At 61.2% G+C, this 115,343-nt stretch carries 103 protein-coding genes and 2 tRNA genes (1 of these 105 running past the window's edge); 46 read left to right on the top strand and 59 right to left on the bottom strand.

The genetic code is table 11. The features are described from left to right. Positions 1-18, bottom strand: the 5' portion of a protein-coding gene (gene glnK, locus DVJ77_RS07455) for a P-II family nitrogen regulator (RefSeq protein ID WP_114844870.1). 321 nt of this gene lie to the left of the window's left edge; the window shows 18 of its 339 coding nt (coding positions 1-18); it begins with the start codon at positions 16-18; the stop codon falls past the left edge of the window. 246 nt (positions 19-264) lie between these two features. Between glnK and DVJ77_RS07450 the strand changes: the two genes are divergently transcribed. Together DVJ77_RS07450 and DVJ77_RS07445 are read left to right on the top strand one after the other, a co-directional pair. Further along, entirely contained in the window at positions 265-522 is a 258-nt protein-coding gene (locus DVJ77_RS07450; RefSeq protein WP_114844869.1) for an accessory factor UbiK family protein, read from the top strand. A gap of 165 nt (positions 523-687) precedes the next feature. Further along, positions 688-2,187 (top strand): YifB family Mg chelatase-like AAA ATPase, encoded by a 1,500-nt coding sequence (locus tag DVJ77_RS07445; RefSeq protein ID WP_114844868.1) that lies wholly within the window; start codon positions 688-690, stop codon positions 2,185-2,187. Positions 2,188-2,372: 185 nt separating this feature from the next. On the opposite strand, the gene aceA is transcribed toward DVJ77_RS07445, so the two are convergent. After that, a complete protein-coding gene (aceA, locus tag DVJ77_RS07440; RefSeq protein WP_114844867.1) occupies positions 2,373-3,665 on the bottom strand; it encodes an isocitrate lyase in 1,293 nt (430 codons plus the stop codon). A 63-nt stretch (positions 3,666-3,728) separates the two neighbouring features. Continuing rightward, the gene (aceB, locus tag DVJ77_RS07435; RefSeq protein WP_114844866.1) at positions 3,729-5,327 is read right to left on the bottom strand and encodes a malate synthase A; all 1,599 of its coding nucleotides are present in this window, start codon (positions 5,325-5,327) and stop codon (positions 3,729-3,731) included. A 122-nt stretch (positions 5,328-5,449) separates the two neighbouring features. On the opposite strand from aceB, the gene DVJ77_RS07430 reads away from it, so the two are divergent. Further along, positions 5,450-6,475 carry a LysR family transcriptional regulator gene (locus DVJ77_RS07430; RefSeq protein ID WP_114844865.1) on the top strand — a complete coding sequence of 342 codons (1,026 nt, stop codon included), beginning with the start codon at positions 5,450-5,452 and terminating at the stop codon, positions 6,473-6,475. A gap of 87 nt (positions 6,476-6,562) precedes the next feature. Here the strand turns inward: DVJ77_RS07430 and DVJ77_RS07425 are convergent, their stop codons facing one another. From DVJ77_RS07425 to DVJ77_RS07390, 8 genes are all read right to left on the bottom strand, one after another. Beyond that, positions 6,563-7,198, bottom strand: a complete 636-nt coding sequence (locus tag DVJ77_RS07425; protein ID WP_225427884.1) for a LysE family translocator — start codon at positions 7,196-7,198, stop codon at positions 6,563-6,565. 26 nt (positions 7,199-7,224) lie between these two features. Then, positions 7,225-7,818: a 1-acyl-sn-glycerol-3-phosphate acyltransferase gene (locus DVJ77_RS07420; protein ID WP_114844864.1), complete on the bottom strand. Its 594-nt coding sequence runs from the start codon at positions 7,816-7,818 to the stop codon at positions 7,225-7,227. Beyond that, positions 7,815-8,237: an alternative ribosome rescue aminoacyl-tRNA hydrolase ArfB gene (gene arfB / locus DVJ77_RS07415; RefSeq protein ID WP_114844863.1), complete on the bottom strand. Its 423-nt coding sequence runs from the start codon at positions 8,235-8,237 to the stop codon at positions 7,815-7,817. Before arfB ends, DVJ77_RS07420 begins: the two co-directional genes overlap by 4 nt. Before the next feature lie 78 nt (positions 8,238-8,315). Further along, positions 8,316-9,089, bottom strand: coding sequence for a pseudouridine synthase (locus tag DVJ77_RS07410; protein ID WP_114844862.1), 774 nt, complete (start codon positions 9,087-9,089; stop codon positions 8,316-8,318). After that, a complete protein-coding gene (ubiB, locus tag DVJ77_RS07405; RefSeq protein ID WP_114844861.1) occupies positions 9,082-10,734 on the bottom strand; it encodes a ubiquinone biosynthesis regulatory protein kinase UbiB in 1,653 nt (550 codons plus the stop codon). Before ubiB ends, DVJ77_RS07410 begins: the two co-directional genes overlap by 8 nt. Beyond that, positions 10,731-11,381, bottom strand: a complete 651-nt coding sequence (locus DVJ77_RS07400) for a ubiquinone biosynthesis accessory factor UbiJ (protein ID WP_114844860.1) — start codon at positions 11,379-11,381, stop codon at positions 10,731-10,733. The genes ubiB and DVJ77_RS07400 overlap by 4 nt, the downstream gene beginning before the upstream one ends. A 49-nt stretch (positions 11,382-11,430) precedes the next feature. Then, positions 11,431-11,895 carry a tRNA (uridine(34)/cytosine(34)/5-carboxymethylaminomethyluridine(34)-2'-O)-methyltransferase TrmL gene (gene trmL / locus DVJ77_RS07395; protein ID WP_114844859.1) on the bottom strand — a complete coding sequence of 155 codons (465 nt, stop codon included), beginning with the start codon at positions 11,893-11,895 and terminating at the stop codon, positions 11,431-11,433. 223 nt (positions 11,896-12,118) lie between these two features. Beyond that, positions 12,119-12,322, bottom strand: coding sequence for a hypothetical protein (locus tag DVJ77_RS07390; RefSeq protein ID WP_114844858.1), 204 nt, complete (start codon positions 12,320-12,322; stop codon positions 12,119-12,121). 471 nt (positions 12,323-12,793) lie between these two features. On the opposite strand from DVJ77_RS07390, the gene DVJ77_RS07385 reads away from it, so the two are divergent. After that, positions 12,794-15,664 (top strand): M16 family metallopeptidase, encoded by a 2,871-nt coding sequence (locus DVJ77_RS07385; RefSeq protein WP_114844857.1) that lies wholly within the window; start codon positions 12,794-12,796, stop codon positions 15,662-15,664. Positions 15,665-15,778: 114 nt separating this feature from the next. After that, positions 15,779-16,192, top strand: coding sequence for a DUF4156 domain-containing protein (locus DVJ77_RS07380; protein WP_114844856.1), 414 nt, complete (start codon positions 15,779-15,781; stop codon positions 16,190-16,192). A 92-nt stretch (positions 16,193-16,284) separates the two neighbouring features. Here DVJ77_RS07380 and DVJ77_RS07375 read toward each other — a convergent pair whose 3' ends face one another. The 12 genes from DVJ77_RS07375 to DVJ77_RS07320 all read right to left on the bottom strand — a co-directional run bounded on the left by DVJ77_RS07375 (position 16,285) and on the right by DVJ77_RS07320 (position 24,982). After that, positions 16,285-16,710 carry a F0F1 ATP synthase subunit epsilon gene (locus DVJ77_RS07375; protein ID WP_114844855.1) on the bottom strand — a complete coding sequence of 142 codons (426 nt, stop codon included), beginning with the start codon at positions 16,708-16,710 and terminating at the stop codon, positions 16,285-16,287. A gap of 96 nt (positions 16,711-16,806) precedes the next feature. Beyond that, positions 16,807-18,219, bottom strand: coding sequence for a F0F1 ATP synthase subunit beta (gene atpD, locus DVJ77_RS07370; RefSeq protein ID WP_114844854.1), 1,413 nt, complete (start codon positions 18,217-18,219; stop codon positions 16,807-16,809). Between the two features lie 119 nt (positions 18,220-18,338). Then, a complete protein-coding gene (gene atpG / locus DVJ77_RS07365) occupies positions 18,339-19,268 on the bottom strand; it encodes a F0F1 ATP synthase subunit gamma (protein ID WP_114844853.1) in 930 nt (309 codons plus the stop codon). A gap of 92 nt (positions 19,269-19,360) precedes the next feature. After that, the gene (gene atpA, locus DVJ77_RS07360) at positions 19,361-20,911 is read right to left on the bottom strand and encodes a F0F1 ATP synthase subunit alpha (protein ID WP_114844852.1); all 1,551 of its coding nucleotides are present in this window, start codon (positions 20,909-20,911) and stop codon (positions 19,361-19,363) included. A gap of 61 nt (positions 20,912-20,972) precedes the next feature. Then, the gene (locus DVJ77_RS07355; RefSeq protein ID WP_114844851.1) at positions 20,973-21,506 is read right to left on the bottom strand and encodes a F0F1 ATP synthase subunit delta; all 534 of its coding nucleotides are present in this window, start codon (positions 21,504-21,506) and stop codon (positions 20,973-20,975) included. Between the two features lie 3 nt (positions 21,507-21,509). After that, positions 21,510-21,980, bottom strand: coding sequence for a F0F1 ATP synthase subunit B (locus DVJ77_RS07350; RefSeq protein WP_114844850.1), 471 nt, complete (start codon positions 21,978-21,980; stop codon positions 21,510-21,512). A gap of 110 nt (positions 21,981-22,090) precedes the next feature. Next, on the bottom strand, positions 22,091-22,357 hold the full coding sequence (atpE, locus tag DVJ77_RS07345; RefSeq protein WP_114844849.1) for a F0F1 ATP synthase subunit C: 267 nt from the start codon (positions 22,355-22,357) through the stop codon (positions 22,091-22,093). Positions 22,358-22,430: 73 nt separating this feature from the next. Beyond that, entirely contained in the window at positions 22,431-23,264 is an 834-nt protein-coding gene (gene atpB / locus DVJ77_RS07340; RefSeq protein WP_114844848.1) for a F0F1 ATP synthase subunit A, read from the bottom strand. Positions 23,265-23,267: 3 nt separating this feature from the next. Further along, positions 23,268-23,633 carry a hypothetical protein gene (locus tag DVJ77_RS07335; protein WP_225427883.1) on the bottom strand — a complete coding sequence of 122 codons (366 nt, stop codon included), beginning with the start codon at positions 23,631-23,633 and terminating at the stop codon, positions 23,268-23,270. Between the two features lie 252 nt (positions 23,634-23,885). Then, entirely contained in the window at positions 23,886-24,377 is a 492-nt protein-coding gene (locus DVJ77_RS07330) for a phasin family protein (RefSeq protein WP_225427882.1), read from the bottom strand. A 55-nt stretch (positions 24,378-24,432) separates the two neighbouring features. After that, positions 24,433-24,795, bottom strand: a complete 363-nt coding sequence (gene queD, locus DVJ77_RS07325) for a 6-carboxytetrahydropterin synthase QueD (protein WP_114844846.1) — start codon at positions 24,793-24,795, stop codon at positions 24,433-24,435. A 110-nt stretch (positions 24,796-24,905) separates the two neighbouring features. Further along, a tRNA-Met gene (locus DVJ77_RS07320) sits at positions 24,906-24,982 on the bottom strand. 181 nt (positions 24,983-25,163) lie between these two features. Between DVJ77_RS07320 and DVJ77_RS07315 the strand changes: the two genes are divergently transcribed. From DVJ77_RS07315 to ampE, 8 genes are all read left to right on the top strand, one after another. Continuing rightward, entirely contained in the window at positions 25,164-25,727 is a 564-nt protein-coding gene (locus DVJ77_RS07315) for an RNA pyrophosphohydrolase (protein WP_114844845.1), read from the top strand. A 56-nt stretch (positions 25,728-25,783) separates the two neighbouring features. Further along, positions 25,784-25,990: a (2Fe-2S)-binding protein gene (locus DVJ77_RS07310; protein ID WP_114845274.1), complete on the top strand. Its 207-nt coding sequence runs from the start codon at positions 25,784-25,786 to the stop codon at positions 25,988-25,990. A gap of 148 nt (positions 25,991-26,138) precedes the next feature. After that, positions 26,139-26,609, top strand: a complete 471-nt coding sequence (bfr, locus tag DVJ77_RS07305) for a bacterioferritin (RefSeq protein ID WP_114844844.1) — start codon at positions 26,139-26,141, stop codon at positions 26,607-26,609. A gap of 110 nt (positions 26,610-26,719) precedes the next feature. Beyond that, positions 26,720-27,457 carry a DUF6776 family protein gene (locus DVJ77_RS07300; RefSeq protein WP_114844843.1) on the top strand — a complete coding sequence of 246 codons (738 nt, stop codon included), beginning with the start codon at positions 26,720-26,722 and terminating at the stop codon, positions 27,455-27,457. Then, a complete protein-coding gene (locus DVJ77_RS07295) occupies positions 27,457-27,876 on the top strand; it encodes a bactofilin family protein (RefSeq protein WP_114844842.1) in 420 nt (139 codons plus the stop codon). The genes DVJ77_RS07300 and DVJ77_RS07295 overlap by 1 nt, the downstream gene beginning before the upstream one ends. A gap of 46 nt (positions 27,877-27,922) precedes the next feature. Next, entirely contained in the window at positions 27,923-28,306 is a 384-nt protein-coding gene (gene erpA, locus DVJ77_RS07290) for an iron-sulfur cluster insertion protein ErpA (protein ID WP_114845273.1), read from the top strand. A 20-nt stretch (positions 28,307-28,326) separates the two neighbouring features. Further along, the gene (nudC, locus tag DVJ77_RS07285; protein ID WP_114844841.1) at positions 28,327-29,283 is read left to right on the top strand and encodes an NAD(+) diphosphatase; all 957 of its coding nucleotides are present in this window, start codon (positions 28,327-28,329) and stop codon (positions 29,281-29,283) included. A gap of 50 nt (positions 29,284-29,333) precedes the next feature. Further along, a complete protein-coding gene (gene ampE, locus DVJ77_RS07280; RefSeq protein ID WP_114844840.1) occupies positions 29,334-30,203 on the top strand; it encodes a regulatory signaling modulator protein AmpE in 870 nt (289 codons plus the stop codon). A 44-nt stretch (positions 30,204-30,247) separates the two neighbouring features. Here the strand turns inward: ampE and DVJ77_RS07275 are convergent, their stop codons facing one another. Then, positions 30,248-32,122, bottom strand: a complete 1,875-nt coding sequence (locus DVJ77_RS07275) for an MFS transporter (protein WP_114844839.1) — start codon at positions 32,120-32,122, stop codon at positions 30,248-30,250. Positions 32,123-32,284: 162 nt separating this feature from the next. Between DVJ77_RS07275 and DVJ77_RS07270 the strand changes: the two genes are divergently transcribed. Beyond that, on the top strand, positions 32,285-32,710 hold the full coding sequence (locus DVJ77_RS07270) for a GFA family protein (RefSeq protein WP_114844838.1): 426 nt from the start codon (positions 32,285-32,287) through the stop codon (positions 32,708-32,710). A gap of 7 nt (positions 32,711-32,717) precedes the next feature. On the opposite strand, the gene purD is transcribed toward DVJ77_RS07270, so the two are convergent. Beyond that, a complete protein-coding gene (gene purD, locus DVJ77_RS07265; RefSeq protein ID WP_114844837.1) occupies positions 32,718-33,998 on the bottom strand; it encodes a phosphoribosylamine--glycine ligase in 1,281 nt (426 codons plus the stop codon). Between the two features lie 415 nt (positions 33,999-34,413). On the opposite strand from purD, the gene blaOXA reads away from it, so the two are divergent. Further along, a complete protein-coding gene (gene blaOXA, locus DVJ77_RS07260; RefSeq protein ID WP_162791403.1) occupies positions 34,414-35,247 on the top strand; it encodes a class D beta-lactamase in 834 nt (277 codons plus the stop codon). Positions 35,248-35,409: 162 nt separating this feature from the next. Here the strand turns inward: blaOXA and DVJ77_RS07255 are convergent, their stop codons facing one another. The 5 genes from DVJ77_RS07255 to DVJ77_RS07235 all read right to left on the bottom strand — a co-directional run bounded on the left by DVJ77_RS07255 (position 35,410) and on the right by DVJ77_RS07235 (position 42,523). Then, a complete protein-coding gene (locus tag DVJ77_RS07255; protein ID WP_114844835.1) occupies positions 35,410-36,786 on the bottom strand; it encodes an AMP-binding protein in 1,377 nt (458 codons plus the stop codon). 100 nt (positions 36,787-36,886) lie between these two features. After that, positions 36,887-37,459 (bottom strand): L-threonylcarbamoyladenylate synthase type 1 TsaC, encoded by a 573-nt coding sequence (tsaC, locus tag DVJ77_RS07250; RefSeq protein ID WP_114844834.1) that lies wholly within the window; start codon positions 37,457-37,459, stop codon positions 36,887-36,889. A 53-nt stretch (positions 37,460-37,512) separates the two neighbouring features. Next, a complete protein-coding gene (locus DVJ77_RS07245) occupies positions 37,513-40,029 on the bottom strand; it encodes a DNA topoisomerase I (protein WP_114844833.1) in 2,517 nt (838 codons plus the stop codon). A 127-nt stretch (positions 40,030-40,156) separates the two neighbouring features. Beyond that, positions 40,157-41,299 (bottom strand): DNA-processing protein DprA, encoded by a 1,143-nt coding sequence (gene dprA / locus DVJ77_RS07240; protein WP_114844832.1) that lies wholly within the window; start codon positions 41,297-41,299, stop codon positions 40,157-40,159. 96 nt (positions 41,300-41,395) lie between these two features. Continuing rightward, positions 41,396-42,523 (bottom strand): LysM peptidoglycan-binding domain-containing protein, encoded by a 1,128-nt coding sequence (locus DVJ77_RS07235; protein ID WP_114844831.1) that lies wholly within the window; start codon positions 42,521-42,523, stop codon positions 41,396-41,398. A gap of 190 nt (positions 42,524-42,713) precedes the next feature. On the opposite strand from DVJ77_RS07235, the gene def reads away from it, so the two are divergent. The 5 genes from def to DVJ77_RS07210 all read left to right on the top strand — a co-directional run bounded on the left by def (position 42,714) and on the right by DVJ77_RS07210 (position 48,290). Then, positions 42,714-43,223, top strand: coding sequence for a peptide deformylase (def, locus tag DVJ77_RS07230; RefSeq protein WP_114844830.1), 510 nt, complete (start codon positions 42,714-42,716; stop codon positions 43,221-43,223). Then, positions 43,220-44,173 carry a methionyl-tRNA formyltransferase gene (fmt, locus tag DVJ77_RS07225; RefSeq protein ID WP_114844829.1) on the top strand — a complete coding sequence of 318 codons (954 nt, stop codon included), beginning with the start codon at positions 43,220-43,222 and terminating at the stop codon, positions 44,171-44,173. Before def ends, fmt begins: the two co-directional genes overlap by 4 nt. Further along, positions 44,170-45,480, top strand: a complete 1,311-nt coding sequence (gene rsmB / locus DVJ77_RS07220; RefSeq protein WP_114844828.1) for a 16S rRNA (cytosine(967)-C(5))-methyltransferase RsmB — start codon at positions 44,170-44,172, stop codon at positions 45,478-45,480. The genes fmt and rsmB overlap by 4 nt, the downstream gene beginning before the upstream one ends. A gap of 115 nt (positions 45,481-45,595) precedes the next feature. Then, positions 45,596-47,326 (top strand): ArnT family glycosyltransferase, encoded by a 1,731-nt coding sequence (locus tag DVJ77_RS07215; protein ID WP_114844827.1) that lies wholly within the window; start codon positions 45,596-45,598, stop codon positions 47,324-47,326. A 4-nt stretch (positions 47,327-47,330) separates the two neighbouring features. Beyond that, the gene (locus tag DVJ77_RS07210; protein ID WP_114844826.1) at positions 47,331-48,290 is read left to right on the top strand and encodes a glycosyltransferase; all 960 of its coding nucleotides are present in this window, start codon (positions 47,331-47,333) and stop codon (positions 48,288-48,290) included. On the opposite strand, the gene DVJ77_RS07205 is transcribed toward DVJ77_RS07210, so the two are convergent. The 4 genes from DVJ77_RS07205 to DVJ77_RS07190 form a co-directional block, all read right to left on the bottom strand. Further along, positions 48,287-49,150: a glycosyltransferase family 2 protein gene (locus DVJ77_RS07205; protein ID WP_114844825.1), complete on the bottom strand. Its 864-nt coding sequence runs from the start codon at positions 49,148-49,150 to the stop codon at positions 48,287-48,289. The two genes, DVJ77_RS07210 and DVJ77_RS07205, sit on opposite strands and share 4 nt — an antisense overlap. Further along, positions 49,147-50,367 (bottom strand): O-antigen ligase family protein, encoded by a 1,221-nt coding sequence (locus tag DVJ77_RS07200; RefSeq protein ID WP_162791402.1) that lies wholly within the window; start codon positions 50,365-50,367, stop codon positions 49,147-49,149. Before DVJ77_RS07200 ends, DVJ77_RS07205 begins: the two co-directional genes overlap by 4 nt. Beyond that, the gene (locus tag DVJ77_RS07195) at positions 50,364-51,260 is read right to left on the bottom strand and encodes a glycosyltransferase family 2 protein (RefSeq protein ID WP_114844823.1); all 897 of its coding nucleotides are present in this window, start codon (positions 51,258-51,260) and stop codon (positions 50,364-50,366) included. Before DVJ77_RS07195 ends, DVJ77_RS07200 begins: the two co-directional genes overlap by 4 nt. A gap of 102 nt (positions 51,261-51,362) precedes the next feature. After that, positions 51,363-52,265 (bottom strand): hypothetical protein, encoded by a 903-nt coding sequence (locus DVJ77_RS07190; protein ID WP_114844822.1) that lies wholly within the window; start codon positions 52,263-52,265, stop codon positions 51,363-51,365. 233 nt (positions 52,266-52,498) lie between these two features. Between DVJ77_RS07190 and DVJ77_RS07185 the strand changes: the two genes are divergently transcribed. From DVJ77_RS07185 to DVJ77_RS07170, 4 genes are all read left to right on the top strand, one after another. After that, positions 52,499-53,314, top strand: a complete 816-nt coding sequence (locus DVJ77_RS07185) for a glycosyltransferase family 2 protein (RefSeq protein WP_114844821.1) — start codon at positions 52,499-52,501, stop codon at positions 53,312-53,314. A gap of 18 nt (positions 53,315-53,332) precedes the next feature. Continuing rightward, positions 53,333-54,361: a CDP-glycerol glycerophosphotransferase family protein gene (locus DVJ77_RS07180; RefSeq protein ID WP_114844820.1), complete on the top strand. Its 1,029-nt coding sequence runs from the start codon at positions 53,333-53,335 to the stop codon at positions 54,359-54,361. 100 nt (positions 54,362-54,461) lie between these two features. Then, complete coding sequence (locus DVJ77_RS07175; protein WP_114844819.1) at positions 54,462-56,189, top strand: ArnT family glycosyltransferase; 1,728 nt, start codon at positions 54,462-54,464, stop codon at positions 56,187-56,189. Continuing rightward, the gene (locus DVJ77_RS07170) at positions 56,186-56,500 is read left to right on the top strand and encodes a tetratricopeptide repeat protein (protein ID WP_114844818.1); all 315 of its coding nucleotides are present in this window, start codon (positions 56,186-56,188) and stop codon (positions 56,498-56,500) included. The genes DVJ77_RS07175 and DVJ77_RS07170 overlap by 4 nt, the downstream gene beginning before the upstream one ends. Positions 56,501-56,523: 23 nt before the next feature. On the opposite strand, the gene DVJ77_RS07165 is transcribed toward DVJ77_RS07170, so the two are convergent. Further along, positions 56,524-57,405, bottom strand: a complete 882-nt coding sequence (locus DVJ77_RS07165) for an LpxL/LpxP family acyltransferase (protein ID WP_114844817.1) — start codon at positions 57,403-57,405, stop codon at positions 56,524-56,526. Between the two features lie 80 nt (positions 57,406-57,485). Here DVJ77_RS07165 and dtd point away from each other — a divergent pair, with 80 nt between their 5' ends. Together dtd and rpoD are read left to right on the top strand one after the other, a co-directional pair. After that, a complete protein-coding gene (dtd, locus tag DVJ77_RS07160) occupies positions 57,486-57,926 on the top strand; it encodes a D-aminoacyl-tRNA deacylase (RefSeq protein WP_114844816.1) in 441 nt (146 codons plus the stop codon). A gap of 161 nt (positions 57,927-58,087) precedes the next feature. Next, entirely contained in the window at positions 58,088-59,959 is a 1,872-nt protein-coding gene (gene rpoD, locus DVJ77_RS07155) for an RNA polymerase sigma factor RpoD (RefSeq protein WP_114844815.1), read from the top strand. Between the two features lie 70 nt (positions 59,960-60,029). Here rpoD and DVJ77_RS07150 read toward each other — a convergent pair whose 3' ends face one another. Next, positions 60,030-60,401, bottom strand: coding sequence for a SnoaL-like domain-containing protein (locus DVJ77_RS07150; protein WP_114844814.1), 372 nt, complete (start codon positions 60,399-60,401; stop codon positions 60,030-60,032). A 150-nt stretch (positions 60,402-60,551) separates the two neighbouring features. On the opposite strand from DVJ77_RS07150, the gene DVJ77_RS07145 reads away from it, so the two are divergent. Beyond that, positions 60,552-60,627, top strand: a tRNA-Ile gene (locus DVJ77_RS07145). 349 nt (positions 60,628-60,976) lie between these two features. After that, positions 60,977-61,414 carry a hypothetical protein gene (locus DVJ77_RS07140; RefSeq protein WP_114844813.1) on the top strand — a complete coding sequence of 146 codons (438 nt, stop codon included), beginning with the start codon at positions 60,977-60,979 and terminating at the stop codon, positions 61,412-61,414. A 224-nt stretch (positions 61,415-61,638) separates the two neighbouring features. On the opposite strand, the gene DVJ77_RS07135 is transcribed toward DVJ77_RS07140, so the two are convergent. From DVJ77_RS07135 to DVJ77_RS07120, 4 genes are read right to left on the bottom strand one after another with little or no spacing between them, the layout of a single operon-like run. After that, a complete protein-coding gene (locus DVJ77_RS07135) occupies positions 61,639-62,571 on the bottom strand; it encodes a c-type cytochrome (RefSeq protein ID WP_114844812.1) in 933 nt (310 codons plus the stop codon). Beyond that, on the bottom strand, positions 62,568-63,218 hold the full coding sequence (locus DVJ77_RS07130; protein ID WP_114844811.1) for a c-type cytochrome: 651 nt from the start codon (positions 63,216-63,218) through the stop codon (positions 62,568-62,570). Before DVJ77_RS07130 ends, DVJ77_RS07135 begins: the two co-directional genes overlap by 4 nt. Continuing rightward, a complete protein-coding gene (locus tag DVJ77_RS07125) occupies positions 63,215-64,159 on the bottom strand; it encodes a substrate-binding domain-containing protein (RefSeq protein ID WP_114844810.1) in 945 nt (314 codons plus the stop codon). Before DVJ77_RS07125 ends, DVJ77_RS07130 begins: the two co-directional genes overlap by 4 nt. A gap of 11 nt (positions 64,160-64,170) precedes the next feature. Continuing rightward, on the bottom strand, positions 64,171-64,713 hold the full coding sequence (locus tag DVJ77_RS07120) for a DsrE family protein (protein WP_114844809.1): 543 nt from the start codon (positions 64,711-64,713) through the stop codon (positions 64,171-64,173). Between the two features lie 414 nt (positions 64,714-65,127). On the opposite strand from DVJ77_RS07120, the gene DVJ77_RS07115 reads away from it, so the two are divergent. From DVJ77_RS07115 to DVJ77_RS07105, 3 genes are all read left to right on the top strand, one after another. Beyond that, the gene (locus tag DVJ77_RS07115) at positions 65,128-65,814 is read left to right on the top strand and encodes a polymorphic toxin-type HINT domain-containing protein (RefSeq protein ID WP_114845272.1); all 687 of its coding nucleotides are present in this window, start codon (positions 65,128-65,130) and stop codon (positions 65,812-65,814) included. Between the two features lie 483 nt (positions 65,815-66,297). Beyond that, positions 66,298-69,903, top strand: coding sequence for an NHL repeat-containing protein (locus DVJ77_RS07110; RefSeq protein ID WP_225427881.1), 3,606 nt, complete (start codon positions 66,298-66,300; stop codon positions 69,901-69,903). Further along, positions 69,903-72,005 carry a pentapeptide repeat-containing protein gene (locus tag DVJ77_RS07105; protein ID WP_114844807.1) on the top strand — a complete coding sequence of 701 codons (2,103 nt, stop codon included), beginning with the start codon at positions 69,903-69,905 and terminating at the stop codon, positions 72,003-72,005. The genes DVJ77_RS07110 and DVJ77_RS07105 overlap by 1 nt, the downstream gene beginning before the upstream one ends. A gap of 290 nt (positions 72,006-72,295) precedes the next feature. Here DVJ77_RS07105 and DVJ77_RS21065 read toward each other — a convergent pair whose 3' ends face one another. Next, positions 72,296-72,598, bottom strand: coding sequence for a GNAT family N-acetyltransferase (locus tag DVJ77_RS21065; protein ID WP_225427880.1), 303 nt, complete (start codon positions 72,596-72,598; stop codon positions 72,296-72,298). A gap of 605 nt (positions 72,599-73,203) precedes the next feature. Next, positions 73,204-74,715, bottom strand: coding sequence for a MocR-like pyridoxine biosynthesis transcription factor PdxR (gene pdxR, locus DVJ77_RS07095; protein ID WP_114844805.1), 1,512 nt, complete (start codon positions 74,713-74,715; stop codon positions 73,204-73,206). A 205-nt stretch (positions 74,716-74,920) separates the two neighbouring features. Between pdxR and DVJ77_RS07090 the strand changes: the two genes are divergently transcribed. Then, positions 74,921-75,511 (top strand): hypothetical protein, encoded by a 591-nt coding sequence (locus DVJ77_RS07090; RefSeq protein WP_162791400.1) that lies wholly within the window; start codon positions 74,921-74,923, stop codon positions 75,509-75,511. A gap of 193 nt (positions 75,512-75,704) precedes the next feature. Here the strand turns inward: DVJ77_RS07090 and DVJ77_RS07085 are convergent, their stop codons facing one another. Further along, positions 75,705-77,837, bottom strand: a complete 2,133-nt coding sequence (locus DVJ77_RS07085; RefSeq protein ID WP_114844803.1) for a beta-galactosidase — start codon at positions 77,835-77,837, stop codon at positions 75,705-75,707. An 81-nt stretch (positions 77,838-77,918) separates the two neighbouring features. Here DVJ77_RS07085 and DVJ77_RS07080 point away from each other — a divergent pair, with 81 nt between their 5' ends. Continuing rightward, complete coding sequence (locus DVJ77_RS07080; protein ID WP_114844802.1) at positions 77,919-78,941, top strand: phosphotransferase; 1,023 nt, start codon at positions 77,919-77,921, stop codon at positions 78,939-78,941. Beyond that, a complete protein-coding gene (locus DVJ77_RS07075) occupies positions 78,934-80,271 on the top strand; it encodes an aminotransferase class III-fold pyridoxal phosphate-dependent enzyme (protein WP_114844801.1) in 1,338 nt (445 codons plus the stop codon). The genes DVJ77_RS07080 and DVJ77_RS07075 overlap by 8 nt, the downstream gene beginning before the upstream one ends. Positions 80,272-80,284: 13 nt before the next feature. Here the strand turns inward: DVJ77_RS07075 and DVJ77_RS07070 are convergent, their stop codons facing one another. Then, positions 80,285-81,019, bottom strand: coding sequence for a FadR/GntR family transcriptional regulator (locus tag DVJ77_RS07070; RefSeq protein WP_114844800.1), 735 nt, complete (start codon positions 81,017-81,019; stop codon positions 80,285-80,287). A gap of 579 nt (positions 81,020-81,598) precedes the next feature. On the opposite strand from DVJ77_RS07070, the gene DVJ77_RS07065 reads away from it, so the two are divergent. Next, the gene (locus DVJ77_RS07065; protein ID WP_114844799.1) at positions 81,599-84,133 is read left to right on the top strand and encodes a TonB-dependent receptor; all 2,535 of its coding nucleotides are present in this window, start codon (positions 81,599-81,601) and stop codon (positions 84,131-84,133) included. Positions 84,134-84,299: 166 nt separating this feature from the next. Next, complete coding sequence (locus DVJ77_RS07060; protein WP_114844798.1) at positions 84,300-86,327, top strand: MGH1-like glycoside hydrolase domain-containing protein; 2,028 nt, start codon at positions 84,300-84,302, stop codon at positions 86,325-86,327. A 32-nt stretch (positions 86,328-86,359) separates the two neighbouring features. Here DVJ77_RS07060 and DVJ77_RS07055 read toward each other — a convergent pair whose 3' ends face one another. Together DVJ77_RS07055 and DVJ77_RS07050 are read right to left on the bottom strand one after the other, a co-directional pair. Continuing rightward, positions 86,360-87,559: a glycoside hydrolase family 27 protein gene (locus DVJ77_RS07055; RefSeq protein WP_225427879.1), complete on the bottom strand. Its 1,200-nt coding sequence runs from the start codon at positions 87,557-87,559 to the stop codon at positions 86,360-86,362. A 72-nt stretch (positions 87,560-87,631) separates the two neighbouring features. Then, positions 87,632-88,807 carry a glycoside hydrolase family 27 protein gene (locus DVJ77_RS07050; RefSeq protein ID WP_225427878.1) on the bottom strand — a complete coding sequence of 392 codons (1,176 nt, stop codon included), beginning with the start codon at positions 88,805-88,807 and terminating at the stop codon, positions 87,632-87,634. Between DVJ77_RS07050 and DVJ77_RS21060 the strand changes: the two genes are divergently transcribed. Further along, on the top strand, positions 88,782-89,075 hold the full coding sequence (locus tag DVJ77_RS21060; RefSeq protein WP_162791399.1) for a hypothetical protein: 294 nt from the start codon (positions 88,782-88,784) through the stop codon (positions 89,073-89,075). The genes DVJ77_RS07050 and DVJ77_RS21060 overlap by 26 nt on opposite strands. 38 nt (positions 89,076-89,113) lie before the next feature. Then, positions 89,114-90,526 carry an FUSC family protein gene (locus tag DVJ77_RS07040; RefSeq protein ID WP_114844795.1) on the top strand — a complete coding sequence of 471 codons (1,413 nt, stop codon included), beginning with the start codon at positions 89,114-89,116 and terminating at the stop codon, positions 90,524-90,526. Positions 90,527-90,686: 160 nt separating this feature from the next. Here the strand turns inward: DVJ77_RS07040 and DVJ77_RS07035 are convergent, their stop codons facing one another. Then, positions 90,687-91,571, bottom strand: coding sequence for an EamA family transporter (locus DVJ77_RS07035; RefSeq protein ID WP_114844794.1), 885 nt, complete (start codon positions 91,569-91,571; stop codon positions 90,687-90,689). 314 nt (positions 91,572-91,885) lie between these two features. Between DVJ77_RS07035 and apyO the strand changes: the two genes are divergently transcribed. The 7 genes from apyO to DVJ77_RS07000 all read left to right on the top strand — a co-directional run bounded on the left by apyO (position 91,886) and on the right by DVJ77_RS07000 (position 100,383). Beyond that, complete coding sequence (apyO, locus tag DVJ77_RS07030) at positions 91,886-93,322, top strand: RiPP biosynthesis cytochrome P450 ApyO (RefSeq protein ID WP_114844793.1); 1,437 nt, start codon at positions 91,886-91,888, stop codon at positions 93,320-93,322. Positions 93,323-93,448: 126 nt separating this feature from the next. Beyond that, complete coding sequence (gene apyA, locus DVJ77_RS21430) at positions 93,449-93,712, top strand: aminopyruvatide family RiPP (RefSeq protein ID WP_225427877.1); 264 nt, start codon at positions 93,449-93,451, stop codon at positions 93,710-93,712. A gap of 260 nt (positions 93,713-93,972) precedes the next feature. Further along, the gene (gene apyH / locus DVJ77_RS07020; protein ID WP_114844792.1) at positions 93,973-94,824 is read left to right on the top strand and encodes a multinuclear non-heme iron-dependent oxidative enzyme ApyH; all 852 of its coding nucleotides are present in this window, start codon (positions 93,973-93,975) and stop codon (positions 94,822-94,824) included. Continuing rightward, a complete protein-coding gene (gene apyI, locus DVJ77_RS07015) occupies positions 94,821-95,624 on the top strand; it encodes a RiPP maturation protein ApyI (protein ID WP_114844791.1) in 804 nt (267 codons plus the stop codon). Before apyH ends, apyI begins: the two co-directional genes overlap by 4 nt. 2 nt (positions 95,625-95,626) lie before the next feature. Then, positions 95,627-97,606 carry a RiPP biosynthesis radical SAM protein ApyD gene (apyD, locus tag DVJ77_RS07010; protein WP_114844790.1) on the top strand — a complete coding sequence of 660 codons (1,980 nt, stop codon included), beginning with the start codon at positions 95,627-95,629 and terminating at the stop codon, positions 97,604-97,606. Further along, positions 97,603-98,604, top strand: coding sequence for a RiPP biosynthesis methyltransferase ApyS (gene apyS / locus DVJ77_RS07005; RefSeq protein ID WP_114844789.1), 1,002 nt, complete (start codon positions 97,603-97,605; stop codon positions 98,602-98,604). Before apyD ends, apyS begins: the two co-directional genes overlap by 4 nt. A gap of 387 nt (positions 98,605-98,991) precedes the next feature. Continuing rightward, a complete protein-coding gene (locus tag DVJ77_RS07000; protein ID WP_225427876.1) occupies positions 98,992-100,383 on the top strand; it encodes a S41 family peptidase in 1,392 nt (463 codons plus the stop codon). Between the two features lie 92 nt (positions 100,384-100,475). Here the strand turns inward: DVJ77_RS07000 and DVJ77_RS06995 are convergent, their stop codons facing one another. The 12 genes from DVJ77_RS06995 to xylA all read right to left on the bottom strand — a co-directional run bounded on the left by DVJ77_RS06995 (position 100,476) and on the right by xylA (position 113,899). Beyond that, positions 100,476-101,945: a sugar porter family MFS transporter gene (locus DVJ77_RS06995; protein WP_114844787.1), complete on the bottom strand. Its 1,470-nt coding sequence runs from the start codon at positions 101,943-101,945 to the stop codon at positions 100,476-100,478. Positions 101,946-101,998: 53 nt separating this feature from the next. Next, positions 101,999-102,895 (bottom strand): SMP-30/gluconolactonase/LRE family protein, encoded by an 897-nt coding sequence (locus DVJ77_RS06990; RefSeq protein ID WP_114844786.1) that lies wholly within the window; start codon positions 102,893-102,895, stop codon positions 101,999-102,001. Next, positions 102,892-103,665 (bottom strand): SDR family NAD(P)-dependent oxidoreductase, encoded by a 774-nt coding sequence (locus DVJ77_RS06985; RefSeq protein ID WP_225427875.1) that lies wholly within the window; start codon positions 103,663-103,665, stop codon positions 102,892-102,894. The genes DVJ77_RS06990 and DVJ77_RS06985 overlap by 4 nt, the downstream gene beginning before the upstream one ends. 2 nt (positions 103,666-103,667) lie before the next feature. Further along, a complete protein-coding gene (dgoD, locus tag DVJ77_RS06980) occupies positions 103,668-104,816 on the bottom strand; it encodes a galactonate dehydratase (protein WP_114844784.1) in 1,149 nt (382 codons plus the stop codon). Continuing rightward, positions 104,813-105,451: a 2-dehydro-3-deoxy-6-phosphogalactonate aldolase gene (locus DVJ77_RS06975; protein WP_114844783.1), complete on the bottom strand. Its 639-nt coding sequence runs from the start codon at positions 105,449-105,451 to the stop codon at positions 104,813-104,815. The genes dgoD and DVJ77_RS06975 overlap by 4 nt, the downstream gene beginning before the upstream one ends. Continuing rightward, a complete protein-coding gene (locus DVJ77_RS06970; protein ID WP_114844782.1) occupies positions 105,448-106,389 on the bottom strand; it encodes a 2-dehydro-3-deoxygalactonokinase in 942 nt (313 codons plus the stop codon). The genes DVJ77_RS06975 and DVJ77_RS06970 overlap by 4 nt, the downstream gene beginning before the upstream one ends. After that, positions 106,386-107,105 (bottom strand): FadR/GntR family transcriptional regulator, encoded by a 720-nt coding sequence (locus DVJ77_RS06965; RefSeq protein ID WP_114844781.1) that lies wholly within the window; start codon positions 107,103-107,105, stop codon positions 106,386-106,388. Before DVJ77_RS06965 ends, DVJ77_RS06970 begins: the two co-directional genes overlap by 4 nt. Positions 107,106-107,291: 186 nt before the next feature. Then, positions 107,292-108,434: a sugar ABC transporter permease gene (locus DVJ77_RS06960; RefSeq protein ID WP_114844780.1), complete on the bottom strand. Its 1,143-nt coding sequence runs from the start codon at positions 108,432-108,434 to the stop codon at positions 107,292-107,294. A gap of 44 nt (positions 108,435-108,478) precedes the next feature. Continuing rightward, positions 108,479-110,041 (bottom strand): D-xylose ABC transporter ATP-binding protein, encoded by a 1,563-nt coding sequence (gene xylG / locus DVJ77_RS06955; RefSeq protein WP_191983673.1) that lies wholly within the window; start codon positions 110,039-110,041, stop codon positions 108,479-108,481. Position 110,042: 1 nt separating this feature from the next. Next, the gene (xylF, locus tag DVJ77_RS06950) at positions 110,043-111,059 is read right to left on the bottom strand and encodes a D-xylose ABC transporter substrate-binding protein (protein ID WP_114844779.1); all 1,017 of its coding nucleotides are present in this window, start codon (positions 111,057-111,059) and stop codon (positions 110,043-110,045) included. A gap of 12 nt (positions 111,060-111,071) precedes the next feature. Further along, the gene (xylB, locus tag DVJ77_RS06945; RefSeq protein WP_225427874.1) at positions 111,072-112,622 is read right to left on the bottom strand and encodes a xylulokinase; all 1,551 of its coding nucleotides are present in this window, start codon (positions 112,620-112,622) and stop codon (positions 111,072-111,074) included. Next, positions 112,583-113,899 (bottom strand): xylose isomerase, encoded by a 1,317-nt coding sequence (xylA, locus tag DVJ77_RS06940; RefSeq protein ID WP_114844777.1) that lies wholly within the window; start codon positions 113,897-113,899, stop codon positions 112,583-112,585. The genes xylB and xylA overlap by 40 nt, the downstream gene beginning before the upstream one ends. Before the next feature lie 179 nt (positions 113,900-114,078). Between xylA and DVJ77_RS06935 the strand changes: the two genes are divergently transcribed. After that, a complete protein-coding gene (locus DVJ77_RS06935; protein ID WP_114844776.1) occupies positions 114,079-115,248 on the top strand; it encodes a XylR family transcriptional regulator in 1,170 nt (389 codons plus the stop codon). Positions 115,249-115,343 lie beyond the last annotated feature (95 nt).

The following is a 115,343-nucleotide window of genomic DNA, read 5'->3' as shown; positions in this document are numbered from 1 at the left end:
CGCTACCACTAGCTTCATGGGTATTCCTCGTTGCGTAGGCGGGCATTTTGCCCTTGCGGGGCTCACGCTGTCGCCTGATCTTTCTATAAGGCTGCCAGGGATGTCCGTAACCTCTTCAACGGTAAGGCTTTGGCGCCAAAGTGTGACGCTCGCCTCGTTTTCAGTCTTGTAGGAAAATCCCTACAACTTTTAGCGGAGAAACCTGATGGCGGTGTGTTTTGACACTCACCTAAACTTCTATTCGACAAGCTCGAGGTGCTATCCATGATGGATAGACAGAATATCGATCAACTTGCCCAACGGCTGGTTTCGTTGGTTCCGCCAGGGCTGGCTCAAGCACAACAGGATTTGCGAACCAACTTTCACGATGTACTGGCACAAGGATTGCGCCGCCTTGACCTAGTCACGCGCGAAGAATTCGACGTTCAAAGTCAACTACTTGCACGCACCCGCGCCAAAGTAGAAGAACTAGAACGACGTATCGCAGAACTTGAGGCTGGTGCTACCCCTGGCAGGGCTTAGCACTAGCCCGCGACCCGGGAGCCGCCCCCTGATTTGTCACCCTCACACCCCGAGAACAATCGGGGGGCGGCTGTTTTTTTGCGTGCCACTGACTGTGCCACTGACATGGAGTCGCCAGATGCTTAAGCAGGCCCGCGACCAGATCCACGACTCGCGCAGCCCGTTATGAGCCTGGCTGTCACCCTAAGCCGCGCGCAAGAAGGAGTGGCCGCCCCGCAAGTGATGGTCGAGGTGCATCTTTCCGGCGGCTTGCCGGGCACCCATATCGTTGGCTTACCCGAGGCGGCCGTCCGCGAAGCGCGTGATCGAGTGCGGGTGGCGATTCAAAACAGCGCCTTCGAATATCCCAATCGCCGAGTTACGGTGAACCTGGCGCCGGCGGAGCTACCCAAGGACGGCGGTCGTTTCGATCTGGCGATTGCGCTGGGCATACTCGCGGCAGGCGGCCAGGTGCCCCGCAACAAGCTCGATGATTGTGAATTTCTCGGCGAACTGGCTCTTTCCGGCGCATTGCGCGGGGTGTCCGGCGTACTTCCGGCGCTGTTGCGCGCTCGCGCGCGTGGACGGCGGGTGGTGGTGCCACGCGCCAACGCCGCCGAAGCCGCCTTGATCTCGGATGTCGATGTACGTGTGGCCGACACGCTTGCCGAGGTTTGCGGCTGGCTACGCGGCGCGCAAGAGTTATCGTCGCCGGCTAGTTCCAAGTCGCTCCCAGAGGCCTACCACGGGCCGGATTTGATCGATGTGCGCGGCCAGTTGCAGGCACGGCGCGCATTGGAGATCACCGCAACCGGTGGTCACCATCTGCTGCTGGTGGGGCCGCCGGGTACCGGCAAGACCATGCTGGCCGAACGCCTGCCCGGCATCCTGCCGCCGTTGACCGAATCAGAGGCGCTGGAAACCTGCGCGGTTTTGTCGGTGACAGGCCAGCCGGTTGATCTGCAGCATTGGCGGCGACGGCCCTTTCGCGCGCCTCATCACACGGCCTCGGCAATGGCCCTGGTCGGCGGTGGCTCGGACCCGCGCCCCGGCGAGATATCGCTGGCGCATAACGGGGTGCTGTTTCTGGACGAGCTACCCGAGCACAGCCGGCATGTACTGGATGTGTTGCGCGAGCCGTTGGAGTCGGGCCGTATCGTCATTTCGCGAGCGGCGCGGCAAGCCACCTTTCCGGCGCAATTCCAGCTTATTGCTGCCATGAATCCTTGCCCTTGCGGCTATGCCGGCGATCCGCGCGAACGTTGTCAGTGCACGCCCGACCAACGTCAACGCTACCGCTCGCGCATCTCGGGCCCGCTGTTGGATCGCATCGACCTGAGCGTGGAGGTGCCGCGCGTGCCGCTATCGGAGCTAGGTGCGCCGCGTAGTGCTCACGACGAGGATTCCGCCACCGTCCGCGCGCGCGTTATCAAGGCACGGCAGCATGCCTTGATGCGGGCAGGTCGGCCAAACGCGGAAATCAGCACACGCGAACTGGAGCGTGATTGTGCCCTGGGGCCGGCCGAACGGCATTGGTACGACACCGCACTGGAGCGGCTTGGCCTTTCGGCGCGGGCTTATCACCGGACACTGCGCGTGGCGCGCACCATCGCCGATCTGGATGGCGGCGCGGCTATTCTGGATCGCACCCATTTAGCCGAGGCGCTGCAGTATCGCCGGGTTTAACCCGGCTGAGCTTAATGGGGCTGACCTAATGTGGCTGATCGTTATTTTTGTACTGGTCAGTATTGACTTCCCTTAACGGAGGTCTATTATCTGCACCGGCTAGTTCTCTATTGAGCTCAGCCCTCGCCACCCCGGTATCGGCTCCCCTCCCTCTCCCATCCGATACCGGGGCCTGGCACCTTATTTCAAGCTGCGGTGGCGTGGCGTGTCTGCTGAAACTGGGCTTCTTCGGTCGAGCCGGTCAACGCGGTCGTCGAGGATTGACCCTGCTGGATCGCCTGAGTCACCTGGTCGAAGTAACCGGTGCCCACCTCGCGCTGATGCTTCACTGCGGTGAAGCCACGGTCGGCGGCGGCAAATTCCTTTTCCTGTAACTCAACGAAGGCGCTCATCTGGCGGCGCGCATAGCCATGCGCCAGATCGAACATGCCGTAGTTGAGGCTGTGGAAGCCAGCCAGGGTGATGAACTGGAATTTGTAGCCCATCGCACCGAGTTCTTTCTGGAAGGTAGCGATGGTGGCGTCGTCGAGGTTCTTCTTCCAGTTGAAGCTCGGCGAGCAGTTATAGGCGAGCAGCTTGCCGGGGAATCGGGCATGAATCGCCTCGGCGAATCGGCGCGCCTCCTCCAGGTTCGGTTTGCTGGTTTCGCACCAGATCAAGTCGGCGAATGGGGCATAGGCCAGACCACGGCTGATGGCTTGATCCAGGCCGGGACGCACGCGGAAGAAGCCTTCAACGGTGCGCTCACCGGTAAGAAAGGGCTTGTCGTTGTCGTCAATATCCGAGGTGATAAGGTCGGCCGCATCGGCATCGGTGCGTGCGACCAGCAAGGTCGGTACGCCGGCGACATCGGCCGCCAGCCGTGCCGCGTTCAATTTGTCCACCGCTTCGCGCGTCGGTACCAGCACCTTGCCGCCCATGTGGCCGCACTTCTTCACCGAGGCCAGTTGATCTTCGAAATGCACGCCGGCCGCGCCGGCTTCGATCATCGCCTTCATCAGCTCGAACGCATTCAATACACCGCCAAAACCGGCCTCGGCATCGGCCACGATCGGCACCAGCCAATCGATATCGTTCTTGCCTTCCGCATGATTCAGTTGATCGGCGCGCAGCAAGGTATTGTTGATGCGCTTGACCACCAGCGGCACCGAGTTGGCCGGATACAGAGACTGGTCGGGATACATCTCGCCGGCCACATTGGCATCGGCCGCCACCTGCCAGCCACTGAGATAGATCGCCTGCAAGCCGGCCTTGACCTGCTGCATCGCCTGGTTGCCGGTGAGCGCGCCCAATGCGTTGACGAAGTCTTCGCTGTGCAGCGATTTCCACAGCCGCTCGGCACCACGCCGGGCGAGTGAGTGCTCTACGGCAACGGTGCCGCGCAAGCGCACCACATCGGTGGCGGTGTAGTTGCGCTGGATGCCGGTCCAACGGGGGTTGTTGCTCCAATCGAGCGTGAGCTGTTCAGCGGTTTTCATGGGGTGGCTCCGTGAGATGTTGGTTGGAAGCGACGTCTGGAATCGCTTCCACGAGGCAAAGGGTCAGGCAAGCTTTTCGTAGGCTGGCAAGGTGAGGAAATCACCGAGCCTTTCGGCGTGAGTCAGAGTGGCTAGCAGCGCAGCAGCCTCGTCGGCCCGCTTGGCGCCGGGCAGATCGCTGTCGCGCAGGCGATGGGTATGCGTGGCCAAGGCGTGGTCGAACAAGGCGAAATCGATCGGTGCGTGGTCGGTGAACTCCACCTCGCCGTGATGCAGCCACTGCCACAACTGCGAGCGCGCGATTTCGGCGGTGGCGGCGTCTTCCATCAGGTGATGGATGGGCACGCAGCCCTGACCGTCGAGCCAGGCGGCGGTATAGCGCAGCGCTACTTCGACGTTGTTGTCGAAACCAGCGCGGCTGATAGTGCCGGCGCATGGCGCGATCAATTGATTGCGCGTTACCGCAACATCGGTGCGCTTGACGCTGAGTTGATTGGGCGACGGCATATAACGGTCGAAGATCTCCTGCGCCACCGGCACCAACGCCGGGTGCGCCACCCAGGTTCCGTCGTGGCCGGCCTGCACTTCGCGCAGCTTGTCGGCCCGTACCTTGGTCATTGCCGCCTCATTAGCCGCTTCGTCGCCGCGAATCGGAATCTGCGCCGCCATACCGCCCATGGCGAAGGCGCCGCGCCGGTGACAGGTCTGGATAAGCAGCTCCGAATAAGCCTTTAGAAACGGCACAGTCATCAGCACCTGGCCACGCTCAGGCAGCAGGCGATCGCGATGACCGCGCAAGGTTTTCAGGTACGAGAAGATGTAGTCCCAGCGGCCGCAGTTGAGACCCACCACGCGATTGCGCAGGGCATGCAGAATCTCATGCATCTGAAACACCGCCGGCAGCGTCTCGATCAATACGGTGGCCTTCATCGTGCCGAGGGGCAGATTGAGCTCACCCTCGGTAACGGACATCACTTCGTCCCATAGCTGCGCCTCTTCCATGGCTTCCAACTTGGGCAAGTAGAAGTACGGCCCCTGGTCGCGGGCGTGCAGCGCATGGGCGTTGTGGAAGGCGAACAGGCCAAAATCGACCAGCGCGCCGGCCATCACCTCACCGTCCACCGTAAGGTGCCGCTCCGGCAGATGCCAGCCGCGCGGACGCACCACCAACACGGCAGGGTTTGCACCGACTCGATATTGCTTACCCTCAGGCGAGCGGTAGGCGATGCTGCCGTTCACCGCGTCGCGCAGGTTGATCTGGCCGTCGAGCTGATTGGCCAGACTCGGCGCGGACGAATCCTCGAAATCGGCCATGAACACTTTTGCGCCGGAGTTCAGCGCGTTGATGATCATCTTGCGCTCGACCGGGCCGGTGATCTCCACGCGGCGGTCCTGCAAGGCAGCCGGAATAGGCGCAACTTGCCAATCGGATTCGCGGATGCTGCCGGTGTCGGCGCGAAAGTCAGGCAAAGCCCCGGCGTCATAGCGTGCCTGACGTTCTTGCCGCTGCTTCAGCAACTGCCGGCGGCGGGCATCGAAACGCCGGTGCAACTGGCCCAGGAAAGCCAATGCCTCGGGGGTGAGGATGGCGTCGTGGTCGGGCGCTATCGAACCGTGAATCTGCGTCTGGTGAATGACAACGCGTTCCTTGGGGACGGCCATGGTGATCTCCGAGCTGTGATGGAGTGAAGCTAGGGCACGGAGTCAGACTTTGACAAAGCAAATGTTTTAATCTTTAGTATTAGCATTGCCAATAAATACGCTAACGTATTGAGATTAAAGCCATGAAAGACGCTGACAAGAAGCTGACTAAGCCAAAAAAAGTGCGTCGTGGCCCCTCCAAAGTGCGCGACAAAGGCGAGCCCGGCCCGCGTTACTACTACAAAGGCAATCGTCAGAAGCAGCTTCGCGCCTTCGTCTACACCGTAAAGCTGGGCACGCTGACCCGCGCCTCGGAGGCGCTGTATCTGTCTCAGCCCAGCGTGAGCCTGCAATTGCAGGCGCTGGAGCGTGAGCTGGGCATGCCGCTGCTGGAGCGCAACCGGCGCCGCATCAATCTCACCGATGCCGGCGAAATCCTTTATGAGATGGCGCGCCCACTGGTCGAGGGCTGGGAAAACCTCGACCGCGATTTCCAGGCCAAGGTGAAAGGCCTGCAATCGGGCCGGCTGACCATCGCCGCAGGCAGCTCCACCATTCAATACCTATTGCCCGAACTGGTGCGCCGGTACCGCGAACGTTTTCCCGCCGTGCAATTGCAACTGGCCAATGTCACCGGCAAGGACGGCATGGCCCTGCTGCGCGCGGATGAAGCCGACTTTGCTGTCGGCTCGATGCTGGACGTACCCAATGACATTGCCTGGGCACCGGTTTATCACTACGACCCGATGCTGATTACGCCGCTCGATCACCCCTTGGCGAGCAAACCCTCGGTGACCCTGCAGGATCTCTCGCCCTACGGCCTGATCCTGCCACCGCAGCGGTTATCCACGTATCGGCTGGTGGATCTGGTGTTCCAGCAACGCCAAGTGCCTTATCAGGTAGCCATCGAAGTCGGCGGCTGGGAGGTCATCAAGGAGTACGTGGCGATGGGCCTGGGCATTTCCATTGTCACCGGCATCTGTATCACCGAAGCGGATAGAAGCCGTCTAGCCGTCCGAAACCTCAAGCAGTACTTCCCGCAGCGAAGCTACGGCGTGGTGATCCGCAAGGGCAAATTCCTCAGTGCGGAGGCATTGGCTTTTATCGATTTGATCCGGCCGGGCCTGCTGAATCGCGAATATGACGAGTCGGGGCATTCGCAGCGCTAGCGCGCGTTTGCACAGCCCCCCCCTCCCAGCCTCCCCCTGCGTGCAGGGGGAGGAGCTAAAAGCTCGCCTCATGGGGAGGGGGCGCTCTCAGCTCTGCCGCTGCAGCGCCAACTTCACGCCAAAGCCCAACAGCACACCGCCGCAAACCCGATCCATCCAAAGACCCACACGCGGGCGGCGCTGCAACAGGCTATGGATATGGGAGCCTGCCAAGGCCAATACCGTCGACCAGGTCATTCCGGTACCGATAAAGCTCAGCCCGAGCACCAGCAAGCCAAGCTGCGGATGGGTCGCGTGCCGATCGACAAACTGCGGCAGAAACGCCAGATAAAACAGCGCTACCTTGGGATTGAGCACATTGGTAAGCATGCCCTGACGGAACGCAGCAGCGGCGCCACGGCCACGCGTTTCGGTTGGCTGGCGTGCCGTCTGCCGAGTCATCAGCATGCGCAGACCCACCCAGATCAGATAGGCCGCACCAAGGTATTTCAGCACCGAGAACGCCCATACCGACGTCATCAGGATGGCCGAAATACCCAACACCGCAGCCAATGTGTGCACTACGCAACCCGCATTGATGCCGAGTACCGCCCCCATGCCCACTGCCCGCCCTTCGCGGCCGCTGCGCGCGAGGATATAGAACGTATCCAACCCCGGCGTCAGGTTGAGCGCGATGCAAGCAAGCAGAAAAGCGTCAAAGTGCTGTATGCCGAGCAGATCCACAAAAGGCTCCAGGCTGATGCGACGGGCTAATGGGTATTGCGATGCTTGCCGCGATACGGTTCGAACATCGCGCGGATAGTGACCATATCGGCATCATGATCGGCGCTGGCATGCACTAACGGACCCAGCGTGAAGCTCTTGCTTGGGTAATCGATGAACAAGGGCAGGATCGGAATACTCCCGGCATGCGCGATGCGCAGAAAGCCGGATTTCCAATGCGTGACTTTCTTGCGTGTGCCTTCAGGCGTGATGCCCAGCCACATGCGGTCATGACTATTGAAGCGCTCGACCATTTGATCGACCACATTGAGCGCGGCGCCGCGGTTGATCGGGATCATGCCGAGCGGGCGCAGGATGACGCCGAGCGGGCCATCGAGCACCTCGCGCTTAATCATCACGCTAATATTCACGCCCAGGCCGATTTTCATCAGCAGCCCCCACACCCCGTCCCAATAAGACGAATGCGGCGCACCGATCAGAATTAGTTTGGGCACGTCGGGAAAATCCCCGATCAGACGCCAGCCGGAAAGCCGCAGCGCGCAGCGTGCCAACCATGGCCAAAAGCGGCTATTGAGTTTGGGCGCCTGCGCGGGGGCGGGCGGCAACATCGGCCGATTCATTCGTGGCTCCAATCGCGTGAGCGGGTCTGCTTGATCTTGCCACGTTGCTGCTTGCCAACGAGACGACGCTCTTTCGAGGCACGGCTGGGTTTGGTGGCGACGCGTTTTTTCGGAGCGACCAGCGCCCCGCGAATCACCTCGACCAGCCGTTCTCGTACATCGTCACGGTTGCGGGCCTGGTCGCGAAAACGGCGCGCCTGAATCACCAGCACGCCTTCGCTGGTAAGCCGGCGATCGCTTCGCGCGAGCAAACGCGCACGCACTTCATCGGGCAGCGACGGCGAATTCAACACATCGAAGCGCAGCTCCACCGCGCTCTCTGTGCGATTGACATGCTGCCCGCCGGGGCCGTCGGCGCGCAAAAAGCGCTCGACCAGCTCGGTTTCGGCGATAGCGATGGAAGGGCTGACGATCAACATGCGGTGTAGTTTAGCTGGCGAACGCACCGCGCTGGGGGTTACCGATTTCACCTCGCTCGGCAAGAAGGTGCAACGGCGCTAGCCGGGCAAGACCCACTTGAATCGTTCCAGCAGCGCGCTATAAGTCGCATCCAACGACGCTTCGATGCTTATCGGCGCTCCGCTGACCGGGTGCGCGAAATGCAGACGCCAGGCGTGCAGCAGCATGCGATGACAACTGAAATACTGTTTGTACAAGCGATTGTGATCGCTGCGTCCGTGTTGGCAGTCGCCGATCACCGGATGATGCAGATGTGCCAGATGCTTACGAATCTGCCGAAAACGACCGGTCTCGGGTTCGGCCAACACCAGCGCGTAGCGTTGCTGTGGATAGCGGCCAAGTTCGATCGGCACTTCGATGCTGGCAAGACTGCGATAGCGTGTGCGCGCATCGCGACGCGGGCCGTTGTCGCGTGAACCGGGCAAAGGGTAGTCGATCACGCCTTCGGCCGGCTCCGGCCAACCACGCACTACCGCCAGATATTGCTTGTGTACATCGCGCCCCATGAACTGCTCGCCCAGGGCAGCGGCTACTTCCGCGCTGCGCGCGATCAGCAGTACGCCACTGGTCGCGCGATCCAATCGATGGGCCAAATTGACCGTGCCGCCGACTTGCTCGCGTAACAGGTCAATCAGAAACTCGTCGGCGTTGCCCACCATCTTGGAACGGTGCACGGCCAGACCAGCAGGCTTGTTCACCGCAATCAGTGCGTCGTCTTGGTACAAAATCTGCAAATGCGTACGCGGTGAACGAGAGGCCGGAGCAGCGCTGTTGTCGTTATCGCGTATCGCGGCATCGCGTTCATCAACCATGTCGTCGCGGCCAGGCAAACGCAAAGGCAAGCAAACCGGCGACAGCCGCACTCAGCGGTGGCCAGATGCCATGCTGCGGGGCCAGCGTCCACAACAAGGTAGCGCCAAGCAGCAGACTGCCGCCAAGTAGGCAGCCGGCGAGTAATCGCTCACTGCGCCGAGCATCTTCGCGTTGCTGCAGCAACACCAGCGGGTCGCTCAAGGATCGCTGCTCGCCACGGGCGACCTGCTGCAATGCATCGCGCACCAACTCGGGAAACAACGGCGCGGCGCGAAACCACTCCGGCAGGCGCTTGCGCATTTCACGCAACGTGCGCCGCGGACTATAGCGCTCGCGCAGAATGCGTTTCAGCACCGGATGCGCCACCGCCCAGATGTCGATCTGCGGGTCGAGCATACGGCCCACGCCCTCGATATTGAGCAAGGTCTTTTGCAGCAGAATCAGTTGCGGCTGCAATACCAGCTCAAAGCGACGGGCGGTTTGAAACAGCTTGACGACCAGCTCGGCCAACGAGATCTGCGATAGCGGGCGAGTGAAATAGGGTTCGCATACTGTGCGTACCGCGGCCTCCAGCTCATCCAGGCGCACGGTGCCTGGCATCCAGCCTGCATCCACATGCAGTTGCGCGATGCGTGCGTAGTCACGCTCGAACAATGCGATGAAGTTCTGCGCCAGCCAATACTGATCGGCTTCGGGCAGCGAACCCATGATGCCGAAATCCAGCGCAATGAAACGCGGTTCGGCCGGACGAGCAAGATCGACCCAGATGTTGCCGGGATGTGCATCGGCATGGAAAAAATTATCGCGAAACACCTGCTCGTAGAACACCCGCACGCCTTTGACCGCCAGCGCCTTGCGGTTGACCCCGGCGGCATCGATCGCGGCGATGTCATCGCAACTCACACCGTGTACGCGCTCCAGGGTCAGCACACGCTCGCCGGTCAACTCCCAATGTACTTCGGGCACGTAGAGATCGACGCCGCTGTCGAAATTGCGCCGAAGCAGGCTGGCGCTGGCGCCTTCGCGCTGCAGATCCAGCTCGTTTTCGAGCATTTTTTCGACTTCGGCGACGACATCGAGCGGACGGATCTTGTCGGCATTCGGATGCCAGCGTTGCGCCAGCTCACCGAGCGAGCGCAGCAAACGCACATCGCGCGCGATTTGCCCATCGATGCCGGGGCGCAACACTTTCACCACGACGCTACGGCCATCATGCAGGGTCGCCGCATGCACCTGAGCAATCGAAGCGGAGGCCAACGGCGTTTCGTCAAAATACGCAAACAACTGCGCAACAGGCGCCTTCAATTGCTGCTCGACGATGGCCCGTGCCTGGCTACCGGCGAAGGGGGCTACTTGATCTTGCAGCAGGGCCAGCTCATCGGCGATGTCGGCCGGCACCAGGTCGCGGCGAGTCGACAATACCTGACCCGCCTTGACGAAAATCGGGCCAAGCTCGGTCATCGCCAGACGCAGCCGCTCGCCGCGCGGCAAATGCTTTACCTCGTTGCGCGGCCGCGCCAATAAAGGACGCAACAACTTCAGCGGACGAAACAGATGCGTCGCGTCAACGAACTCGTCGAGTCGGTAAGCGAGCAACACGGATGCGACGCGCATCAGCCGTGGCACAACTTTCAGCGGCGTCACGCGGACGGCCTTTTGAGCTGCTGTTCGAGCCTGGCCAGGCGTGACTCCAGACGTTCGCTGCGTTCGCGCAAGCTATCCACGCCGTCGAGAAAGTTTTCTACTTCACCGGGGGCGATCGCGATGCGTGCCTCCTCGCGCAACCAATCGGCCGTGTCTTGCGTGAGGTGATCGGCCGTTTCACGGGCATGCGCCAAACCATGGCGCACGGCCTTGGCCAAGGGCACGCCAAGCACATCGCCGAAGGTACGCGCAAAAGCCTCCTCGAAATCAGGCGCGAAATGGCTGGCAAGCTTTTCCAGCCGCCGTGCCAGCTCGGCATCGCCGGCAATCTCTACCTTGCCCGGTGCAATGCCGTCATCGCCACGGCGCAACAACATGGCCAGCAGACTGCCTGGCGTGGCAGCGACGCGTAGATGGCTGTCATCTTGCGCCGGGCCGACCTTGAGCCGGCTGTTTTCCACCGTAACCGCCAGTGCCAGCTCGGGGCCGCGCAGATGCAACTGCACGCTACGGCCGTTCAATGCGGCCAGTCGTTGCACCGTATCGGGATCGAGCGACAGCGCATGATTGAGCGCGCTTTCAAGTGCGCGACCGGCCAAAGCACGCAGCGGCTGCGGTAAAACAGAACGGGAGACAGAGTCAGTCATGCAGGCATTGTAGCGGCCCGTCCAGCGCGCGGCTCAACCATGACGACGATTAGCCGGCCCCGACAAAATCGAGCTGCCGCCACGCTTCGTATACCGCCACCGCAACGGTGTTGGAGAGATTGAGGCTGCGGCTGTCAGGCCGCATCGGCAAACGCAATCGCTGCGCCTCTGGAAGTGCCTCCAATACATCGGCCGGCAAACCAGCGGTTTCGCAACCGAACAACAAAGCATCGCCTGGCGCATAGCGCGCATCGACATGGGCGACCCGGCCGCGAGTGGAGTACGCAAACACGCGCGGTGCACCCAGGGCTTGCAGGCAACTGGCGAGATCGTCATGCACGACCAACTGCGCATACTCGTGGTAATCCAGACCAGCGCGGCGCAACCGGGCATCGTCCAGTTCAAAGCCCAGCGGTCGGATCAAATGAAGCGAGGCGCCGGTATTGGCGCAGAGTCGAATGACGTTGCCAGTGTTCGGCGGAATCTCGGGGCGATAAAGGATGACATGCAGCATGCGGCCATTATCGTTGAAATTGGGGAACGGGGAACGGGGAACGGGGAACGGGGAACGGGGAACGGGGAACGGGGAACGGGGAACGGGGAAAAGCCTAAAAAGCAGGAGCAGAAAAGCAAGAGCAAAAACAAACAAAGATCAAAAAAGAACGCGGCGCCGAATTAGCCACTCAGACGGCATGTTCCCCGTCCCCTATTCCCCGTTCCCCGCCTTACGCCCCCCATCAGTTGTAATTCCGTGGGCAGACCACGCCATCGGGCGGCAACATGCAACTGTTCGGTGCGGCGATCAGCAACTGGCCGGCGCTACCCTTGGCGGCCAGTCGTATCGCTTCTGGCGAGGCGCTCATCATCGCGACGAGAATCAGTCCGCTGACCAGCAGACAGGCAGCGAACAAACCGCGCAACATCAAAGTTTCAAATTTCATGGTGTATCTCCAATCACCTGGGAAAGCACTTGCTTGCATGGCTCGGGACGAATGCGACGTGATACTCAACGACTGGCCGGCAGCGCCTGGGTAGCAAGCCACGCGGCTTCGGGCTAGGCACTCAACATCGCAACGAGGGTCAATCCACAAACGAACATGCAAGCGACGAACAGGCTGTGCAGCATCAGGACTTCGAATTTCATGGTGTGTCTCCGCTTGGATTGAGGGTGGTTCACCTATTACTAGGCAAGCGCCGTGCCAAGTCGAAATTGATCTTCAACACACTGATATCAAAGAAATTATCTCAGACGCCTTAAGCAGCAGACACTGTCCGCGGACAGTGCTTGCGCATGCCCGGACAACGCGGCGGACAGCGGCAGCACATCGCGGACAACCCTGACGATGGTCATTTGCGATCCTCACGCCGCGCCGTTAGCCTCGGGGAGTAATTTCGCGAAATGGAGATTCACCATGGCAAGATCCCTTACCCTGTTCGCTACCGCGCTCATGACGCTTAGCGGTGGTGCGCTGCCGGCTTTGGCGGCGCCTGCGACACGGGCCGTCCCCGAGATCGCCTACAGCCGCTTTACCCTGCCCAATGGCCTCACCGTGGTCGTGCATGAGGATCACAAAGCGCCTGTCGTCGCCGTAAGCATCTGGTATCACGTCGGCTCCGGCGATGAGCCAAAGACCAAAACCGGCTTTGCGCATTTGTTCGAGCACCTGATGTTCTCCGGCTCGGAAAATCACAAGGGCACCTATTTCCAGCCGTTCGAGCTGGCCGGCGCCACGGACATGAATGGCACCACCTGGTTCGACCGCACCAATTATTTCGAGACCGTACCGACCACCGCACTGGATATGGCGTTGTGGATGGAATCGGATCGCATGGGCCATTTGCTCGGCGCCATCGGCCAGAAAGAGCTAGACACTCAACGCGGCGTGGTGCAGAACGAAAAGCGCCAGGGCGAGAATCGCCCCTATGGCCGTGTGGATCAGAACATTCTGTCCAATACCTATCCGGCTAATCACCCTTATCAGCACGACACCATCGGCTCGATGGCTGACCTCAACGCCGCATCCCTGGCCGATGTGAAGCAGTGGTTCCACGATTACTACGGTGCCGCCAACACCACGCTGGTCATGGCTGGCGACATCACCGTTGCGCAGGCCAAAGAGAAAGCCGCGAAGTATTTCGGCGACATTCCGGCCGGGCCGCCGGTGCCGCGCCAGCAGGCATGGATCACCCCGCTAGAGAAATCCAGCCGCGGTGTGCAGCACGATCATGTATCGCAGCCACGTATTTATCGCACCTGGGTCGTGCCGCAGCTTGGCACCGAAGACGCCGTACTGCTCGATATCGCCTCGAGCGTGCTTGGCGGCGGCAAAACCTCGCGGCTATATCAGCGCCTGGTTTATCAAGACAAACTGGTCGATGACGTCTCTGCGAGCATCTCGCCGTTCGCGTTGGCCGGCCAATTCCAGATCCAGGCCGACGTGAAGCAAGGTGTGGATCAGGCCAAAGTCGAGGCGGTGATTGCGCAAGAGCTGCATCAGTTCCTCGCCGAAGGCCCCACCCAGGACGAGCTGGACCGCGTCAAAGTGGGCAGTCGCGCCAGCTATGTGCGCGGCTTGGAAAAAGTCGGCGGCTTTAGCGGCAAGGCTGCGATTCTCGCCGAAGGCCAGGTCTATCGCGGTGATCCAGGGGCTTACAAGAAAGACCTTGAACTGGCCGATGCTGCCACCGTGGGCAGTGTTAAAGCCATGGCCAACAAGTGGTTGAGCAAGGGCGACTACTTGCTCACCGTGCTGCCGGCCGGTAAAGACTTCAACCCCGATACCGAAGATGCCAAGGTAGTGGCGCTCGGTACGGCCAACGGCCGTCCAGATGTAAAGCTGCCGGCGGCGGGTGATTACAGCGTAGCCAAGAGCGAACTCGATCGTTCCACGGGCGTGCCGCAGGTCAACCAGTTCCCCGATCTGAGCTTTCCCAAACTGGAGCGCGGCAAGCTGAAGAACGGCATTGAAGTCGTATTGGCCCAGCGTCACACGATACCGGTGACCCATATCCAACTGCTGTTCGATGCCGGCTACGCGGCTGACCAGGGGCGCAAGCTCGGCACGGCCAGCTTCACCACCTCCTTGATGAACGAGAGCACCCAACAACTCGATTCGGTCGATATTGCCAAGCGTAAACAGCGCCTGGGTGCGATCACCGGCGTCGGTTGCGGCCTGGATAGCTGCTCGGCTTCGCTCAATGCGTTGAACGATCAGTTGCAACCGTCGCTGTCCTTGTTCGCCGACATCGTGCGTAACCCGGCCTTCAAAACGGAAGACATCGAGCGCGTGCGTGGCCAGTGGCTGGCCGGTATCGCGCAAGAAAAAACCCAGCCGACCGGCCTTGCCCTGCGCACACTGCCGCCGCTGTTGTACGGCGCCGGCCATGCTTACGGCATCCCGTTTACGGGCAGCGGCACCGAGTCGGCGATCATGTCGATGAATGCCACCGATTTGGCAGCCTTTCAGCGTGATTGGCTGCGCCCGGACAACGTGAAGATCATGGTCGCCGGTGACACCACGCTGGCGCAAATCATCCCGCAGTTGGATGCCGCCTTCGGCGATTGGAAAGCGCCGGATACCGCCGTACCGAAGAAGAACGTCGGCAAAGTAGCGGCGCAGACCAAGCCGCGCGTGTTTCTTATCGATCGCCCCGATGCACCGCAGTCGCTGATTCTTGCCGGCTTGTTGGCACCATCGACCAAAGCCGCAAATAACCTGGTGCTCGATGTCGCCAACGGTGCTTTCGGCGGTAGCTTCACTTCGCGCCTCAACATGAACCTGCGTGAAGACAAGCGCTGGGCCTACGGTGCCTTCAGTTTTACGCGCGATGCGATCGGGCAGCGTCCGTTCCTGATGTACGCACCGGTGCAAACCGATAAAACCGCTGAATCGGCGAGCGAAATACTCAAAGAGTCGGTTGCCCTGGTAGGTAACAAACCGCTTACCGAGCAAGAGATCGACAAGATCAAAGTGTCCAACATCCGCGGTCTGCCGGGTAGTTTCGAGAGCACGGCGTCAGTGCTCAGCGCTATGTCCGAAATTGTTCAGTACGGCCGTCCAGACGACTATGTGCAAACGCTCAAGCAACATACCGAAGCGATCAAGCAGCCTGCCGCCGAAGCTGCGATCAAAGAGGTGGTGAAACCCGATGCACTGACCTGGGTGATCGTTGGTGACCTCAAGAAGATCGAGCAGCCGGTGCGTGCACTCAAGCTTGGCGAAGTGCAGGTGATCGATGCCGATGGCAACCCGGTCAAGGGTGGTGCACCGCGTGGCAAGTAAGTGACGCCCCGCACTCGGGACGTATTCACGTCCCCGCGTTAGGATAAAGGCCGGGCGGGCAACGGCCCGGCCTTTTTTTATCAGCCTTTCCATGTATCCATAGCGGAGCTATTCATGCGCAAGACCCTGCTGCTGCTCGTTCCCACCCTATTGCTCGGCGCGTGCACCTGGGGCATCACTCTCGACGATGCGGCCAAGGGCGTGCGTACGGCCTGGAATGGCGACGTGTCGTCTTGCCAGGACCTTGGCAAGGTCACGGTATCGGTGGCCAGTCGCGTCGGCCCAGTCAATCGCAACGACATCACGGTACGCGACGAGCTTGAAGTCATGGCCCGCAATGAAGCGGCCAAGATGAACGCCGATACCATCAAACCACTGAGCGAACCCGCGGAAGGCTCGCAACCGTGGGGCGTTTACAAGTGCGGCGCCAAGCTACCCGCATCGAGCCGTACGCCGGCAAACCAGCCGGTGAAACCAGCCTCACAACCCGCTGGCAATGCCGAGACCTTTCCGGTCAAGGGCAATTGAGCCTGTTGCGACCTAAGCGCCTGTCTATACCGTTGTAACGCAAAAACGCCGGCATAAGCCGGCGTTTTTGTTGAAACAAGATCGATGCAATATCAGTGCTTGAGGTTCTTGCGCAGACGTTCCAGCGCCTGTAGCTGAGTCAATGCCTGGGCCAGCTTGGCTTGTGCCTCGGCGATCTCAACCACATCGGTGCGATTGGTCAAGGCGTCTTCGGCCTCTTGCTTGGCACGCTGCGCGGCGGCTTCGTCCAGATCGGAAGCACGGGCAGCAGTGTCGGCCAGTACCGTGACGACCTGCGGCTGCACTTCCAGAATGCCGCCGGAAACCCAGAACTGCTGACGCTCGCCGTTAGCCAGCACGACATCGACGTGACCGGGCTTGAGGCGGGTAATTAACGGCGCGTGGCGCGGCGCAATGCCCAGCTCACCCACTTCGCCGGTGGCGACGACCAAGGTCGCTTCGCCGTGAAAAATCTCGGCTTCGGCACTAACGATGTCGACACGGAGGGTATGGGTCATAACTTTGTCTCGCTTGGCTCGACAGGAATGGGGAGCGGAAAACCGGGAATCAAATGCACGATTTCAGTGCGATTCCCGATGTTCTCCTAAGCTCGATCAGGCCGCCTTCTTGGCGCTCATCTCTTCGGCTTTCTTCATCGCCTCGTCGATGCCGCCGACCATGTAGAACGCCTGCTCCGGCAGGTGGTCCACGTCGCCGTCGACAATCATCTTGAAGCCGCGGATGGTTTCTTTCAGCGGCACGTACTTGCCCGGCGAACCGGTAAACACTTCGGCCACGTGGAACGGCTGCGAGAAGAAGCGCTCGATCTTGCGCGCACGCGACACGGCCTGCTTGTCTTCTTCGGACAGCTCGTCCATGCCGAGAATCGCGATGATGTCTTTCAGCTCTTTGTAGCGCTGCAAGGTGCCCTGCACGCGACGAGCGACGTCGTAATGCTCGGCGCCGATCACGTTCGGATCGAGCTGGCGGCTGGATGAATCCAGCGGATCCACAGCCGGGTAGATACCCAAGGATGCGATGTTACGCGAAAGCACCACGGTCGCATCCAAGTGGGCGAAGGTGGTTGCCGGCGACGGATCGGTCAAGTCATCGGCGGGCACGTAGACGGCCTGGATCGAGGTGATCGAGCCGGTCTTGGTCGAGGTGATGCGCTCTTGCAGCACGCCCATTTCTTCGGCCAGCGTCGGCTGGTAACCCACCGCCGACGGCATACGGCCGAGCAGCGCGGACACTTCGGTACCGGCCAGCGTGTAGCGGTAAATGTTGTCGACGAACAGCAGCACGTCACGACCCTTGCCGGAAGCGTCCTTGTCGTCGCGGAAGTACTCGGCCATGGTGAGGCCGGTCAGCGCCACGCGCAGACGGTTGCCCGGCGGCTCGTTCATCTGGCCGTAGACCATCGCCACTTTGTCGAGCACGTTGGAGTCTTTCATCTCGTGGTAGAAGTCGTTGCCCTCACGGGTACGCTCACCCACGCCGGCGAACACGGACAAGCCCGAGTGCGCCTTGGCGATGTTGTTGATCAGCTCCATCATGTTCACGGTCTTGCCGACGCCGGCGCCGCCGAACAGGCCGACCTTGCCGCCTTTGGCGAACGGGCACATCAGGTCGATGACCTTGATGCCGGTTTCCAGCAAGTCGTTAGCCGCTGCCTGGTCGTCATAGCTCGGCGCTTCGCGATGGATCACCCAACGATCTTTCTCGCCGATCGGGCCGGCCTCGTCGATGGGATTGCCAAGTACGTCCATGATGCGGCCGAGGGTGCACTGGCCGACCGGCACCTTGATGCCTTCGCCGGTGTTGCGCGCAAGCAGGCCGCGCTTGAGGCCGTCGGTGGAGCCGAGCGCAATCGTGCGCACGATGCCGTCGCCGAGCACCTGCTGGACTTCCAGCGTGATCTCGGTGCCGTCGATTTTCAGTGCGTCGTAAACCTGCGGCACCTGATCGCGCGGAAACTCCACGTCGATAACCGCGCCGATGATCTGTACAACTTTGCCCTGACTCATGAATATGCTCCGATGGATCTTTTAGGTTCGTTTCAGCGCCGCTTTAGCGTCGCTCTGCAATTAAAAAGTGCAACCACGGATGGTTGCTTCTTGATTTTCGCGATCACGGACGATCGCACTCATACCGCTGCCGCACCGCCGACGATTTCGGAAATTTCCTGGGTGATCGCCGCCTGACGCGCCTTGTTGTAAACCAGCGTCAATTCGCCAATCACCTTGTTCGCGTTATCGGACGCGCTCTTCATCGCCACCATGCGTGCGGCATGCTCGCTGGCGAGATTTTCCAGCACAGCCTGATACACGACCGATTCGATGTAACGACCCAGCACGTACTCCAATACGGTCGCGGCATCCGGCTCGTAGATGTAGTCCCAATCGTGGGTCTGCTCAAGCTTGAGACCGGCCACCGGCCAGTTCGGCGTGCTTTCGCTCTTGTCGCTGGCGGCGGCCATCTCGGAGGCCACCAGCGGCAGCGGCAGCAACGCCTCGACCGTCGGCTTCTGCGTCATCGTGTTGACGAAGTCGTTATAGGCCAGGAACACGCGGTCGAGCTTGTTCGCCGTATAGGCGTCCAATACGACTTTAATCACGCCGATCAACTGCTCCAGCTTCGGCTTTTCGCCCAAGTGGGTCACGCTGCCGATCAGATTGACGCCCTTGATGCGGCGAAAAAACTGCACTGCTTTCTGACCGACGGCCAGCACATCGACTTCAACGCCCTTGTCCTGCCATTCGCGGATCGCCGGCAACAGGCGACGCAGCAGATTGGAGTTAAGGCCGCCGCAGAGACCGCGATCGGTGGTCACCACCACATAGCCCACGCGCGCGACCTTCTCGCGCTCCTGCAGGAACGGATGGCTGAAATCGGTACTGGCCTGCGCCACGTGCGCAATCACTTTGCGCATCTGCCGCGCATACGGGCGCGAGGCCTTCATCAGATCCTGCGCTTTGCGGATCTTCGAGGCCGAGACCATTTCGAGCGCGCGCGTGACTTTGCGCATGTTCTGCGTGCTCTTGATCTTGGTTTTGATTTCGCGTCCGCTTGCCACGTCTGCCTCACCCTTTGGGGTTTTTGCGATCCAGGCTCATGGCCCGGAGTGCTGTACGACCGCCCGACAGGACGGCCGCACACCTTGTGCTATTACCAGCTACCGGTTTTCTTGTACTCGTCGAGCGACGACTTGAAGGTCGCTTCGATGTCGTTGTTCCAATCACCGGTGGCGACGATCTTCTTCATCAGTTCGCCGTGGTTCTGCTGCATGAACGCGTGCAGACCCTTCTCGAACGCCAGCACTTTGTTCACCGGCAGGTCGTCGAGGTAGCCCTTCTCAGCGGCATAGACCGACAGCGCAAGATCGGCGATCGACAGCGGCGCGTACTGCTGCTGCTTCATCAACTCGGTGACGCGCTGACCACGGTCGAGCTGGGCGCGGGTGGCCGGGTCCAGGTCCGAGGCGAACTGCGCGAACGCAGCCAATTCACGGAACTGAGCCAGCGCCAGCTTCACGCCGCCGGACAGCTTCTTGACGATCTTGGTCTGCGCGGCACCGCCAACGCGGGATACCGAGATACCGGCGTTCACGGCCGGACGGATGCCGGCGTTGAACAGGTCGGTCTCAAGGAAGATCTGACCGTCGGTAATCGAAATCACGTTGGTCGGCACGAAGGCGGAAACGTCGCCGGCCTGGGTCTCGATGATCGGCAGCGCGGTCAGCGAACCGGTCTTGCCCTTCACTTCGCCATTGGTGAACTTCTCGACGTATTCCTCGGACACGCGCGAAGCGCGCTCAAGCAAACGGGAGTGGAGATAGAACACGTCGCCAGGATAAGCCTCGCGGCCCGGCGGACGCTTCAGCAACAGCGAGATCTGACGGTAAGCCACGGCCTGCTTGGACAAATCGTCATACACGATCAAGGCGTCTTGGCCGCGATCGCGGAAGTACTCGCCCATCGCGCAACCGGAGTACGGCGCGATGTACTGCAGCGCGGCCGATTCGGAAGCCGAGGCCACCACGATGATGGTGTTGGCGAGTGCGCCGTTCTCTTCAAGCTTGCGCACGACGTTGGCAATCGACGAGCGCTTCTGGCCGATGGCCACGTAAACGCACTTAATGCCGGAATCTTTCTGGTTGATGATGGCGTCGATGGCCAGCGCGGTCTTGCCGGTCTGACGGTCACCGATGATGAGCTCGCGCTGACCGCGGCCAATCGGAATCATCGAGTCGACCGACTTGTAGCCGGTCTGCACCGGCTCATCGACCGACTTACGCCAGATCACGCCCGGCGCGACTTTTTCGATCGCGGAGCTGTGCGGCGTGTTGATCGGGCCTTTGCCGTCGATCGGGTTACCGAGCGAATCGAGCACGCGGCCGAGCAAGGCTTCGCCCACCGGCACTTCGAGGATGCGGCCAGTGGTCTTGGCGATGTCGCCTTCGCGCAGATGCTGGTATTCACCCAGCACCACGGCACCGACCGAGTCGCGCTCAAGGTTCAGCGCCAAGGCATAGGAATTGCCCGGCAGTTCGATCATTTCGCCCTGCATCACGTCGGCCAGACCGTGAATGCGCACGATGCCGTCGGAGACACTGATGATCGTGCCCTCGTTGCGGGCCTCTGCGCCGAGCTTGAACTGCTCGATGCGGCTCTTAATCAGTTCACTGATCTCAGAGGGGTTCAGGGTGGTGCTGGACATAGGTCGTTATCCTTGGGTTCGCGCCGTATTCAACGGCACCCGATGATTTTTAAATCTTGTGTCAGTGGGTCAGCGCGCTGGCAAGCCGCGTCAGACGTCCGCGTGCGGAGCCATCGATCACTTCGCTGCCGGTATCGATCACCACGCCGCCCAGCAGCGAGGCATCGACCTGGGTTTCCAGCTCGATCTCGCGCTTGAAGCGACGCTTCAACGAGGTTTTCAACAGTTCGGTTTGCGCTGTGTCCAACGCCATCGCACTGGTCACCTTGACCAACAACTGCGATTCCGACTCGCGCTTATAGGTTTCGTACAGGGCAGCCACTTCCGGCAGCAAAGCCATGCGGCGATGCTCGGCTACTTCGCCGAGAAACTTGGCAAACGGTGCGTCGCTGGCCATGCCCTGCGGCAAATGCAGCGCGACCAACTGTGCCGGCAGCACGCGTGGATCGTTGCCGAGACCGGCAACGCGCGAATCCTTTGCCACCTCGGCGGCAAAGACCAGCGCCTGCGACCAGGCACTGAGTGCGCCGGCCGCATGAGCCAGCTCGAACGCGGCACGCGCATACGGACGGGCGAGAGTGATTGCCTGGGCCATGGCTTAGATCTCGGCGGCGAGCTGGTCGAGCATGGCCTTGTGGGCCGACACGTCGATTTCACGCTGCACGATTTTCTCGGCGCCCTGCACCGCCAAACGCCCCACCCAGCCACGCAGCTCTTCGCGAGCGCGCTGCTGCATGCTGACGATGTCATCGGCGGCGGCGGCCTTCAGGCGAACCGCCTCGGCGACGGCATCGGCACGAGCCTTGTCGACAATCTGGTTGGCCTGCTGCTGCGCTTTATCGATGATCTCGGTTGCCTGCTGGCGAGCCTGCTTGATCTCGACCGCCACTTTGGCATCGGCATCTTTCAGTTCGGCGCGCGCGCGCTCGGCAGCCGCCAGACCTTCGGCGACTTTCTTCTGCCGCTCTTCAATCGCGTGATTGAGCTGCGGCCAAATGAACTTGGTGGTGAACCAGACCAAGATGGCGAATGACACCATCTGGCCCAGGAAAGTCAGATTAATATTCATGAGCTTTCCAATAACTCCCGAACGCGGTGAACCTGCTTGTCATCGCAACGTTTGACGGCTGCGATGACACGAATCTGCTTCGATTGGCCTTTACAGACCATCGATACCGATTAGTGCTGCAGGGCGCTGATCAGCGGATTCGAGAAGGCAAACAGCAATGCCACGGCCAGACCGATAATGAATGCAGCGTCGATCAGACCGGCGAGCAGGAACATACGGCCCTGCAGCAGCGGCACCAACTCCGGCTGGCGAGCAGCCGACTCAAGGAACTTGGAGCCCATGATGGCAATACCCAAGCAAGCGCCCAGGGCGCCCAAGCCGATGATGATGCCGATGGCGATGGCGGTCAGGCCCTGTACGTGTGCGATGAGTTCCATGGTGTTCTCCTGTAAATCAATAAAGGGTTGTTGGCTAGAACGAAACGAGATGAAGCGAAATCTGGATGAAGCTTTAGTGGTGCTCGCGCGCCGTCGCGATGTAGACAATCGTCAGCATCATGAAGATGAACGCCTGCAGCAGAATGATCAGAATATGGAAGATCGCCCATGCGGTGTTGAACAACACACCCGGCAGGAAGCTCAACCAACTGGCGAACAAGCCCGCAATCAGCATGAAGACCAATTCGCCGCCGTACATATTGCCGAACAGTCGCATGGCGAGCGACACCGGCTTAGACAGGTATTCCACCAGGTTCAACAAGAAGTTGAACGGCACCAGGATGATCTTGACCACCAGGTTGTCCGCGTGGAACGGCGCCGTCATCAGCTCTTTGCCGAATCCGAGCGCACCCTTGGCCTTCATGCCATGAGCAATGATGATGAAGAATACAGATAAGGCGAGGCCTACCGTCGTATTGATGTCGGCTGTCGGCACCCAACGGAAGAAAGTGTGATGAGCTGCCTCATCGCCGGCGAGCGTCTTGACGCCCCAGCCCGGAGCATCGAGCGGCAGCAAGTCCATCGTGTTGAGGAAGGTCACCCACATGAAGATCGACAACGCCAGCGGGGTGATCGTGCGGCGGTCACCATGGAACGTGTCTTTTACCTGGGTATCGACGAACTCGACGATGATCTCGACAAAAGCCTGGCCTTTGGACGGCACACCGGAGGTAGCTTTACGGGCCTTCAGCCAGAACCACAGGCAGAACACTGCGCCGAGCACAAAGGACACCAATAGCGAATCCACATGAATCTTCATGAATGCGCTATCACCCAAACTCACGACGTCGTGATTCAGGTGATGCTGGATGTATCCGGTTAGACCGCCCTGCGGCTCACTTGCCATGTCTCAACCCTTGAATCTAAATGCCAGCAGATTTATTGCGTAAGCAGCCACCAGCCCCGTTATGGCAGCTAGCGGCGGCAATTTGAATTGACCCAGGATAGCGACCAGTCCCCCGAGGATCGCCATCCATTTCAAGACCATACCCGACATCAAGCGACCCATCGTCAAGCCAGCACCGCCCAATCCGGAGAACGTACGCGCAGCCAGCAGCGCGGTACCCAGCGCCACAATTGCGGCGCCCGCAAAGGCCGCTAGTGCTTCGCGGCGTCCTTGCGTCAGGAAGACGAGGCCCAGCAGAGCCGCCATGGACAATTGCAGCAAGATAATGCGCAATGCAAGACGACGCCCAGAGGCAAGACTATTGAGCACGTGAAGCTCCCGCGCGGTTTCGCACTAGGCGGCACCATTCAAGCAACGGGCCACGGTCCAATCCCAAAAAGTATATCAGTGGGGCCGCTGGAGCGACAAGCCGAAGCAACTGCGACATCTTGTCCCGTTAAGCCACAAAATCACTGAAGACGAGACACCCGGCCGCAAGAGCGGCCAAAGAAAAGGGCCGGACGTAAGTCCGGCCCTGCTCGCAACCGTTGAAGTCGCGATATAGCTCGATGATTTGAGCGATTACTTAGCGGCAGCAGCCTTCTTTGCTGCAGCAGCCGGCGCAGCAACGGCATCGTTGGCAGCCTGCTGCTGTTCCTGGGCGAGCGCATTGAGCGACTCGGCCGTCTTCTGGGTCACCGCGATGATTTCCTGGGTCACGGCGACAGCGCGCTCAGCGTTCTCGCGGTTCAGGCTGGCGCCCTTTTCCCACAAGCTGCGCAGACCGTCAGCGTCACGGGTTTCCAGCGCTTCGGTGATGAAATGAGTGGTGGCCTGGCCCTGCTTCTCCAGCGCGCTGAGCTGCAGCTCGGCGAACTTCTCCAGGCTCTTCAGAACCAGGGACTGCGCCTTGAAAGCGCTGTCGGTCAACTGCTTGGTGTAGGCAAAAACTTGGGAGTTGATTTGCTGCGTCATGGCTTTAGTCCCTCGAACGGGAGTGGGTTTGGTGGAGTAAAGCCTAGCAGTTTTTTTGTGCAATGCAATATATTTTTTTCTGACGTGGGAAACATTCAAGAAAAATTCATACAAGACAATTGATTAAACAAATTTGTCATGATTCTGCAATGCGTCAAAAGCTATCCCGGCTGCAGCTCGCGCCCGACGTGCAGGTCTCATGCACGACCACTTTGTCCAGACCCGGCAAGCCCGGCTCCAGGCGCCGCCAGATCCAGCGCGCCAGCATTTCGCTGGTGGGATTGTCCAACCCGTCGATGTCATTGAGGTAATGATGATCGAGCTGATCGTAGAGCGGCGCAAAGGCTGTCTTGACGTCCGCAAAGTCCATCACCCAGCCGAGTTTGGGATCCGGCTCGCCGCGAACATGGATTTCGATGCGAAACGAGTGCCCATGCAATCGCGCGCACTTATGCCCCGCCGGCACGTTAGGCAGCCGATGGGCAGCCTCGATCTGGAAAACCTTGAAGATATGCATACCGTCACCCCGGTTAAGCGCGGATCGGCCATCGGCCGGCTCGACAACGTCACTAGCCGGCCAGCGTAGCGGCACATGCCGAAACGCTTGGGACAGAATCTAAAGAGAAATGGTGGCTAGAGGCGGGATCGAACCGCCGACCTCAGCATTATGAGTGCCGCGCTCTGACCAGCTGAGCTACCTAGCCACGGAAACCTGCATCGAACCAAATCGCATCTGATTCGGTCGAGGGCCGCGCAGTTTAGTCGTCCCGCCATTTCGGTTCAAGTCCACCGGCTTGCCGCCACTTCGGGCGCTGTGGTTGAATCAGCAACGGGTAGTGGCGCACTCACCGCATGATGCCGCGCCGACGTACCCGAGGAGGCGACATGATCGACGTTGATGGCTACCGTCCGAATGTGGGGATCGTACTGCTGAACGCAGACGGTCAACTATTCTGGGCGCGCCGTGTCAATCGTGACGGCTGGCAGTTTCCTCAGGGCGGCATGCGTAGTGACGAAACACCGCTGGAAGCCATGTATCGCGAGCTGGAAGAAGAAACCGGGCTAGGCGCGCAGCATGTCGAAGTGCTTGCCAGCACACGAGGCTGGCTGCGCTACAAGCTGCCCCATCGTTATGTCCGCCATCATCAGCGCCCCATGTGCATTGGCCAGAAACAGGTGTGGTTTCTGCTGCGGCTGGTCAGCACCGAAGACGCCTTGCGGCTCGATGCCTGCGAGAAGCCGGAGTTCGACATCTGGCGCTGGGTGGATTTCTGGTACCCGGCGGCACATGTGGTCAACTTCAAACGCCAGGTTTACGAACGCGCACTGCGCCAATTCGCACCGCTGGTGGAAACCCTGTTGTGCGTCGAATTGGGCGGCCTGCCCCATCCATGCAGTGCCGATACCGAGCTTGCAACGGGTCCGGGCAAGGATTGCGCCGCCGCCTGAACGCGTGTATCACCCTTGACCCTCGATTGTTGACAATCATTCGCATTCGCGTTCTTATACGCGCCATGTATATCTGCCTATGTAATGCCGTCACCGACCATGACATCCGCCGCGTTGCGGCCGATGGGGTGCACAGCTTTGCCGAATTGCAGGCGCGCACCGGTTGCTCCGATTGCTGCGGCTGCTGTGAACAAGAGGCCCGCGCCACGCTCGATAAAGCGGTGGCCCAAGTGCTTCACCAGCTACCGATCTTCACCGCCTGATCCTTCGCCAGGGCAGCTCGACGTCAATGGCTCGGTGCTTATGCACGAACGTCTTGGCGCAGCGGAAAACCACTCCTATTCGCGTTTCGCCATAGCTCTTTAAGAGTACGTATAGTCACGGCTTAATAATTTGCAGCCGGAGACAGCCATGAAAGGCGACGCCAAGGTCATCGAGTTCCTCAACAAGGTGCTCTACAACGAACTGACCGCGATCAACCAGTATTTCTTGCATTACCGCATGTTCAAGGACTGGGGTTACGGCGAACTGGCTGCGCACGAATACAAAGAGTCGATCGAAGAAATGAAGCACGCCGATCATCTGATCGAGCGCATTTTGTTCCTCGATGGCCTGCCCAACCTGCAGCACCTCGGCAAATTGCGCATCGGCGAAAACGTGCTTGAGTGCATCCAGGGCGATCTGGATCTGGAAATGGCAGCGGTGAAAGATCTGCGCGATGCGATCGCTTACAGCGAAGGCGTGGCCGACTACGTCAGCCGCGACATGTTCAAGACCATCCTGCACGACGAAGAAGAGCACATCGACTGGCTGGAAACGCAATTCAGCCTGGTCAAAGACATCGGTGCCGAACGATATCTTCTGAGCAAGATCGAAAGCTGATGGCACAAGAGCCGCCCGCATCCTGCGCGGCGGCTTAAAGTTGCGGCACGGTTCCTTGACGCTCCCGCTGCAGCGGGGCTATACCTTGGCTTTTCCCTGGAACAGCCAGCATGGCTTCACGCCCGCCGCCGCGCTTTGTGGTGCGCCAGCACGACGACGCAGACCTGCGTCGTCGTTTGCTGTGGCTAGCTCTCGGGTGGCTGGTAAGCCTGCTGCTTTGCGGCCTCATCGTCAGCAGCATGGTCCGGCGCGCCACGCCGGCGGCCATCGACAAGCGGCAAACCCGCGAACTGACAGAGCAAAACGAGGCGCTGAAACAGCAAGTCGCCAACCTGCAACGCTCCCAGCAAGTCACCGACGTCGCCACCCGTGCCTTACAAGGCACCATGACCGAGCGCGAAGAAGAGATCAACGGCCTGCGTGCGGACCTGGGGTTCTATTCGCGACTGGTCGGCAGCGACGCTCAGCGGCAAGGCCTTAAAGTGCAGGAGATCCGGCTAAAACCGGTACCCGACGCTCATGCCTGGGATATCAACCTCAGCCTGACTCAAAACGCCAAGCGCGGCGAGGAAATCAGCGGCAAGGTCACCATCAGCATCGAGGGTCTGCACGGCGACAAAGTGCAACGGCTGGATTGGCCCGCGCTTGGCGACGTCGCGCAAAAAGACGGCTTGCCGTTCCGTTTCAAATATTTTCAATCGCTGCATGCCACTTTCGTGCTGCCGGCGGATTTCCACCCAACCCGCCTGCTCATCAAAGCTCAACCCAACGGCGATGAGGCCACCAACCGCGCCGCCACGTGGACCGATGCCTTGTCCGGCGACACTACTACTCAAGGGAACCCGTAATGTTCAACCGTAAGCGTGCCGAGCACGGCAACAACGCCAGTCATGACACCAGCCTGATTGCACATGGCACCGTCATTCGCGGTGATTTGCGCTTCAGCGGTGCGCTGCACCTGGACGGTCGTATCGAAGGCGCCGTTTTGGCTGAAGGCGACGATGCGGTGTTCACACTCAGCGAACATGGCCAGGTGCAGGGTGAAATTCGGGTCCCGCATGCCATCATCAACGGCCAGGTGCAGGGTGACATTCATGTCAACCAGCGGCTGGAGCTGGCGCCGCAGGCGCGGATTGCCGGCGATGTCCACTACCGCACCCTGGAAATGGCTGCCGGCGCCCAGGTGAACGGCCGTATCACTCATCGCATCGCCGAAGCCCAGCACGAACTGCCCGCCCCCGATATCGGCGAGGCGATGCCTGCCTGAACGCGCTATGCTTGCACTTGCCTCGCTGCAACCCCATATCCGCGCCATGGAAACCATCGTCCCTCTTCCCGCCGCTTTTGCCCCGGATTACCGCAACGTCGGCGCTCCGTTGGTGTTTACCGTGGCTGCCGCGCATAAAGTGCGCGAGCTGATCGTCGAAGAAGGCAACCCGGCACTGAAGCTGCGCGTGTATATCAGCGGCGGCGGTTGCTCGGGTTTCCAATACGGCTTCACCTTCGACGAAGCGCAGGCGGAAGACGATTTTGCGCTGGATCGCGAGGGCGTGACCCTGCTGGTCGATCCGCTCTCGCTGCAGTACCTCACTGGCGCGGAGATCGATTACTCCGAAAGCCTGAGCGGTTCGCAGTTCGTCATTCGCAACCCCAACGCCAAGACCACCTGCGGCTGCGGCTCTTCGTTTTCCGCTTGAGCCACCTTCAGCAGGCCTGCATGACCTCGCCGCGTACCAACACTTTCGCCGGCCTCAGCCTGATTCTCGACCGCGTCGCCGAACGACGCGACGAAGCGGCGTGGGTGAGTGCACAGGCCGCTTCGGCCGATGCGCGATTTCTGCTGCTCGATGCCTTGGGCGAAACGTATCTGTTGCCCGATCACGAAACGCTGCGCTGGCTCAATGCGGGCGAGCGCGAACAAATACTTGGCGACCTGCGTGTCAGCCTGCTCGGCTTCGCTGAGCAACGGCCGCATTTCTTGTTGGCGCTGGATGACAACGATCGCGCCAGCGAACTTGAATCGCGGCTCGGCGCACGCCGCATGGGCTTGCGCGAGGCCGGCTTACTGCTGCCTGCCGATGAGGCAGGCTTGTTTGCCTACGCCAAAGGCCTGGCGCATTGGCAACGCGAGACACGCTTTTGCGCGCGCTGCGGCGCGCCGTTGATCCTGGTGGCCGCCGGCCATCGCGCCCAATGCACCAACGACGACTGCGGCCGCCTGCATTTTCCGCGTACCGACGCGGCCATCATCGCCATCGTCGAGTACGACGGTGCCTGTCTGCTCGGTCGCCAAAGCGGCTGGCCCAAGGGGCGCTATTCCACCTTGGCGGGCTTCGTCGAACCGGGCGAATCACTGGAAGACGCGGTGCGCCGCGAGATCGCCGAAGAGTCGGGGGTGATTGTCGGCGAGGTTCACTATCACTCTTCGCAGCCATGGCCGCTGCCGGCATCGCTGATGGTCGGCTTCACCGCCAAAGCCATCTCGCCCGACATTCACCTGCGCGACCGCGAACTGGAAGAAGCGCGCTGGTTTACCCCGCAACAAATCGTCGACGGCCTTGCCGACGGCAGCTTCCTTGCATCCACGCGATTGTCGGTCTCCTATCAGTTGCTTTCGCACTGGTTGCAACAACGCGCAGGGCTGGATCTCGACGCACTGGTCAGAACCGCTTAAGTCTGCGACCGCCCGGCTACAATGCGTGCAACGACCGGGAGTCCCCATCCATGGCAATCAGCCTGCTTACCGCCCTTATCGCCCTGGGCCTGCTGCACTTTATGCCGCAACTCGCGCATTGGCGCGGGGATGGCGGCTTTCGCCGCTGGGTGGCGCAGCTAGGGGACACCAGCGGCCCCGGCCGGGTCGTACTGACCTTGCTGTTGCCTTTAGCCGCCTGCCTGGTCGTGCAATGGCTACTAGGCATGTTGCCCATGGCCAACCTGCTGCGGCTGGCCTTTTCACTGGTGGTCTTGCTGTACTGCTTTGGCCCGCATGCCTATGAAGCCGATCTTGAAGCCATCCTGAAAGCACCCGATGCCGTCAGCCGTGAAGCGGCAGCGCAGGCGTTAGGCGAAGACGGCGAGGCGGTGATCTGGCGTGCGCCCGAGCTTGGCGAGGCGGTGGTTTACGCCGCACTGCGCCGGCGCTTTGGCGTACTGCTGTGGTTCTTCTTGCTCGGTCCGTTCGGCGCTTTGCTCTATCGGCTGGCGCAGACCCTCGGCCGTGACAGCTCGTTGACCCTGGATACCCACGCACGCACGCTGGCCCGCGCCATAGCCAATGCACTGGACTGGGTACCCGCTCAACTGATGGTGTTCACCCTCGCGCTGGTCGGCCATTGGGATGCCGTCATCGGTGCATGGCGCCGCTGGCATCAACATCCCGTACCCAACGGCTGGTATCGCGACGGCCCTGGCTTTCTGGGCGCTGCCGCACGTGCCGATATCTTGATCGATATCGTCGCTGGCGATGGCTACGCGGAAGAGCGCAGCGATCCGCTGGTTGAATTGATGCGCCTGCGCAGCGCCCTGCTACGTGCGCTGCTGGCCTGGCTGAGCGTGGTCGCGTTGATCGTATTGGCGGGTTGGCTTAGCTAGATCGGGGCACCCTGAATCAGGGCACGCCTGAATCAGCGCAGCCCTTAAGCAAAATCGCCACGCAGTTCGCGCACCCGCGCTTCTAACAATTGCGCATCCGACTGTCCGGGCAGACGCGGCGCATCGACGACCAATTCCACTCGCGCACGGAAGCGCCGCGGCAAACGCGCGCGATGCATCATCGAATCGCGGCGACTCCAAATGCTGCCCCACAGACCGCGCAATGCCATGGCCACCACCGGCACCTGGCGGCGCGCGAGAATCCTTTCGATACCCGGCCGAAACGGCGCAACCGCACCGTCACGAGTCAACCCGCCCTCTGGAAAAATACAAACCAGTTCGCCATCGGCCAGCGCGGCATCGACCGCGTCATAAGCTTGCTGCAACACCGCCGGATCTTCCTTTTGCCCGGCGATAGGAATCGCCTTGGCGGTACGAAAAACAAACTTGAGCAGCGGGATATTGAAAATCTTGTAATACATCACGAAGCGCGCCGGCCGGCGCAGATTGGCCATCAGGATCAGCGGATCCATAAAGCTGACGTGGTTGCAGACCAGCAGCGCCGGGCCTTCTTCGGGGATCTGCTGCATGCCGTCCACCCGAATGCGGTACAGCGTATTGACCAGCACCCAGGTGATGAAACGCATCAGGAACTCGGGCACGAGGGTGAAGATATACACCGCCACCAATACGTTGAGCAGCGCCGCGGCGAGGAAGATCTGCGGCGCACTGAAGCCGATCAGGCTAAGCCCGAGCCCAAATGCCGAGGCCAACACGATCAGCAGCGCATTGAGGATGTTATTGCCGGCGATCACCCGCGACAGCCGCTCGCGCGGTGTGCGCGCCTGCACAAAGGCGAACAGCGGCACGACGTAGAAACCGGCGAACACGCCGATCAGGGTGAGATCCAGCACAATGCGCCAGCTACCGGCAGCCTGCAGAAACGACCACCATGTCAGCCCCTGCAGCGGTGCAGCGCCATGTCGGGCGAAAAACAAATCGACACCGAACGCCGTCAAACCAAACGCACCCAGCGGCACCAGGCCGATCTCGACGCGCTTGCCGGACATCTTTTCGCATAGCAGCGAACCGATGCCGGTGCCCAGCGAGAACAACGTCAGCACCAGCGTTTGCACAGAGGCGTCGCCCCCGAGATTTAGCTTCGTGTAGTTCGGTAGCTGCGCCACCAGCACGGTACCGAAGAACCAAAACCAGGAAATGCCGAGTACGGCGTTGAACACCGCGCGGTCGCTGCGTGTAATGCCGAGTACGCGCACCGTTTCGCTTACCGGATTCCAATTGAACTTCAGCTCGGGCGCGGTGGCCGGAGCGGGCGGAATCGAGCGGCTGGCGAAATAACCCACTACCGCCACGCCGATCGTCAACGCTGCCGACAGATACGGCCCGATGCCGACCATCTGCATCAGCATATTGCCGATCACCATGCCGATCAGGATCGCCAGTTGCGTGCCCATTTCCACCAGACCGTTGCCGCCGACAAGCTCGGTCGACTTCAATGCCTGCGGCAAGATGGCGTACTTGATCGGCCCGAAAACCGTCGAATGCACCCCCATCAGGAACAACACCAGCAGCAGCAATGGCAGGTTATGCGCGTGAAAGCCGTAGGCCGCCAGCACCATCGCAGCGATTTCGAACAGCTTTACGTAACGGATAATTCGCGTCTTCTCGAACTTCTCAGCCAACTGACCGGCCGTGGCCGAGAACAGAAAGTAGGGCAGGATGAACAACGCCGGCGCGAGATTCGTGTACAGCGACACTTGGCTCGTCGGCAGCCCCATCTGAAACGCGGCCAACATGACCATGGCATTACGGAATGCGCTGTCATTGAACGCACCCAGCGCCTGCGTCCAGAAAAACGGCGCGAAGCGGCGACGGCCTAGCAAGACGAATTGGCTCATGCGATGTCCCTTCCGATGGATCGGCACAGCCTAGCCGAATGCGTCTTGCGCATGCACGTAAATCGCGTGGCTGGGCGATCAGCACCCTAGTTGCAGCGGGTAACCAGCCCGCCCAGACTGTCTGCCTGAATCATCTGCCTGAATCAGTCGAGAGAGACCATCATGGGCGATCGTCCAACCAATGAAACGACTTCTTTACGCCGTAGTGGCGGATGCCTCTGCGGCGCTGTGCGATATACGGTGACGGGTGAGCCGATCAACGTGCGTATCTGCCACTGCCACCGTTGCCAGAAAGCCACCGGATCGGCCTTCTTCGCCAGAGCGTTGTTTGCCAAAGGAGCCGTGACGATCGAGGGCAGCCCCGCCGAAATCCGCTCCTCCGCTGATCTGATGCGGCGATTCTGCCCACAATGCGGCAGCCATCTGTTCTCCGAACGTATCAGTAATCCGCACGCCCTGGCTGTCACACTCGGCTCGCTGGACGATCCCGATAGCTTCGCCCCCACCGAACACATCTGGACATCGCGAAAAGTGGCATGGCTGGTACTCGCCGACAACCTGCCGCAGCATCCCGAGATGCCCAGCTAATCAGCGATCAACGCCGCAAGGCGCGATGCGCAATATCACGGCGGCAGAAAACGCCTTCGTAATGGATTTTGCCGACCGCGGCATAGGCATGCTCGCGTGCGGCGGCAATATCTTTGCCTAGCGCGCAAACCGTCAGCACACGGCCGCCCGCACTGACGGCATGGCCTTGCGCATCGAGCTGGGTGCCGGCGTGAAACACTTTCACGTCCGCGCCGAAATCGCTGTTAAGGCCTTCAATGACGTCACCGCTGCGCACCTTGCCTGGATAGCCGCCCGCTGCCAGCACCACGCCTAGCGATGGGCGCGAATCCCAGCGCGCCTCGATGTCATGTAGACGTCCATCGAGAGCTGCCTCGATCAGCTCGACCAAGTCGGATTTCAAACGCATCATGATCGGCTGGGTTTCCGGGTCGCCGAAACGCACATTGAATTCGATCACTTTCGGTGCGCCGTGCTTATCGATCATCAGGCCGGCATACAGAAACCCGATAAACGGCGCGCCTTCGGCAGCCATGCCATGCAAGGTCGGCTCGATGACCTCCTTCAGGATGCGCTTCTCGACCTCGGCGGTGACCACCGGCGCCGGCGAATACGCGCCCATGCCGCCGGTATTGGGGCCTAGATCGCCCTCGTCGCGACGCTTGTGGTCTTGGCTGCTCGCCATGGGCAACGCGTTGCTGCCATCGCTCATCACGATATAGCTGGCTTCCTCGCCATCGAGAAATTCTTCGATCACGACGCGCGCGGAGGCGTCGCCGAAGGCGTGGGCGCCAAGCATGTCGTGCAGCGCCAGCTCCGCATCGGCAAGGGTCAGCGCCACCACCACGCCTTTGCCGGCGGCAAGACCATCGGCCTTGATGACGATCGGCGCGCCATGCTCACGCACATAGGCCAAGGCCGGATTGAGTTCGGTGAACACCGCATAGCGTGCGGTAGGTATGTTGTGGCGTAGCAGGAAATCCTTGGCGAAGGCTTTGGAGCCCTCCAACTGCGCGGCAATCGCACGCGGCCCGAAAATACGCAGACCGGCGGTACGGAAGCGATCGACGACACCAGCCACCAGCGGCACTTCAGGGCCAACGACGGTCAGCCCGACTTTCTCTTCGCGCGCTAGCCGCAACAGGCCGTCCAGATCGGTCACCGCCACATCCGCATTACGCACGCCGCGCTCATGTGCGGTGCCGGCGTTACCGGGGGCAACAATCACTTCGCTCACCCGTGGCGACTGCTTGAGCTTCCACGCCAGTGCGTGTTCGCGACCGCCACTGCCGATAACGAGAACTTTCATACCTGCTCCGAATACGTAGAGATAGCGCTGACCGACTTGAGCGCAGGGGCATATTGTAGAGCCTGTTCAAAGTCTCCCCGTAGCCCGCGTTGAGCTGCTGTGGCCGTCAGGTGGTAGTGCGTGGCGCAGCGCCTGACTGGCCGTCAGGTCAAGCCGCGCGCTGGCGCATGGCGGCCACAGCGGCTCAACCCTTCGGGCCGGGGCTGTTTGCACCCATGACCGCGTCATCACTCAGTCGTGTACCGACGTACACTCTTTCATTCTTCCTTGTCCTGCGCGCAAACAGCTCCCGGCGCGGGCCACGGGGAGACTTTGAACAGGCTCTAAGGGTGTCCTGCCCGAGGTTTGCCATGGATCGAGCCGCACCGTGCCCACAGGGATGGCTATGCTCGTCTCCCCCACCCCGGAAACCGCCATGAAACCGCACTGGCTCGCCGCTTTACCGCTTTTGCTGATCCTTCCGTTACGGATACACGCCGCGGCATGGCAAGAGCATCCCGAATGGGCCAAAGCCTTCGCCGAAGCCAATACTCACGGCACCTTGCTGGTCTACGACGAGCGGGCCGATACCTGGCACGTGCTGGATACGGAGCGCGCCAAGCACCCTTATCTGCCCGCATCCACCTTCAAATTGTTCAACGCGCTGGTGGCTTTGGATACCGCTGCGGTGAAAGACGAGTACGAGGTGATTCGCTGGGACGGCAAGGTGCGCAGCATCGACGGCAAACCGTTTGCCGAATGGAACCGCGATCAGAGTCTGGCTAGTGGGATGCGCTATTCCACCGTGTGGCTCTATCAGGAGGTCGCACGCCGCGCGGGCCAGGAGCGCATGCAGCAATGGATCGACAAGGCGGGCTACGGCAATCGCGACATCGGCGGCGGCATCGACATGTTCTGGCTTAGCGGCAAGCTGCGCATCTCGGCCGAGCAGCAGATCGATTTCTTGCGCCGGCTGGCCGACGACAAACTGCCATTCTCGCCCCGCGCACAGGAAACCGTACGACGTATAAGCATCACCGAATCGATGCCCGCTTATGTACTGCACGCCAAGACCGGCTGGGGTACGCATGCCGCGCAGAACGCCGCGAATGATGACATCGGCTGGTATGTGGGCTGGGTGGAACGCGACGGCCGTCGCTGGTTTTTCGCGATGAATCTCGACCTGTCGGCTACGAGCGATGGCGCCAAACGGGTACCGTTGACGAAAGAGTTGCTGAGGCAATTGGGCGCTTTGCCGCGAGAAATTTGATCCGCAACCGCGTCGTCGGCGAAGGTAGGCTGGAGTGAGCGCATGCGAACCCCAACGTGGCGCTCAACACTACGTCCAACATGGCATCCAACTTGGCGTCCCACACGGCGCTCAACGTTAACCCTGCCGTGGCTTGTTGGGGTTCGCTTTGCTCACCCCAACCTACGGTTCGTGGTGTTGGTCGAGCAGGGCTAGCATCGCGGCGCGGGGCAGCTTGCCGGTTTCGTTGCGGGGCAGGGTATCGACCCGTCGCAAGGGCCGTGGCAGAAACAGCGGATCGATCGATCGGCGCAGCGCATCGAGAATGCCGTGTTCGTCCAGCCCTGGCGCGACCACCAGGGCAGCAATGCGGCGCACGCCTATCGCGTCGGCGGTGTCGAGCTGAAACACCACGCCGTCCTGCACGCCGGGTATCGCCAACAGCCGGCGGGTGAGATCGCTAAGCGAAGCGCGCTTGCCGGCAATCTCCAGCATATCGGCGTGTCGGCCACGCAACTGAAAGCATCGGCCACCCTCTTGCAAAGTAACTATATCGGCGAGCGTCAGCGGCTGCTCCAACTGCGGCGCTTCGATCAAGGTGCCGTCGGGTTGCGGATGCAGGCTGACCCCATCGTATAGCGACCATGCTTCGTTCTGGGCAGTACGCCGAGTAGCGAAAGCGCAGGTTTCGGTCGAACCGAATATTTCTCGAAGCGGCGCGCCAAAACGCTGCTCGGCGGCACATGCCAGCTCGGGCGGCATCGGCGCAGTGGCCGATACCATCGCGGCGACAGGTGGCAGCTCAACGCCAGATTCAACCAAGGCGCGCAGATGTACGGGCGTAATGACCAACACGCGCGGCTCGGGTACTTCGGCCAGGGCAACGGCAACATCGGCGGGGAAAAAAGGGCGTCCGGCGTGAACACTGATCTCGCCCAGCAATGGCAGCAGCACCGACATTTCCAGGCCGTAGATATGCTGTGACGGCACTGTGGCCACGACATGGAAACGCTCGCCCACCGTGGCTTGCAGCATGGCCAGATTACCCGCGTTACTGGCATGAAAGCTGCGCCAGGTCTTGGGGTTGGCCTGGGGTGTACCGGTGGAGCCGGAGGTGTAGCCGATCGCGACGATCTGGCTTGCCGGAATCAGCGGTAGTGCGAAATCCTCTGGCGTCAGCGACGCCATATTCAGCAGCGGTAGCTGCCAATAATGAAGCAGCGCGGGGTCCGCCACCTGTTCGCCCACGGCATAGCAACCCGGATGCGCGGCCATCACCTCGTTCACCGCTTGCGGTGCGCGCGATGGCGGCAACAGGTTGGCCTGCCCACGCAAGGCGATGGCGCAAAACGCAACGAGAAAGCTGTAACGGTCCTCACACAGATTGACGGCGGCGATACCCGTTGGCAGCCGCGCCGCCACCTGTCGCACATGGGCGTGAAAACGCACCGCGCTGATCGCTTCGCCGTCGCGCCATGCCAGCACGCGCTGCGGATCGCGGGCGATCAGCAGCGGTAACTCCGGGGCCAGGCGGGCGCGTCGATAGGCGTCAGTAGTCAATCCATTCTCCACAAGCAGTCCAGGCGTCTGTTGAACCGGTGCCGGCCGATTGCAAAGCAGCCCTGGCCCGACAGACCCCTGGCGTGCGTTGCCGCACAAGTCAGCCGCGAATGATAACGCCGGTCAGCGCATCGCGAATGGTGCTTGGCTGAGCCTGTCCGCCCAACGGTGCGTCAAGCAGGCCATCGAGTGCATCGCCGAAGTACGCGGCCACGGTTTCAGCCGATCGAGCCGGTGGTTCGCCATGCGGGTTCGCGCTAGTCGATACCAGGGCACCACCGAACGCGCGGCACAAAGCCATCGTGGGAGCGTGCGCGGTAACGCGTAGCGCGATACCGGCATGTGCGCCGGCCACCCAATCGGGCACTTCGGCAGTCCGTGGAAAGATCCAGGTCGCCGGACCGGGCCAGCTTGAACGCGCTTGCGCCAGGATGGCCTCCGGCACGGCGGCAAGATCGATATAGCGGGCGACTTGCTCGAAGTCCGCGGCGATCAGTAGCACCCCCTGCGTCGATGCCCGTTGCTTTAACCCGAACAGGCGCTCAAGGGCCTTTTGCTGATGTGGATCGCAGCCAAGGCCGTATACCGCCTCGGTGGGGTAGGCCAGCACGCCGCCGCTACGCAGTAGCGTGGCGGCGGCATCGACTTCAGCAAGGGTGTAGTGCTTGGGCACAGGGAGCCTGTCAATGGTTTGCGTCCCTCCCCCGATAAAGGGGAGGGCAACACTTAGGCATCGGTGGCGGCGACTTTCTTGCTTGCCGCCTTCTTGGTGGCCACTTTTTTGGTGGCGGTCTTTTTAGCTGCGCTGCCCTTGGTCGCGGCTTTCTTGGTCGCCGTCTTCTTGGTGGCGGTTTTTTTAGTCGCCGCCTTCTTCGCTGCCGGCGCAGCTTTCTTGGCCGCTGCCTTTTTCGTTGCAGTTTTCTTCGCGCCAAAACGGCCTTTCTTTTTTGCCGGTGCGGCGGCGAGCAGTTCGAGGCATTGTGCTTCGGTCAGCTCTTTCGGCTCTTGATCCTTCGGGATACGCGCGTTCTTTTCGCCATCGGTGATGTAAGGACCGTAGCGGCCATTGAGTACCTGCACGCCATTGCCGAAATCCAGGATCAGCCGATTGGCCAGCATCTCCAGCTTTTCTTGCACGATTTGCAGCGCGCGCGGCAATTCGATGGTGTACGGATCGTCCTCGGCCTTCAGCGAAGCGTAGGTGCTGCCTTGCTTCACAAAGGGGCCGAAGCGGCCAACACCCACGCTGACCTCATCCCCATTCTCGGCCTGGCCCAGGTTACGCGGCAGCTTGAACAGCTCCAGCGACTCCTCCAGGGTGATGGTATGCATGCTCTGGCCGGGACGCAGACTGGCGAACTGCGGCTTGTCCTCGTCGTCCTTGGTGCCGATCGCGGCGTAAGGTCCAAAGCGGCCCAGGCGCACGGATACCGGCTTGCCGGTTTTCGGATCGGTACCCAGCTCGCGCGCACCGGTGGCTTCGTTGCGATCGACCGATTCGGTTTTTTCGTCCACCTGCTGTTTGAACGGCACCCAGAAGCGCTCCATCAGCGGCACCCAGGCTTCTTCGCCACGACTGACCGCATCGAGTTCGTCTTCGAGCTTGGCGGTGAAGTCGTAGTCGACGTATTGGGTGAAATGCTGGGTCAGAAACTTGCTCACGGCACGGCCGACGTCGGTCGGCTTGAAGCGCCGGCTATCGAGCAGGACATATTCGCGATTGAGCAAGACCTGGATGATGCTGGCGTAGGTCGAGGGACGGCCAATGCCATGCTCTTCCAACGCCTTCACCAGACTAGCCTCGGAATAACGCGGCGGCGGCTCGGTAAAATGCTGATCGGCGGCGATATCGTGCAAGGCCACGTGCTCGCCAACGGTCAACTTGGGCAGGCGCCGGCCTTCGTCGTCGTCATCGGCGCTCTTCTGGTCGCGGCCCTCTTCGTACACGGCGAGAAAGCCCGGATCGACAATGGTGGTACCGGTGGAGCGAAACGCGGCAGCGCCGCCGGCAACCTGATTGAGCGCGAAATCCACCGAAACGGTGTTCATCGTGGCGTGGATCATCTGGCAGGCTACGGTGCGCTTCCAGATCAGCTCATACAGCTTGCGCTGGTCGTCATTGAGGAAGCTGGCCACGTCGCGCGGCGTGTGCAGGGCCGACGTCGGGCGCACGGCCTCATGCGCTTCTTGCGCATTCTTGGACTTGGTGCGGTACACCTGCGGGCCGTCCGGCAACGCCTTGCGGCCATAGTCGCGCTCGATAAGCTGGCGCAACTCGGTCACCGCATCATCGGACAGCGCGGTGGAGTCGGTACGCATGTAGGTGATAAGACCGACATTGCCCTCGCTACCAAGAGCCACGCCCTCGTACAGGCCTTGCGCGACTTTCATCGTACGGCTGGTGGAGAAACCCAGCTTGCGCGCGGCCTCCTGCTGCAAGGTAGAGGTGGTGAACGGCGGTGCCGGGCGACGCTTGCGCTCCTTGCTGCCGACTTCGCTGACGGTGAGCCGGCCATGCGCGGCCTCTTTCAACGCTTCGCGCGCGGCCAGCGCATCGCTTTCGTTGGTAAGGTCGAATTGTTCGAATTTCTTGCCGTTGAGCTTGGTCAGCCTGGCGGTGAAATCATTCTCCGGGTGACGCAGCGACGCTTCGATGGTCCAGTATTCGCGGGCGTTGAAGGCTTCGATTTCTTCTTCGCGCTCGGCGATCATGCGCAGTGCCGGGCTTTGCACGCGTCCGGCCGATAAGCCGCGCTGTACCTTGCGCCACAGCACCGGCGACAGATTGAAACCGACCAGGTAATCCAACGCACGGCGTGCCTGCTGCGCATCCACCATGTCGTGCGAGAGCTGACGCGGGTTAGCCACCGCCGCCTTGATCGCTTTCGGGGTGATTTCAGAGAACACCACCCGATGCAGGTTCTTTCCTTTGGTGAGGCCGCGTTCTTTGAGAATCTCGCTGATATGCCAGGAGATAGCCTCGCCTTCGCGATCCAAGTCGGTCGCCAGATAGATGTCGTCGGCGAGCTTGGCGGCCTTGGCGATGGCGTCGACATGCCTCTCGTTGCGCTCGATCACTTCATAGGCCATGGCAAAGTCATGCTCGGTATCTACCGCGCCCTCCTTCGGCTTCAGGTCACGCACGTGACCGTAGGAGGCCAGGACCTGAAAGTCCTTGCCGAGGTATTTGTTGATCGTCTTGGCCTTAGCCGGCGACTCAACGATGAGCAGGTTTTTTGCCATGAAACTGGGCTTCCACAAACGGACCACCGCCGCCAGGGGCAACGGACATATATATATAGTGAGACCACGCCAGCTCGACGGCTGTCAAGCTGGATCGTGTAAAAATGTGGTGAAACACGACTTTCGCTCAGTGCGCAAGACGTTGGTAACGGTTGCCGGGCAAGCCTTCGACCATACCCTCCAGCTCCAGCATCAGCAGCATGGAAGACAGCGCCGCCGCCGATTGACCGGTGCGCGCCACCAACTCATCCAAGGCTGCCGGATCGTGGCCCAGGGCCTCCAGCAACCGTTGGTAGTCCGAATCGCCGCGCCAACCGCTCGCGCCAGCCATGGGAACCGCATCCTTACGGCCCTCACGCCCACTCAAACGACTCGCCAGTTCAACGCCCAGCGCGACCGCCGCCGGTGCAAGCGCCTCGACCACCTCGCTGGCGCTTTCCACCAGCCGCGCGCCGTCGCGGATCAGCCGATGGCAACCGCGAGCCAGCGGATTATGTATGGAACCGGGCAGCGCGAACACCTCTCGCCCTTGTTCGCCGGCCAAACGCGCGGTAATCAACGAGCCCGATTGCAGCCCGGCCTCGATCACCAGCGTGCCCAGCGCGAGCCCGGCAATGATCCGGTTACGCCGGGGAAAGTGGTCGGCACGGGCCGCCGTGCCCGGCGGAAACTCGGTAACCAGCACGCCCTGGGCCGCGATCCGCCGCGCCAATGCATGATGTTTGCGTGGATAGACCCGGTCCGGCCCGGTGCCCATCACTGCCACCGTGGCCAGCCCTGCATCCAATACCCCGGCATGCGCCGCGCCGTCGATACCGTCGGCCATGCCACTGGTCACCGTAAAACCCGCCAAGCCCAGCTCGCGAGCGAAGCCGCGGGCATGGGCCAAACCCGCCGCGCTGGCGCTGCGGGCGCCAACGATGGCGACCTGCGGATGCAGCAACAAACTGGCATCGCCAGCCAGGAACAGCGCCGCCGGGGGCTGCGGAATGGTTTCCAATTGCGGCGGAAAATCGGCCTCCGTGCAGCACAGCAGCCGGTGGCCTGGCTCGGCCAGCCAGGCCAGATCGGCAGCCAATCGCGCTTCGTCGGGCTGATCCAGCCAGGCCGCTGCCTCATCGCCGAGCTGCGCCGGGTGACGCCGCAACTGCGCCAGCACGATGTCGATATCGCCGTTTGCCGCCAGCAGCCGCTCGCGCAACCCGCCCGGCCCCAGTCCGGGTGTGCGCAGCACCGTCAGCCAGGTTCGCCATGTGTCGACTTCGCTCATGCGCGCAGTCTACGGGCAGGACAGATACGACAACGGCGCGGGGATGCCGCGCCGTTGTGTCAGGGATCGCTGAAAATCGACCGTCGGAGCGGTTTCTTACTCCGGCGTCCTGAGGTGATCGCGTACATGCACCGGCTTCAAGCCGTCCATCACCAGGCCATAGCTGACCTTGTCGAAGGTGCGGAATACCATCACATGGCCGACGAATTCCTCCGGCAAAGTGACTTCTTTACCGGTGCCGCGACGCCAACTGTTGCTGGCGACGTCGTCGTTAATGGTTTGACCCGGCTGATAGATCGCATAGGTCTGGCCATTGTCCACGCCGTCCCTTGAGCCGATCGACATCGCGATCACCTGGCGAGAGCCGGCCGCATCCATCGCATCGGTGAATGCGATCACATGCGCATCGCTCGGCGCACTCTTGGGTGCGTGCGGATAGAAATACGGGTCGTAAGGCTTGTCGTCGACCGGCAAGATGCGATCGCCCGCGCGAATTTCCATGTTGGAATCGAGCAGCAACAAGGTCGAGGGATCACCGGTGCGCAACGTCTCGGCCGTACCGATCACCGCTACTTCGACGCCCAGATCCTTGCCGCGTCCGTAATGGCCATCGTCGCGGAAGTTCTCGTTCCACGGCGTGCTGACCATGCTGACATTGCTGTCCAGCTCGTGCGCAACCAGGTCATCGGTCTGGTCGTGACCCTTTTGCGCACCGAAGCCACGGAATACATGGGTCGGCCGCACGATCGCCCAGCGCTGACCCGGCTCGGTCTTCAGATTGCGCACGTAGAGGTTCTGGCCGCTGGTGCCGCGCAGTTGACCCTCTTCGATGCCGACCACGTAAGGAGCCTCACGGATCTGGTTGGAATCGACCACTCGCATGTCTTTGAGGAACATGCGCAGTTGCGCCAGCGGGATCGCCGGAATCGCCTCACCCTCGGTGCGCACCCGCGGCTGCAGGCTAAGCCGCGGCCCGTTGACGAAGGAGAGGTTGAGCACGTCACCCGGATAAATCAGATGCGGATTCTGTACCTGCGGATTGGCCTGCCAGATCTCCGGCCACAACCAGGGCTTGGACAGGAACCGCGCAGAAATACCCCACAAGGTGTCGCCACGGCGCACCGTATAGGTATCTGGATGATCGGTGCGAAGTTGCGCACCCGCAGCGTAAACAGCGACGGTGACCAGCATGCCGGCCAACAGTCCGACGGACTTTCTTATCATGAACGAGAATCCCCACCCCCTGAAGCTCGGGCGAGTTTAGCCGAACAGTCCATGCCCGCAACTGGAGCCAGTTGGCAAAACCGTCTGCCGGACATCAGTTGGGCGGCGTACAATGACGGCCTTTCCAAAAGATCGCGTCCGCGCCTGGTTTTCACCAGCAGCCTTAAGTGACGCCGTTTAAGTGAACTCCATGTCGACCCTGCCTATCATTGAATTTCCCGATCCCCGCCTGCGCACCAAGGCTGAGCCCGTGCGCGTGTTCGATGCCGAACTGAAACAGTTCGTCGCCGACATGTTCGAGACCATGTACGCCGCCAATGGCGTCGGCCTCGCCTCGACCCAGGTCAACGTACATAAGCAAGTGCTGGTCGCCGATATGAGCGATGAGCGCAACGAGCCGCTGGCGCTGATAAACCCCGAAATCCTCGAAAAGGACGGCTCTCAGGTGTACCAGGAGGGCTGCCTGTCCTTTCCCGGCATCTATGCCGATGTCACCCGCGCATTAAAGGTGAAAGTGAAAGCGCAGGACGTCGACGGCAAGGACATCGTGGTCGAGGCCGAAGGGCCGCTGGCAGTGTGTATTCAACATGAGATGGATCACCTTGCCGGCAAAGTGTTCGTCGACTACCTGTCGCCGCTGCGACGCACGATGTTGCTTAAGCGATTGGACAAGCAGCGCAAGCAGGCGGCGAACGGTTGAGCGCCCCGCCGTTGCGCCTCGTCTTTGCCGGCACCCCGGAATTCTCCGTTCCCTGCCTTGAAGCCTGCCTCGCCAGCGGCGCCGAGGTAGTCGCCGTCTATACCCAGCCGGATCGCCCGGCCGGCCGTGGCCGCAAACTCACGCCCAGCCCGGTAAAGCAGGCCGCGCTCGCCGCCGGCATCGTGGTGGAGCAGCCGGAGTCGCTGAAGTCCGCCGAAGCACAGCGGCTGCTTGCCGCTTACCGGCCAGATTTAATGGTGGTGGTGGCCTATGGCCTGATCCTGCCGCGCAAGGTGCTTGCCATCCCGCGTCTCGGCTGCTGGAACGTACACGCCAGCTTATTGCCGCGCTGGCGCGGCGCGGCGCCGATTCAGCGCGCGATCCTCGCCGGTGATGCCCACAGCGGCGTCGACCTGATGCAGATGGAAGCGGGCCTGGATACCGGCCCGGTCTTGTTGGAGCGACGCACGCCGATCAGCCGCGACGATACCGGTGGCTCCTTGCACGACCGTCTCAGCGCACTCGGTGCCGATGTGCTGGTTGAGGGACTGCGTCGTACCCTAGCGGGGGAGATCCTGGCAGCGACGGCACAGCCCGACGATGGCGTCGTTTACGCGCACAAATTGGACAAGGCTGAAGCCAAGCTCGATTTCAACCGGCCGGCGATTGAACTGGAACGCCAAGTGCGGGCCTTCGATCCATGGCCGGTGGCCGAAGGCGATATCGCCGGCGAGCCCTTACGCCTATGGGCCGCACACGCGCTCGACCAATCGCACGGCGCAACCCCCGGCAGCGTACTTGCCGCCAGCCGCGACGGCATCGACCTGGCCTGCGGCGAAGGCGTGCTGCGGGTTACAGCGTTGCAACGGGCCGGGGGCAAGCGCATCAGCGTCACCGACTATCTCAACGCACGGCCCGAATTGCGCGCACTCTGCGCGAAAGCGCTATGACGGCTACCGACACTCGCGCCCTCGCCGCCCAAGCACTCGCCGAAATCGCCCTGCGCGGCGCCTCGTTGCGCGAGGTGATGGAGCGCCAGGCGCCCAAGCTCGCCGACTCGCGTGACCGTGCCCTGTTGATGGCCTTGCTCAGCGATGGTTCGCGCTGGTGGTTGCGCTTCGATGCGGCGCTGGACCGTTTGCTGGAAAAATCGTTGCGCCAAAAAGAACCCGCCGTGCACGCGCTATTGGTGCTCGGCCTGGTGCAGTTGGAAATTCTGCAGTTGCCGGACTACGCCGCCGTCGCCGCGACCGTGCAGGCCACCCGCGCCTTGCAGCGCCCGCGCATGGCCGGGCTGGTCAATGCGGTGTTGCGCCGTTGGCAACGCGAGCGCGTCGAGCTGCTGGCTGCGCTCGATGCCAAACCGCAAACCCGCCATGCCCACCCGGCTTGGCTGGCACAGGCGATCGCACAGGATTGGCCAGACCAGGCCGATGCCGTCATGGCCGCCGACAATCGCGAACCGCCGCTGATGTTGCGCGTAAACCGCCGCCGCAGCGAACGCCACGAGCTGATCGAACGCCTGCAAGCCGCCGGCCATGCCCCACAGGCGCATGCCTGGCTCGTCGACGGTATCGTGCTGCCGCACAGCAGCGACGTCACTCGCATGCCGGGCTTTAACGAAGGCCACTTCGCAGTGCAAGACGGCGCCGCGCAGGTCGCGGCGGACCTGGCCGACCTACGCGATGGTCAACGCGTGCTGGATGCCTGCGCCGCGCCGGGCGGCAAAGCCTGCCATCTGCTGGAGCGCGCCGAGATCGCGCTGACCGCCCTGGAATTCGACCCGACGCGCGCCAAACGTATCCAGCAGAATCTGGACCGCCTCAGCCTCAGCGCCGAGGTCATCATCGGCGATGCCGGCGCCCCCGCCGAGTGGTGGGATGGCACATCTTATGATCGCATCTTGATCGACGCGCCCTGCTCGGCCACGGGCGTCTTGCGCCGCCGTCCCGATGTACGCCTGCATCGTCGGCAGAGCGACACCGCCACGCTGGCAGCGCAGCAGCAACGCATCCTGCACGCGCTGTGGCCCACGCTGGCGGTCGGTGGCCGACTCGTCTACATCACTTGTTCGCTGCTGCGCGCAGAGAATGAGGCCATCGTAGGTGAGTGGCTGGCGGCACAAACCGACGCGCAAGCCGTACCGTTCACGCTGCCCGCCGGTCAGCCAGCGACCGTGGGCTGGCAAATACTGCCCGGCGATGATGACCTCGACGGCATGTACTATGCGGTGATCGAAAAGCACGGCCGCTCATAAAGATCGGCAGGTCCGTGCGAAAGGCTTTCGGGGAAACGACGGCAGCCGCATAAGCCAACCCAAAGAGCATCGCGACTAAAGTGGTTCTCTCGCACTCCGCCACAAGATCTCTTACATGCCCTCATTCGCTCAAGCCACCGCACAGGAACGCCGCTACTTTTGGCTGTTGCTGATTTTCGCCATCGTGGTGATCGGTGCCGGCATGGGGTTACGCGATCCATGGCCCTCGGACGAACCGCGCTTCACCCTGGCCGCCAAGCAAATGGTGGAGAGTGGCGATTGGTTGTTTCCGCATCGTGGCAGCGAGCTGTACTCGGACAAGCCACCGATGCTGATGTGGACCGAGGCGGCCAGCTATACGCTCACGCGCAACTGGCGCGTCGCGTTCTTGCTGCCTTCGCTGCTGGCCGCGCTGGGCACACTGTTTTTCATCTATGACCTCGGCCGGCGCCTGTGGAATCGGCAGACGGGGCTATATGCCGCCGCCGCCTTGCTGCTCTGTTTCCAATTCGTCTATCAGGTCAAACGCGCGCAGATCGATCCGCTGGTGGTGTTCTTTATTACCGCCGCCAACTGGGGCCTGCTGCGACATATGCTGCTGGGACCGAACTGGCGTGCGTACTGGTTCGGCTGCTTTTGTGCGGGCCTTGGGGTCATTACCAAGGGCGTCGGCATCATCGCGCTGCTGATGTTGATTCCCTATGCCGCCGCCGCACGCTGGCGTTGGGATGGTGTCGCTCGTATGGAGCACGGCGCCTGGTGGCGCTGGTTGCTCGGCCTGCCCGCGGTACTGCTGGCGATTGCACTGTGGCTGGTGCCGATGCTGCTCACGGCGCACGCCCGCGCCCAAAACCCGGCCTATCTGGCTTACGTCAACGACATTCTGTTTCGCCAGACAGCCGGACGCTACGCGAATGCCTGGCACCACCTGCATTCGCCGGTGTATTACATCCCGATCCTGTTATTTAGCTGGTTGCCGCTGTCGTTGACCTATCCGGGCACGCTGTCGCGGTGGTGGCAGCGATTAAAGGCCAAGGACGCGCGCATTCTGTTGCCGCTGGGCTGGATTGCGCTGATGCTGCTGTTCTTCAGCGCGTCGCCGGGCAAGCGCGATGTATACATATTGCCGGCAGCGCCGATGCTCGCGCTGGTGACGGCCCCCTTCCTCGACGAGCTATTGCAGAAACGCTGGCTGCGGATCCTCGGCCTGCTCTTCATCACGGTACTGGGCACGGCAATGCTGCTGCTCGGCGCCTATGCTTTGGCGGCACACCCGAAGTTCGCCGCCAACCTCGCCGCCTCACGCGGTTTCGATGAAGGCGAGCAAGCGTTGTGGTGGATGCTGATCGTGATCGGCGCGGCTCAACTCACACTGGTCGCCGTGCTGCGCGTGCGCCGCGCCGCCTGGGCCGTCGGCGGCGGCATGACCGTGTTGTGGCTGGTATGGAGCTTGTGGGCGTATCCGCTGCTCAACGACTCCAGCTCATCGGCCGGATTGATGCGCGAGGTACGCGAGAAGCTGGGCCCACAGGACGAGATCGGCCTGATCGATTGGACCGAACAAAACTTGCTGATGCTGGATCGTCCGGCCAAGGATTTTGGTTTCAAGCAGCCAGCATCGACGCAGTACGCCAAAGCCATGCAATGGCAGGCCGAATCGCCAAGTCATCGCTGGCTGTTCGCACAGGACACCGCGCTCGGCGCCTGTGTCCTGCGCGACAAGGCCGTGAGCCTGGGCCATGCCAATCGCCGCGCATGGTGGTTGTTCAAAGTCGATGCCGTGGTGCCGGGCTGTGTCCCGACAGCCGATGGCGACGTACCGGACGCCAGCGACACTGGCGATTAAGAGCATGAGCAAACTCAATCTAATCGCCCGCGATAACGGTGCCGGACTCAGTCGCGACATGCGGCTGCTTGCCGACGCCTTGCGGGCCTGCGATCAAAGCGTTACCGAAAGCGGCCTGCCGCATCGCGGGCGTTTCGCCGAATGGATGACTCGCCTGCGCCACGCGCGCAGCGCTCCAGCGTATGACTTCAACCTCATGCTGGAACGGATTCGCCCGGAGTTTCTGCCTGCGGCGCACCGTAACGTGCTGATCCCCAATCCCGAGTATTTCCGGCCGGAAGATCGCGCCGCGCTGAAACGGATGGATGCCGTATGGGTGAAGACCCGGCATGCCGAACCATTGTTCGGCGCATTGGGCGCAAGCACGCGCTATATCGGCTTTACCAGCCCAGACCGCCGCGACCTAAGCGTCGCGCGACAGGCCACGTTTTTTCATGGCCCTGGCCGCAGCGGCAACAAGGGTACCGAAGCGCTGCTTAAGTTATGGGCAGCGCACCCAGACTGGCCGATGCTCACCGTGGTGTGGCGTCGCAAACGTGTCGAGGTCGGCTCGCTGCCGGCCAATGTCACGCTGATTCGTTCTCATCTCGATGACGCCAGCTATCGGCGCCTGCAAAACCAGCATCGTTTCCATCTCTGCCCCTCGCAAACCGAGGGCTATGGCCACTACCTGGTCGAGGCCATGAGTTGTGAGGCCGTGGTGGTGACGCTGGATGCGCCACCGATGAACGAACTGGTCAACAGCGAACGCGGCGTACTGGTCCAGGCGCAAGTGATCGGCCAGCAAGATTTAGCCACCACCTACGGCTTTACCGGGGCAGCAATGACCGTGGCGATCGAGCATTGTCTGGCGATGACTGAAGACACCGCGCGCGACCTGGGTCTTGCTGCCCGTCGTTGGTATGAGAGCGAACAGCAGGCTTTTCCGCTGCGCTTGCAGGCCGCCCTGGCCTCTGCGGTTTAGCGGAGGTCCACCGGACTGCCGGGCTCCGCTTCATGCTCGGCGATACCCAGTGCGCAACGCACGATGCCTTCCTGCCGGGTTCGCCGCAGAATAATGTTGTTTGGCATGGTCGGATCGTCGGGGTCGCCCGGCGCACGCGAACGATGCTCCAGATGAATCGCCAGGCCGGCGAACTTCAACTGACGCCGACGCAGCCCTGCGTTCTGCAGCCGCGCGGCCAATTCCAGATCCTCGCTGCCGTAGCCTTCCATCGCCTCGTTAAAGCCGTTGACGCGCAGTAGATCGTCGCGCCAGATCGCCATATTGCAGCTCATCACATGCCCGCCCTTGCGCGAGCGCGCCTTCAGTCGCGCCAGCCAGGGCAGGCGCAGGGCATGGATACGCTTGCCATAGTTCAACTGGCTAGCCACCGCGTCTGCGGGGCGGTAATAGGCATCGATCCAGGGATGAAAATGCGGCTTGCCGCCAGCCAGCAACCGGGCGGTCTCCGCATCGGTGACGCGCAGCCGGGTGCCTTGGATAAAGCTGCCGCGTTGCGCCAGCATCAAATGGTCGGCGATAAACCGGGGGTGGGTGACCATGTCGCCATCGAGCAGGATCACATAGTCGCCCTGTGCCGCAAGAATGCCGCTATTACGTGCCCGCGAGGCACGAAAACCACTGTCCTCCTGCCAGACATACCGCAGCGGCACTGGATAGTCGCGCGCCAGCCGCAGCAGCAATTCACGGGTATCCGGGCGCGAGCCGTCGTCGGCAACAATCACTTCGAACGGCAACACTGTTTGCCGCATCAACGCGCGCAGCACCAACTCCAGCGCCTCGGGCCAGTTGTAGGTGAGGACAATCAGCGAGACTTTCATGTGAGGCTGGTAGCTGGTGCCGTAGTCCGGCGATCAAGCGACATGCTCAGCGCCAAAGGCAGCCAGGTTATCAACCAGCCCGGCCGCGGACTACTCAGCAGATGCGGCAGATCGAATTGCACCATGACGGTGGCGAATACCCAAAGCGCCAGCACGATCCTGCCCAGGGTCTCGTGACGATGACACCAGCCACGCCACCCCAGGGCCAGCCAGATCCCCGTCCACAAGAGCAACCCCGGCAAGCCCAACTCGATCGCTAGCTGACTGAACATATTGTGCGCATGGGTGAGCACTTCGCCACCCGCCTCGAACCGAAACACGCCACCCTGGCCGAGCCCACCCCATGGGTGCTGCAAGAACAACGCCTTGGCTTGCATGAAAATCTCTGGCCGCAGCGACCAGCCGCGCTCGGCCAGCATCGGCATCACCAGAATGACGCCGACACAGCCAAACACAAAAATAATGCCTGCATACAGCAAGGCACGACGTCCACCGCGGCATAGCACCATCACGATCAAGGCGGCGAATAGCGCCGCCCAGGCACTGCGAGTAAACGTCAGCAGCACGAACAGCCCGAGCACAAGCAGCCCGAGCCATTGCGCGATACGGTACTTGAGCTGATGAAACTTCCATGGATAAAGCCACAGCAAGGCCGCACTCATGGCGGCTGCCGCCAGATTGGCATTGGCCATGGCACCGAAACCGACGAGTCGTTCGTTGAGCGGTGGATGCACAAAAAATTTCAGGATGGCTAACAGCGCAACCGGCACCATGACCAGGCCACAGCCAATCAGCAGTTGCCTGATGCGATGGACATCACGGCCTATGCCACCGTGCCAGGCGATCAGAAAAAGCAGAATGCTGATATTGCGCGCGGCTTCATCCGCTGGCCGCGACACATTGCTCCACAGCAACGTCACGCAGCCCCACGCCAACAGCAAGATAACCCACGGCATGAGCGGCTTGCGCCATAACTCGACCGCGCTCCTGGGCTGCGTCGCAAGCAGTGCAAGGGCAGGGAGATACAGCGTGAAGCCCAGGATGTACTGATAGAGCTTCCCCGGATTGAAGGAAGCACCCGCTGGAGCAATCGCCATGCCGATAATGAGCCAGGCGACACCGGCGCCAAGCAGATGGTTCAGCCATCGGTGGCTAGGATTTTTACCTGGTTCAATACCGTGCCCGTGCATCGTGACGCCGTTTTGATGAGCACTCATTCGTGTGGCACCCCGATCTCGCGGAGATCGGCCGGCGCCTGCGCAAATTCGTGCAAATGGCCATCCACGCCGCATTCACTTCGAATCCGCCGCTCGTCGCGGCTCGCAAACAGCAGTTGGTTGTTCGGCAAGTCGACAGCGCTTGGATCCGGCGGCGCCACGCTGCGATGCTCCAAGTGCAGGGCAAGCGCGGCGAATTTGATCTGACAACGCCGCAAGCCGGCATTGAGCAGACGAAGATCCAGCTCCAGGTCCTCACTGCCGTAACCATGCATACGCTCGTCATAGCCATTGACGCGTAGCAAATCATCGCGCCAGAAGCTCACATTGCAACCCATCGGGTGGCCGGTGGAACGCGATTTCAGCGCGGCCAACCACGGCAGCCTAAGGGTGTGATGGCGACGGCCGAAGTGATACGTACTGCGATCGTCGTCGTCACGAAAATAAGCATCGACGAACCAACCGAAGCGCGGCGTACCGCCGCCCAGCAATCGGGCCGTCTCTGCTTCGGTGGTGCGGGCTCGGGTGCCCTGCAGGAATCGGCCCGGCCGCGCCAAACGCAAATGGTCGGCGACGAAATGGCGATGCACGACCATATCGCCATCGAGCTGGATCAGATACTCGCCACGGGCAGCCGCAATACCGCGATTGAGAATGCGCGCCTTGCGAAACCCTTCATCGGGCTGCCACACGTGGCGCAACGGCACGGGGAAACTCCGCGCCACATCGCGCAGGAGTTCGGCGGTGTCCTCGCGCGAACCGTCGTCGGCAACAATCACTTCGTCGGGCAGGCGGCTTTGCTGCGCAATGCTACGCAGCACCAGCGCCAAAGCCTCCTTCCAGTTATAGGTGGAGACCATCAGGGAAACACTGGCCTCAGCAGGCTTGGGCATATCTCTCAATTTCTTAGGTATGACCCGCACTATGGCGGGCAGATGAATTCAAAGGCTAACCGCTTGCGCAATAACCTTACCTAAAGACCGCAGTCATCCAGCCTAAGCAAGAACCCACGCAGTGAAGGCGCTCTCCAGTGCGGGATGCCGATCGTATTGATGGACGATTGGCACGGCTTGCCCGTCTTCGTTCAACAGCCGGCCATCGGCTGACATGACGAAATCCGATGTCTGCATACAGCCCACGGTAGCGATCCGGGACCGAAACGGCTGACATGGATGGGCGTCGGGCAACTCCCCGCAATGAAGCAATTTATTGTGGAACGCCTGGTCATAGATGCGCGTTTTCATCTTGTTGAACGGCAAGCTCATGATTTCATGCAACATCTTGGCTATATAGCCCTGCACCGAAGCAACCGCCCCCATGGTCACGCCCGAACAGGAAACCTGTCTATCCCCCAATCTTTGCAACATCGCCTCGCCATAGGCGTCGAGGATCCAGTCACGATCAAAGTGTTCGGTAGCGATCGTCAACCGGTCCGTTTCCATGCCAACGGACAACCCTGCGTCCAGGCCTACAAAAGGATCGGCCTGAAACACCACATCCCGCACATCGGTAAGCAATACGTTGGAAAACCCCGGATGCCCACTGAGATATTCGTCGTAATGGAAGTAACGCGTGACATGCGGCATACCCTGAAACTTCAAGAGTGACTTTTTCAGCTTCGGAAAAGTCTCGGCCGGAGCCAAGGCATAGAGTCGCTTGATACACGAGCGCATGAATTTGGCATGCTCACGAATCCCTTTGATACGCACCAATTGAACGTCGACTGACGGCGCATCGTCGTCAATAGCCGTCCGAATCGACGCCATCTGCCCCTGATAGACAAAGAGCACCAGGCGACCGTTGAATCCAACGAGGGCGAGGCTTCGTAAAAATAAGCGGATGTCCTTTGCCGCATACCCTGCTGCCGCACCCAGAATCAGATTACGCGACTCAACCATGTCGACCGATCATCAATACACCTACATTTACCGTTATCTGTTTCACTGAAATCTTCCAAAGGTCTACGGCAACTGAGTTTCAACGCCACTGGATAACGCCCTCTGCGGCGCAGGGCATCTTACAAAGCTCAACCGGTCATTTTGCCTTTTATCCGCAACTTATTGTTGTGACGACCAAGGCAGCCTTATCGCCCGCTTCGTCTCCTCTGATCCGCGCGGGCTAGAATACGCCGATGCAGAAACTCCCCCTCACCCTTGTCGTCATCACCCACAACGAGGCCGACAACATCGCCCGCTGCCTGGACAGCGTGCCGTTTGCGGCCGAGAAGCTGGTCATCGACAGCGGCAGCGACGACGACACCGTCGCCGTCGCGCAGGCGCATGGCGGCCGGGTGGTTCATCAGGATTGGCTGGGTTTCGGGCCGCAACGCAACTTCGCCTCGACGCAATGCAGCCACGACTGGATTCTTGCGCTGGATGCCGACGAATACTTGTCGCCCGAACTGGCCACCGAGCTGGAGCAGCGTTTGCCAGAGTTAATGGCCGGCCCCGGCCCCGCCGCCATCCTGCGCCGCAGCACCGTCTATATGGGTCGGCCGATGCGTTGGTACCGGCCGGCGGTGGGTGAAAAAATGGCCCGGCTCTACCACCGCGACCGCGCTCGCTGGACCGATGCGCGGGTACACGAATCGCTGCGCTTCGAGGGCTCGGCGCCGACGCTAGACGCGCCATTCAACCATGCCAACAATCCGACCCTGGTGCATAAGCAGCTCAAAGTGCTGCGCTACGCGGAGCTGAAATGCCGCGACTGGCTGGACAAAGGTAAGCCGGTACGCATGTGGCAGGCGCCGTTCGTGTTTCTGCTGGCCTTTGTCAAAGACTATGTGTTTCGGCTGGCATTTCTGGATGGCTGGCGCGGCTTCATGATCGCGCAGACCGCCGCCAGCTACGCCCTCTACAAGCGCATGCGCTACTACGAAATGTGCAACAACCCGGATTCAGTGCGGCTGGCCAGCGCCGCGTTGACTCGCCACGGAATCGATCGCTAAACCATGTCGGCGTCTGCCATGCCCAAGAAGCACTATCTCCTCTACGGCTCTGAGCGCTATGCGCTGGCTATCTTGCGCCCCATCCAAGAGGCCATCCGCGCCCGTGGCGACGAAGCGGCCTGGTTCTTCGATGGCCCCGGCGCGGAAGATCTGCTCGCAGGCGAACGCCTGCTCAGCGTGCGCGAGGTACGCGCGTGGAAGCCCATCGCCGTCATTACCTCCAGTAATGCAGTGCCGCACTTTTTCCCCGGCGTCAAAGTGGAAACCTTTCACGGCTTTGACGCCGGCAAGCCACGGCATATCTATATCCGCGGATTCTTTGACCTGTATTGCACCACCGGCCCGCGCGACACCAAGGCCTTTGGCGAGGTCGCCGCCAAGCTCGGCCATTTTGCGGTGATGGAAACCGGCTGGCCCAAGCTCGACCCCTTTATGAAAGAGATCGCCGGCCCGCTGCCGCCGGTACGCCAGCCGCCGGTCATTCTGTATCACTCCACCTTCTCGCCGTCCTGGAGTGCCGCCGAAACCCTGTATGACGAAGTGAAGCGGCTTTCACGCGATGGCCGCTGGCGCTGGATCATCACCTTTCACCCCAAGATGAACCCGGAGACCATCGCGCGCTATAAAGCGCTGCAAAACGAGTATCTGAGCTTTGCCGAGAACGACAACATTCTCGAACTGTTCCCGCAGGTGGATCTGATGTGCTCCGATACCTCCTCGGCGCTCAACGAATTTCTGCTCACCGGCAAGCCGGTGGTGACCTTCAAGAATCGTCGCCCCGGCCCGCAGTTGATCGACATCGACGAGCCCGCGCAATTTGAGCCCGCCATCGAGCAGGCGCTGGCCCGCCGGCCAGAACGGATGCAGGCCATCCGCGACTACGCCGATGCCATCCACCCCTATCGTGACGGCCGCTCCAGCGAGCGCGTGCTGGATGCGGTGGATGCGTTCATTGCCGCCGGTGCACGTAATCCGCGCCGTAAACCGCTAAACCTTTGGCGCAAGCTGAAGCTACGGCGCCGCATCGGTTATTGGGGACCGGCCTGAGCAGCCCTATGGGCTCACGGCGCCCTCACTGCACAACAAGCAGACACTGCCAGTGACCGGCTCCGGCTAGAATCGCCCCAACTCACCAAGAAATCAGCCTGTGACGTCACGCGCCTACAGCCGAACCGAACACCTACGCTCCCTCTGGCCCTGGTTGCCGCTGTGGCTGCTCGTCGCGTTGTTGGCGGTGTTCTCTCATGGACCGATGCCGCTGTACTCCACCCGCACCTTGGCGGTGGCGTGGGAAATGTGGAACCACGGCCATTGGCTGGTGCCGCACATCAACGGCGCTCCCTATAGCGAAAAAGTACCGCTGCTGTTCTGGATGATTCACGCCGGCTGGTTCGTGTTTGGCGTCAATGACATCTGGCCGCGCGCGCTGGAGGTGATCTTCGGCGGCATCGAGCTGATGCTGCTTGCGACCCTTGCGCGCCGACTGTTTCCCAACCGTCCCTGGGTCGCCAAGGCAGCGCCATGGATGCTGCTGTCGCTGAGCTATGCCTTCTTGTTCGGCCAGCAGATCATGTACGACGTGCTGCTGGCCATGTGGGCGCTGGCGGCCTTGCTGTGCCTGACGCCAACCGCGCGCAGGGCCGAGCCCCGCTGGCTGCTGTTCGGCCTGTGCCTTGGCGCCGGCCTGCTCACCAAGGGACCGGTGATGCTGTTGCATGTCGCGTTTCCATGGCTGCTCGGCCCGCTATGGAGCGACTGGGCGCAACAGCACCGCGCACGCTGGTACGGTCGCGGCCTGTTTTCGATCCTCCTGGGTGGCGCGATCCTGCTGGCCTGGGCGCTGCCGGCTGGTTTCAGCGGAGGCGACGCCTATCGCGAACGTCTGTTCTTCACCCAGACCGCGGCCCGTGTCGTCAACAACGTCGATACCGCCGAATCTCTGCAAAGCCATGCCCGCAAGGTCTGGTGGTATCTGTTGTATCTGCCGCTGTTGATGTTCCCGCTCAGCGCCTGGCCACGCGCCAGCGCCGCGCTGGTGATGCTGCGCCGACCGCTTGAGCCGGGCCTGCGTTTCGCCCTGTGCTGGCTGCTGCCCACGTTTGTGGCGTTCTCGCTCATCAGCGGCAAGCAACTGTATTACCCCCTACCGGAACTCGCCGGTGGCGCCCTGCTGCTGGCCGGCGCCATCGCCTTGCTGCGCGAGCGTCACCCGACGCTGGCCGCCAACGGCTGGCTCGGCACCTGGCCGCTCGGTGTCGGCGGCATTTTGTTCGGTGTTTTTTTGTTTGTGCTGCCGCTGCTAGTCACTGACAACCAACTGCACGGCGAATGGGTGGATGCGGCCGCCGACCACAGCCGCTTCTTCAGCATCGTGTTCGTGCTGCTCGGCGCCTTATTGCTGCTGCGCGGTCGGGGCGAAATGCGTCGATTGGCGTTCGCCGGCCTGATCGGCACACTCGCCCTCAACACCTTGTTCACGCTCACCCTGTGGCACAAATACGACCTCGATCCATCGGCACACCTGCTGGGCGCTGCCGATGCCGAGAATCGAACCATCGGCTATCTCGGCAACTACGAGGGCCAGTTCCATTTCGAGGGAAGGCTGCGCCATCCCATCGAGGAAATTAAGGAAGGCCAGTCGCTGCAGAACTTCGCCCAGGCCCACCCCAACGGACTAATCGTGGCCCGTCCGGAGAAACTCAGCGCCAACGATTTGCGCTATGCGCTGCTGGTGCAGCCGTTCCGCTCATCGTGGGTCGTGATCTGGCCAGCGGCGTCGCTCGCCGACCTGCGCGCCGGGCACACCCCGCCCGAGCCCGAACAACCCACCCAGATCTACCCGATCAACGAGTGGCGTCACCGCTCATTGCTATGAATGCAACACTGATCGATAACCTGCGCGCGCAATGCCATGGCCCCCGTGACGGCGCCCTACTGCGCTTCGCGCTCGGCCAGGCGCTGCTCAGCGCGGGCGATGTCGGCGCGGCCGCCACCGAGCTGCAACGCGCACTGGACTTCGACCCCCACTACTCCGCCGCCTGGAAGCTATTGGGCAAGGCACGCTTGGCCTCTGACGACACAGCCGGTGCAAAAACCGCTTGGCAACATGGCATCGAGGCCGCCCAGCGGCATGGCGACAAGCAGGCGGAAAAGGAAATGGCGGTATTTCTGCGCCGGCTTCCGTAAGCCTTCAAGAATCGTAGGATGAGCTACTCGTACGGGCTGGGCCGATCACTGCGCGTATAACGCTTGTAATGCCATTGATACTGCGTAAACGCCTGCGCCACGCAGGCCTCTACCCCGCGATTGAGCGCCGTGCAGGCCACCTGTAAATCGGCGTCGACCAGCCCATCCGAAGCCGGCAGCAGATGGATGCGGAAACCTTCGCCGCGCGGTAGCCGCTCGGCAAAAGCAAACAACACCGTGGCGCCGGTGCGCGAGGCCAGCCTGGGCAGCAAGACCATGGTCTCGGCATCACGCCCGAAGAACGGCGCCAACTGGCCCTCGCCCGAGCGCGGCTTCTGATCCGGCAAGATGCCGACCGTACCGCCGCTGGCCAATCGCTTATACAAAGTGCGCACACCGGCGCCCTCGGCACGCACCTGCTCGGGCGCCAAGGCTCCACGCGCCTTGCGCAACAGCCCTTCCACGGCAACGATCCGCGGCGGCCGATACAGAATCGCCATCGGTGTCTTGCGACATAGCCAATAGTTGAGCAGCTCCCAGCAGCCAAGGTGCGGGGCCGCAACAATCACGCCCTTGCCGGCGCTCAACGCCGCATCGAATAACGCTTCGCCGCGCACTTCGCGAATCAGATCCAGCGCTCGCTCGGCACCGCCGCCCCAGATCTTGGCGATCTCAGTCATCGACTTGCCGCTCTCGATCATCACCTCACGTAGCAACACCTGTTGTGCTGCGGCGTCCAGCTCGGGCCGCGCAATCCCAAGGTTTACGGCGGTATGGCCGACCACGCGTGCGCGGCGCCATAGCGAGAGCCGGCCGAGCAAGCCACCCAGGTTGTGCAGCACGCGCAAAGGCAGCAAGCCAAACAAACGCAGCAGGAGATAGAGCAGGTAGATATCGAAACGCATAGGCGCCGAAGTGTAACGGCAACGCGGCAAACCGCTGCCGTTAAACTTGCGGCTCCGTTTTATTGTGAACAGGCTCTTTTATGATCGCCCTGATCCAACGCGCCCTTTCCGCCCGAGTCGATGTTGAAAACGAGACGGTCGGATCGATCGGCCCCGGCCTGCTGGCCCTGGTCGCGGTGCAGCCGCAGGACGGCGAGGCACAGACTCGGCGCATGCTCGAACGCCTGCTCGGCTATCGCGTATTCAGCGACGAGCAAGGCCGCATGAACCGCTCGCTCAGCGACACCGGTGGCGACCTGCTGCTGGTCAGTCAATTCACCCTCGCGGCCGATACGCGCTCGGGCATGCGCCCAAGCTTCACCACTGCGGCAACGCCCGAGCACGGCCGCTATTGGTTCGAGTGCCTGGTAGAATTGGCCCGTAGCTCCCACCCAAGGGTGGAAATCGGCCGCTTTGGCGCCCATATGCAGGTGCACCTGGTAAATGATGGCCCGGTTACGTTCTGGCTCGATGCCTCCTGAACATCGCCTCCGGCAGCTCGCTTCAAACACAAAAAATCGTCAGAAAATGCCTGCTTGGCGCGATTTTTGCGTGTACATCTCTTTAGAAAAATCACTTGAAAACTGGTCAAAAAAGCAGCACATCGCTATACTGATCGGTTCCTGCATATGCGGCGGTAGGTATGAACAACAAAGCTCCCGAGCAACAGTCGGAAATTAAAGCCCTTATCTCCAAAGGTTTGGAGCAGGGTTATCTGACTTACGCCGAAATCAACGATCACCTGCCTGACGATATCGTCGATCCGGAGCAGATCGAAGACATCATGGCTGTGCTCAAGGGCGTGGGCATCGAAGTACACGATGCCGCCCCTGACGCCGACCCGCTGGCCGACAACGCCCCCGGCAGCGGCACCGACGACGAAGCCGCCGCCGAAGAGGCGGTCGCCCTGCTGTCGGCGGTAGATGCCGAAGTCGGCCGCACCACCGACCCCGTGCGCATGTATATGCGCGAGATGGGTACGGTCGAGCTGCTGACCCGCGAGGGCGAAATCGCCATCGCCAAGCGCATTGAGGAAGGCCTGAACCAAGTGCAGACCGCGCTGGCCAGCTTTCCGCAGACCATCGAGCTGTTGCTCGAAGAGTACGACCAGCATCTAGACGGCAAGCGCCGCCTCAGCGAGATCCTCGCCGGCTTTGCCGACCTTGAAGAAGCCGCCGACGCCGCCCGCGCCGCCGCCGCCGAGGCTGCCGAAGCCGCGGCCGCCAATGGCGTCGAGGAAGAGGTCGAAGACGAAGACGAAGAGGCTGCCGGCGAAGACGAAGAAGCCGGCCCCACCGGCCCGGACCCGGAAGAGGTCAAGCGCCGCATGGAGCTGCTGCGCGACTACTACACCAAGTTCCAAAAGGCCGCCCCCAAGGCCGCCGACATCACCGACAAGAAAATCGTCAAACTGCGCGACCAGATGGCCGAGGAGTTCCTCAAGCTCAAGCTGCCGTCCGCGCTGATCGACGGCTTCGTGCGCAAGCTGCGTGAAGTGGTCAACGACATCCGTCATCACGAACGCGCGCTGATGGACATCTTCGTGCGCCACGTGAAGATGCCGAAATCCGAGTTCCTCAAGACCTTCCCGAACAACGAAGGCAATCTTGAGTGGGCTGCCGAACTGAGCCGCAAGCGCCAGAAATGGTCGCCGAACATCAAGAACCACCGCGAAAACATCGATGCCGAGCAAGAAAAGCTCGCCGCCATCGAGCGCCAGTTGTTCCTGCCGCTGACCGACATCAAAGAAATCAACCGCACGATGTCGACCGGTGAGGCCAAAGCCCGCCGCGCCAAGAAAGAAATGGTCGAGGCCAACCTGCGCCTGGTGATCTCGATCGCCAAGAAGTACACCAACCGCGGCCTGCAATTCCTCGACCTCATCCAGGAAGGCAACATCGGCCTGATGAAGGCGGTGGACAAGTTCGAATACCGTCGCGGCTACAAGTTCTCGACCTATGCGACATGGTGGATCCGCCAGGCCATCACGCGCTCGATCGCCGATCAGGCCCGCACCATCCGTATTCCGGTGCACATGATCGAAACGATCAACAAGCTCAACCGCATTTCCCGCCAGATGCTGCAGCAGTTCGGCCGCGAGCCGACGCCCGAAGAGCTGGCCAAGGAAATGGAGATGCCCGAGGACAAGATCCGCAAGGTGCTCAAGATCGCCAAAGAGCCGATCTCGATGGAAACCCCGATCGGCGACGACGAAGATTCGCATCTGGGCGACTTCATCGAAGACACCAACGCCAGCTCGCCGGTCGAGTCGGCGACGGAAACCGGCTTGATGGAAACCGTGCGCGACGTACTCGCCGGCCTCACTCCGCGTGAAGCCAAGGTGCTGCGCATGCGCTTCGGCATCGATATGAACACCGATCACACGCTGGAAGAAGTCGGCAAGCAGTTCGACGTCACCCGCGAGCGGATCCGTCAGATCGAAGCCAAGGCACTGCGCAAGCTACGTCACCCGAGCCGTTCGGAGCAGTTACGCTCGTTCCTCGACATCGACTGATAAACCCTCCATCCGCATCAGCAAAAAGCCCCGCTCAAGCGGGGCTTTTTGCATTCATACCGCGCGTAAATCAGCCGATATCGTAAAAAAACCGCTCCGACACAATCTTGCCGTCATGCACGCGATACAAACAGATTTCGCTCATATCCATACGAGGACGTCCCTTCATAGTTACGTCCATGCTCATCGATACACTGAACCAGTTACTGGCGATGACCGGATCGCTGACACTGCCGCCATGCATCGTCTCGATCGACTCTGCGAACTGACGACCCTTTTCATAGATCGCTTCCAGCCCCTGCACATTGCCCGGCATCCCCGGCGGCAACCCGTCCGGCTCGATACTCACCGCGTCCTTGGCATACAGCTCACGCTGCGCCTCTTCGTACTTACCCTCACGGCATAACTCAACTAAACGCTTGGCAATCGCTTCGGTATTCATACGGCGGACCTCGCTAGCAATGGAATACGAAGCCTAGCCCTATCCGAGTGACAAGAGGATGTGAATAACGACAACACTCATCACACTCGACGCTCGACACCCACCCCCGCTACCATGGCAGACTTTGCTGCAGCGACCATGTCGCCCAGCGGGCCTATAGCTCAACGGTTAGAGCAGAGGACTCATAATCCTTTGGTTCGAGGTTCGAATCCTCGTGGGCCCACCATCATCCGCAGCACGCACAGTCGGATAGCTACGAACCCATAAGTTGCCCGAATGGACAGCTTATGGGTCACACGGCGCGGACAACTTATGGTGCAACTTTCCACGGCACCTAGTAATTGCCACTCCGAAGCATGGCCTGCTGAGTGCCCCTTGAACCCAAAGGCTGTGCCGGGCTATACCCAGCGCTGGCAAAGCAACACTAATGCGAGCCTCCACCTCCAGGCTTCTCTTGCAGCGAGCCCACGCGAGCAAGCGCGTCGGAGCGAGGCGAGTAAAAGCGTCGGGTCATTCTCAGGTCTTTGAGACTCGGCACTGGTTGCGGATAACGCGTTACCTCAAGGAGAGAAGCTATGGCCAATCACTCTGGTCGCAGAGATCACGCAAATGATCTACAGAAGCGGGAAGAGGATGTGCGTCAGCAATCAGAGAGGCATTGGGCCGACTTTCTCAATGCCACGCTAGGGGTTATCGGTTTCCCATTGGGCTTGGCCTGCCTATCGACGAAGACGCCTTCTATCAATGGTGCGTTGTGTTTCGTTTTTGTCCTCAGCATATGGGTCAACAATAGACGTCTAATGCCGAAGCATTTCAGAGAAGCGTCGAAAAATACGTCGTGGCGCGGTTTTTGGAACAATGTGAAGTTCTGGCTTAGAACGGCTCCTGCGGTGATGGGCTACGTGTATTTGCTTCTTGTGGCATTGAGCCACCCCATCTATGTTTCTTGCACCACTAAGTACCAGTGCCCGGTGATCGCCGACTGGATCAAGTACTACGTGGGCGCCCCTTAATCCTTGACTCTTGGGCAGACAAACGGCTTGGTGGCTAGAGGCATTTAACGCAGATCACCGTCTATACCGGTTCGCTAGCGCGATCACCCGCAGAAGCCCCGCAAGCCGAACGTAACGACCTGTCATTGGTCATGAGCTTGACGTGCATACACTCCGCGTGGCGTCCAAGCACCAAACATATGCAAACGGTCGCCGGGTCACGGTGACCGTTGTGCGCAGTCATTTCAGTGCGCTGCGCTACCTTGCCCCAGCACCTGCCCGTTGACCTCCACGCCGTACAGCGATTGCGGCGTGTCGTGGAATTTCGCTCGCGTCTGCACCACATTGCCGGCGTAGCGCGGGTCTTGCGGACGTTCGTGGGCATCCATGAAGTACGCCGCGTCCCAGGCATCTTGCTCAGTCAAGGTATTGCCCCGGCCCAGCGGCATGTTGGCCTTGATGAAGGAAGCGGCCTTATCCACTTCGTGCATGCCCGCGCCCCAGTTGAACGACTGCGGCCCCCACAGCGGCGGGAACACCATCTTTCCCGCGGCCATCTGGCCTTGGCCGTCGGAGCCATGGCACAGCGCGCAGTCGCGCTTGAACACCTGCTCGCCACGCGCGAAGTCGGGCGCCTGCATCGGCTTGGCCAGCTTAGGGTAGCCGCGTCCTGACAGCTCCTTGCCCACCGGCTCGCCCTGCGACATCCAATAGGCATACGTTTCCAGCGCGACCATCTCCGCACTGTCAGCCGGCGGGGCCTTGCCGTTCATGCTGTACATGAAGCAGCCCTGCAACCGCTCGGTGAAGGTGTTCACGTGATGGTTCTTGGCGCGGTAGGCCGGGTACATGCTGTAGGCACCCCACAACGGCCCGGAGCCAGCGAGGCGACCGGCGTCGAGATGGCAATTCTCGCAGTTGAGCTGGTTGCCGACATAGCCGGGCGCGTACTTTGCCGTCTCGGTAAAGATCTTCCGGCCCAGCTCGATCTGCTTGCCGAACTCGTCGTTAGGTATCGCCGACTCGGGCGGCGGTATGAAAACAGCAGCCTGCTGCTTGGCCGAGCTTGTAGCGGGCGCCGGTGCAGCGGCGACGGTCTTTGCGGGATGATCGCCAACGCCGCCGCACGCGACCAGGCACAGCGTGGAAGCGAGCGCCGCGATACGCAGAAGGTTCATGGTTTGGCTCCCTGCGCCGCGACGGATTGCGCTGCATACCAGGCGGTAATAGTGTCGATATCGGCAACGCTCAGCTTGGCGGCGACGCCGCGCATCAACTCCAGCGGGTCGTTTTTACGCGTGCCCTGCTGCCAAGCGCGCAACTGGTTCGCGAGATAGCTCGCCGGTTGCGCGGCCAACGGCGGAAAGCTGTTGCCAACGCCGACACCTCCGGGCCCATGGCACTGATCGCATGCGGGCAGACCTTGCGACCAGCGGCCGCGACCAGCCAGCACCGACCCGGCCGACGATGACGCCGTTGTGGGTACCGCCGAAGGCGGTTGCAGCGACGCGTAATAGGCGGTCAGTGTCTCGCGCTCGTCGGCGTTCAACGCGGTGGCTACCGGCTGCATGACGGCATTACCGCGGATGCCGGAAGCGAAGTCGTTCAACTGCTTGCTCAGGTACTCGGCCGGAAGGCCAGCGAGCCTCGGATATCCGTTCGCCGCTTGCCCGCCGCCATCGGCGCCATGGCAAGCCGCGCAGGGCGCGGCCCCGCGCCCGTTGCCCTGCGTAGCTAACGTGGCGCCATCCGGCGACCCCGCGCATGCGCTGCCGGCCATCGACAAACCGGCCAGGGTGAAAAGAAAAGACCATCTCGCGCTCATGGCTTCGGCTCCTGGAATCCGTACTTGCGATAGATCGCCTGTGCCTGCGGTGTGCGCATGAAGGCGAGGAAATCCCCTGCCGCCTGCGTGTGCGGCGCATCCTTCATACGTGCGGCGGAGTAGGTAGCGGTGACGTTCTGTTCGGCCGGAATCGCTACTGTCTCGACGGGATGATGCAAAATTTCCTGCTGGAAGTACGCCTCGGTCAACCAGACCGGCGCTGCATCCGAATCGCCTTGCAACACACGCAACGGCGATTGCCGATGGTGAATGCTGGTGAGGAAGGTGCTGCCATCGTTCACCTTCGTATCCATGATGGCGTGATCCAGCGCATCGCCGCCGGCCTTTCGATAGCCGGCCTCGATCTGCTTCGCGACGCCTTCCCACTGCGGATTCGGCATGCTCACCCGCACGTCAGCGCGGCCGAGATCAGCCAGGCCCTTGATACCTTTCGGATTGCCCTTGGCGACCAGGATCGCCAAGGGATTGCGCGCGTAGTCGTAAACATCGTTGAACCAGCCGTGCTGCTTCTGCAACTCGGCCACGTCGTTCTTGCCGGCCGTATAGATGTCCGGCTTCAGCTCGATCTTCAGATTGCCCATGACCAGCGATCCGCGCTCGATCTGCTTCGCCAGAATGCCTGGCGGCAAGGTCTCGACAAAGATCCGCTGGTATTGCGGATGCGCCTGTTTGAACGCCACCAGCAGATCGTGCACCACCATGAACTGGTTGCCAGCGAAAAACACCACCAACTGTGGATCGACGATGTCGCCATGCAGATCGGCGATGGCATCCACCGGCGGCACCGAGAACGCCACGCCGCCCGTCGGCGGCGGGTTCCATGGCGGCAGATAGTCGGACTTCGCCTGGCCTTCCGCACTCACTCCGAAAGACATGCTCAAACCTGCCACTAGCAGGCAACGCGCAAGACGCAATCGCATGTCAGCCTCCGTTACAGCGGCATCAGGGAATAACCCTGCCGCTCGAGATCGCCGATCGTGGTCAGCGCCGAGAGTGCGAGGGTGACATCCTTCGAAGCCCAGCTATTGTCGTATTTGTGCTCAGCCATGGCCTGACCGCACACCGCCACATCCACCCCCGCCTTGTGCAACTGCGCAATCACCGGCAGGTTGGGATTGGCCACGCCGAACTGCGCGCGATAGTGCTCGTCGTCAAGCACCAGCGCCGTGGCCGGCCCGTAGGCAATGGCGACAAACTTCAAGTGGCTCAACGGCACGCCGGCACTCGTATAGAGATTGACCGCGCGCGCCACGCGCTCCAGCGCCGGGTTGACGTCGCCGGGCTTCTCCGAGGGCTTGGTCAGCGCGAACACCACCTTGTGGGTGGCCTTGGCGTCCGGCTGGTAGGCCGCCTGCGGCAGCGGGTGGATAGCGCCGGCCGCAGTAATCACCGGCGCAGGTGCATCGGCGGCCAACGCGGCAGCAGCGCCGCCCAGGCTAAGTGCGAAAGAAAGAGACAAGACTTTGCGGAACATCGCACACACCCCCTATGAAGACGCCAGCCGGCGCCGCGCAGAACAGTACGTCGCCACACGCTATCGAGCAACGTTATATTTTCTATGACGAAGATAAGTCCGGCTTATACATTGACCATCGATGCATACGGGTCGCGCGTGCTCCATGGTCGTCTATTCGAATTCACGCATCGGGCTTACCTGAGGAGCTATGCGATCACCGGAAGTTCGAGGATTTCTTTAACGCGAACAATTCGGAACCGCGATACGCCGCAGCCGGGACGTCATTCAAAACGCCATCGAGAGCTTGTAGATTTATGGCATCAAGCAAGCTTGAGTCTTCCGCATCGACCTAGCGGACGACCTAGACTAGGCATTACCCATTCCGTTTCGACCCGGAGCGGACCTGACACAAACGTATTCATGGAGACATAGATGCGCCAGCGTCTAGGACTTTTGATGGCGGATGAACCTGAAACTCATTACCAGTGGGTGCGCGAGGGCTGCCCCGAAACCGATGTCGGCTGTTTTGTGGAGGGCACAGTGGTATGGACGGACCACGGCCTAGTACCCATTGAGCAGCTCAAGCCAGGGGACATGGTGTTGTCGCAACCCGAAGGAACGGGCGCCCAACAGTACAAGCGCGTGCTCAATACCTTTGAGCATGCGGACAAAGAAATCTGGCATCTGTCGTATTACGACCCGCGTAGAGAGGACATGGGGTACCTCTACGCAACCGCTAATCATCCATTCTGGGTGCAGGATGTCGGCTGGGTAGCACTGGAAGATCTGGAGCCGGGTCAAAACATGGAGCTCAGTGATGGCACCGTCGCTGTAGCCTACAAATGTGACGTGTTGTATCGGACCGCCGAGCCAAACATCGGATTCGTCACCACTTCATTTGCCGACAAATATTTTGGCTTCCTCGTAGATCTTGAGCATGGCTTCAACTGCCTCAGTTCTGATGGAGATGATCTGTTGCATCACCTTCAACACGACGCCCCCGAGATGCACCGACGGGTGTTCAACATCGAGGTGGAAGATTTCCATACCTATTACGTGGGCGAAGGCGGTCTTTGGGTTCACAACAGCAATTACAGTGGCGCACGCCTGCCATTTTGAGGCGCATGCGGATGAGGGGTCTGCTGCTGCCATAGGGTTGAATACGGAGCTTGGCGGTCCCGGTGGTGGCGGCCAAACGATGCGAGATAGCGCAAGCACCCATTCATGCTGCCATCGTTACGCATGAGGTCCGCCACATATCCTGCGACCCTGGCTTCTGCACCGTAGAAACCAAGTCGAGCCTTGAAGGGGGGACGCGTCGTAGCGGCGCCGCCATGGGCTTGCGACCCCGGCATACGTTAGAGATCCATGCCGGCGGTGTCACGCTGATGATCTCGACGAGGTCAAATACGATACCGGCGCGCGTCCGCAGGCTCGCTATTTCAAGTAGTCACTCGGCTCGCGCCATCATGCACTTACGCCGCCGCAGAATTAACAGTATACAGCGCGCACAAGACCGCTCGCACGGGGCGACGGTCACTACCACCCTGCCCGAACGGGCACGCGCTGAGCCGGCGAATTCTTCGTCCAGCCAGATCACACATGCGCGCAGCGGGAACCTATATGGGCCAACCCTCTAAAGCTAGCGAACGCCATCTGCTGCATTTCGATGCCACCTCTTCGCTCCAGCGCGACCACACACTCACCTACTACGCAGGCCTCACTCCGCACCGCATCCACGCCCACACCAAGGCCACGCGCTCCGATGCCCGCGTCGGCAATCCACTGCTGCAACGGATGCCTGATACTCGCCTGAGCCACTATCTCGAAGTGGATCTGCCGACCGACTCGGTCATGGTCACCTATCTGGCGCGCGCCACAGAGGTCGAAGGCGCACCCACCGAAGACTTTCTCTCACTGGCCGTGCACGTGCCGCGCGAAGGCCGGCAGCGCCTGTACGAAAACCGCCTGTTGCGCGGCGTGTCGCAGGAACAGCACCCCAAGCTCGCCTGGCTGCTGGAAGACGACGAAGTGAGGCAAGAGCTGAGCCCCCTGCTGCATAGCGACGCGGCGCTGCTCGAAACCGAACTGCTGCACGATCTGATCGACCCGTTTGAAACTGCCTCCACGTTGCTGTTTCAGCACCCGTCGCTGATTAACCTCAACACGGAACACGGCGGTGCCATTCCCGCCCTGATCCTGCGCGACTGCGTCGGCCGCGCGTTGCGCAAGCGCAGCCGCCTGCTCGACGAAATCCGCCGCCTCGGCGAGCAATGGTCGCGCCGCGTGCCCATGCTCGACGCGGACGGCAAGGTAGTGACGGATGCCGAGGGCACGATATTCACCATCGAAGTGCACGAGGGCGTGCGCCGTCACATGGGCGCCCCGATGGGCCTGGCGCTGAAGTACTCGCAGCAGATGGAGGAACTGCAGGGCCAGACCTGGCGCATGCAGTACGGCCAGACCGTGGAGGAACATCGCCCCGCGCGCGCGAAGCAGCAGGGCAAGCGCCCACTGCTGCAGGCCGACCAGACGCGCTGGACCCTGAAGGCGCTGAGTACCATGAACGGCGTGAGTACCGGCGCCGTCAGTTTCGATCCACCGCGCGAAGGCGGCCTGGAGATCAACGAGGGCTGGTCGTCGAGCGATCCCACGCCCATGTCCAAAGACATCGTCGACGCGCTGATCGAAGGCCGCATGTTCGTCCGCGTGGAGACGGCGGACGATGCCAATGCCTGGAAAGGGGGCTTCGCCGCGCAGCCGCCCAAGCAGGAAAGGGAAACCGTGTTCGAGGCCGCCTACCGCAGCGGCAGCGCGGGCGCGGACGCCTTCACGGTGGACTTGCGACTCGACGATCTCCAGGTGGACTTGTACCTCCACGTGCGCATGCATTCGACCTCCAACAAGGTGCTCAGAACCGCCCATCTGTACGTGCGCGAGCCCAATGGCGTGGAACGGAGCGTGTGGAGCGCCGCGCCGACGACCAAGGGCAAGTACGGCCAGCTACGCGTCGACATGAAAAACGAATGGCTGCGCCACCTGGTCGCCTACGCCGAGTTCTTCGACGCCTCCGGCCGCGTGATAAAACCCGAAAACTTCCCTGGGAACATGCCGTCCTCGCTATCGCCGTATTTCGACCATCACGACACCAAGCGTTACATCGATCTAATCGACCCCGTAACCACTATTTTCGGCGTGCCGATCCCGGCCGATACGCAGACGCTGAAGATCGACGTCCCCGAATCGGCTTCGTCGGTCAAGCTCTATTGGGGCGGATTGGGTACCGGCGAGTTCGATGCAACGGTATGCCTGCTGGGAATCCTCTGCACGGCGGTGATCGAGATGGCCCTGCCCATCTACCTGCTGGTCAAGGGCGCGTCGGAGAAGAACACCGGCATCATCCACAACTTGATGAAGGATCCGAAGGTCCGCATGGGGATCTACTCTCTCGGCATCGGCGTCACCACCGGCTATGCGTTCGGTGCTTCGCAAGACCCCGGCAAGACCATCGGCAGGGTGGCCACGGTGGTGCTGCCCAAGCTGGCGAAGCTGGAGGCCAAGAAATTCTCCCTCTACCTTGCGCAGAAGGCCGGCGAAGCCGTGGCCAAGCGCGCCGTGCCGCTAATCAACCTGGCTTTCCTCGCGCTGGATACCACCATCACGCTGATGCAGCTAGCGCAGACCACGGCCGCCGTACTGCAGTCGCCCTTCTACTACACCACCGAACTCACCCGCACCTTCGACCTGCGCGGCCGCGTGCTGCCGGATCCGGCGTTCAACAAGTTTCCCGACCACCACGACCGCATGGTCGTGCGCGTACTCTACGACTCAGGCAATACCTTGCCGGTGCAGGAGATTCGCCTGCCGGGCGAAACGCTGTCCAAGCCACTGCCGTTCGAGTTCAACGGCATCGCCGCCGGCGGTCGCGTGAAAGTGATGGTGTTCTTCTACGCCGCCAACGGCTGGCAGTCGGCAATGGGCGCCTCGGGCTGGGTGGATGCCAAGGGTGCGCAAGGCAGCTCAGTGCTGGCGCTGGACGTGGTGGTGAAGAACGCACTCATTCCGCTATCGCGCCAGTCGGTCTACGAGCACCGGCAATCGATCGTGTTCGAAGGCGGGCGCCATCGCTGGAAGCAGCGCCCCGCACCCACCACCACCATCACCACGGCACCGACAGACGACGGCCACCGCCTGCTGTCGATGGGCGGCATCACCGTGGCGCAGCGCCCGGGCATGCTTGGCTACTCCTGGCAGGCCAACGGCTTGAACAGGCCGCGCGACCGCCCGGGACCGCCCACCGACGGCGCGATGCATACGATGCAGAACCTCTCGCTGCTGGAAGATCCCGAGGCCTCCTACGCCAGCTCTCCGCTGGGCTTTTCCCTGCCCTGCGGCGTGGCCTACGACCTCGGCTCGGCGGAGGACGGCAGCGGCGCCAGCTTCTATCTCGATCCCAGCGGCGGCGACTACGACGACATCCGCAATCCCGCCGGCGGCTATCACCTGCGCCGCATCGCGCTGTCGCTACATGAGAAGCCGCTCTTCGAGCCAGGCAAACGGGAGAGCTGGGGCCGATTCTCCGCACCGGTGGACCGTTTCGTAGTGCATCCGCAGGGCTACGCCGCCGGCGTCAGCGCCGACACGTCCAAGCTCTACTTGCTGAAGCTGGCCGCGCCGAAGAAAAACGAGGAAGCCACCGTCGCCAGTCCCTACAGCGGCGAAGGCGAACGTGTCGGCCTGCTGCTGCAGCCATGCGCAATCGCGGTGGCGCTGGATGGGCGACTGCTGGTACTGGAGCAAGGCAACAACCGCATCCAGAGCTTCGACATTTCCGGCAACCCCGTGCCGTACTTCAAGCCCAAGGGCCAGACGGAGAAGTCCGCGGTACTCCCGCTGCGTCAGGTGGGTGCGATGGGCACTACTTATCTGGACCTGTCGGTGGAGGCCAAAGGCTATCTGTTCGTACTGGCCTACGATGGTAACGGCAGCCAGCCGGAGCACTACCGCATCGATATCTACGAACCGGACGGCAGCTTCCTGGTCAGCACGCCGCGCGTGGCCGCGGCGCGCATCGCGGTGGACCTGGCGCGCAGCCTCTATACGCTCAACTGGGAAACCCTGAGCGGCCCGGATCGCCGCACCGAACCTTCGCTCAGCATGTGGCTACCTCCACCGCCACCGCCGATGTCCAGCAAAAGGAAAAAGTAATGTTTATTTTCGAAGGCAAGCTCAGCCTGTTCATCGGCGACGCGCACCTACGCTTCATGTTCCATGTAGACAAAGACGCCAAGCGGATGCGGATTCAGCTCGATGAGCGCGAACCGGACACTCGATCCTTCGAAGAATGGGCCGCGTTCTTCCAGGGCTTCATCCCCATCCCTTTCCCGGCCCCGCGTGGACTGCTGTCGGCGCTGACCGGGGCACAGAACGAGCCAGAGCCGGAGCGGGTCGCGCTGCTGGCGCGGCTGGCGGGCATCGATACACAGCAGCGCAACAAGTTTGAGATGCGCACGGATGCGCACGGCGTGTCGAGCATCCGCGAGTCCAAGCGCTGCGAGAAGGCCGACTTTGGTCCACAGGGCAAGACGGTAATCGATCTCAACGACACCGATTTCACTGGCGTGCATTTCATCGACACCGATTTCTCCAAGGCCCTCCTGGTCGGCGTCAACTTCACCGATTGCACCTTCGAGCGCTGCACCTTCGGCTCCTGGCAGCTATACGCCGGACGCATGATAAGAGCCAATCTCAGCAAGCAAAGCCTGGTTAACATGAACCTCAGTGATATCAAGCTGGACGGCGCCAAGCTCGACGGTGCCACCATCCGGGACTGCAATCTGGCGGGTGCCTCGCTTAAGCAAGCCAGCCTCAACCGGACCTGGCTCTCCGGCTCGAACCTGATATATGCGCAGCTCGACGGCGTGGAAGGCACCGCAACTATTTTCCATGACTGCAGCTTCACCTATGCCTCATTGAAGAATGCGAGGCTGACCCGGCCGGCATTCGGCGGCTCGAAGTTCGTCGTCTCCAATGCCCAGAACGCCAGCCTCGTCAACGCGCGCTTCGGAGCGCTGACCATGGAAGAAGTACTCCAGGTCATCGGCCTGCAGTCGAGCGCGAACGCTGGACTCGACCAGCCGGCAAGCATTCACCAGGTCGATTTCAGCGGGGCCACGCTCACGGATGCGCGTTTCGACGGCGTGCGCATCTCGGATAGCACGTTTGACGCCGCGAAAATGGACAAAGCCATCTTCGGAGGAACCACGCTGAAACTCGTGTCGTTCAAAGACACCGAACTGGCCGGCGCGGATTTCAGCGCCAGGGAAGCCGAATACGAGGGAGGGCAGCGAATGCGCGCACCGGTGCCGGTGGCCAGCTTCGACGAAGTAAACTTCGACAACGCCGACCTGCAGGGCACCAACTTCCGCAACGCGGTGCTGGCCGGCAAGGTGAAGCATGCGCGCACACCCCGCCGTGACACCTCCCGGAAAGAGCGCATGCACCTGGCCGGCGCCAAGTTCGCCTCCAGCCTGTTGGGCACCGACTGGTCCTATGTCGATGCCAGCGGTGCGACCATTACGCTGGACCGGCCAAGCAGTGGAGCCTTCGAGAACTTCAAGGCCAAGGAAGCGATCCTGCCCATCGTGGATTTCGCGGGCCTGAAGCTAATCAACGCCGATTTCGAATCTGCGGACCTACGCAGCATGCGCTTCGGCAGTTGCAATCTGGAAAACGCTAAGTTCAGCAAAGCAATCCTCGAAGCCGCGGATTTCACCGGCGCCCATCTGCCAAGCGCGAATTTCGCCAATGCCACCCTGATGAACGCGAACTTCTCCGACGCGTGGATGTGGGAGGCCATATTCAATGGCGCCGTGCTCACGGAGGCCAATTTTTCGTCCGCCATGTTGGCCGAGGTGGATTTCAAGGGCATCAGCGACGGCAGGCTGAGCAACGTGAACTTCTCGGGCGCATGCCTGGTGTCGGCAACGTTCACCAATATCAAGGCGCCGCGCTCCGGCAATAAACAGACGAACTTCTCCTCGGCCTGTCTGGCCGGCGCCGATTTCGTCGGGGCCTCCTTGATGGACGTCGTACTGACTAGAGCGCAGCTTTCCGCCAAGAGAGGAAGCATCAACGTCGTGCACCGCCTGTACCCCGATGGCAAAACGTTCGACTATGACCCGACCAAACTCGACGCCCGCAGCACGGGGCCTCAAACCACCTGCCCTGATGGCAGGGGCGGCACGTGCACTACAGAACAACTGCACGCCTTTCCAGTGTCGGCGCGATGGCCGTCCAGCTCTATTTGAAGGTTTGTTGGTGGACCCGTCTTCCGAAGGAGACGAATTTCGTTTTATATGCGTCGAGGACCATCAAGCAATGCGCACCTCGACGTAACCCCTCTCCACCGGGAGAGGGGTTGGGGCGGTCTCCACGCGGAGCGCGAGGTAAGAGGTCCGAGGTAAGGGATCAGATTCATTAAAAAATGTCTTTGCGCCCTTGGGTCCCCGGTACGGCCTAAACAGCGCGCTGGCGTTGGGCACACGACTCCTGCTGGAAGTGAGCGCGGCCGGACTGCAAGATCAGTCCGCGTATAGGTTCAACTTTCCGAAATTGTTGCAGCAGCGAGCGGCGCGAGCACCGTCCAACCAAGGTTCGCATAAAGGTTGCGGCCGTCTTCTGTCGCGACCAGAAGCTGCGGACTTACGAGGGATTTTCTCGCCGCTCCAAGAGCGATCATCACCGCGACACCCAATCCTTTCCGCCTGTGATCCTGCGCAGTTTCGATTCGATCATAAATGAAGACATCTGCAGTTTCTGCCGCGCATCCGCTTGCGGCCAGATCGCCATCCGGCGCGATGATGCAAGCTCGGGCGACCGGCCCGGCTTGATGAAACTCCATCCTGTACCCATTCGGCAAAGGTTTTGTATCGAGGGTTGCCGCTGCCGCCGTCATAAAATAGTTCGCTGGTTGAACCTCCCAGCGAGCTGGCAGTGCACTTCGCAACTCCTCGTCAGAGCCGCACAGCTTTATGTAATGCCGTGGAGCCGTAATGTCATGTGCGATTGCGCGCAACCCATCACATAGCTGTGGAAATACCCAGCGTCTCACTTCCTTTTCCGAGTGGGTATCGACTCGGAAGCCCCCGCGGTCGTGAACAGGGGGCGGGGAGCCCCGTGCGATGGAATGCGCTGCTTGCCATGCGAGAACGAGCTTTGGGTCGACGTAGGGTGTGGTCATAGCTGATCGTATGTCGTGCTCAGATGGGGGCGCATTCTCCGGCGACTACACGTGCTGTGCCATCTTGACTCTCAGCCGCGACGTCTCCGTGACTTTTGACTAAAGCATTACCCTGTCTCAGCAACTAAGACGGCAACTATGGGGCAGGACGAAAGGAAGGCTTAAGCAACCCACGTAAATTTGTCCTCAATGGTCGGCCAAATTATGGGTCAACGAAGCGGACGATAGTGGGTAAATGCACACCACTCTCGGCCAATAACGACAGCTCAGACTTCGAAAATATCTGCACCAGTGCATAGCCTAGACCGCGAAAGCACCTCTTTCAGCGCGGCCAGGCCGCGCTCGATCTCGGGCAGATCAACCGCACCGTAGCCGAACACAAGTCCCGAGCGCGGCGACTGCATCAAGTGATAGCGTTCGAGCGTGTGAATCTTCACCGCGCGAGCCGCAAGTGCATCAACAGCGGCGTCCAGATCAACTCCGGGCCGAGCCCAGGCAGCGATGTGCATGCCGTAAAGTGAGGGAATCGGCTCTAGCCAGTCGCTGAAATCCCGCTTGAGCAAGTCGAGCAGCAACTGGCGTCGCCGCCTATAGATCTGACGCATCTTGCGGACGTGATGCGCGAGATGGCCCTCCGCGATGAATGCACAGACGCCGGTCTGAAGCGGCGTCGAGCAATGCCAATCGAGGCAGTTTTTCGCCGCGACCAAGGTGCGCCGCGCCCAGTCCGGCACCACCATAAAGCCGAGACGCAAAGACGGAAGCATGCATTTCGAGAAGGTGCCCACATAGAAAACCACATCGGCCGGATCGGCGGCACGAAGCGATTGCAGCGGATTGCCTTCATAGCGGAACTCGCCGTCATAGTCGTCCTCGACGATGACGGCCCCATGCTGGCGGGCGAAATTGACCAAGGCGGTGCGGCGGCACTTCGACATGGTGACGCCTAACGGAAACTGATGCGATGGGCAGACGCAGATCACGCTGACACCTGGCGGCAGGCTATCCACCACCAGCCCCTCCTCGTCTACCGGCACTGGCACGATCCGGGCGCCGGCGGCGGCAAATGCGACGCGCATCGGCGGATAGCCGGGATCCTCGACCGCTACCACTGTCTCGCCTGGCGTCACCAGGATGCGGGCCAAAAGGTCGAAGGCCTGCTGCGCCCCCGCGGTCACCACTACATCCTCAGGACGACATGCAACGGCGCGGGTCAGCGCGATATGGTTGGTGATGGCCGCGCGCAAATGAAAATTACCCTGATTGCCTTGCGGACTTTTGTATGCGGCGGGCTTTTTCTCAAGACCTCGCAACTGCTTGGCGCTGACGCGGCGATAGACGTCGAACGGGAACAGGCGCGAATCGATCAAGGCGGGACGGAAATCGATCGGCGCTTCGGCGCGAGAGACGGTCGGCGAGTCGTCGCGCCAGAACCCCATCGCTGCTGTCACATCCTCCTGGAGCCAGAAGGTATTTAGCCGGTACGTGCTGGCTGGCGAAGGTAACGATGCGGGTTCCGGGGGCAGATCGGCGACATAGGTGCCCGAGCCGTGGCGGGCGACGACGAGGCCCTCATTCGACAATCGGTCATAGACCTCGGCCACGGAGTTGCGCGAAAGGCCGAAGAACGCAGCCGATTTGCGGCTCGCGGGCAGTTGGGTACCGGCAGTGAGGCGGCCGTCTTGAATGGCGTCCTTCAATTGACGATAGAGAAAGCGGCCGGCATCCCGCGATCCTGCGACAGGGCGTTCAATCTCGATCTCAAACAACGGATCCATCAAGTGACCCACCCATATTTTCGCAGAGTGGCCCTTTTTGTCTGGGCCACTTCCAGCATAGCTTAGGAGAGTGCGCTGACAGAACTGCGGTAGATCCGATGAGATCGATGCTTTCTGCCGGCCTTGGCGCGCGGCTATTCGCCGGCGCCAGCCTCATCCGCAGGCATGTGTGAGCCGTTAGCCGATTAATGTTTTGGAGAAACAAATGAAACATCGAGTGAAGCATTGGGCGCAGATGGCGTTAGTTCTCGGGGCCGTCGCCGGCATCGCTCTTTCCTATCCCCGCGTCGGAGCATCCCAGTCGACGGCTCCTCCCAGCGCGATGCGCGATGGACAGCACGATTTTGATTTCAACATTGGCGTGTGGCACACCCACATCAAGCGAATTCTTGATCCGTTTGCGAGCAGTTCGGCATCCGTTGAACTGAATGGAACGGTGACCGTGCGCAAGGTATGGGATGGCAAGGCCGAACTGGAGGAGATCGAAGCGGACGGACCGAAAGGCCACTGGGAGGGCCTTACGCTCTTCCTGTACAACCCGAGCGCGCACCAGTGGACTCAGTCGTTCGCCAACAGCAAGGTCGGAACACTGTCGTCCAATATCGGTGAATTCAAGGATGGCCGAGTCGTGCTGATTGGCCAGGACAATAGCGTGTATGACAAGACGATCCTGGTGAAGGCCATGTGGTCCAACATCAAGCCGGATTCGCACCAATACGAGGAGTCGTATTCGAATGATGGCGGGACGACATGGGTACGATCGTTTACCGCCAACTTGACCCGATTGAAACAGTAAGCATCGACCTTCGCCTCTTGAGGACGATCACCGCAGGGTCGCCTTCAAGAATCCGATCGTGGGGAATCTCGCAAAACTTCGGTAAGTGCCCTCTCTCGGGCTAAACCGCATGGACTCTCTCGGTCGCACAAAACAATCGCCCGACGCTCAGCGCGCGATTCGTCCGATTTTTGGACGTAGCGCGCTTGACCGATCAGGGTGTCGCCTCTTTCCAGATCAGCGTCTGCGCCGGAGCCAATGGCACTTGGCCGTGCACTATCGTCGCCGTTGGTGGCAGCACGGGTGAAAATGGCTGGGTGTTGTAGTTCACCATGAAATTTAATCCACCTCGCCACTCGGTGAATACAGCTTTCGGTAGATCTTCAATCGCCACGCCCGCGCGTCGATAAACACCGCGTACGACTTCGCGCTCCAGTTCGCCGTCGTCGGTCGACACGCCGATCATGGTGACCGTGCCGCGGCCCAGCGTGCGGGTGATCGCGGCCGCCTTGCCGGTGTAGTAATGATCGGCATACGTGGCGAGCACCTCGGTACCTTGCCGGGGCGTAAGAATGTCGGCCCAGCGATGCCAGGCATGCGTCTTGCCGCCTGCACTCACCTGCCCGTTTGCACTCTCCGGCAACATGTCGAAACCATCGACGTCGGCGCCGATCAGGTCGAGGATCGGCGTCGACCATGGCCCTTCGTGGAAATGCCCCAACGCGTTCTTCTGGCCGGTGCGGCTCGTCAAGATCAAATGGCCGCCCTGCTCGACATAACGCCGCCATTTCTTCGCCAACGCATCGCCTACCATTTGATAAGCCGGCGCGATCAAGAACGGATAGCGGCTGAAGTCATCGCCTTCGGCGACGAAATCCATGGGCGCACCGGTGCTCTTCACTATCTGCGTGTACGTGTTTCGATAGGCCCAGCTTTTCCATAGGGAGGTTTGCGGCTGGATCTCCAGATCCCAGAACACATCCTGGCTCCACAGATAGCCCGTGTACCGCGCGGCTAGCCGTGCGGGCAGCCGCGCGTGCGGGTCGAGTTTCGCCGCGAGCGCCTTGATGTCGCGCAAGGTATCGACAAATTCGCGTCCGCTGCGAGAAAGCGTCACGCCATCGGTGCCGACGATGCCTTCGTGGTACATCTCGCTGCCGCGCAGTGGGTGGCGATAGCGGTAGGTGCTGAGCAATGAGGCGCCCGAGGCGAAGCTGTGCCACATCCACATGCTGATCGCGCCGGGCATCGGTTGCGGGTTGATCTCGCCCCAATTCACCTGGCCCGGTTGCAGCTCCATCACGCCAAACGTACCGGTGAGGGAACGGAAATAGGCGGCGGCCTCCATCAAGTTGGCTGGTTTGCCGATCGCATAGCTATCGCCGCCGAGTACATTCGCACCGGCGACGGGGTAGAGCGTGAAGGTCGGGAAATCCAGACCATGACTGCGTCGGGGATCGGTGGCGGTGCTGACGTTGGTGTAGTTGGTCGTCACCCATTGCGCGGGGCCTGCGAGTTTCTTGATGATCGCCGCCTGCGCATCGAGAAAGTGTGCCGTGGTGTCTGCCTGGAACCGGGCGAAGTCGAGCAGCGCATGCGGGCTCAGTTTGTCTTCGGCAGCGAGTGTCGCATTGGGTAGCCGCACTTCTTTGAGGCTCGTGTAGCGGCTGCTCCAGAACGAGCCGCCCCATGCCGTGTTCATGGCGTCGATGCTGCCGTATTTATCCTGCAACCAGTGCTGGAATGCATCGCGAGCGCTATCGCTATAGTCGGAAAACGAGCCGGGCTCATTGTCCACCTGCCAACCCCATACGCGACGGTCATGGCCATAATGCTCGGCCATGGCTGTTACCAGCCGCGTGACGAAAGCCTGGTATTTCGGATTGGCCAGTGATACTTCCGCACGGATGCCGTGTTCGTGGCGTTGGCCGTGTTCATCCACTCGATAAACTTCTGGATAGTGTTCGTCCATCCAGCTCGGCGGAGCCGCCGAAGGCGTGCCGAGAACGACGCGCAGCCCCGCCTTGTCGGCCAGATCGATGGCGTGGTCGAGCCATTCGAAATCGAAGCGGCCTTCTTCCGGCTCCAGATAGGTCCAACTGAATTCAGCCATATGGGTGAAGTCGAAGCCGAGCCGGGCTATGCCATTGAAGTCGCGCTGCCACTGGTTGCGCGGCCATTGCTCCGGGTAATAGAACACGCCGAAGCTCATCGGCTCGCGCTGCCGCAGCAACGTTGCGCCCTGAACCGGTAGCCGATGTTGATCGCCGGTATCGCCTGCACTTGCGGCAGCGGCAGTGGTCATCACGGCGACGGCGATCAACGCCATGAATAAGGGCCGAAACATGTGCTGCGCCTTTCGCTGAATTTAAATGTCAACTTATACTACTATTTAGAACTCCTGCCATCTTGGTACGCGACCCAATCAATGAGCGCATTGACTCCAGATGCAGCGCTAGTGCTGGCTCAAACGCACTGGCGCATCCATGGCGACATCAGCGCGCTGCCATCCTACGCCGATCAGAATTTCCGCATTCGCACCGATCATGGCGAGTATGTTCTAAAGGTGGCGCACCCGTCATGGACGCGCATGGATCTGGAGCTTGAAAACCAGGCCATGATGACGCTTGCCGAGCGCGAGCCGGCACTGCAATGGCCCCGTGTGCAGCTTGCGGTGAACGGTGAACATTTGTTGACGTTGCCGATGGCCGGCCAGGCATGCCAAGTACGCATGCTGAGCTTTGTACCGGGCGCAACCTATGCGGATGCTATCGGGGCATTGTCGTCAGTGCAGCGCAAGGCATTGCAAGAGAGTCTCGGCGGCGCTGTCGGCACGCTGACGCGCGGGCTGCGGAACTTTCACCATCCCGCCGCCGAGCGCCGGCACGATTGGAATCTCATGCGGTTGCCGGCCCTGCTGGGCGAAATATCCCATATCGGCGATGCCGACCTTCGCGCCACCGTGCAGGCGCAGGTAACCGCGTTTTGCGCACAATTGCCGCAATGGCGGGCGCAGCTCCCGATCACGGTGCTGCATAACGATGCCAACGATTTGAATGTGATCGTGGCCGCTGACGGCCATGGCGAGCAGCGGGTTCGCGCAGTGATCGATTTCGGCGATATGTGCACCAGCTTCCGTCTCGCCGACCTGGCTATCGCATGCACCTACGCCATGCAGCACGAGGCCGATCCCGTGGCTTGCGCGCGCGCCATCATTCGCGGTTATCTGGCGCACTGCCCGTTGCTGCGTATCGAACTTGAGCAGTTGCCCACATTCATCCTCGCGCGCCTTTGTCATAGCGTACTGATGGCGACGCGCGCACATCGAGAGCAGCCGGATAACCCGTTTGTTCTGGTATCGCAGCAAGGTGTGCGGGTGTTATTACGCCAGCTTGCCGAGATCGATCGCGATGCCATCGTTGGCCCCTTTCTGGAACCGCGCCATGACTGACCCCACCGACTCCCGCTCTGCTTTCGGCGCCACCTCGGACGCCATACCGCAGCGGAGCAATGATGAGATTCTGCGACTGCGCAAACAGCTCTTGAATCCGACCCTCAGCGTGGCCTACCAGCAGCCGCTCAAAATGGTTCGCGGTGAAGGCGTCTGGCTGTATGACCAGCACGGTCAAGCTTATATGGACATGGTCAACAACGTTTGCCATGTCGGACATTGCCATCCGCGCGTGGTCCGGTCCGGGCAGGCGCAAATGGCGCAGCTCAACACCAACACCCGCTATCTTCACGACAACATCGTTGAGTACGCGTTGCGCTTGACCGCGACATTGCCAGAACCGCTGTCGGTGGTGTTTCTCACCAACTCGGGCACCGAAGCGAACGATCTCGCCCTTCGCCTGGCGCATGCACACACCCAGGCACAAGGCGTGATCGTTGTGGACCACGCTTATCATGGCCACTCGCCGTCGATGATCGAGCTGAGCCCCTACAAATTCAACGGCAAAGGCGGAGCGGGGCAGCGCCCACATATTGGCGTGGTGGCCATGCCCGACACTTATCGAGGGATTTTTCCCGATACTCCCGACGCCGGCCGCCTATATGGCCAATTGTTGCCATCGGCGATGGCGAGCTTGCGTCAGCGCCACATCGCGACAGCAGCGTTCTATTGCGAATCGCTATTGGGCTGCGGGGGCCAGATCGTGTTGCCCGAAGGCTATCTTGCCGAGGCCTACGCAGCAGTGCGCGCAGCCGGAGGCGTGTGTCTGGCCGATGAAGTACAAGTCGGTTTCGGCCGAGCCGGCGAACACTTCTGGGCGTTTGAGTGCCAGGGCGTCGTGCCCGATATCGTTACCATGGGAAAGCCCATCGGCAATGGCCACCCCATGGGGGCGGTAGTGACCACGCCGGAAATCGCAGCCAGCTTTGTCAGCGGCATGGAATACTTCAATACCTTTGCCGGCAATCCGGTGTCATGCGCCATCGCGCTGGCCGTACTGGACGTGATCGCCGACGAGCAGTTGCAGGAAAACGCCCGTCGCGTCGGCGACTTTTTGATCGCCGGGCTACGCCAGTTACAGCAACAATACGACGGTATCGGCGACGTGCGGGGGCGCGGACTATTCATCGGCGTCGAGCTGATGCAAGGCCGCACCCCCGACCCACAGAAAGCAAAGGCCGTGGTGGAAGCCATGAAGGCGCGGCATGTTCTGCTCTCCACGGAAGGGCCTGACGACAACGTCCTCAAGATCAAGCCGCCCATGGTATTCAGCCGCGCCAACGCCGAAGAATTTCTGGACAAGCTCGATCAGGTGCTGCACGGATCCTGACCGCGACGCTGATTCACTTAGAGCGAAGTGTGGGGAGTTTTTTGGCGCTTCCCTTGCGCTTCTTGTGCAGATTGGCCTGCGAGTCGGCAATCATCCCTTGCATCGCCTTGCGCGCGACTTCCGGCTGCTGGCGACGAATCGCTTCAAGCACCTTTAGATGGTGCGGCAGCGAATATTTGAAATCGCCGGCTGTTTGCGCCGACAGCACGAAAAACATGCCAAGCGCACTCTCGATCACGGAAAAAAGCGAGATAACCAACTCGTTGCCGGTAGCTTGAAGCACGGCATTGTGAAAGCTGAGATCGGCCACAGCCCATTCGTCGGAATTTTGCGCGGCCTCCATTTGACGGTAAGCGTGATCGATCTTCGATAGCTGAGCCGCCGTGCGTCGGCGCGACGCCGCTGCAGCCGCTGCCGGCTCGATGATTTCCCGCATCTCCACCAGCTTTTCGATGAAGTCATCCGTCGGCATCGACGCGCAACGCCATGAAAGGACATCCGCATCTAGTTGGTTCCAGGATTCCTTGGGACGAACGCGAGTGCCGGTTTTCGGGCGCGCTTCAATCAGGCCCTTGGCGGACAGTACCTTCAACGCTTCGCGCAGCGCCGTGCGACTTACTTCCATGCTTTCGGCCAAGACCTCCTCGCGCGGCAACACGTCCCCTGGACGCAAATCACCGACAACAATTCGCCTGCCCAACTCGCGGACTACATGGCCGTGCAAACTGCGCGCATCCGTAGCTTTCATGATTGACCCTTCTCTCCGCGGTAGGTGCGCTCACCGCATTGTGCTGCCGTTTTAGTTTGAGTGCTGCCGCATGCTGCAGCGCAGCGATTTTAGAATTTATCATACAAACCTATCAGGTAAAGTTTGTACGGCTCTGCGGACACTGCCAGGCCTTTGGCGAATCTCGATGCGCTGTACTGCCGCGCATGCTCCAAGGGCTTCCTTGAGCACTATCGACGCGCGCCACGGATGCGCCTGGCACGCTCAGGCGAATGCACCCGAATCGAGACTGGACAGGCCGCGCGCAAGTACCGCCTGAATCGCCACCTTGTGAAAGGTTACCGACGCCGCGCGATCGGGTGCGTTATTCCGTCCTCTCAAACGTATATTAATATTGTAGGACAAATATAAATTCTGGGCTACGATGCAGCCCCGCCGACGCGATATCCGCGGTCAGTGCGATGGGGATGAATAAGAGGCGGGGCAACGTCGGAGATCGAACGGAATTCGCCGCCATGCAGGCGCCGCGACAGCGGCCAGTACAAAGAAGAAAACAGCATTTATTGGATCATTTATTTGTCTTGGGGAGGAGATTTCAAAATGAGCAATTGCAGGCAATTCAAGCGCCGGATCCTGGCTATGGCTATCGGTGCCATGCTGACGTCCGGTGTCATCCACGCGCAGGATACGGCGGCCCAAACCACGCCAGCCGCTGACCAAGGCAAGCAGAAGCCATCCGCGACACAACCCGTACAGACGCTCAACCAGGTCGTCGTCACCGGCAACTCGACAGCCGGCGGTATCCGGCGGATCGATGCCAGTTACTCGATCACCACAGCCACACGCGATCAGATCAAAGAACTCAATCCCGTCAGCGTGTCGGATCTTCTCAAAGTATCGCCGGGTGTCTATCCGGAATCGTCCGGCGGGCAGACCGGCGCCAACATCGAGGTCGCCGGCTTTCCTTCGGACAGTGGCGCGCCGTTCGTCACCTTGCAGATGAACGGCTCGCCGCTGTTCCCGAAGTGGGATTACTTCACTGACGCCATGTTTCGCCTCGACGACACCATCGACCGCGTCGAAGCCTTGCAAGGCGGCCCTTCGGTTCTGTACGGCAACGGCCAGCCGGGACTGATCGCGAACTTCATCCTCAGAGAAGGCAGCAGTGTGCCCTCGGGCGACGTCGGCCTGACCTATGGCTCAGAGGGCATGGTGCGCCTGGATGGCTTCTACGGTTTCCCCATCGGCGGCAAGAATAGCGGCTGGTATGGCAGCATCGGCGGCTTCTGGCGCAAGTCGGACGGCGTGCGCGATCCGCAGTTCGCCGCCGACAAGGGTGGCCAGCTCACCGCCACCTTGAGCCATGATCTTGAGCACGGCTCGATCATGTTCTATGCGCGTGACTTGAAGGACAAAAACCAGTTCGTCACCGACACGCCCATCCTCAATCCTGCGCCCGGCAAATTCTCGCCCTATCCTGGCTTCAGCCCCTTGACCGGCACTTTCGGCAGCAACGCGGATCGCCGTCAGTTCTTCGAAACTACGCCCTGCTTTACTGCCGGCTGCAGCCCAGGCGGCATCAATGTCGACATGGCCAATGGTCAGGGCGGCGACGTGCATATACTCGGCGCCAACCTGGACCTGAGCTTCGACAACGGCTGGGCGCTCTCGGACAAGTTCATCTTCGTCGCCGGCAACATGGACACCAGCGCCTTCTTCAGTACCGGCGCGAACCCGTCCACGCTGGGCGGCTTCATCTCCGATTCGGCGACTGCGTTCGGCCTGCCGTCGAATCTGCAGGCCACTGCGACCTATACCAATGGCAAGGCGGCGAATCTCAACGAGAACGTCACCATCCAGAACCCCGAGTACATCCACAAGCGAATCCAGTCGGTCAGCAACGAGTTCCACCTCAGCAAGGAATTGTTCGAGGGCAACACGTTGACCTTCGGCAATTACACGGCGGTGTTCTCCGAGCATCATTCCGAGAACGACGGCGCCAACCAGTTGCTGCAGGCCAAGAGCAACCCGAACCCGATCGTGGTCAATCTCAGCGACGGCACCAACAACTACGCGCTCACCGACAAGCAAGGCCTGTACTGGAACTCGCAGCCGCAGTCGTGGATGGCATTCAACGAAAGTTGGCACGCCACCACCACGGCATTCTTCCTGGCCGACGAGTGGAACGTCGGCAACTGGCGCTTCGACGGCGGCGCACGCATCCAGCACGACGACATCGGCGGGCGTTTCCAGAACACCACCTCGGGCGACCTCGACAACAACCCGTACACCGTCTACAACAACAACGCCGAGTACCTGAGCAACAGCTTCCGCCACGTGTCGGGTTCGCGCAATGCGCCGTCCTGGACACTGGGCGCGAACTACGCGCTGAGCAAGAACATGAGCCTCTATGCACGCATCAACGACGGCGTGTTTCTGCCCAGTTTCGACGATATGGTGAACCTGCAGAGTCCGCCGGTGGAGAAGATCCACAATATGGAGCTCGGCTTCAAATACCAGTCTCCGTGGATCTTCGCCGACATCAGCGCCTACCGCCGGCTGTTCCACGGCGTGCCGTATTCGATCCAGCTCGCCAGCGGACAGGTCAACCTCGTCTACGGCTCGGTCACCAAGGGCCTCAATGCGCAGGTGACGGTGACCCCGTTCGAGCACTTCTCGGTCGCGCTCAGCGGCAACTATATGGACGGCCACTACTCCGGCTACGCTAGCTGCGTGCCCTACGTCGGCCAGGACGGCAGCAACCTGTGCAGCAGCATTAACGGCATGCGCCTGGATCGCCAGCCGAAGCTGCAGTACCGCCTGACCCCGTCCTATGTGATCCCGACCGCCTGGGGCAACATGAAGCTCTGGGTCACCTATGAGCATATGGGCGACCGCTATGGCGACCAGTTGCAACAGCAGCCGCTGGGTAGCTACTACGCCTTGAGCTTCGGTGCCGCCGCCAACATCGGCGAGCATTGGGCGCTGACCCTGCGCGGCACCAATATGACCAACCAGATCGGCATTACCGAAGGCAACGCCCGATTGTTCGGCTTTGCCAGCGGCGGCGGCGTGATTCTCGCCCGCTCGATCGAGGGGCGTGAGGTCAACTTCCAGGCCAAGTACAAGTTCTAAAGATCGTGCTCGCGCAGATCGCCTGCATTCGTTGATGTGCGTCGCGCCAGCCGACACTGTCGGCGCGACGCACATCGCAGGCGGTTCCGTGACCTGAACTTACCGCCTCATCTACATTGGGCCAAAGGCATCATCAACAGCGGCCTGCAGCAAGGAACGTCATCTCATGCGCCGATCCAGCAAAACTCCATTCATCGCCGCGGCCGCCCTCGCACTGGCCCTTGCCGGAGGGAGTGTCGGCGCTGAGCCGGCGACTGATCCGGGCGACGGTGACGCGCTGTATTTCGACTTACTCGACCTGCACGGCGCAGCGCAGACGCCAACGGATCGAAGCTTCAACATCTTTTTCGATGCCGGCTCGTGGCACGGCTACAGCCTGCCGCCCGTTGCCGACGCTTCCACGGGTTTTTCCGGTCCGTTCGTACACAGCCTGGCCGACGGCCAATGGGTCGGCTCACGCTTTGCGCAATTGATATTGAAGGACAGCGCGCACCACCAAGACATCGCCCTGACCGCAGCCGAGGGCCATGCCGCGCCGGGTTATCTGATGCGTCGTTTTGCCGGACCGGGCCTGACGGTGCGCGAGACTTTGTTTTTTGCCGACTCGTGGCACGCGCTGGTGCGCATCGAGCTGACGGCAACAGAGCCCAAGGACGTGAACCTGTCCGTGGCGGGGCGCGTCATGCAATCTCAGCAGAACGGACTCGCCAAGGACGGGGATGCGGTGACGCAAACCTTCGCCCATTCGTATTCGAAGTTGACCACACGACTTCATGTCGACGGCGCGCCCGACTATCGAATCGCTCTGACGGGAACCGACTACCGCATCGAGCTGGGCCAGCCCCTGCACCTGGAACCGCAGCAAACCACCACGGTTTTCGTCGAGCAGACCCTGGTCTATGACAGCCGTAGCGAAACACCGGCGCCGGTCGATGACGCCATCGCGTGGCCGCAGAACCGAGCGCGCTGGTCCGGTTACCTGACGTCCGTCGCATCGAGCCACCTGCCGGGCTTGCCCGATGAAACCGCTCGGCGCGTTTCCGTAAAAGCCATGATGACCTTGCTGGGCAACTGGCGCGCAGCGCGCGGCGACATGCATTACGACGGTGTGATTCCCTCTTACTCCAACCCGGACTTCAACGGCTTCTGGGCCTGGGATTCCTGGAAGCACGCAGCAGCGCTGGCCCATTTTGCTCCCGAGCTGGCACGCGACCAGATGCGCGCCATGTTCGACTACCAGGGCGCTGACGGCATGGTGCCCGACTGCATCTACCTGGACAAAGCGAACAATAACGAGCGCGACAGCAAACCTCCGCTGGCCGTGTGGGCGGCGCTGAAGATCTACCAGGCAACCGGCGATCAGGCCTTTCTTGCCGAGATGTACGACAAGCTGGTGCGCTATCACCGCTGGTGGTTCAAGGCACGCGATCACGATCGCAACGGCCTGGCCGAGTACGGTTCGACCGACGGAACCAAGGTCGCCGCAGCATGGGAAAGCGGCATGGACAACGCCGTTCGCTTCGACCACGTCACGATGCTCGACAATGGCGATGGCGCCTGGTCCATGGATCAGGAGTCTGTCGATCTCAACGCCTATCTCTATAAGGAGAAACTCGACCTGGCAGAGATCGCCGGCGTTCTTGGCAAGACCCAAGCGCAAGCCCAATGGCGGCAAGAAGCGGCGACGATGAAGGCGCCTATTCAAGCGCGGATGTTCGACAAGACGCTGGGTTACTTCTTCGACGCCAAGCTGGGCCAAGACGATCGCGTGCGTATTTTCGGCTCGGAAGGCTGGGCGCCGCTGTGGGCCGGCGTGGCGAGTCCGGCTCAGGCCAAGTCGGTGGTTCGGGTGATGCTGGACCCGAAGAAGTTCGCCACTGTCATGCCCTTCCCGACGCTTGCGGCCGACGATCCGCGGCTCTCACCGATCAAGGGCTACTGGCGCGGTCCGGTATGGCTCGATCAGGCTTATTTCGGCGTCGAGGCGCTAAGGCGTTACGGCTATGAGCACCAGGCCGACGACATGGCTCGCCGCCTGGTGCTCCATGCCGAGGGCCTGACGCAGCAGGCCCCGTTCTATGAAAACTACGATCCGTTGACGGGCCGGGGTTATCAGTCGCGCAATTTCAGTTGGTCGGCCGCCAGCTACTTACTGTTATTGCAGAAAAGAACCCGTGAGATACGCATGCACTGAAACCTGTTCGACCAAGGCGGCAAGGTGATGGATCAATCCAGACGAACCATCACCACGCCATGCGACGGTACCTCGGCGGAGAAACTGCCTTTTGCTCCGGGCAAGTCCTTATGAGCCCACAAGTCGCGCACCTTCAGACTCAACGATGAGGGAAGGTGCAAGTCATTCCATGTCGCCGTGATCGTGTGACTGGCACTGCTGCGATTCAACAGAACGATAGCGCGACCACCACCTTTCAGTGGCCGGGCCCAGACCTCGTAGTCGCCCTGCTTGGCCACCCGACTTGCCTCCACGCCTAGCGGGTCTTGATCGATGGCGATCACTTCCTTGTTGGTCAGGATGGCTTTGATATCCGGCGTCATGGCGGCGAGATCGTTGCCGGCCATCAAGGGCGCCGCTAGTACCGCCCACAGGCTGAAGTGCGACTTGTATTCCTCCAGCGTCATCTTGCCGTTGCCGACCTCCAGCATGTCCGGGTCGTTCCAATGACCGGGGCCGGCGCGGCCTTCCAGACCGACCTGCAGATCAAGGATGTCCATCACGCCATGCTCGAAGCCGTGCTTGCCCTGCCAGTGGTCGTAGATGTCGTCGGTGGTGCGCCACAGATTGCCGATCGTCTCGCCCCATAGCCAAGGTTTGTTCAGACCCCATTCGCAGATGCTGAAGACAATCGGCCGCCCGGAGGCGCGCAACGCGTCGCTCATGGTTTCGTAGGTCGATTTGGCGTCTTGGGTATACGTCGAGCACCAGTCGTATTTCAGATAATCGACACCCCAGGACGCGTAGGTGCGTGCATCCTGATACTCATGCCCCAAGCTGCCCGGACGCTTGCCGCAGGTCAGCTTGCCCGCATCCGAGTAGATGCCGAACTTCAAACCCTGGGAGTGGATGTAGTCGCCAAGCGCGCTCATGCCGGAGGGGAAGCGTTTGGGATCGGCGACGATTTGCCCTTTGGCGTCACGCCCGCTCTGCCAGCAATCGTCGATAACGATGTACTCGTAGCCGGCGTCCTTCATGCCGGAGCTGACCATGGCATCGACGGCCTGGCGAATCACCGTCTCGTTGATCTGGCAGCCGAATTTGTTCCAGGTGTTCCAGCCCATCGGCGGCGTCAGGGCGAGGCCGTTGGCGTGCCTGGGCGGCTGCGGCGGAGCGCTATCGGCGATAGCCGGAGCGGCATACATGCATCCAAGAACCAGAAGGCCGATCAGACAACCAAAGATCCGCTTCACGGAGAGTCCTTCCAATGAGTGAGTAGGGTGAGGCCGCCCGGCGGTGTGTAGCAGGCGACCGCAAAGAAAAGATCAAGCCTCGACGCGGATCATCACCACACCGTGCGGCGGCACATCGGCGGCGAAACTTCCCTTCGCCTTGGACAGATTCTTGTGGCTCCACAGGTCGCGCACGCTCAGCCCCAGCGCTGCCGGATAGCCCAGCGTCTCCCAAGTCACGCCGATCTTGTGGGTTTCCTTGCCGCGATTGAACAGTACGATCGCGCGGCCACCGCCCTGCAGCGGCTTGGCCCAGACTTCATCGTCGCCGTTCTTGGCGATGCGGTGGCCCTGAACGCCCAGGGCATCCTGGTCAACAGCGATAATTTCCTTGTTGGTGAGGATCGACTTGGTTTCCTCGCTCATGCGCGCCAGGTCATTGCCGGCCATCAGCGGCGCGGCCAGCACCGCCCACAGGCTGAAGTGCGATTTGTATTCCTCGAAGGTCATGCCGCCGTTACCGACCTCCAGCATGTCAGGATCGTTCCAGTGGCCCGGACCGGCATAGCCCTCCAGCCCTTGCTGCATGTCCAAGATATTGGTCATGCCATTTTCGCGGCCTTCGCGGCTCTCCCATCCGTCGTAGATGTCGCCCGACATGCGCCACAAGTTACCGATCGTCTCGCCCCATAACCAAGGCTTGTTCTGCCCCCATTCGCAGAGACTGAAAACGATCGGCCGCCCGGAAGCGCGCAGGGCATCGCTCATGGTCTCGTAAGTCGATTTGGCGTCCTGACTGTAGGTCGAACACCAGTCGTATTTCAGATAGTCGACCCCCCAGGCGGCGTATTGGCGGGCGTCCTGGTACTCATAGCCGCGGCTGCCTGGACGGCCCGCGCAGGTCTTCTTGCCGGCGTCGGAATAGATACCGAACTTCAGGCCCTTGCCGTGGATGTAATCGGCCAATGCCTTGATGCCCGAGGGAAAGCGTTTCGGATCGGCCTGAATGTCGCCGTTGAGATCGCGTTCGCCGTGCCAGCAATCGTCGATGACCACATATTGATAGCCGGCGCCCTTCATCCCCGAGCTGACCATCGCGTCCGCAGCCGCGCGGATGACGCTCTCGTTGATATCGCAGCCGAATTTATTCCACGAGTTCCAGCCCATCGGTGGCGTCAGAGCCAGACCATTGGATTGCCGGGGCGGCCGTGGGGGCGCGGCTTCCGCGCTTGCAAACGAGGCCATGAATAGCAGGCCGAACACCAACATCAACAAAACCAAGGCGAACCGTTTCATCGAGTTCCTCAATCGTCTGGTCTGTACTGGCCCGGCCAAACTACTGCCTGGCGTCGCGATAGCTTCCCGCAGCCTACGTTATTTGTATGATAATAGCATTATACCTGGCGGGTCGCCGCAAGACCGGACCTATGTCGCCTTCGTAAGTTGCCAGCACACGGACAACCTGACCCTGCTGCTTGAGGCTGGTGTAACAGGCATCGACACCGCAGAACGGTATCATCCGGCCGACGTCACCTGACGACGACACCGCATCACGAACCTCGGCGACTTCCATCCATGACTCTTCTGGCCTCGGCGCAGCGCACATCTGGTGCGGCAACCGGCAGCACCGCCATCTTCCGCGCATTTCGCGAAGCCGTGGTGACCATGCTCGCCGCCATCGCCACCATGCTATGCGCCCTGGCGATCGACCCCGAGCCAGGTCCGGCGATACTGGCGGTGGTGCTGTGTATCTCGCTTTCGCGCAGTCAGCTCGATCGCCACCGCCAAGGCAGGATCGAGGCAGCCATCGTACTTCCAGTCGTCGGCCTCATCGCAGTCGGTGTCGGCACCCTGTTGCAATTCGCTCCCTGGATCGGCGCACTCGTCTTCACCACGGGCATGTTCGTCTCGATCTGGCTGCGTCGGTTCGGGCCCATGGCAAGCCGCGCCGGTTCGCTTATCGCACTACCCTTCGTTGTGCTGCTCAGCACACCGTATATCCCGACGACGCGAGTCACCCCTATTCCAGCAGCATTGATGCCTGTGGTCGTCGCCTTGCTTGCCTTGCTGTGGGTAGGCGCATTGCATGCGCTCGCCCGCCGGGCGCGCTTTCTCGCACCGGCACCGGTACCGAAGCACTCAGCGCCCGCGCCAGCACGTAGTAGCTCGTTGCAGCCGACGGCCTCCACTCGGATGGCCATTCAGATGGCCACCGCGCTCGCGGCATCTTTCGTGATCGGCTACACCTTCTTCGCCGAACACTGGGCATGGATCGTCCTTACCGCTTTCATCGTCAACAGCGGCAATCGTGGCCGGCTCGACGTCGCCTACAAGAGCGTGCTGCGCGTGCTGGGCGCGGCGGCCGGAACCCTCGCCGCCTTGTCGCTCAGCATGTACGTCGGGTCTCACGACATGACGACCGCCGTACTGATCCTCGTCATGATTTTTCTCGGGATATGGCTGCGGCCGCTGAGTTACGCGTGGTGGGCGCTGTTCGTCACCATCGCGCTTGCCATGTTGCAGGGCTTCGCCGGCTCGCCGGCATTGCACATGCTGTGGCCTCGCCTCGGTGAAATCGTCATCGGCGCGATCATCGGCGTTGCCTCCGCCTGGTTTGTGCTGCCGGTGCGATCGACCTCGGCGCTGCGACGACGCCTGGCGGATGCATTGGCCGCCCTCTCCGAAGCTCTCGACCCCGCGACTCCCATGCGAACATCCGATGACTTCGTCGCAGCAATCGCCAGCGTGGAACAAATGCATCCCGCATTTCGCGCAAGCCGCCTCGTCACCCGGCGCTTCCAGAGCATGCAGCCGGCCGATTGGGTGGATGCGCTGATAGCGTGCAGGGATCCCGCGATCGCACTGATCGGCAAAGACGAAATGCCAGGCAACGTGCGCCGAGCGGTCGGAGCCGCACGCAAGTCGATGCGTGAGCCCCAGGAGATCTTGCCAGCCTTACAAAACTTGCATCGTTCGATGGCCGAATAACCTGGCGACCATGGAGTCACGCTTGATCTATCGCGGCGACTCATCGGCGCCCCATCGGCATCTTCATTTTGTTTCTTGAGGCCAACGACTCGATGTCACTGGCGTAGTAGCCCAAGGTCGCAGAAGGTGGGAGCTGGCGGCATTGCTTTGTTAGCGGCTATCAGTTCACCAATGGCTCGGTCAGCGTAGGCCGCCGTATGCTCAGTGCGGTACCGGCAGCCGCCACGATGATCGCCACGATAGCCAGCCACTGCAGCAGGCTGAGCCGTTCGTCCAGCAACGCCATACCGGCCACCGCCGCGATGGCCGGCTCCAGGCTCAATAGCGTGCCGAACGTGCGCGCCGGCAGCAGAGTCAGCGCGACCATCTCCAACGAATACGGCAGAGCCGAGCTGAGCACCGCCACGCCCAGCGCATAAGGCAGCAGCGCCGGCGACAACAGCGCGCCGCCGGCATGAGCGACACCGAACGGGATCACCAACAAGGCACCGATCGAAGTACCCAGCGTCACCGCGTCGGCGCCGTAGGCCGCTCCCGCCTTCTTCCCCAGCACGATGTACAACGCCCAGCCCACGCCGGCGGCCAGCGCATACATCACACCCACCGGGTCCAGCGCCTGCATCTGCCCGCGTAGCGGCAGCAGCAAGGCCAGCCCGGCAACCACCAGCGCAATCCAGACGAAGTCGAGAAGCCGGCGTGAACCAAACAGCGCTAGCACCAGCGGCCCGGTGAATTCCAACGCGACCGCGATGCCCAGAGGAATCGTGCGCAGCGACATATAGAACACCAGGTTCATCGCACCTATCGAGAGGCCATAGCCCCATAGCGCGCGCCAGTCGCGCTGAGCGCCCGACCTGCGCCACGGCCGCCGCCACAACAACAAGATCAACGCGCTGAGCCCCAGCCGATAGGCGGTAGCACCCTGGGCGCCGACCTGCGGAAACAGGTGTTTGGCCAGCGATGCGCCACATTGGTACGAGACCATGCTGATTAACAGCACGCCGATCGCGAACGCGACCGGAGCGGCGGTGGAGCGTGGTGACATGAGTACAGCCATGAGGGAAAACAGTTCACCCATGATGCCCGCAGCCCCAAAGGAAACCCACTATGCAAACCGCCTCGCCGCCGCCACTGCTGACAGCGGCTGACAGCAGTGATTGGCTCGACCCGCGGAATGATGAATGGATGTCTGGACTCCACCTCTTTGGGCAACCCTAACGGTGCCTTCACCTAGGGCATTATCAAGCAAGGCTATGATCGGGTTAAGCCGATCGGTGGCGTTGCCGGGAGATCAGTGGAGATGGAAACGAAGGATGCCGTCTGGAGTCCTGACGTGCCCAGGTCCATGGACCGCGCGAAATGAAAGCGCGCGACTCGACACGCCCCGATTTACTCGATCGCCCTATTCCAGTGGCGCTGGACCCACAAGCCATCAGTGCCGAGCCGATGGCTTATCTGCAAACGTGGCGGCAACGACTCGGCGATATCTATGCGCTGGATACCCCTGGACCCCTGCTTTCACAATCGCCCGACTGTACCGGCGTGATTGCCGTGTTCGGAGCGACCTATCAGCAAGCGGTTCTGGCCGATATCGAGCGCTTTGTATTACCGGTCTCCGCAGCCATCAGGCTGGAGCTGCCGCCGGCCTTGAGAAACCTCAATGCCGGGCTGCACAGCATGCGTGGCGAAGAACACAGGCGCCATAAGCAACTGCTGTCGCGGGTGCTGTCGAGCGCTCCTGTCAGTGCGACACGGGACGCTGCCGAGCGAGCGGCCAGCCGTGTCTACCGACAACTGCGAAATCAAGGCAACGGCGGCCTGCTGGCCCATATGCGCGAATTGACCTTGCAAGCATCATCGCAACTGCTGTTTGGTGATGCGATGGCAGCCACGCTGGCGCCAGGCCGCTTGATGACTTATTTCCAGCAGCGCCGCGCGGCAGCGGCCCCAGGCATGACCATCGATTCGGCTGCGCGCGCCATGCTGATTCGCATCGGCCTGGAAGTCGATGCCGATCTGCGCGCGTATCGACGCGCCGTGCGCGCAGGCGGGAGCTGCGATGGCTTTGGCGCGCTGGCACCCTTGGCGACCGACGACGCGCTGGATGAAGACGCCTTCGTCGCACACGCCAATATCCTGTTCATTTCCTGCAACGAGCCCATTGCCATCGCCTTGTTCTGGACCTTGCTCGCGCTTAGCCAGCTACCTGATTTGCGCATGCGACTACGTGCCGAGTCGCATGCATTGGACAGCACGGGCCATGGTGGAAATGAACTTGAACCTGCGGCAGCGCCGTTGCTCGACGCCGTACTCAAAGAATCACTGCGTGTGCTTACGCCCAATGCGCTCATGGTTCGCGTCACCCATCAGCCCGTGAAACTGGGGACCCATCGGTTGCCGGCAGGCTGCGAGGTGCTCCTTTCTCCGTTTCTGTCGCATCGCGATCCGCTGCGCTTTTCACACCCGGATCGATTCAGTCCGTCGCGCTGGCACGGCCTCAGCCCATCGCCGTATGAGTACTTTCCTTTCGGCGCCGGCGGCCACGGCTGCATTGGCCGCGTGTTGGCGTGGCGTTTGATACACAGCACATTGGCAGCGCTGATTCGCCAGGGCGATATGGTGCTCGACGGCGATGCGGAAGTAGATTGGTGCGTCCGCATCATGCTGACCCCGACACAAGACCCGCTGGTGCGAGTTAATGACACCGACACTACCCGTCTTGATGATTATGTCGTGGGCGGTCGATTATCCGGGGGCATTGCGGAAATCATCGCACTATCGAATGAATGGATTTGACATCCATAAACTATTATGTAATGTTCAGTTAGGTATAAGCCTCCACTCGTAATTCGACGAGCACGTCTACAGTGTATTTGCCGGGCCACATAATGGCCCCCACATGCAGCACTGAGGAGATGGGATATGGCAACGACTCGCAAATCGAGTACCAAGAAGACTGCTGTTAAGAAGGCCGCTGTCCGGAAAGCCGCCGTCAAGAAGGTTCCGGTTAAAGCCGCAAAGATCAACATCTCTGGACCCATCCCAAAATTGACCTTGTCCATGCCTTTGGACGAGAAGAAAATCGCAGCCATTCATCGCTGTATTCAGAAGGGCTCGCTAAAGGTCACCCTGAACAGGGTCGACCTGGTCAGTGGCAAGCTTGGCAGCGGCTGGCTGTACGACTGAAACAGACTCGCCCTGGCACTCGGCCGGGCCATGACCTGGCCGAGTGCCCGATAACGCGAATAAATCGTACTCGGACGCGAAAAGGCGTCCCGCTGCTGATTAGCCAAGGCTATTGCATACCTCATCGCGATTATCGCGATGAGTACCGACTAATCAACGAGCGTTTCACTGCATTGCCTGCTCTGGTTTCAGCAGGTAATTGTCGTGTCTTGCTTTTCAGGCACAAGGCGACCCCGATGTCACTACCGATGGGTACTTGAGTGAAATACTTCGAGCCCGATAGCGCGAAAACCCAATTGGGCCTGGCCTATGGGCCGAGTGCCTTGACCTATTTGGAAAATCACCCCGAAGGTCTCGACTATATCGAAGTACCTTTCGAGCAGTTGCGGCATACCCCCGAAGTGGCGTCGATGCAAAAGCTCATCCCGATGATTCTGCATTGCGCCAGCGTCTCGGTGGCGGGCACGGTATCACCTACACCTGCGACATTGCAGGCTATCGCGCAGGCCGCCGAGCATATGCGCACACCTTGGATAGGTGAGCACCTGGCTTTTGTTTCCGCCGAGCCGCTTGATCGCGGCGACAAAGATGCCGCGCCTACATCGCTGACTTACACCATGTGTCCCCAGCTTAGCGAGGCTGCCGTGGATCAAGTCGTGCGTAACCTGGCGGTGGCTAGAACTTACCTGGGCAGCACTCCGCTGCTACTGGAAAATTCGCCGCAGTACTTTGCTATTCCAGGCAGCACGATGCCGATGTCCGAGTTCATTGCCGCGGTGATGGCCCAATGCGATGCCAACTTGCTGCTGGACCTCAGTCATTTCCTGATTACGTGCATCAATACCGGCGTCAATCCTCGCGACGAAATCCACAAGATCCCGCTACATCGCGTCGTCGAGATCCACATGTCCGGGGTCAGCCAGCAGTCCGGTATCGCCTGGGACGATCATGCCGCGCCCGCGCCACCGATCGTGTTTGAGCTGCTGGAACAAGTCTTGGCAAAGGTTCGCCCGCAGGCACTGACCGTCGAGTACAACTGGTCGGCTACGTTTCCGCAGCCGATACTGCACCAGCATCTTCAACGCGTTCGCACGCTGCTTGAGGCAGCATGAACCTGCACCGTTTGCACGCCGTGCTTGCTGCCGGGGTCGAACAACCGCAGTTGCTGGAGCAATGGGACCGGCAGCCGGGACTGCTAAGTCAGCTCGGCGTCGATCCTTCTGGACTTGATCTGGCGGCGCTTCGAAAATTTGCCGGATTAACCGTCAAGGTGAGGCATAACCCACTGCGGGAGCAAATGCCGCTGAGCTTCCGCCTGATGAGCATCGCGTCGATCGAGATCGACATGTTTGCTGACTACGCGATGTTCCGCTCAAAACGACAATTGCGGTATGCCACTTCCGCAGCGGCCAGGGCCGGTGATCTTCTGGACTTTCTCGCAGACTGGATCGATCCGGCTAAACGCGAGCAACTACTTCTATGGGACGTGATTCGCTACGAAGATGCCATCGCCCGGCTGGGACCATGGCTTGAACAAACGCCTGAAGCGGTCGATAACTCGGTGACGGCCTGTCCACGGCTGCGCGGCACCGTGCTGCTGCACGAACTGCAATCGGACCCTCGCGCGCTCGCCGATATGTTGTATACGAGCGCCCCCGACCTGAGCCGCGTACCACTGCAACCGCAACACCTATGTTTCTGGCGCGCGCCCGAGAGTGACCAGGCAGCCGTGTTGACGCTGGATGAGCTTGGTTTCTACCTGCTGTCTATGCTGGATGGTCAACGCTCGGTATCCGCGCTGACGCAATGCCTTGGTGGCGGGCGCGACGCACGCAACGCGGTCTCCCGCGGATTACGCGCATTTTCAAAACTCGGCATCGTTATCCTACCCGATCGAATCAGGCGGCATTGATTATGCAGCTCACCCTGGTTGATAACCTCGTCATGCCGGAAGAGGGCGACCTTAGCCTGCTGGACGTGCATCCGCATTTGGGCCTGCTGGCCCTGGCGGCGGCAGCCGAGGCGCATGGCCATTCGGTGCGCATTTACGATCCCAAATGGCTACTGCGTTGCGGCACGCTGCGCTACGACGACACGCTTTACGAACGGGCCGCAGCGGCGATTCTGAGCCAGCGCCCAGAGGCAGTGGGATTTACGTCACTGGGCTGCAGCTTTCTTTTCGCGATCAACGTGGCGGCACTGCTGCGCCAGCAAGAGCCGGAGTTGCCGATCATGCTGGGAGGGCCGCATGCGACGATGCTCGATCGGCTTATTTTGGAGCGCTTTCCCCAGTTCGATCTGATTGTGCGGCACGAAGCCGACGAGATCTTCCCAGCGGTGCTTCGCGCTTTGCCCGAGCGGCATTTCATCTCGGTGCCCGGCCTGAGTTGGCGCGACCGTCGTGGCGAGTTCCAGATGACGCCCGGAAAGCCGAAGGTGGAAGATCTCGATCGCCTGCCGTTGCTGTCCTACGATCATTATCCGATTGCCGAGCTGGGGCTGGACTTGCTCAGGATCGAGGCGGGTCGCGGCTGCCCATTCATGTGCACGTTCTGCTCTACCGCCGGTTTTTTTCAACGCAGCTTTCGGCTGAAATCCGCCGAGCGGCTTGTCTTTGAGCTGGAGCAACTGCGCGAGCGCTACGGATACAGCGAATTCAAGCTCGACCACGATATGTTCACGGTCAACAAGCGCAAGGTGATGGAGTTCTGCGAGGCGGTAAAAGGGCGAGGCTTTCGTTGGCGGGTGTCGGCAAGAGTCGATTGCGTTAACCCGATGCTTCTTGAAAAGATGGCCGAGGCCGGCTGCATCGGCCTGTATTTCGGGATCGAAACCGGCTCCAAGCGTATGCAGCAGATCACCATGAAGAAGCTCGACCTCGATCTCGTTGAGCCCACGCTGGCGATTGCCGCGCAACTCGGCATTGAAACCACCGCCTCATTCATTACCGGCTATCCCGAAGAGCATCGTGCCGATCAGGACGACACCCTGGACATGATCGGACGCTGCTTCACACCCAACTGCCTCACTCAGCTACACATTCTTCAACCGGAGCCCGGCACGCCCATGTACGCCGAGCACTCCGCGGAAATTCGCTATGACGGGTATTCCAGTCCATACAACACCTATCTGTTGACTGCGCAAGATCGCGACCTGGTCACCGGAACGCCTGATATCTTCCAGACATATTTCCACTATCCCGCCGTGCTGCCACGCGAAGATCATACGTTCGCTGTGCTAACCGTCGAGCTTCTACGCCGGGTGGGCGCAACGGTGGTCGGCTATACCCTGCGCCGGTTCGAGGGACGGCTGAGTTCGTTCGTCGCTGCGTTCCGCGCATTCGCGGCGCGCAAAACCCCTCGCCTGAGCCCGGCGAGGCGGCCCGATGGAACGCTATTGGCCGACTTCATCGCCGAACGATTCGGGCCCCACCACTATCTCACTTCGGTGTTCCGCCTTGGCCTTGCCTTGCATGACATGAGCACGGTGCCCGGTCACGATACGCCGGCGGTGTCCGCACCGACGTTCAGCCCGCAACAAACCTTCGTGCTTAGTGAGCGGGTAAGAATCCTGCCCGATCTGCATGACTGCGAAAACTGGCTTTCCCGCATTCGAAACTGCACTGACAGCGCCGACATACTTGAAGGCGACGATGACGAAGAACGCTTCACCTATGTGCTGCACTTTGGCCAGGCCAAGCCAGCCAGCTATCGCGTCGACAATGGCATCGGGGTCATCCTCGGTTTGTTCAATCAACCGCAACGCTGCGACAGTGTGTCGGAGATGATCCGCGCCATCGCCGGCGGTACCCCCATGGATCCGAACTTCTTCCGCGAGCTGGTGGAGACGGGGATCTTGGTCGAGCCACCACACCCGCTGAGCATCTTGGCTTGAGTGCAGCATCGGCGCCACCCTGGACGGCTTTTGATCTTGTCGAAGGCCTTCAGCTAAGCCATGCGCTGACGACTCTGCACGATCTTGGCGTTCTCGCAGCACTGGCCAAGCCGCGCAGCACCGAAGACCTCGCGACCGAATTTGGCCTGGACTCGACCTTGCTCGGTAACGTGCTCGAATTCGCCGTCGCCCGCACCGACCTGCTTGCCAAGCGCGGACGACGCTATATCGTCACCGCGTCCTACGATGCATCCGCACGATTCGTATTGGACCTCTATGCGGGTGCTTTCCTGGGTAACGCCATCGCCTTGCCGTCGCTACTGCGTCAACCACGCCGCTCAGGCGACGCGGTCGATCGCATCCGGCATGCTCGCGCCTTCCTGCATCCGCCCTCGGGTCCTGAATTGGCCCCCGCAGCCTTGCTCCACCAGCTCGGCATACATGCCGTGCTTGACCTTGGCTGTGGTCCCGCCACGCTGCTGCGGCATATGGCACTGAACGACCCGGAGTTTCGCGGCTGGGGCATCGACGCAAACCCAGCCATGTGCCGGATGGCTCGCGCCAGACTGCGCGAGACCGGCGTTTTACCACGCGTACGCATTATGCGTGGCGATGGCCGAGACCCGTTGCGCACGCTATCGGTGCAGGCATCGTCGCAGGTCGAGGCCATCGTTGCCGGCGATCTCGTGAATGAGCTGTTTGCGAAGGGCAGCTCCGCAGCGGAAGCGTGGCTGAGCCATATGCGCCGGCAATTTCCGCAGCGCCTTCTGCTAATCATCGATTACTACGGGCGCCTTGGCCATGGCTACCGCGATGCCGGCCGCGAAACCCTATTGCACGATTACGTACAGGCCATTTCAGGACAAGGCGTACCGCCGCCCAATCAACGCGCCTGGCGTGCCATGTATCGCGCCGCCGGAGCAAAGCTGATTCATTGCATCGAAGACAAACGCACGACGCGATTCCTCCATTTGCTGTTGCTGAAGGCGCCTGCGTAGCGTCACGAAAAAGCAACAAAGCCCGCACCCGCTAACGGCATTCGACCACCACGCCGTCCGCCCGTTCGAACTGAATGCTGGACCATGCCGTTGGGGTGAGCGGTAGGTTGGGGTGAGCGTGAGCGAACCCCAACGTAGCACCCAATACGATGCCCGACCGTGGCATGTTGGGGTTCGCTTTGCTCACCCCAACCCACCCCAAGCGCCGAGGTGGATACCTGCCGCCGCGACAGGCACAACAAAGGTCGATCCGATACGCCTTGAATTCACATAAGACATAAAGCGGTGTACCACGCCATTGAGGCCTTGCATGATTGAGCGTAGCCTCGAAAAACATGTCTTGGCGAGGCGGTCGCGATGATGTCGTTGCAATGTCAGATAGCAAAATTGCTTACATGGCTGCTGCTCTTTGCCTGCACTGGCAGTTTCGCCGCCACATCAAAGCAGACGTTGCCGGCAGGGGTCTGGCGAACGCAAGGTTACGGTTCGGTTTTTCAGGTCGAGCCCGGACGCATAACGCTTTATGACGTGCTCGGCGCGCAATGCCTGCCACAGTCACGCATGACGCCGGCTCAATTCAGCGGCGGCTATGGCGACTGGGCCCGCAACTCGCCGGACGCAGGCTCACCCTGGCATTTGATGGTTTCCGGCATGACGGTGGAGCCGCTTTCTCAGCTTCCGCCTGCCTGTGCCAACGCATCGCAGAAACCCGACCGCGACCCGCTGAGAAACTTCGACTACCTATGGCAGACCTTCGATACGCATTACGCGTTTTTCGCTGCTCACGGCGTGAATTGGGACGCGGTGCGGGAAAAGTATCGCCCCAGAGTCGCCGCGCTGCCCAAGGACGGCGATCCGTTTCCGATTTTTGCGGACATGCTTGCCCTCCTGGCCGATACCCACGTGCGCCTGTCCGACGGCAAGCGCATCGCGCACGTCAAAAAATTCCCCGTCGCCACGCAGGTGGGGCCCCATGGCCCGGTGCTGCTGGATGACCATTATTTGCAACCGGCCCTGGTCGCCTATCTCAAGGGGCCTGGCTCGCCGCTGGCAAATCCCGCCAAGGGCACCGGCAACGGCGTGGTGTGGTATGGCCGTCTAAAACCTAAAGACGCATCGAGGCAAGCCGACGCGTCATATGGCTACGTCGCGATCTTCAGCATGGATCGGTTCGGCAAAGGGGAAAACGAGGCTATCCCGCTCGACACCAGAGTTCAGTCGGCCAATGCCGCGCTGGACGAAGTGGTCGGCGCACTCGCCGGCGTCAAGGGTATCGTTGTCGATCTGCGCTACAACGGTGGCGGCGAAGACGCCATCGCACTGGCGATTGCCGGACATTTCACCAAGGTGCCGCGACCTGCCTGGAGCAAACGCGCCTACGAAAAAAACCAGACGCATCCAGCGTTCTATATGAAGGTGCAGCCCAATTCAGGACGGACATTGCCCGTACCCATTGCGGTACTGACCAGTGACTTCACCGTCAGTGCCGCCGAGACAGCCACCATGGCACTGCGCGCATTGCCATCGACGATACAGATCGGGCAGCCCACACGTGGTGTGTTGTCCGACCGCCTGGAAAAGATACTTCCCAATGGATGGACGCTGTCCCTGTCCAACGAGATCTACATGAACCCGCGCGGCACCGTCTTCGAAGTCAACGGCGTGCCGCCCGATATCGTCACCAAGTTTCCCGCGTCGACCGCCCCTGACGAGCAGCGCTTTGGCCGCGATATTTTTATCGCAATCGACAAGCTGGATCAGTTGCCGCCCGCGCAATGAACTTCGCGGTTCGACCCATACCTGTTTTCGTCACGATCGCCGAGAGCATCGCCCCCCATCACTGCCATAGCAGTGATGGGTGACGTGGTCGGTCAGCCCGCTTCCACGATGGCGCCGTCGGCCGTAGCCAAGGCATCTTCACCGTCTTTCGAGCTGCGTCCGATATCGCGCAGGCGACGCCCTTGCATCAGCCTTTGCTCGATCTTCTCCAGGGTGATGCCACGGGTCTCCGGCACCAGCCAGAAGGTAAAGCCGATAAACACCAGGTTCAGCGCTGCGTAAAGCCAGAACGTGGCGGCATTGCCGATGCCGTTGAGCAGGGTGAGAAAGGTGGCGCCCACGATCATGTTGGCGACCCAGTTGGTCACCGTGGAGCATCCGATGCCGAAGTCGCGCCCCTTCAACGGCTGCACTTCCGAGCACAGCGTCCATACCAACGGGCCGGCAGACATCGCGAAGCCGACGATAAACAGCAACAGCATCGCTACGGTGAACATCTGCTGGGTGTGACCGCTGATGCCGGTGTGCATCATCGTGCCCACGATGCCCAGGCCAAGCGCCATCACCACAAAGCCGACGTAGAGAATCGGCTTGCGGCCCAGCCGATCGACCAGGCCGATGGCGATAAAGGTGGCCAGTACATTGGTAAGCCCGACGATGGCGGTAAACCACATCTGCGCATGCGTGTCGTAGCCCATGTTCTCGAAGATGCGCGGCGCGTAGTACATCACCACGTTCATGCCGGTGAACTGCTGCATCAACTGCAGCAATACACCCAGGCCCACCGAGCGACGGAAGTTCGAGTTCTCAAGAAACAGGTGCCAGCCAAGCTGCGGTGTCTTGAGCTGTTCGGCAATATCGGCAATCTCTCGATGCACCACGGCCTCGTCGCCGCGCAAACGCGTAAGCACAGATACCGCCTCGCTGGTGCGGCCGCGCATCATCAACCAGCGCGGGCTATCGGGCAGAAAGAACACGCCGATAAGAAACAGCGCGCCGGGAATGGCGATCACGCCGAGCATCCAGCGCCAGTTGCCGCTGTAGCTGAAAGCGGTATCGGACAGGAACGCCACCAGAATGCCGATGGTAATCATTAGCTGATACAGCGAAATCATCGCACCGCGAATATGCTCTGGCGCCACCTCGGCCAGATATAGCGGCGCGGTAAAGGTGGCGATGCCGATAGCCAGGCCCAATACGAAACGCGCGGCGATCAATGCCTCCGGCGACCACGCCGCACCGCACAGCACCGAGCCGGCGACAAACAGAACGGCACCGAGAATCAGCGAACGCTTGCGACCGAGCGCGGCCGACATCCAGCTCGCGGCCAAGGCGCCGATGGCGGCGCCAAGCATCATGCTGCTGACGATCCACTCGATCATATGATCGGAGACCTGGAAGTCTTTCTGGATGAACTGGCTCGCCCCCGAAATCACGCCGATGTCGAGGCCGAACATCAGGCCCGCGAGCGCGGCGAGAATGCAGGTAAAGATGGCGGTGGTTCGAGAGGCCGGTGCGGGTAGGGCAGATGATGCGGCGGGAGCCGGAGCAACAGTATTCATGGGTGGATTCCTGCGGTCACGGGAGACGGATCGACAGCACTGCGTCCAATCGGCTATCCATCATGGGTCGGTACGCCGGCAAAGCGCGGCTCGCGCAACCCGGTAACCTCGACATCGAAAGCGAACAGCGCCCCAGCCAGCGGATCATCCGCAAGCTGGGACTCGGTAAGGCCGTCACATGCACTGGTGACGTAAAGCGTTTGCAAATTCGTGCCGCCCAAGGCCGGCCGTGTGGGTTGGCGCGCAGGCATCGCAACGATGCGGTTTTCGCGACCGTCGGGGAGATAGCGCACCACTCGATGCATGCCCCATTGCGCATTCCATAGCGCACCTTGCGCATCGACCGTGGAGCCGTCGGGCTCGCCTTCGATATCGCCAAGATCGACGAACACCCGCGGCGCGCCAAGCAAGTTGCCGTAATCGCAGCAAAGGATCTGGCGCGTGGGCGAATCGCAGAAATACATGCGGTCGCCGGCCGGGCTGAACGCGATGCTATTGCTGATGGCCATGCCCGGCAGCGGCAATGGTTCCAGCGATAAATCGTGATGCAGCCGATATAAACCGCCAATCGGCCGCTTCGGACCATGGACCGGCTCGTGCAAAGTGCCGAAGACGAAACGCCCCTGGCGATCGCAGGCGCCGTCGTTGGCGCGGGTTGGCAAGCCCGGCTCGATCGCATGCAGCGGCTGCAATCGCTGGTCTTGAAGATGGAAAAACGCCAACTGCGACGCCAGTGCCAGCAACAGCCATCCGTCCGTCTCGCACAAGGCGAACGACGCCAGCCGCTCAGGCATATCCCAATGGGTCACGCTGCCATCGGCCGGGTGCAGCCGCCACAGCCGGGAGCCGGCAATGTCAGTCCAGAACACACACTGCGTGCGGTCGTCCCACAGCACCCCCTCGCCGAGCGTGTGCGGCCCTGCATGAGCCACCCGGATCGCTGCGGTCATACCCAGCCACCGTCCACGATGAAGTCCTGGCCCGTGCACATGCGGCTGTCATCGGCGGCCAGGAACAGCGCGGCGCGTGCCAGATCGGCCGCGTCGAGATGTCCCGGCATGCACTGCATGCGCTTGATCGCCGCCTCGCCTTCCGCGTCGAGCCAAAGTTTGCGTTGCTTCTCGGTGATGACCCAGCCGGGCACCAGGCAGTTGATGCGGATGTGATGCGCGCCAAGCTCGCGCGCCATGCCGTTGACGAAGCCATGCACGGCCGCCTTGGCCATCGCGTAGAGCGGGTAACCGGCATTCTTCTGAATCCAGCCGGTCGAGCCCAAGCAGATGATCGAGCCGCCGCCGAGTTGCTGCATATCGGGAATCACCGCCTTGGTCGCAAAGACCTGATGGCGAAGATTCACCGCCACACTGCGTTCGAAGGCCAGCGCGTCGACGTCACTCAGTGCGTGACGCACATCGTTGGCCGCACTGTTGATGAGTACCGAAAACGGGCCATTCGCTTCACGCAGCGCCTCGATGGCGATCTGCAAGGCGTCGAGACTGGTGATGTCGCAATGCCGATACACCGGCGCGTACGGCACATCGGTTAGCTGGGTCAGCAGCTCGACGGCGGCCGCGTCGTCCAGGTCCACAAAGCCCACGCGCGCGCCTTGACGCGCGAAGTGCTCGACGAATGAAGCGCCGATCCCACTGGCGCCTCCGGTAATCAGCACACTGCGGCCGGCGAGGCTTGGGTAATGGGCAAAGGTCGGCGTCATCGGCATGCTCACCATTCGGCCACGCTGCCGTCGGCATGGCGCCAGAGCGGATTGCGCCAGCGATGCCCCACCGCGGCGCGCTCGATCACATAGGCTTCATTGACCTCGATGCCGAGGCCGGGGCCGCCGGGAATCGTCACGTAGCCTTGCTCGTAGGCGAACACGCTGCGATCGGCGACATAGTCGAGCAGATCATTGGCCGCGTTGTAGTGAATGCCCAGGCTTTGTTCCTGGATAAAGGCGTTGTGGCATACGGCATCGAGCTGCAGATTCGCCGCCAAGGCAATCGGCCCCAGCGGACAATGCAAGGCCAGCGCCACGTCGTAGGCCTCGGCCATGGCCGCGATCTTGCGTGTTTCGGTGATGCCGCCGGCATGGGAAGGATCGGGCTGGATGATGTCCACGCCACCCATCTGCAATACGCGCTTGAAGTCGTAGCGGGAATACAGACGCTCGCCGAGTGCGATCGGTGCAGAGGCCATCGCCGCAAGTTCGGGGATGGCCTCCAGATGCTCGGACAGCACCGGCTCTTCGATAAACATCAATTGGTATGGCGCCAGTTCGCGCATCAGCACCTTGGCCATCGGCTTGTGTACGCGTCCGTGAAAATCGACCCCGAGTCCGATATGCGGACCAACGGCATCGCGCACGGCCTGCACGTTTTCAAGCACGCGCTCGACCTTGTCGTAGGTATCGACGAAGTGCATTTCCTCGGTGCCGTTCATCTTGACCGCGGTAAAGCCGCGCGCCACCGCCTCTTGCGCGGCGCGCGCGGTATCGGCCGGACGGTCGCCGCCGATCCATGAATAAACCCGAATGCGTTCGCGCACCGGGCCGCCGAGCAGCACGTGAACAGGCACGCCCAGATGTTTGCCCTTGATGTCCCACAGCGCCTGGTCGATGCCGGCGATCGCGCTCATCAAGATCGGGCCGCCGCGATAAAAGCCGCCGCGGTACATCACACTCCAGAGATCTTCGATAGGTCCGGGGTCTTTGCCGACCAGATAATCGGACAATTCGTCGACCGCTGCCGCAACCGTGTGCGCGCGGCCTTCGACCACCGGCTCACCCCAGCCGACGATGCCCGCATCGGTTTCGATGCGAACAAAAAGCCAACGCGGCGGCACCAGGAAAGTCTTGACGCTGGTGATCTTCATACCGTCGTTCCATGACGTGCGTGTTCATGCCAGTGCGCAACAAACGACGTCGCGCGAGCCGAGATATCGGCGATGCTGCGGCCGGGGGCGTATAGCGCCGAGCCCAGACCAAAGCCACTCGCACCGGCGTCGAGATAAGCACCCATGCTCTCGGGCGTGATGCCGCCTACCGGCAGCAAGGCGAGGTCTGCCGGCAACACCGCGCGCCAGGCTTTGACGACGGCGGGGGTAATCAACTCGGCCGGAAAAATCTTCAGCGCATCCGCTCCCGCATGCAGTGCGGCGAAGGCTTCGGTGGGGGTCGAAACACCGGGCAGGCAGAGCAAGCCCGCACGCTTGGCTTCGGCAATCACCTGGGTATCGGCATGCGGCATCACGATCAAGCGTCCGCCTGCCTGATCCACGTCATCGACCATCGAGGTGGTCAACACGGTACCGGCGCCAATCAGGCAACGATGGCCGAAAGCCTCGGCCAGACGCGCGATGCTCTCCAACGCCTGTGGCGAATTCATCGGCACTTCGAGCACGTGAAAACCGGCATCGACAATGGCTTCACCCACCGCTATCGCTTCATCGGGGGCGAGCCCACGCAAGATAGCTACCAGCGGCAGCGGTTCGAGCCAGGACGCGGTCATGGGCGGACTCCAGAAACAGAAAAGGCATTGAGAAGAGGGGAACCGAGCAAGCCGGCTGCATTGGCCAGATGCCAAAGGCCGGCGGCGGCGGTGTCATGAATCGCCGGTGCGGCGATGATGGAGAATTCACTCGCCGCGAGGCGATAGCGTGCACAAAGCGCCTCATCGCCGATCAGCCATATCGGCGCATCGGTCGTCAGCAGCTCGGCGGCTCGCATCGCGCGAAACTCCTCGCCGATCAGCAGGCCGGATAAGTAATCAGGCACTGATGCCGGCGCCAGCGCGCCATCGAGCATGCGCGCGCGCGTCGCAAAGAGACGGCTGAGCGCACCCGCAGCGCCGCTGTCACGTGCACTGCGTACGCCATCCACGAAAGCCGGTTGATCGAACGCGGTGGTATCGGTGGCGATGCCTGCGCCGAGAATCGAATATTGACGCAGCAAGCCATACAACTCGCCGGTCATCATCGTGCGGAAGTCCACCATGTTGCCGTCGCGAACCGACACCCATTTGCTGTGCGTGCCGGGCAAGACCACGGTGGCGGTCAACGCCTGATGCGTGGCGATCAGGCCGATCACCTGGGTCTCTTCGCCGCGCATGACGTCCGGTCCGCGTGGATTGCGCAGGCCCGGAACGATAGCCAGGCTTGCTCCATCGATACCTCGATGTAGCGCCAAGGCCACATCGCCGACTGTGGCCGGCAAGTTGAGATAGGGCACTTCGCGCCAACCATTGCGACTGCCGACCATGCCTGCGGCCAAGCGTGGCAGATCCGGCCAACCCGCCGTGATCGCCGCCAATGCACCGGCGTAGCCGCCATCGGGAAGCTGTCGGATGCCCCAAGGCCGGCTGCGGCTTTCGAGTACCTTGCCGCTGCCGTCCATCAGCATCGCGCGCAGGTTCGAGGTGCCCCAATCCAATCCAATCAGCGCGCTCATGCGGCGGTCACCCGGCGCGTTTTGCGGGCCTGCATCAGGCTTCCCGAATCAGTGACCATGTGCCGCATGGCTTCGCGAGCCGCATCGGGGCGGCGCAGACGGATAGCGTCAGACACCTCGAAATGAAGTGGCAGGGAGTACTTGAAGTCTTTCGCCTTGCGCGCCGACAGTTGAAAAAAGGTCTGCAAGGCCGTGGCGATCACATGGAACAACGACTGCAACAGCTCGTTATTGGTGGCCGTCAACACCGCCTCGTGAAATTCGAAATCGGCAGCGACCCAGGCATCGAGGTCGGCTGCCGCCGCCATCGCCTTGTAGGCGGCGTTGATCCGTGCAAGTTGCGACCGATCCCGGTTGCGCGCCGCGGACGCCGCTGCCGCAGGCTCGACGATCTCGCGCATCTCCACCAACTGGGCGATGAAGTCGTCGGTTGGCATGGCCGCGCAGCGCCAATTCAGTACATCGGCGTCGAGCTGGTTCCAGTGCTGTTTGTCGCGCACGCGCGACCCGGTTTTCTGGCGCGTTTCAATCAAGCCCTTGGCGCCAAGCACTTTCATCGCCTCGCGCAGCGCCGTGCGGCTGACGACCATGCTTTCGGCAAGCGCTTCCTCGCGCGGCAGCGAAGCGCCGGGGGCGAACAGGCCACCGACGATGCGCTGGCCTAGCTCATCGACGACATGCTTGTGCAGATTGCGGACAGGCTGGCCCTTGGACACGCGATGGAACCCCCGGCGATTGACGGATCATTTGTAGTACAAATGACTTTTAGCATGATACTTACCGTCTCGTCACGCAACCGGGAAACGTCATAAGCCCATCAGAGCTTTTTCACAATCTCTTCGCAGCCCAGGCCGGGCGATTTTGAACAGGCTCTCGGGGGATGCCGTTATGTGCGGCGGCCGTCAGTCGCGCTGGGTACCGGAGAGTACGTCCACCCATACCGCAAGCACCAGAATCGTGCCCTTGACGATTAGCTGCCAGTAGCTGTCGACGTCCATCATCGACATGCCGTTATCCAGGCTGGCCATGACCAGCGCGCCAATCAAGGCGCCGTGCACGGTGCCCGAGCCGCCGCGCATCGAGGCGCCGCCGATAAAGCACGCGGCAATCGCATCCAGCTCGCCGTTGGTGCCGGCCGAGGGCGAGCCGGCGGCCAGGCGCGCGGTATTGATAAGACCGGCGAACGCGCACATCAGGCCCATCAGCCCAAACACCACCAACTTCACGCGGGTGACATTCACGCCCGAGAGCCGGGTCGCCTCAAGATTGCCGCCCACCGCGTAGATATGCCGGCCGATCACGGTCTGCGAACCCAGATAAGTGAACACGGCAAGCAGGCCGATAAGAATGATGACCGGCAGCGGCACGCCGCCGTAGCCGTTAAGCGTGACAAGAAAGCCGGCAATCACCCCTGCGATAGCCACGACCTTCAATGCATCCGCCCACGCCGGCAATAGCTGAATCGCCAACTGCTTGCGCCGACGCCGGCGCAACACCGTCAATACCGCCACGGCCACCACGATAAGCACACCGAGCAGCGTCGATAGCGTGGCCGGCACATAACCCTGCCCCAGATAGACCAGGTCATCGGACACCGGGGCAATCGTCTTGCTGTGAGTGATGCCCTGCAAGACACCCCGGAAGGCGAGCATGCCGCCCAGGCCGACGATAAACGAAGGTATGCGCAGGCGTGTAACGAGAAAGCCATTGAACAGGCCGATCGCCATGCCAAGCGCCATCACCGCGGCAATCGCCGGCCAGGTATGCCAGCCCATATTGACCGTCAGCACCGCGGCGACGCCGCCCAGCAGGCCGAGCAATGACCCCACCGACAAATCGATTTCACCCGAGATAATCACGAACACCATGCCGCAGGCGAGCATGCCGGTGATAGCCATCTGCCGCAGCAAGTTGGATAAATTGCGCGGCGTCATGAAGGCGCCGTCGGTGAACTTGTTGAAGAAGATCCAGATCACCGCAACCGCCAGCAGCAGCGCGAGAATCTTGTAGCGGACAAAGAGTTGCTGGATGTACTGGGTCTGCATGCGTGATCCTGGTCGAGCCGCACAAGTTGCGGCGCGGCTGATGCCTAGGCGGCTTGGCTTGAGTCGATGGCGGCGGCGAGCACACGCTCCTGGGTAAGGCCTTCGTTGACGAAATCGCCGCGCAGGCGACCTTCGCCGATGACCAGTACGCGGTCGCTTACGCCAAGCACTTCGTTGAGATCGGACGACACCATGATGATGGCGACACCTTGCGAGGCCAGCTCGAAAATAAGCTCGTAGATATCGACCTTGGCGCCTACGTCGACGCCGCGCGTGGGCTCGTCCAGGATCAACACCTGCGGCCGCGCCAGCAGCATCTTGGTGAATACGGCTTTTTGCTGATTGCCGCCGGAAAGGCTGGCGATCGGCAGCGCGGTGCTGGCCGTTTTAACGCGCAGGCGTGCGATCTGCGCCTGCACGGCCTGCACTTCGCGGTGCTTGTCGATCTGGCCCAGGCGCGCGTAATGCTGCAATGTCGCCAAGGTGATATTGTCGCCCACCCCCAGCAACGGCACGATGCCGTGGCGTTTGCGATCCTCCGGCACCATGCCCAATCCGACGCGGATCGCGTCCTGCGGCGAACGGATCTTCAGCGGTTTGCCGGCGAGGAAAAGTTCGCCGTGATGCTTGCCTGTATACGCGCCGAAAATCGCCGAGACCAGCTCGGTGCGCCCGGCGCCGACCAGGCCGGCGATGCCGAGAATCTCGCCGCGATGCAGCTTGAACGAGACATCATCGACACGCTTGCGCTGCGGGTTGGCGATGTCATGGCAGGTGATGTGGCGCGCCTCGAAGATCACCCCGCCGATGTCATGCGGCACGCGCGGAAACAGGCTCTCGATCTTGCGCCCGACCATCAACGCGATGATGCTGTTGGTATCGAGCGTGGACATCGGCTGGGTCGCGATGTGGCGGCCATCGCGAATCACCGTGACGGTGTCGCAGACGCGCGCCACTTCTTCGAGCTTGTGCGAGATGTAAATGCACGCCACGCCGCGTTGCTTGAGTTGCTCCACGATGCCCAGCAATACCTCGATCTCGTTGCTGGTCAGCGACGAGGTCGGCTCATCCAGAATCAGCAGGCGCGCGCGCTTGGCCAAGGCCTTGGCAATTTCAAACAACTGCTGATGACCACCACCGTAATTCATCACCGGCATGGCGACGTGCACATCGGTCAGCTTGAGTTCGCGCAAAAGCTCGTCGGCACGGCGATACATGGCGTCGAAATCCATGCGCCCGCCGGGGCGGGTGATCTCGTTGCCGAGAAAAATGTTCTCCGCCACCGACAGCTTGGGGATCAGCATCAGCTCCTGATGGATGATGACGATGCCGGCCTTTTCGCTGTCGCGCACCGAATGTGCGCGCAAGGGCTGGCCCTCCCACAGGATCTCGCCCTGCCAGGTGCCGTGCGGATAAACGCCGGACAGCACTTTCATCAAGGTGGACTTGCCTGCGCCGTTTTCGCCGCACAGGCCCACGCACTCACCGGGCCGCACACTGAGGTCGATGCCGTCGAGCGCGCGTACGCCGCCGAAGGACTTCACGATGCCGCGCATTTCGAACAAGGGCACGCCAGTGGCTGGCGCGCTGTGCTGCACAGCCGTCATCTTATTTGCCGTAAAGCTGAGCGTGTGTGTAGAAACCATCCTGAATCACGCTGTCCACATTCTGCCTGGTCAGCATGGTCGGCTTGAGCAGTACGGTATCGACGTCTTTCTTACCATTGTTCAACTTGCCGGTGTACTTCGGCGGCACGGCCTTGACCAGATCGACCGACAACTCGGCCGCTTGCGTGGCCAGCAGCTTGATGGGTTTATAGACAGTCATGGCCTGGGTGCCGGCAATCACCCGCTTGACCCCGGCCAGATCGGCATCCTGACCCGACACCGGAACCTTGCCCGCCAGCTTCTGCGCGGTGAGGGCCTGAATAGCGCCGCCGGCGATGCCGTCGTTGGAGGCGACAATGCCCTGGATATTGTTGTTGTTGGCGGTCAGCGCGTCTTCGACGATGCGCAATGCCTTCGATGCGTCCCACTCGGGGGTCCATTGCTGGCCGACGATTTTCACATCGCCCTTGTCGATGACCGGCTGCAGTACCTTCATCTGGCCTTCGCGCAACATCTTGGCATTGTTGTCGGTCGGTGCGCCGCCGAGTAGAAAATAGTTGCCTTTGGGTGCGGCATTGAGCACGCCCTGGGCTTGCAGCTCGCCGACTTTCTCATTGTCGAACGAGATGTAGGCATCGACGTCGGCGCCCAGGATCAGACGGTCATAGGACAACACCTTGATGCCATTGCGATGCGCTTCGGCGATGACATTGGTCAGCACTTTCGAATTGAACGGCACGATGACCAGTACGTCGACACCGCGCGAAATCAGATTCTCGATCTGCGCGACCTGGCGCTCCTCATTGGCGTCGGCCGACTGCACATACACTTTCGCGCCAAGCTTTTCGGCGGCGGCCACGAAGTAGTCGCGGTCGCGCGACCAGCGCTCGACACGCAGATCGTCGATCGAGAATCCGATAACCGGCTTGTCTTTGCTGGCATGCGCCATGGGCGCCATGGCCGTGGTCGCCAGCATGGCAGCGGCCAGCAACAAAGATCGTGTGACGTGTGGTTTCATTCCCCTATTCCTCTAATCAAACCGTACGGCAGCTATCGCTGCAGCAGCCGAATATACGGGTTTCAGTTGCCGGTAAAGTTGACGGAACAACGGCTGGCGCGATTCCCGATAATAAAGGTGGCGTGCCTGCCGCGGTTCACGCACTGCAATAACCGCCGGGCGCGGACACACCTGATCCAAGGTGGCGCCGGGCTCGATCGCCAGATGGGCCAGCCGTGCCGCGCCAAGGGCGGGGCCGACCTCGCCACCGGCGCGCAAGGTCAGCGGCCGGCCGAGGATATCGGCAAGCATCTGGGTCCAGTAGGCACTGCGCGAGCCGCCGCCAATCACCTCGATGGCGTCGGACTCCAAGCCGGTGCGCGCTACCGCCTCCATACCATCGAGCAAGCCCAGGCCCACCCCTTCCAGGGTGGCATTGGCAAGATCGGCGCGGCTGCTGCCCGCATGCAAGCCGACAAAGGCACCGCGTGCGTGGACGTCATTGTGCGGCGTACGTTCGCCGGTCAGATACGGCAGAAAACACGGACCATCCGGCTGCATGCCGACGCTTTCGGCTTCGGCCAGCAAGCTGGCCACATCGGGCAGGCCGGTAAGACGCGCGGTGAAATCCAGGCAACTCGCCGCATTCAGCATCACCGACATGACATGCCAGGTATCGGGCAAGGCATGGCAGAAGCTGTGCACGGCCTGTTCGGGCAGGGCGAGAAAACCGTCGGAGACAGCGAAGTACACCCCCGATGTGCCCAGCGAAAGCATGGCCTGACCGTGCTTGACGATGCCGACGCCGATCGCGCCGGCCGCATTGTCGCCGCCGCCGGCAGCCACGGGAACGCGCCCCATGCCCCAACGCATGGCCAACTCCGGCAACAAATAACCGGTGACCGCATTGCCTTCGTATACCTGCGGCATGTGCTTTGGCAGCAAGCCGGTGGCATCGAGCATCGCTGCGCTCCACGCACGCTTGCCGACATCCAGCCACAACGTACCGGCGGCATCGGAGGCGTCAGTGGCGTACTCGCCGGTGAGCTTCAGTCGCAGGTAGTCCTTGGGCAGCAGCACCTTGTCGATGCGCTCGAACAGGGCCGGCTCATGGCGACGGACCCATGCCAGCTTCGGCGCCGTGAAACCGGGCATGGCGAGGTTGCCGGTGATCTGCCGAAAGCCGGGCGTGTGTTCCAGCTCCAGGCACTGCTCGTCACTGCGACCGTCGTTCCACAGTATGGCCGGACGCAACACCTGGCCCCGACGATCAAGCAACGTGGCGCCGTGCATCTGCCCGCTCAGCCCGATCGCCCGGATCTGTCGCGCGGCGATGCCCTCACGCGCAGCGGTGGTGAGCAAGGTTTCGATAGCTTGTTCGGCCGCCGTCCACCAATCCGCGGGATCCTGCTCGGACCAGCGCGGCAACGGGTGCGCCACCTGCAAGGCGTGCGAAGCAACCGCGCGCACGCTGCCGGCGGCATCCATCAAGACGGCTTTGACACCTGAGGTACCTAGATCGACACCGAGAAACATCGCGGCTCTCAGCGGTAGATATAACGATTGACCAGGTTTTCCAGCCATTCCTGCTGGCCCGAGACATGGTTGGGACGCAGATCGCCGCGGATGGCTTCGTCGGCCAGCGTGTCCAGCGTGTATTCACCGCCGAGAATACGGCGGCCGAAGTCGGCCTCCCAACCGATGTAGCGATCGGCTTTGAAGGCGGCCAGGGCGTCGTGCTTAATCATCTCGGCGGCGCGATCCAGCGCGAGGGCGAGCGCATCAATGGCGCCGATATGACCATGAAACAAATCGGCGGCCGTGTTGCTTTGCCGACGCACCTTGGTATCGAAATTGAAACCACCGGTAGTGAAGCCGCCGGCTTTCAAGATGTCGTACATGACCAGGGTGAGTTCTTCGACACTGTTCGGAAACTGGTCGGTATCCCAACCGTTTTGCGGGTCGCCGCGGTTGGCATCGATGCTACCGAAGATGCCCAGTGAAATCGCCGTGGCCACCTCATGCTGAAAGGAGTGCCCGGCCAAGGTGGCGTGGTTGGCTTCGAGGTTCACCTTGACCTCGTTCTCCAGGCCGAAATCTTTAAGAAAACCGTAGACCGTGGCGCTGTCGTAATCGTATTGATGCTTGGTCGGCTCCTGCGGCTTGGGCTCGATCAGCAGCGTGCCGGCGAAGCCGATGCGATGTTTGTGCTCCACCACCATCTGGAAGAAACGGCCTAGCTGTGTGCGTTCGCGCCGCAGATCGGTATTAAGCAAAGTGTCGTAGCCCTCGCGACCGCCCCACAGCACATAATTGGCGCCGCCCAGGCGCTTGGTGGCATTCATCGCCTGGCGCACCTGCGCCGCCGCATAGGCAAACACCTCCGGCTGCGGACTGCTGGCCGCGCCCGCCGCGTAGCGCGGATGACTGAACAGGTTCGCCGTACCCCACAACAATTTCATACCGGTCTCGGCCTGCTTGGCTTCGAGCACATCCACCATCGCGCCGACATGACTGGAATACTCGGCGAGGTTCGCCCCTTCCGGCGCGACATCGGTGTCGTGAAAGGTATAAAACGGCACGCCCAATCGCACAAAAAAATCGAAGGCGGCATCGGCCTTGGCCCGCGCCTGCGCCATCGGATCGCCCGACTGCTGCCACGGCCGCTCGAAGGTGCCGGCGCCGAACATGTCCGCACCCGGCCAAACGAAGCTGTGCCAGTAGCACGCCGCCAGACGCAGATGCTCGGCCATGCTCTTGCCCAGCACGACACGCTTTGCGTCGTAGTGGCGAAAAGCCAGCGGTGTTTGCGAATCTGCGCCTTCGAAACGAATCGGGGAAATGTGGTGGAAGTAAGTCATCGCGGGTCCTTGTTTACCCCCGAGATGCTGACTAGCGGCTCCCTGTCGGCGCAATTGCGAAATCCCCCAGCCACTCAACCTTTTTTGCTGCCGCGGCGCGTCATGTGCGCCTATGACAGAGCTGTTAGCGTGCATCACCCGGAAGCGGTCTGCCCGGTAACGTACGTGGCTCATCTCCTATGTCGCCTCATCGCATCGCCCTGCTGTTCAACGCGAACAAGGTCTACGACCGGCAAGTCATCGCCGGTATCGGCCATTACCTGAAGTCGACCCGCGTGGAATGGGATCTCTTCATGGAAGAGGATTTCCGCTCCCGCACACTGGGCATTCATCGCTGGCGCGGCGACGGCATCATTGCCGACTTCGACGACCCGGTCGTGGCCGAAACGCTGACTTCGCTATCGATGCCGACCGTTGCCGTCGGCGGCTCCTATGCCGATGAACGCCAATACCCGGTCAACATGCCTTATGTCGCCACCGACAATGTCATGTTGGTGCGGATGGCCTACGACCATTTGATCGAGCAAGGGCTGCAGCGCTTCGCCTTTTACGGCCTGCCGCCGGTACCGGGCAATCGTTGGGCGCAGGAACGTGAATCGGCGTTTGCCCAGATGATCGCCGCCGACGGCATGGAGGGCACGATTTATCGCGGCTCGCCGACCAGCGCAGGCGGCTGGGGCCGCGCGCAGGAAGACATGGTGGAGTGGGTGCGTTCGCTACCCAAACCGATCGGCATCGTCGCGGTGACCGACGCTCGCGCGCGTCAGCTACTGCAAGCCTGTGTAGTCGCCGACATGCCGGTACCCGGACAGATCGCCGTCGTCGGCATCGACAACGATCCGATGGCGCAACTGCTCAGCCGCATCTCGCTGACCTCGGTAATTCAAGGCGCCGAGGAAATGGGCCGCACCGCCGCGCAGATCCTGCACCAGATGCTGCACGGCGGTGATTGCTCGACCACCCGCGTGTTGGTGCCACCGGTAGGCATCAATGTGCAGGCATCGAGCCAGCACCAACCGAGCAAGAGTCCGCACGTCATGCGTGCGCGCCATTACATCCGCCAGTACGCCTGCCTCGGTATCAAGACCGAGCAGGTGGCTGACTATGTCGGTATCTCGCGCACCCTGCTCGAAGAGCATTTCAAGCGCGAGCTGCGGCAGACCGTGCACCAGACCATCCTGGATCACAAACTGGAAATGGCCAGGGGGATGTTGGTTGATCCAAGTATTCCGCTGGCGGATGTGGCGGTGCGGTGCGGGTTTACTTCGCTGCAGTATATGTATGCGGTTTTTCGGCGTGAGTATGACTGTACGCCGAGGCAGTTTATTGAGTCTGCGCGGGTGGGGTGATGGTTTTATTGGGTGGTGGTATCGCTAGGTTGTTCGCCTGCGGCGGGCTTTCGGCCACCTGCCGGTGGTCGAGTCACTTTTCTTTGCTTGCTCAA

The organism is Dyella tabacisoli, from assembly GCF_003350925.1.
Classification (GTDB): domain Bacteria; phylum Pseudomonadota; class Gammaproteobacteria; order Xanthomonadales; family Rhodanobacteraceae; genus Dyella_C; species Dyella_C tabacisoli.
Note: the sequence above shows the minus strand (reverse complement) of the source record. Positions and strands in the feature narration are given on the sequence as shown.

Coding starts and splice junctions, on each gene's coding strand:
- DVJ77_RS07410 (WP_114844862.1), bottom strand. CDS start 9,089: ATGGTTGATGAACGCGATGCCGCGATACGCGATAACGACAACAGCGCT.
- rsmB (WP_114844828.1), top strand. CDS start 44,170: ATGACGGCTACCGACACTCGCGCCCTCGCCGCCCAAGCACTCGCCGAA.
- DVJ77_RS07150 (WP_114844814.1), bottom strand. CDS start 60,401: ATGAATACCGAAGCGATTGCCAAGCGTTTAGTTGAGTTATGCCGTGAG.
- DVJ77_RS07110 (WP_225427881.1), top strand. CDS start 66,298: ATGCGCGCAGCGGGAACCTATATGGGCCAACCCTCTAAAGCTAGCGAA.
- pdxR (WP_114844805.1), bottom strand. CDS start 74,715: ATGGATCCGTTGTTTGAGATCGAGATTGAACGCCCTGTCGCAGGATCG.
- DVJ77_RS06970 (WP_114844782.1), bottom strand. CDS start 106,389: ATGAGCGCGCTGATTGGATTGGATTGGGGCACCTCGAACCTGCGCGCG.
- aceA (WP_114844867.1), bottom strand. CDS start 3,665: ATGAAAACCGCTGAACAGCTCACGCTCGATTGGAGCAACAACCCCCGT.
- DVJ77_RS07445 (WP_114844868.1), top strand. CDS start 688: ATGAGCCTGGCTGTCACCCTAAGCCGCGCGCAAGAAGGAGTGGCCGCC.
- apyO (WP_114844793.1), top strand. CDS start 91,886: ATGAAAGCGCGCGACTCGACACGCCCCGATTTACTCGATCGCCCTATT.
- DVJ77_RS07130 (WP_114844811.1), bottom strand. CDS start 63,218: ATGAGCGCGAGATGGTCTTTTCTTTTCACCCTGGCCGGTTTGTCGATG.
- atpE (WP_114844849.1), bottom strand. CDS start 22,357: ATGGAACTCATCGCACACGTACAGGGCCTGACCGCCATCGCCATCGGC.
- DVJ77_RS07135 (WP_114844812.1), bottom strand. CDS start 62,571: ATGAACCTTCTGCGTATCGCGGCGCTCGCTTCCACGCTGTGCCTGGTC.
- DVJ77_RS06975 (WP_114844783.1), bottom strand. CDS start 105,451: ATGACCGCGTCCTGGCTCGAACCGCTGCCGCTGGTAGCTATCTTGCGT.
- dtd (WP_114844816.1), top strand. CDS start 57,486: ATGATCGCCCTGATCCAACGCGCCCTTTCCGCCCGAGTCGATGTTGAA.
- DVJ77_RS07390 (WP_114844858.1), bottom strand. CDS start 12,322: ATGAAATTTGAAACTTTGATGTTGCGCGGTTTGTTCGCTGCCTGTCTG.
- DVJ77_RS07050 (WP_225427878.1), bottom strand. CDS start 88,807: ATGTTGGTGTTCGGCCTGCTATTCATGGCCTCGTTTGCAAGCGCGGAA.
- DVJ77_RS07125 (WP_114844810.1), bottom strand. CDS start 64,159: ATGCGATTGCGTCTTGCGCGTTGCCTGCTAGTGGCAGGTTTGAGCATG.
- apyD (WP_114844790.1), top strand. CDS start 95,627: ATGCAGCTCACCCTGGTTGATAACCTCGTCATGCCGGAAGAGGGCGAC.
- DVJ77_RS07115 (WP_114845272.1), top strand. CDS start 65,128: ATGCGCCAGCGTCTAGGACTTTTGATGGCGGATGAACCTGAAACTCAT.
- DVJ77_RS07430 (WP_114844865.1), top strand. CDS start 5,450: ATGAAAGACGCTGACAAGAAGCTGACTAAGCCAAAAAAAGTGCGTCGT.
- DVJ77_RS21065 (WP_225427880.1), bottom strand. CDS start 72,598: ATGGAGTTTCATCAAGCCGGGCCGGTCGCCCGAGCTTGCATCATCGCG.
- DVJ77_RS07380 (WP_114844856.1), top strand. CDS start 15,779: ATGCGCAAGACCCTGCTGCTGCTCGTTCCCACCCTATTGCTCGGCGCG.
- DVJ77_RS07090 (WP_162791400.1), top strand. CDS start 74,921: ATGAAACATCGAGTGAAGCATTGGGCGCAGATGGCGTTAGTTCTCGGG.
- DVJ77_RS07035 (WP_114844794.1), bottom strand. CDS start 91,571: ATGTCACCACGCTCCACCGCCGCTCCGGTCGCGTTCGCGATCGGCGTG.
- erpA (WP_114845273.1), top strand. CDS start 27,923: ATGGAAACCATCGTCCCTCTTCCCGCCGCTTTTGCCCCGGATTACCGC.
- DVJ77_RS07275 (WP_114844839.1), bottom strand. CDS start 32,122: ATGAGCCAATTCGTCTTGCTAGGCCGTCGCCGCTTCGCGCCGTTTTTC.
- DVJ77_RS07300 (WP_114844843.1), top strand. CDS start 26,720: ATGGCTTCACGCCCGCCGCCGCGCTTTGTGGTGCGCCAGCACGACGAC.
- DVJ77_RS07400 (WP_114844860.1), bottom strand. CDS start 11,381: ATGACTGACTCTGTCTCCCGTTCTGTTTTACCGCAGCCGCTGCGTGCT.
- DVJ77_RS07065 (WP_114844799.1), top strand. CDS start 81,599: ATGAGCAATTGCAGGCAATTCAAGCGCCGGATCCTGGCTATGGCTATC.
- atpA (WP_114844852.1), bottom strand. CDS start 20,911: ATGTCCAGCACCACCCTGAACCCCTCTGAGATCAGTGAACTGATTAAG.
- DVJ77_RS07120 (WP_114844809.1), bottom strand. CDS start 64,713: ATGTTCCGCAAAGTCTTGTCTCTTTCTTTCGCACTTAGCCTGGGCGGC.
- DVJ77_RS07195 (WP_114844823.1), bottom strand. CDS start 51,260: ATGCCCAAGCCTGCTGAGGCCAGTGTTTCCCTGATGGTCTCCACCTAT.
- DVJ77_RS07140 (WP_114844813.1), top strand. CDS start 60,977: ATGGCCAATCACTCTGGTCGCAGAGATCACGCAAATGATCTACAGAAG.
- bfr (WP_114844844.1), top strand. CDS start 26,139: ATGAAAGGCGACGCCAAGGTCATCGAGTTCCTCAACAAGGTGCTCTAC.
- blaOXA (WP_162791403.1), top strand. CDS start 34,414: ATGAAACCGCACTGGCTCGCCGCTTTACCGCTTTTGCTGATCCTTCCG.
- DVJ77_RS07210 (WP_114844826.1), top strand. CDS start 47,331: ATGAGCAAACTCAATCTAATCGCCCGCGATAACGGTGCCGGACTCAGT.
- DVJ77_RS07375 (WP_114844855.1), bottom strand. CDS start 16,710: ATGACCCATACCCTCCGTGTCGACATCGTTAGTGCCGAAGCCGAGATT.
- DVJ77_RS07270 (WP_114844838.1), top strand. CDS start 32,285: ATGGGCGATCGTCCAACCAATGAAACGACTTCTTTACGCCGTAGTGGC.
- DVJ77_RS07420 (WP_114844864.1), bottom strand. CDS start 7,818: ATGAATCGGCCGATGTTGCCGCCCGCCCCCGCGCAGGCGCCCAAACTC.
- dprA (WP_114844832.1), bottom strand. CDS start 41,299: ATGAGCGAAGTCGACACATGGCGAACCTGGCTGACGGTGCTGCGCACA.
- xylB (WP_225427874.1), bottom strand. CDS start 112,622: ATGGCTGGAAAACCTGGTCAATCGTTATATCTACCGCTGAGAGCCGCG.
- apyA (WP_225427877.1), top strand. CDS start 93,449: ATGGCAACGACTCGCAAATCGAGTACCAAGAAGACTGCTGTTAAGAAG.
- DVJ77_RS07190 (WP_114844822.1), bottom strand. CDS start 52,265: ATGGTTGAGTCGCGTAATCTGATTCTGGGTGCGGCAGCAGGGTATGCG.
- DVJ77_RS07165 (WP_114844817.1), bottom strand. CDS start 57,405: ATGCGTTTCGATATCTACCTGCTCTATCTCCTGCTGCGTTTGTTTGGC.
- DVJ77_RS07350 (WP_114844850.1), bottom strand. CDS start 21,980: ATGAATATTAATCTGACTTTCCTGGGCCAGATGGTGTCATTCGCCATC.
- DVJ77_RS07040 (WP_114844795.1), top strand. CDS start 89,114: ATGACTCTTCTGGCCTCGGCGCAGCGCACATCTGGTGCGGCAACCGGC.
- DVJ77_RS07200 (WP_162791402.1), bottom strand. CDS start 50,367: ATGAGTGCTCATCAAAACGGCGTCACGATGCACGGGCACGGTATTGAA.
- atpB (WP_114844848.1), bottom strand. CDS start 23,264: ATGGCAAGTGAGCCGCAGGGCGGTCTAACCGGATACATCCAGCATCAC.
- purD (WP_114844837.1), bottom strand. CDS start 33,998: ATGAAAGTTCTCGTTATCGGCAGTGGCGGTCGCGAACACGCACTGGCG.
- arfB (WP_114844863.1), bottom strand. CDS start 8,237: ATGTTGATCGTCAGCCCTTCCATCGCTATCGCCGAAACCGAGCTGGTC.
- xylF (WP_114844779.1), bottom strand. CDS start 111,059: ATGAAACCACACGTCACACGATCTTTGTTGCTGGCCGCTGCCATGCTG.
- queD (WP_114844846.1), bottom strand. CDS start 24,795: ATGCATATCTTCAAGGTTTTCCAGATCGAGGCTGCCCATCGGCTGCCT.
- nudC (WP_114844841.1), top strand. CDS start 28,327: ATGACCTCGCCGCGTACCAACACTTTCGCCGGCCTCAGCCTGATTCTC.
- DVJ77_RS06960 (WP_114844780.1), bottom strand. CDS start 108,434: ATGCAGACCCAGTACATCCAGCAACTCTTTGTCCGCTACAAGATTCTC.
- DVJ77_RS07170 (WP_114844818.1), top strand. CDS start 56,186: ATGAATGCAACACTGATCGATAACCTGCGCGCGCAATGCCATGGCCCC.
- DVJ77_RS21060 (WP_162791399.1), top strand. CDS start 88,782: ATGAATAGCAGGCCGAACACCAACATCAACAAAACCAAGGCGAACCGT.
- DVJ77_RS06990 (WP_114844786.1), bottom strand. CDS start 102,895: ATGACCGCAGCGATCCGGGTGGCTCATGCAGGGCCGCACACGCTCGGC.
- DVJ77_RS06995 (WP_114844787.1), bottom strand. CDS start 101,945: ATGAATACTGTTGCTCCGGCTCCCGCCGCATCATCTGCCCTACCCGCA.
- def (WP_114844830.1), top strand. CDS start 42,714: ATGTCGACCCTGCCTATCATTGAATTTCCCGATCCCCGCCTGCGCACC.
- xylG (WP_191983673.1), bottom strand. CDS start 110,041: ATGACGGCTGTGCAGCACAGCGCGCCAGCCACTGGCGTGCCCTTGTTC.
- apyI (WP_114844791.1), top strand. CDS start 94,821: ATGAACCTGCACCGTTTGCACGCCGTGCTTGCTGCCGGGGTCGAACAA.
- DVJ77_RS07085 (WP_114844803.1), bottom strand. CDS start 77,837: ATGTTTCGGCCCTTATTCATGGCGTTGATCGCCGTCGCCGTGATGACC.
- dgoD (WP_114844784.1), bottom strand. CDS start 104,816: ATGAAGATCACCAGCGTCAAGACTTTCCTGGTGCCGCCGCGTTGGCTT.
- DVJ77_RS07355 (WP_114844851.1), bottom strand. CDS start 21,506: ATGGCCCAGGCAATCACTCTCGCCCGTCCGTATGCGCGTGCCGCGTTC.
- DVJ77_RS07180 (WP_114844820.1), top strand. CDS start 53,333: ATGCCCAAGAAGCACTATCTCCTCTACGGCTCTGAGCGCTATGCGCTG.
- DVJ77_RS07105 (WP_114844807.1), top strand. CDS start 69,903: ATGTTTATTTTCGAAGGCAAGCTCAGCCTGTTCATCGGCGACGCGCAC.
- DVJ77_RS07295 (WP_114844842.1), top strand. CDS start 27,457: ATGTTCAACCGTAAGCGTGCCGAGCACGGCAACAACGCCAGTCATGAC.
- xylA (WP_114844777.1), bottom strand. CDS start 113,899: ATGACTTACTTCCACCACATTTCCCCGATTCGTTTCGAAGGCGCAGAT.
- rpoD (WP_114844815.1), top strand. CDS start 58,088: ATGAACAACAAAGCTCCCGAGCAACAGTCGGAAATTAAAGCCCTTATC.
- DVJ77_RS07205 (WP_114844825.1), bottom strand. CDS start 49,150: ATGAAAGTCTCGCTGATTGTCCTCACCTACAACTGGCCCGAGGCGCTG.
- DVJ77_RS07235 (WP_114844831.1), bottom strand. CDS start 42,523: ATGATAAGAAAGTCCGTCGGACTGTTGGCCGGCATGCTGGTCACCGTC.
- DVJ77_RS07185 (WP_114844821.1), top strand. CDS start 52,499: ATGCAGAAACTCCCCCTCACCCTTGTCGTCATCACCCACAACGAGGCC.
- DVJ77_RS07215 (WP_114844827.1), top strand. CDS start 45,596: ATGCCCTCATTCGCTCAAGCCACCGCACAGGAACGCCGCTACTTTTGG.
- DVJ77_RS07245 (WP_114844833.1), bottom strand. CDS start 40,029: ATGGCAAAAAACCTGCTCATCGTTGAGTCGCCGGCTAAGGCCAAGACG.
- DVJ77_RS07385 (WP_114844857.1), top strand. CDS start 12,794: ATGGCAAGATCCCTTACCCTGTTCGCTACCGCGCTCATGACGCTTAGC.
- DVJ77_RS07315 (WP_114844845.1), top strand. CDS start 25,164: ATGATCGACGTTGATGGCTACCGTCCGAATGTGGGGATCGTACTGCTG.
- DVJ77_RS07060 (WP_114844798.1), top strand. CDS start 84,300: ATGCGCCGATCCAGCAAAACTCCATTCATCGCCGCGGCCGCCCTCGCA.
- DVJ77_RS06935 (WP_114844776.1), top strand. CDS start 114,079: ATGTCGCCTCATCGCATCGCCCTGCTGTTCAACGCGAACAAGGTCTAC.
- ampE (WP_114844840.1), top strand. CDS start 29,334: ATGGCAATCAGCCTGCTTACCGCCCTTATCGCCCTGGGCCTGCTGCAC.
- DVJ77_RS07080 (WP_114844802.1), top strand. CDS start 77,919: ATGAGCGCATTGACTCCAGATGCAGCGCTAGTGCTGGCTCAAACGCAC.
- DVJ77_RS07070 (WP_114844800.1), bottom strand. CDS start 81,019: ATGAAAGCTACGGATGCGCGCAGTTTGCACGGCCATGTAGTCCGCGAG.
- trmL (WP_114844859.1), bottom strand. CDS start 11,895: ATGCTGCATGTCATCCTTTATCGCCCCGAGATTCCGCCGAACACTGGC.
- DVJ77_RS06985 (WP_225427875.1), bottom strand. CDS start 103,665: ATGCCGATGACGCCGACCTTTGCCCATTACCCAAGCCTCGCCGGCCGC.
- atpD (WP_114844854.1), bottom strand. CDS start 18,219: ATGAGTCAGGGCAAAGTTGTACAGATCATCGGCGCGGTTATCGACGTG.
- aceB (WP_114844866.1), bottom strand. CDS start 5,327: ATGGCCGTCCCCAAGGAACGCGTTGTCATTCACCAGACGCAGATTCAC.
- DVJ77_RS07450 (WP_114844869.1), top strand. CDS start 265: ATGATGGATAGACAGAATATCGATCAACTTGCCCAACGGCTGGTTTCG.
- DVJ77_RS07075 (WP_114844801.1), top strand. CDS start 78,934: ATGACTGACCCCACCGACTCCCGCTCTGCTTTCGGCGCCACCTCGGAC.